The organism is Sphingobacterium spiritivorum ATCC 33861, from assembly GCF_000143765.1.
GTDB lineage: Bacteria > Bacteroidota > Bacteroidia > Sphingobacteriales > Sphingobacteriaceae > Sphingobacterium > Sphingobacterium spiritivorum.
In genome coordinates this window covers 1,471,617-1,586,959 of sequence record NZ_GL379770.1, presented here as the reverse complement: position 1 = coordinate 1,586,959, position 115,343 = coordinate 1,471,617, and the positions used below count along the sequence as shown (strand labels likewise).

At 39.5% G+C, this 115,343-nt stretch carries 105 protein-coding genes, 2 tRNA genes and 1 pseudogene (2 of these 108 cut by a window edge); 60 read left to right on the top strand and 48 right to left on the bottom strand.

What is annotated here, in order from left to right; all coding sequences use genetic code 11:
- The 17 genes from HMPREF0766_RS06980 to HMPREF0766_RS06905 all read left to right on the top strand — a co-directional run.
- Window positions 1-459, top strand: partial view of an HmuY family protein gene (locus tag HMPREF0766_RS06980; RefSeq protein ID WP_236590512.1) — the 3' portion only. It extends 285 nt beyond the left edge of the window; 459 of the gene's 744 nt are visible here — the last part of the coding sequence; its start codon lies beyond the left edge, outside the window; the stop codon is at window positions 457-459.
- A 55-nt stretch (window positions 460-514) separates the two neighbouring features.
- Window positions 515-1,495 carry a hypothetical protein gene (locus tag HMPREF0766_RS06975; protein ID WP_236590513.1) on the top strand — a complete coding sequence of 327 codons (981 nt, stop codon included), beginning with the start codon at window positions 515-517 and terminating at the stop codon, window positions 1,493-1,495.
- Between the two features lie 65 nt (window positions 1,496-1,560).
- Window positions 1,561-2,166 carry a hypothetical protein gene (locus HMPREF0766_RS06970; protein WP_002994932.1) on the top strand — a complete coding sequence of 202 codons (606 nt, stop codon included), beginning with the start codon at window positions 1,561-1,563 and terminating at the stop codon, window positions 2,164-2,166.
- An 89-nt stretch (window positions 2,167-2,255) separates the two neighbouring features.
- Window positions 2,256-3,230 (top strand): hypothetical protein, encoded by a 975-nt coding sequence (locus HMPREF0766_RS06965; protein ID WP_002994931.1) that lies wholly within the window; start codon window positions 2,256-2,258, stop codon window positions 3,228-3,230.
- Between the two features lie 129 nt (window positions 3,231-3,359).
- Window positions 3,360-4,478: a cytochrome-c peroxidase gene (locus HMPREF0766_RS06960; RefSeq protein ID WP_002994927.1), complete on the top strand. Its 1,119-nt coding sequence runs from the start codon at window positions 3,360-3,362 to the stop codon at window positions 4,476-4,478.
- Between the two features lie 262 nt (window positions 4,479-4,740).
- A complete protein-coding gene (locus HMPREF0766_RS06955) occupies window positions 4,741-6,036 on the top strand; it encodes a S41 family peptidase (protein WP_002994919.1) in 1,296 nt (431 codons plus the stop codon).
- A gap of 112 nt (window positions 6,037-6,148) precedes the next feature.
- Window positions 6,149-6,709, top strand: coding sequence for a biliverdin-producing heme oxygenase (locus HMPREF0766_RS06950; RefSeq protein ID WP_002994917.1), 561 nt, complete (start codon window positions 6,149-6,151; stop codon window positions 6,707-6,709).
- Between the two features lie 147 nt (window positions 6,710-6,856).
- Window positions 6,857-7,411 carry a TetR/AcrR family transcriptional regulator gene (locus HMPREF0766_RS06945; protein ID WP_236590514.1) on the top strand — a complete coding sequence of 185 codons (555 nt, stop codon included), beginning with the start codon at window positions 6,857-6,859 and terminating at the stop codon, window positions 7,409-7,411.
- Between the two features lie 7 nt (window positions 7,412-7,418).
- A complete protein-coding gene (gene fabF, locus HMPREF0766_RS06940; protein ID WP_002994913.1) occupies window positions 7,419-8,663 on the top strand; it encodes a beta-ketoacyl-ACP synthase II in 1,245 nt (414 codons plus the stop codon).
- 148 nt (window positions 8,664-8,811) lie between these two features.
- Window positions 8,812-8,885: transfer RNA gene (locus tag HMPREF0766_RS06935), tRNA-Pro, on the top strand.
- Between the two features lie 495 nt (window positions 8,886-9,380).
- A complete protein-coding gene (locus HMPREF0766_RS06930; RefSeq protein WP_201680379.1) occupies window positions 9,381-10,283 on the top strand; it encodes a helix-turn-helix transcriptional regulator in 903 nt (300 codons plus the stop codon).
- Between the two features lie 286 nt (window positions 10,284-10,569).
- A complete protein-coding gene (locus tag HMPREF0766_RS22445; RefSeq protein ID WP_002994906.1) occupies window positions 10,570-10,893 on the top strand; it encodes a hypothetical protein in 324 nt (107 codons plus the stop codon).
- Between the two features lie 14 nt (window positions 10,894-10,907).
- Window positions 10,908-12,719, top strand: coding sequence for a hypothetical protein (locus tag HMPREF0766_RS06925; RefSeq protein WP_002994902.1), 1,812 nt, complete (start codon window positions 10,908-10,910; stop codon window positions 12,717-12,719).
- Between the two features lie 204 nt (window positions 12,720-12,923).
- Complete coding sequence (locus HMPREF0766_RS06920; protein WP_002994900.1) at window positions 12,924-13,811, top strand: bestrophin family protein; 888 nt, start codon at window positions 12,924-12,926, stop codon at window positions 13,809-13,811.
- A gap of 77 nt (window positions 13,812-13,888) precedes the next feature.
- Complete coding sequence (locus HMPREF0766_RS06915; RefSeq protein WP_002994898.1) at window positions 13,889-14,806, top strand: helix-turn-helix domain-containing protein; 918 nt, start codon at window positions 13,889-13,891, stop codon at window positions 14,804-14,806.
- Window positions 14,807-14,892: 86 nt separating this feature from the next.
- Window positions 14,893-16,104 carry an MFS transporter gene (locus HMPREF0766_RS06910; protein WP_002994896.1) on the top strand — a complete coding sequence of 404 codons (1,212 nt, stop codon included), beginning with the start codon at window positions 14,893-14,895 and terminating at the stop codon, window positions 16,102-16,104.
- A gap of 122 nt (window positions 16,105-16,226) precedes the next feature.
- Complete coding sequence (locus HMPREF0766_RS06905) at window positions 16,227-17,111, top strand: SIR2 family protein (protein ID WP_236590515.1); 885 nt, start codon at window positions 16,227-16,229, stop codon at window positions 17,109-17,111.
- Between the two features lie 482 nt (window positions 17,112-17,593).
- Here HMPREF0766_RS06905 and HMPREF0766_RS06900 read toward each other — a convergent pair whose 3' ends face one another.
- Both HMPREF0766_RS06900 and HMPREF0766_RS06895 read right to left on the bottom strand, forming a co-directional pair.
- A complete protein-coding gene (locus HMPREF0766_RS06900; protein ID WP_002994890.1) occupies window positions 17,594-18,256 on the bottom strand; it encodes a Crp/Fnr family transcriptional regulator in 663 nt (220 codons plus the stop codon).
- A gap of 313 nt (window positions 18,257-18,569) precedes the next feature.
- Window positions 18,570-19,016 carry a DoxX family protein gene (locus tag HMPREF0766_RS06895; protein WP_002994887.1) on the bottom strand — a complete coding sequence of 149 codons (447 nt, stop codon included), beginning with the start codon at window positions 19,014-19,016 and terminating at the stop codon, window positions 18,570-18,572.
- Between the two features lie 288 nt (window positions 19,017-19,304).
- On the opposite strand from HMPREF0766_RS06895, the gene HMPREF0766_RS06890 reads away from it, so the two are divergent.
- Genes HMPREF0766_RS06890 through HMPREF0766_RS06875 form a run of 4 tightly spaced genes read left to right on the top strand, consistent with a single transcriptional unit; the run spans window position 19,305 to window position 21,215 of the window.
- Window positions 19,305-19,862, top strand: coding sequence for a hypothetical protein (locus HMPREF0766_RS06890; RefSeq protein WP_002994884.1), 558 nt, complete (start codon window positions 19,305-19,307; stop codon window positions 19,860-19,862).
- 3 nt (window positions 19,863-19,865) lie between these two features.
- A complete protein-coding gene (locus HMPREF0766_RS06885) occupies window positions 19,866-20,327 on the top strand; it encodes a hypothetical protein (protein ID WP_002994882.1) in 462 nt (153 codons plus the stop codon).
- A 37-nt stretch (window positions 20,328-20,364) separates the two neighbouring features.
- Window positions 20,365-20,745: a DUF1801 domain-containing protein gene (locus HMPREF0766_RS06880; protein ID WP_002994880.1), complete on the top strand. Its 381-nt coding sequence runs from the start codon at window positions 20,365-20,367 to the stop codon at window positions 20,743-20,745.
- A complete protein-coding gene (locus HMPREF0766_RS06875; RefSeq protein WP_002994878.1) occupies window positions 20,742-21,215 on the top strand; it encodes an OsmC family protein in 474 nt (157 codons plus the stop codon). The genes HMPREF0766_RS06880 and HMPREF0766_RS06875 overlap by 4 nt, the downstream gene beginning before the upstream one ends.
- A 121-nt stretch (window positions 21,216-21,336) precedes the next feature.
- Here the strand turns inward: HMPREF0766_RS06875 and HMPREF0766_RS06870 are convergent, their stop codons facing one another.
- The 4 genes from HMPREF0766_RS06870 to HMPREF0766_RS06855 all read right to left on the bottom strand — a co-directional run bounded on the left by HMPREF0766_RS06870 (window position 21,337) and on the right by HMPREF0766_RS06855 (window position 24,551).
- Complete coding sequence (locus HMPREF0766_RS06870) at window positions 21,337-22,962, bottom strand: PepSY-associated TM helix domain-containing protein (RefSeq protein WP_002994876.1); 1,626 nt, start codon at window positions 22,960-22,962, stop codon at window positions 21,337-21,339.
- Between the two features lie 5 nt (window positions 22,963-22,967).
- Window positions 22,968-23,246 (bottom strand): hypothetical protein, encoded by a 279-nt coding sequence (locus HMPREF0766_RS06865; protein WP_002994875.1) that lies wholly within the window; start codon window positions 23,244-23,246, stop codon window positions 22,968-22,970.
- 6 nt (window positions 23,247-23,252) lie between these two features.
- The gene (locus HMPREF0766_RS06860; protein WP_002994873.1) at window positions 23,253-23,582 is read right to left on the bottom strand and encodes a hypothetical protein; all 330 of its coding nucleotides are present in this window, start codon (window positions 23,580-23,582) and stop codon (window positions 23,253-23,255) included.
- Window positions 23,583-23,837: 255 nt separating this feature from the next.
- On the bottom strand, window positions 23,838-24,551 hold the full coding sequence (locus HMPREF0766_RS06855) for a DUF4198 domain-containing protein (RefSeq protein WP_002994872.1): 714 nt from the start codon (window positions 24,549-24,551) through the stop codon (window positions 23,838-23,840).
- A gap of 631 nt (window positions 24,552-25,182) precedes the next feature.
- On the opposite strand from HMPREF0766_RS06855, the gene HMPREF0766_RS06850 reads away from it, so the two are divergent.
- On the top strand, window positions 25,183-27,606 hold the full coding sequence (locus HMPREF0766_RS06850; RefSeq protein WP_115388707.1) for a TonB-dependent receptor: 2,424 nt from the start codon (window positions 25,183-25,185) through the stop codon (window positions 27,604-27,606).
- A gap of 48 nt (window positions 27,607-27,654) precedes the next feature.
- Window positions 27,655-28,896, top strand: coding sequence for a DUF4374 domain-containing protein (locus HMPREF0766_RS06845; RefSeq protein ID WP_002994865.1), 1,242 nt, complete (start codon window positions 27,655-27,657; stop codon window positions 28,894-28,896).
- Window positions 28,897-28,975: 79 nt separating this feature from the next.
- On the opposite strand, the gene HMPREF0766_RS06840 is transcribed toward HMPREF0766_RS06845, so the two are convergent.
- Genes HMPREF0766_RS06840 through HMPREF0766_RS06830 form a run of 3 tightly spaced genes read right to left on the bottom strand, consistent with a single transcriptional unit; the run spans window position 28,976 to window position 31,750 of the window.
- The gene (locus HMPREF0766_RS06840) at window positions 28,976-29,761 is read right to left on the bottom strand and encodes an enoyl-CoA hydratase/isomerase family protein (RefSeq protein WP_002994862.1); all 786 of its coding nucleotides are present in this window, start codon (window positions 29,759-29,761) and stop codon (window positions 28,976-28,978) included.
- A 2-nt stretch (window positions 29,762-29,763) separates the two neighbouring features.
- Entirely contained in the window at window positions 29,764-30,612 is an 849-nt protein-coding gene (locus HMPREF0766_RS06835) for a beta/alpha barrel domain-containing protein (RefSeq protein ID WP_002994860.1), read from the bottom strand.
- Window positions 30,599-31,750 carry an acyl-CoA dehydrogenase family protein gene (locus HMPREF0766_RS06830; RefSeq protein WP_002994857.1) on the bottom strand — a complete coding sequence of 384 codons (1,152 nt, stop codon included), beginning with the start codon at window positions 31,748-31,750 and terminating at the stop codon, window positions 30,599-30,601. The genes HMPREF0766_RS06835 and HMPREF0766_RS06830 overlap by 14 nt, the downstream gene beginning before the upstream one ends.
- 158 nt (window positions 31,751-31,908) lie before the next feature.
- Between HMPREF0766_RS06830 and HMPREF0766_RS06825 the strand changes: the two genes are divergently transcribed.
- The 7 genes from HMPREF0766_RS06825 to HMPREF0766_RS06795 all read left to right on the top strand — a co-directional run bounded on the left by HMPREF0766_RS06825 (window position 31,909) and on the right by HMPREF0766_RS06795 (window position 39,198).
- The gene (locus HMPREF0766_RS06825) at window positions 31,909-33,516 is read left to right on the top strand and encodes an acyl-CoA carboxylase subunit beta (RefSeq protein WP_002994854.1); all 1,608 of its coding nucleotides are present in this window, start codon (window positions 31,909-31,911) and stop codon (window positions 33,514-33,516) included.
- 4 nt (window positions 33,517-33,520) lie between these two features.
- Entirely contained in the window at window positions 33,521-33,919 is a 399-nt protein-coding gene (locus HMPREF0766_RS06820) for a hypothetical protein (protein ID WP_002994851.1), read from the top strand.
- A gap of 51 nt (window positions 33,920-33,970) precedes the next feature.
- Complete coding sequence (locus HMPREF0766_RS06815) at window positions 33,971-34,834, top strand: methylated-DNA--[protein]-cysteine S-methyltransferase (RefSeq protein ID WP_002994848.1); 864 nt, start codon at window positions 33,971-33,973, stop codon at window positions 34,832-34,834.
- Window positions 34,835-34,856: 22 nt separating this feature from the next.
- Window positions 34,857-35,477, top strand: coding sequence for an alpha-ketoglutarate-dependent dioxygenase AlkB family protein (locus HMPREF0766_RS06810; protein ID WP_002994844.1), 621 nt, complete (start codon window positions 34,857-34,859; stop codon window positions 35,475-35,477).
- Between the two features lie 666 nt (window positions 35,478-36,143).
- Entirely contained in the window at window positions 36,144-36,902 is a 759-nt protein-coding gene (locus HMPREF0766_RS06805) for a 5'-nucleotidase C-terminal domain-containing protein (protein WP_236590516.1), read from the top strand.
- Window positions 36,877-37,833 carry a metallophosphoesterase gene (locus HMPREF0766_RS06800; RefSeq protein WP_002994836.1) on the top strand — a complete coding sequence of 319 codons (957 nt, stop codon included), beginning with the start codon at window positions 36,877-36,879 and terminating at the stop codon, window positions 37,831-37,833. Before HMPREF0766_RS06805 ends, HMPREF0766_RS06800 begins: the two co-directional genes overlap by 26 nt.
- A gap of 150 nt (window positions 37,834-37,983) precedes the next feature.
- Window positions 37,984-39,198, top strand: a complete 1,215-nt coding sequence (locus tag HMPREF0766_RS06795; protein ID WP_002994833.1) for an MFS transporter — start codon at window positions 37,984-37,986, stop codon at window positions 39,196-39,198.
- 32 nt (window positions 39,199-39,230) lie between these two features.
- Here the strand turns inward: HMPREF0766_RS06795 and recR are convergent, their stop codons facing one another.
- Window positions 39,231-39,845, bottom strand: coding sequence for a recombination mediator RecR (gene recR / locus HMPREF0766_RS06790; RefSeq protein WP_002994830.1), 615 nt, complete (start codon window positions 39,843-39,845; stop codon window positions 39,231-39,233).
- Window positions 39,846-39,937: 92 nt separating this feature from the next.
- Window positions 39,938-40,690: a hypothetical protein gene (locus HMPREF0766_RS06785; RefSeq protein ID WP_002994824.1), complete on the bottom strand. Its 753-nt coding sequence runs from the start codon at window positions 40,688-40,690 to the stop codon at window positions 39,938-39,940.
- 334 nt (window positions 40,691-41,024) lie between these two features.
- Between HMPREF0766_RS06785 and HMPREF0766_RS06780 the strand changes: the two genes are divergently transcribed.
- Window positions 41,025-41,399 (top strand): DoxX family protein, encoded by a 375-nt coding sequence (locus HMPREF0766_RS06780; RefSeq protein ID WP_037459989.1) that lies wholly within the window; start codon window positions 41,025-41,027, stop codon window positions 41,397-41,399.
- 118 nt (window positions 41,400-41,517) lie between these two features.
- On the opposite strand, the gene HMPREF0766_RS22515 is transcribed toward HMPREF0766_RS06780, so the two are convergent.
- The 4 genes and pseudogenes from HMPREF0766_RS22515 to HMPREF0766_RS06765 all read right to left on the bottom strand — a co-directional run bounded on the left by HMPREF0766_RS22515 (window position 41,518) and on the right by HMPREF0766_RS06765 (window position 45,084).
- Window positions 41,518-42,000 (bottom strand): PDDEXK nuclease domain-containing protein, encoded by a 483-nt coding sequence (locus tag HMPREF0766_RS22515; RefSeq protein WP_248676721.1) that lies wholly within the window; start codon window positions 41,998-42,000, stop codon window positions 41,518-41,520.
- A gap of 150 nt (window positions 42,001-42,150) precedes the next feature.
- Window positions 42,151-42,521 (bottom strand): annotated as a pseudogene (locus HMPREF0766_RS22510) (DUF1016 N-terminal domain-containing protein); the annotation flags it as partial.
- 171 nt (window positions 42,522-42,692) lie between these two features.
- Window positions 42,693-43,706 (bottom strand): cytochrome d ubiquinol oxidase subunit II, encoded by a 1,014-nt coding sequence (locus tag HMPREF0766_RS06770; RefSeq protein ID WP_002994816.1) that lies wholly within the window; start codon window positions 43,704-43,706, stop codon window positions 42,693-42,695.
- A gap of 4 nt (window positions 43,707-43,710) precedes the next feature.
- The gene (locus HMPREF0766_RS06765; protein WP_002994814.1) at window positions 43,711-45,084 is read right to left on the bottom strand and encodes a cytochrome ubiquinol oxidase subunit I; all 1,374 of its coding nucleotides are present in this window, start codon (window positions 45,082-45,084) and stop codon (window positions 43,711-43,713) included.
- Between the two features lie 199 nt (window positions 45,085-45,283).
- On the opposite strand from HMPREF0766_RS06765, the gene HMPREF0766_RS06760 reads away from it, so the two are divergent.
- The 3 genes from HMPREF0766_RS06760 (at window position 45,284) to HMPREF0766_RS06750 (ending at window position 49,166) form a co-directional block, all read left to right on the top strand.
- Window positions 45,284-45,676 carry a hypothetical protein gene (locus tag HMPREF0766_RS06760; protein WP_002994812.1) on the top strand — a complete coding sequence of 131 codons (393 nt, stop codon included), beginning with the start codon at window positions 45,284-45,286 and terminating at the stop codon, window positions 45,674-45,676.
- A 201-nt stretch (window positions 45,677-45,877) separates the two neighbouring features.
- Window positions 45,878-48,019 (top strand): TonB-dependent siderophore receptor, encoded by a 2,142-nt coding sequence (locus HMPREF0766_RS06755; protein ID WP_002994810.1) that lies wholly within the window; start codon window positions 45,878-45,880, stop codon window positions 48,017-48,019.
- A gap of 1 nt (window position 48,020) precedes the next feature.
- Entirely contained in the window at window positions 48,021-49,166 is a 1,146-nt protein-coding gene (locus tag HMPREF0766_RS06750; RefSeq protein WP_002994808.1) for a PepSY-associated TM helix domain-containing protein, read from the top strand.
- Window positions 49,167-49,232: 66 nt separating this feature from the next.
- Here the strand turns inward: HMPREF0766_RS06750 and HMPREF0766_RS06745 are convergent, their stop codons facing one another.
- The 4 genes from HMPREF0766_RS06745 to HMPREF0766_RS06730 are packed head-to-tail and all read right to left on the bottom strand — an operon-like array spanning window position 49,233 to window position 56,763.
- Window positions 49,233-51,125, bottom strand: a complete 1,893-nt coding sequence (locus tag HMPREF0766_RS06745; RefSeq protein WP_002994806.1) for an alkaline phosphatase — start codon at window positions 51,123-51,125, stop codon at window positions 49,233-49,235.
- 24 nt (window positions 51,126-51,149) lie between these two features.
- The gene (locus HMPREF0766_RS06740) at window positions 51,150-52,682 is read right to left on the bottom strand and encodes a RagB/SusD family nutrient uptake outer membrane protein (protein ID WP_002994805.1); all 1,533 of its coding nucleotides are present in this window, start codon (window positions 52,680-52,682) and stop codon (window positions 51,150-51,152) included.
- A gap of 13 nt (window positions 52,683-52,695) precedes the next feature.
- Window positions 52,696-55,791, bottom strand: coding sequence for a SusC/RagA family TonB-linked outer membrane protein (locus HMPREF0766_RS06735; protein WP_002994804.1), 3,096 nt, complete (start codon window positions 55,789-55,791; stop codon window positions 52,696-52,698).
- A gap of 15 nt (window positions 55,792-55,806) precedes the next feature.
- Window positions 55,807-56,763, bottom strand: coding sequence for a phosphatidylinositol-specific phospholipase C (locus tag HMPREF0766_RS06730; protein WP_236590517.1), 957 nt, complete (start codon window positions 56,761-56,763; stop codon window positions 55,807-55,809).
- Between the two features lie 563 nt (window positions 56,764-57,326).
- Here HMPREF0766_RS06730 and HMPREF0766_RS06725 point away from each other — a divergent pair.
- Window positions 57,327-58,028: an LOG family protein gene (locus HMPREF0766_RS06725; protein ID WP_002994802.1), complete on the top strand. Its 702-nt coding sequence runs from the start codon at window positions 57,327-57,329 to the stop codon at window positions 58,026-58,028.
- Window positions 58,029-58,106: 78 nt separating this feature from the next.
- On the opposite strand, the gene HMPREF0766_RS06720 is transcribed toward HMPREF0766_RS06725, so the two are convergent.
- From HMPREF0766_RS06720 to HMPREF0766_RS06695, 6 genes are all read right to left on the bottom strand, one after another.
- On the bottom strand, window positions 58,107-59,342 hold the full coding sequence (locus HMPREF0766_RS06720; protein ID WP_002994801.1) for a M57 family metalloprotease: 1,236 nt from the start codon (window positions 59,340-59,342) through the stop codon (window positions 58,107-58,109).
- A 445-nt stretch (window positions 59,343-59,787) separates the two neighbouring features.
- A complete protein-coding gene (locus HMPREF0766_RS06715) occupies window positions 59,788-63,096 on the bottom strand; it encodes a TonB-dependent receptor (RefSeq protein ID WP_002994800.1) in 3,309 nt (1,102 codons plus the stop codon).
- A gap of 468 nt (window positions 63,097-63,564) precedes the next feature.
- Window positions 63,565-64,173, bottom strand: a complete 609-nt coding sequence (locus tag HMPREF0766_RS06710; protein ID WP_002994799.1) for a phosphatase PAP2 family protein — start codon at window positions 64,171-64,173, stop codon at window positions 63,565-63,567.
- 12 nt (window positions 64,174-64,185) lie between these two features.
- Entirely contained in the window at window positions 64,186-64,830 is a 645-nt protein-coding gene (locus HMPREF0766_RS06705) for an MgtC/SapB family protein (protein WP_002994797.1), read from the bottom strand.
- Window positions 64,831-65,181: 351 nt separating this feature from the next.
- Entirely contained in the window at window positions 65,182-67,557 is a 2,376-nt protein-coding gene (locus tag HMPREF0766_RS06700; RefSeq protein ID WP_002994795.1) for an endonuclease MutS2, read from the bottom strand.
- Window positions 67,558-67,607: 50 nt separating this feature from the next.
- Window positions 67,608-68,276, bottom strand: coding sequence for a DUF4296 domain-containing protein (locus HMPREF0766_RS06695; protein ID WP_236590518.1), 669 nt, complete (start codon window positions 68,274-68,276; stop codon window positions 67,608-67,610).
- A 78-nt stretch (window positions 68,277-68,354) separates the two neighbouring features.
- Between HMPREF0766_RS06695 and HMPREF0766_RS06690 the strand changes: the two genes are divergently transcribed.
- The 8 genes from HMPREF0766_RS06690 (at window position 68,355) to HMPREF0766_RS06655 (ending at window position 76,307) form a co-directional block, all read left to right on the top strand.
- Window positions 68,355-69,044: a YggS family pyridoxal phosphate-dependent enzyme gene (locus tag HMPREF0766_RS06690; RefSeq protein ID WP_002994791.1), complete on the top strand. Its 690-nt coding sequence runs from the start codon at window positions 68,355-68,357 to the stop codon at window positions 69,042-69,044.
- A gap of 2 nt (window positions 69,045-69,046) precedes the next feature.
- A complete protein-coding gene (locus tag HMPREF0766_RS06685; protein ID WP_002994790.1) occupies window positions 69,047-69,499 on the top strand; it encodes a GNAT family N-acetyltransferase in 453 nt (150 codons plus the stop codon).
- Window positions 69,500-69,577: 78 nt separating this feature from the next.
- Window positions 69,578-70,405 (top strand): DUF3298 and DUF4163 domain-containing protein, encoded by an 828-nt coding sequence (locus HMPREF0766_RS06680; RefSeq protein ID WP_037459980.1) that lies wholly within the window; start codon window positions 69,578-69,580, stop codon window positions 70,403-70,405.
- Between the two features lie 8 nt (window positions 70,406-70,413).
- Window positions 70,414-71,676, top strand: a complete 1,263-nt coding sequence (locus HMPREF0766_RS06675; protein ID WP_002994788.1) for an aspartate kinase — start codon at window positions 70,414-70,416, stop codon at window positions 71,674-71,676.
- Window positions 71,677-72,861 (top strand): class I SAM-dependent methyltransferase, encoded by a 1,185-nt coding sequence (locus tag HMPREF0766_RS06670; RefSeq protein ID WP_002994787.1) that lies wholly within the window; start codon window positions 71,677-71,679, stop codon window positions 72,859-72,861.
- 50 nt (window positions 72,862-72,911) lie between these two features.
- Complete coding sequence (locus HMPREF0766_RS06665; protein WP_002994786.1) at window positions 72,912-73,901, top strand: LLM class flavin-dependent oxidoreductase; 990 nt, start codon at window positions 72,912-72,914, stop codon at window positions 73,899-73,901.
- A 696-nt stretch (window positions 73,902-74,597) separates the two neighbouring features.
- Window positions 74,598-75,404, top strand: coding sequence for a hypothetical protein (locus tag HMPREF0766_RS06660; protein ID WP_002994785.1), 807 nt, complete (start codon window positions 74,598-74,600; stop codon window positions 75,402-75,404).
- Between the two features lie 3 nt (window positions 75,405-75,407).
- A complete protein-coding gene (locus tag HMPREF0766_RS06655; RefSeq protein WP_002994784.1) occupies window positions 75,408-76,307 on the top strand; it encodes a TIGR01777 family oxidoreductase in 900 nt (299 codons plus the stop codon).
- Window positions 76,308-76,398: 91 nt separating this feature from the next.
- Here the strand turns inward: HMPREF0766_RS06655 and HMPREF0766_RS06650 are convergent, their stop codons facing one another.
- The 3 genes from HMPREF0766_RS06650 to HMPREF0766_RS06640 all read right to left on the bottom strand — a co-directional run bounded on the left by HMPREF0766_RS06650 (window position 76,399) and on the right by HMPREF0766_RS06640 (window position 78,885).
- A complete protein-coding gene (locus HMPREF0766_RS06650) occupies window positions 76,399-77,865 on the bottom strand; it encodes a L,D-transpeptidase family protein (RefSeq protein WP_002994783.1) in 1,467 nt (488 codons plus the stop codon).
- A 172-nt stretch (window positions 77,866-78,037) separates the two neighbouring features.
- Entirely contained in the window at window positions 78,038-78,322 is a 285-nt protein-coding gene (locus tag HMPREF0766_RS06645; RefSeq protein ID WP_002994782.1) for a GNAT family N-acetyltransferase, read from the bottom strand.
- Window positions 78,323-78,489: 167 nt separating this feature from the next.
- Window positions 78,490-78,885, bottom strand: coding sequence for a single-stranded DNA-binding protein (locus HMPREF0766_RS06640; RefSeq protein WP_002994780.1), 396 nt, complete (start codon window positions 78,883-78,885; stop codon window positions 78,490-78,492).
- A 188-nt stretch (window positions 78,886-79,073) separates the two neighbouring features.
- Between HMPREF0766_RS06640 and HMPREF0766_RS06635 the strand changes: the two genes are divergently transcribed.
- Window positions 79,074-79,436: a hypothetical protein gene (locus tag HMPREF0766_RS06635; RefSeq protein ID WP_002994779.1), complete on the top strand. Its 363-nt coding sequence runs from the start codon at window positions 79,074-79,076 to the stop codon at window positions 79,434-79,436.
- 140 nt (window positions 79,437-79,576) lie between these two features.
- On the top strand, window positions 79,577-80,308 hold the full coding sequence (locus HMPREF0766_RS06630; protein ID WP_002994778.1) for a DsbA family oxidoreductase: 732 nt from the start codon (window positions 79,577-79,579) through the stop codon (window positions 80,306-80,308).
- Window positions 80,309-80,415: 107 nt separating this feature from the next.
- Here HMPREF0766_RS06630 and HMPREF0766_RS06625 read toward each other — a convergent pair whose 3' ends face one another.
- Both HMPREF0766_RS06625 and HMPREF0766_RS06620 read right to left on the bottom strand, forming a co-directional pair.
- Window positions 80,416-81,183, bottom strand: coding sequence for a hypothetical protein (locus HMPREF0766_RS06625; RefSeq protein WP_002994777.1), 768 nt, complete (start codon window positions 81,181-81,183; stop codon window positions 80,416-80,418).
- 27 nt (window positions 81,184-81,210) lie between these two features.
- Window positions 81,211-82,377 (bottom strand): glycoside hydrolase family 27 protein, encoded by a 1,167-nt coding sequence (locus HMPREF0766_RS06620; RefSeq protein WP_002994776.1) that lies wholly within the window; start codon window positions 82,375-82,377, stop codon window positions 81,211-81,213.
- A 517-nt stretch (window positions 82,378-82,894) separates the two neighbouring features.
- Between HMPREF0766_RS06620 and HMPREF0766_RS06615 the strand changes: the two genes are divergently transcribed.
- The 5 genes from HMPREF0766_RS06615 to HMPREF0766_RS06595 all read left to right on the top strand — a co-directional run bounded on the left by HMPREF0766_RS06615 (window position 82,895) and on the right by HMPREF0766_RS06595 (window position 87,837).
- On the top strand, window positions 82,895-84,079 hold the full coding sequence (locus HMPREF0766_RS06615) for an OmpA family protein (protein ID WP_002994775.1): 1,185 nt from the start codon (window positions 82,895-82,897) through the stop codon (window positions 84,077-84,079).
- 36 nt (window positions 84,080-84,115) lie between these two features.
- Window positions 84,116-84,301 (top strand): hypothetical protein, encoded by a 186-nt coding sequence (locus HMPREF0766_RS06610; RefSeq protein WP_002994773.1) that lies wholly within the window; start codon window positions 84,116-84,118, stop codon window positions 84,299-84,301.
- Between the two features lie 31 nt (window positions 84,302-84,332).
- Window positions 84,333-85,895, top strand: coding sequence for a fimbrillin family protein (locus HMPREF0766_RS06605; protein WP_002994771.1), 1,563 nt, complete (start codon window positions 84,333-84,335; stop codon window positions 85,893-85,895).
- 535 nt (window positions 85,896-86,430) lie between these two features.
- Window positions 86,431-87,615 (top strand): OmpA family protein, encoded by a 1,185-nt coding sequence (locus tag HMPREF0766_RS06600; RefSeq protein ID WP_002994769.1) that lies wholly within the window; start codon window positions 86,431-86,433, stop codon window positions 87,613-87,615.
- A 36-nt stretch (window positions 87,616-87,651) separates the two neighbouring features.
- Entirely contained in the window at window positions 87,652-87,837 is a 186-nt protein-coding gene (locus HMPREF0766_RS06595; RefSeq protein ID WP_002994768.1) for a hypothetical protein, read from the top strand.
- Between the two features lie 391 nt (window positions 87,838-88,228).
- Here HMPREF0766_RS06595 and HMPREF0766_RS06590 read toward each other — a convergent pair whose 3' ends face one another.
- From HMPREF0766_RS06590 to HMPREF0766_RS06575, 4 genes are all read right to left on the bottom strand, one after another.
- The gene (locus tag HMPREF0766_RS06590) at window positions 88,229-88,999 is read right to left on the bottom strand and encodes an NAD-dependent epimerase/dehydratase family protein (protein WP_002994767.1); all 771 of its coding nucleotides are present in this window, start codon (window positions 88,997-88,999) and stop codon (window positions 88,229-88,231) included.
- A gap of 24 nt (window positions 89,000-89,023) precedes the next feature.
- Window positions 89,024-90,250 carry an MraY family glycosyltransferase gene (locus tag HMPREF0766_RS06585; RefSeq protein WP_002994766.1) on the bottom strand — a complete coding sequence of 409 codons (1,227 nt, stop codon included), beginning with the start codon at window positions 90,248-90,250 and terminating at the stop codon, window positions 89,024-89,026.
- Window positions 90,251-90,289: 39 nt separating this feature from the next.
- Complete coding sequence (locus HMPREF0766_RS06580; protein WP_002994765.1) at window positions 90,290-91,222, bottom strand: DUF5106 domain-containing protein; 933 nt, start codon at window positions 91,220-91,222, stop codon at window positions 90,290-90,292.
- A gap of 101 nt (window positions 91,223-91,323) precedes the next feature.
- Window positions 91,324-91,851, bottom strand: coding sequence for an ISAon1 family transposase N-terminal region protein (locus HMPREF0766_RS06575; protein WP_002994764.1), 528 nt, complete (start codon window positions 91,849-91,851; stop codon window positions 91,324-91,326).
- 474 nt (window positions 91,852-92,325) lie between these two features.
- Between HMPREF0766_RS06575 and HMPREF0766_RS06570 the strand changes: the two genes are divergently transcribed.
- Together HMPREF0766_RS06570 and HMPREF0766_RS06565 are read left to right on the top strand one after the other, a co-directional pair.
- Window positions 92,326-93,393, top strand: coding sequence for an NAD(P)H-dependent flavin oxidoreductase (locus HMPREF0766_RS06570; RefSeq protein WP_002994763.1), 1,068 nt, complete (start codon window positions 92,326-92,328; stop codon window positions 93,391-93,393).
- Between the two features lie 12 nt (window positions 93,394-93,405).
- The gene (locus tag HMPREF0766_RS06565) at window positions 93,406-94,080 is read left to right on the top strand and encodes a hypothetical protein (RefSeq protein WP_002994762.1); all 675 of its coding nucleotides are present in this window, start codon (window positions 93,406-93,408) and stop codon (window positions 94,078-94,080) included.
- Window positions 94,081-94,118: 38 nt separating this feature from the next.
- Here the strand turns inward: HMPREF0766_RS06565 and HMPREF0766_RS06560 are convergent, their stop codons facing one another.
- Entirely contained in the window at window positions 94,119-94,832 is a 714-nt protein-coding gene (locus HMPREF0766_RS06560) for a class I SAM-dependent methyltransferase (RefSeq protein WP_002994760.1), read from the bottom strand.
- An 89-nt stretch (window positions 94,833-94,921) separates the two neighbouring features.
- On the opposite strand from HMPREF0766_RS06560, the gene HMPREF0766_RS06555 reads away from it, so the two are divergent.
- Together HMPREF0766_RS06555 and HMPREF0766_RS06550 are read left to right on the top strand one after the other, a co-directional pair.
- Entirely contained in the window at window positions 94,922-95,815 is an 894-nt protein-coding gene (locus tag HMPREF0766_RS06555; RefSeq protein WP_002994759.1) for a LysR family transcriptional regulator, read from the top strand.
- Window positions 95,816-95,868: 53 nt separating this feature from the next.
- Window positions 95,869-96,705, top strand: coding sequence for an MBL fold metallo-hydrolase (locus HMPREF0766_RS06550; RefSeq protein ID WP_002994758.1), 837 nt, complete (start codon window positions 95,869-95,871; stop codon window positions 96,703-96,705).
- Window positions 96,706-96,769: 64 nt separating this feature from the next.
- Here the strand turns inward: HMPREF0766_RS06550 and HMPREF0766_RS06545 are convergent, their stop codons facing one another.
- From HMPREF0766_RS06545 to rpe, 3 genes are all read right to left on the bottom strand, one after another.
- Complete coding sequence (locus tag HMPREF0766_RS06545; protein WP_002994757.1) at window positions 96,770-97,654, bottom strand: hypothetical protein; 885 nt, start codon at window positions 97,652-97,654, stop codon at window positions 96,770-96,772.
- Between the two features lie 63 nt (window positions 97,655-97,717).
- Entirely contained in the window at window positions 97,718-99,985 is a 2,268-nt protein-coding gene (locus tag HMPREF0766_RS06540) for an aconitate hydratase (RefSeq protein ID WP_002994756.1), read from the bottom strand.
- Window positions 99,986-100,310: 325 nt separating this feature from the next.
- A complete protein-coding gene (gene rpe, locus HMPREF0766_RS06535; protein WP_002994754.1) occupies window positions 100,311-100,991 on the bottom strand; it encodes a ribulose-phosphate 3-epimerase in 681 nt (226 codons plus the stop codon).
- A gap of 162 nt (window positions 100,992-101,153) precedes the next feature.
- Between rpe and HMPREF0766_RS06530 the strand changes: the two genes are divergently transcribed.
- The 5 genes from HMPREF0766_RS06530 to HMPREF0766_RS06510 all read left to right on the top strand — a co-directional run bounded on the left by HMPREF0766_RS06530 (window position 101,154) and on the right by HMPREF0766_RS06510 (window position 106,170).
- Entirely contained in the window at window positions 101,154-103,283 is a 2,130-nt protein-coding gene (locus tag HMPREF0766_RS06530; RefSeq protein WP_002994753.1) for an HD family phosphohydrolase, read from the top strand.
- A 124-nt stretch (window positions 103,284-103,407) separates the two neighbouring features.
- Window positions 103,408-103,494, top strand: a tRNA-Ser gene (locus HMPREF0766_RS06525).
- Window positions 103,495-103,712: 218 nt separating this feature from the next.
- The gene (locus HMPREF0766_RS06520) at window positions 103,713-104,153 is read left to right on the top strand and encodes a putative quinol monooxygenase (protein WP_002994752.1); all 441 of its coding nucleotides are present in this window, start codon (window positions 103,713-103,715) and stop codon (window positions 104,151-104,153) included.
- A gap of 179 nt (window positions 104,154-104,332) precedes the next feature.
- A complete protein-coding gene (locus HMPREF0766_RS06515) occupies window positions 104,333-105,172 on the top strand; it encodes a helix-turn-helix transcriptional regulator (RefSeq protein ID WP_002994751.1) in 840 nt (279 codons plus the stop codon).
- Window positions 105,173-105,213: 41 nt separating this feature from the next.
- Window positions 105,214-106,170 (top strand): nitrilase family protein, encoded by a 957-nt coding sequence (locus tag HMPREF0766_RS06510; RefSeq protein ID WP_002994750.1) that lies wholly within the window; start codon window positions 105,214-105,216, stop codon window positions 106,168-106,170.
- Between the two features lie 207 nt (window positions 106,171-106,377).
- Here HMPREF0766_RS06510 and HMPREF0766_RS06505 read toward each other — a convergent pair whose 3' ends face one another.
- The 5 genes from HMPREF0766_RS06505 to HMPREF0766_RS06485 all read right to left on the bottom strand — a co-directional run bounded on the left by HMPREF0766_RS06505 (window position 106,378) and on the right by HMPREF0766_RS06485 (window position 110,766).
- The gene (locus HMPREF0766_RS06505; RefSeq protein WP_002994749.1) at window positions 106,378-107,265 is read right to left on the bottom strand and encodes an aspartyl protease family protein; all 888 of its coding nucleotides are present in this window, start codon (window positions 107,263-107,265) and stop codon (window positions 106,378-106,380) included.
- A 99-nt stretch (window positions 107,266-107,364) separates the two neighbouring features.
- Complete coding sequence (locus tag HMPREF0766_RS06500) at window positions 107,365-108,063, bottom strand: CPBP family intramembrane glutamic endopeptidase (RefSeq protein ID WP_002994748.1); 699 nt, start codon at window positions 108,061-108,063, stop codon at window positions 107,365-107,367.
- A 78-nt stretch (window positions 108,064-108,141) separates the two neighbouring features.
- On the bottom strand, window positions 108,142-108,723 hold the full coding sequence (locus tag HMPREF0766_RS06495) for a Crp/Fnr family transcriptional regulator (RefSeq protein WP_115388709.1): 582 nt from the start codon (window positions 108,721-108,723) through the stop codon (window positions 108,142-108,144).
- Between the two features lie 79 nt (window positions 108,724-108,802).
- Window positions 108,803-110,197, bottom strand: a complete 1,395-nt coding sequence (locus HMPREF0766_RS06490) for a hypothetical protein (RefSeq protein WP_002994743.1) — start codon at window positions 110,195-110,197, stop codon at window positions 108,803-108,805.
- A complete protein-coding gene (locus HMPREF0766_RS06485) occupies window positions 110,194-110,766 on the bottom strand; it encodes an RNA polymerase sigma factor (RefSeq protein ID WP_002994742.1) in 573 nt (190 codons plus the stop codon). Before HMPREF0766_RS06485 ends, HMPREF0766_RS06490 begins: the two co-directional genes overlap by 4 nt.
- Before the next feature lie 162 nt (window positions 110,767-110,928).
- On the opposite strand from HMPREF0766_RS06485, the gene HMPREF0766_RS06480 reads away from it, so the two are divergent.
- On the top strand, window positions 110,929-111,831 hold the full coding sequence (locus HMPREF0766_RS06480) for a class I SAM-dependent methyltransferase (protein WP_002994740.1): 903 nt from the start codon (window positions 110,929-110,931) through the stop codon (window positions 111,829-111,831).
- Window positions 111,832-111,847: 16 nt separating this feature from the next.
- Here the strand turns inward: HMPREF0766_RS06480 and HMPREF0766_RS06475 are convergent, their stop codons facing one another.
- The 5 genes from HMPREF0766_RS06475 to HMPREF0766_RS06455 form a co-directional block, all read right to left on the bottom strand.
- Window positions 111,848-112,477, bottom strand: coding sequence for a DUF2306 domain-containing protein (locus HMPREF0766_RS06475; protein ID WP_002994739.1), 630 nt, complete (start codon window positions 112,475-112,477; stop codon window positions 111,848-111,850).
- Between the two features lie 86 nt (window positions 112,478-112,563).
- Complete coding sequence (locus tag HMPREF0766_RS06470) at window positions 112,564-113,298, bottom strand: type 1 glutamine amidotransferase (RefSeq protein WP_002994738.1); 735 nt, start codon at window positions 113,296-113,298, stop codon at window positions 112,564-112,566.
- Between the two features lie 13 nt (window positions 113,299-113,311).
- A complete protein-coding gene (locus HMPREF0766_RS06465) occupies window positions 113,312-114,046 on the bottom strand; it encodes a YggS family pyridoxal phosphate-dependent enzyme (protein ID WP_002994737.1) in 735 nt (244 codons plus the stop codon).
- Window positions 114,043-114,765, bottom strand: coding sequence for an AAA family ATPase (locus HMPREF0766_RS06460; RefSeq protein WP_002994736.1), 723 nt, complete (start codon window positions 114,763-114,765; stop codon window positions 114,043-114,045). Before HMPREF0766_RS06460 ends, HMPREF0766_RS06465 begins: the two co-directional genes overlap by 4 nt.
- Before the next feature lie 155 nt (window positions 114,766-114,920).
- Window positions 114,921-115,343, bottom strand: partial view of a GNAT family N-acetyltransferase gene (locus HMPREF0766_RS06455; protein ID WP_002994735.1) — the 3' portion only. 51 nt of this gene lie beyond the right edge of the window; 423 of the gene's 474 nt are visible here — the last part of the coding sequence; its start codon lies off the right edge, out of view; the stop codon is at window positions 114,921-114,923.

Below are 115,343 nucleotides of genomic sequence, written 5' to 3'. Positions count from 1 at the left end.
AGATGGGACCTTTCATTTGATGACATATACCGAAGTTTCCTGAATTGCAACACTCCCTTAACAGGTGGATCCGGTAAAGGCGGAATTCTTATCGTCAAACAAAAGTTTGACGATGTAACGGATGTACCGGCTGATAATCTTTTCCGTACAGGCGAAAAATCTTACGGTACGGATGACTCCGGTGCTTTTGGAGAAGGTCTGGGCTGGTATCTGTATGATTTCGGAGGAACGATCAAAGGAGGTTCAGATCCGCGTAAAGCCCATGTATGCTATCCGATTGAAGGACACACAATCATTGTCCGGACAGCGAAAGGGAACTATGCAAAAGTCAGGATACAAAGTATTTACAAAGATCTGCTAGACCCTAAAGATTGGTATAAAGATTCCCCTACACCTTATTTTACCTTCCAGTATGTATTGGTAAAAGCAGGAAGTAAAACATTTGAAATCAAAAAATAATAACCCTAGTCTTATCCGAATCCAGATGTTTAATACACAAATACGAATCAAAAACATGAATAAAGTATATACATTGCTATGCGCATTGTTTTGCCTGGCGGTGACCTTCAGCTCGTGCACCAAGACAGAAGAACTAACGCCGTTGCCGGAAGATAAAATGCTGGAATATAAAGTGATCAACCTTACAGACGATCAGGTTATCTACGGTGCTATTGACAATCAGAAAAATACAATTACGGTATATCTTCCCTTCTATTACGGTCTTTCCGTAATAGATCCGGAGATTAAACTCTCTAACGGAGCCAAATTAAAAGAAGAAATTCTTCCCATTCAGGTAGAAGCTACAGGCACAACCTATACGGTCACCGCTGCGAATGGAATCTCCAGAACATATACTTTACATATAGTTCTTCAAAGTACACCTTCGCTGGCTGTATCCTGGCAGACTCCGCTTGCTCTTAGTCAATCTCCGGGAAAAGCTATGCCCGCTATCCTGGGTAATTTTGCACACAGCAATGCCAAACTTGTTAAGGTTACCCTGATCAATCAGGAAAATCAGAAACGCTATAGTATGGGAGTTAACAGTGCTTCTATAATGACTAGTGGAAACGACCTCTATCTTCTGCGCTTTAACGGTACAGAATATATAGACAGGATTCCTGCCGACATTACCAATGGCACGTACAAAGTGGAGGTACAAAGTCTGGGACATACCTCTCTTATCGCAGAGCCTCTGACGATCACTTATGTACAGCCGGATGTCTATCTTCCCAAGTCCTCCATAGATCTTAAGAAAACAGATGAATGGGAGATTGTTCCCCAGTCCAACACTGTATTTCTGGGACTGCAAAAGGTTACGGCTACCGTCAATGGAAAAGACTATGTACTGCCTGTCAAATCATGGAGCAGAACAGCGTTAAAGGTTGGTTTTCCAACAGATTTTCCGGGAGGAAATTTACCAGCTGTAACCGTCAGGTTTGACTTCGAAGGATGGAAGTCCGTGACATTGAGTGCCTGGTTAAATATTACAACATAAGCATCCACAAGCCCATTGGGCATATATATATCTTAAATATTAATAACTTTTAAAAACACAAAAAAATGACAACAGTAAAATCATTCTTCAAAACGGCCTTAGCCATCGCAGCTTTGGCAACACTTACAGTATCTTGTAACAAAGACAATGAAAAAGTAACTCCCTTAGAGTTAAATAAAGCGCAGGCAAACTCTTCTCTATATGTTATTGATGGTCAATGGTGGTCACCAATGAATGCGGCTAACTGGCCGAATATCTATGTAGATCTTTCAGGTTCCGGAGATCAAAGCACAAATGCATCAGATATACATCAGGTAATTTTCGGTAGCCATGTAAATGGTAATATTTCTGCGGGATCAGGATATGCTATCAAATTTATCGATAAAGACTATAGTACAGTAGTGGCATCAGACTGGAATTCAAGCTCTGCAATTTCAGCTACTACACTTGGTCGTCAGACTACTACTACACCTCCATACGGATGGTACACATACAATACTACAACACGTGCTAACGAAGCTATCGCAGGACGTACTATTTTAGTAAGAAGCGACGATGGATCAGAAATTTATGCTGTGAAACTAATTGAATTCACAAATGTAAGCCAAACAGGTTCAGGAGCAGGTCTTCAGGTTAAGGCTGATGCAAACATTGCATTCAAAACCTTATAAAATTTAATCAAAATGGATTGTCGGTAAGTGGATGTGCCGACAGTCCGTTTTCAATCACACATCCGCATACACTTTTATTTGTAAGCGCTATGCAACTTATTACCCAAATACAAAAACCTTATAATTCCTTACTCTTACTATCTGCGCTTTTTGCGTTTCTGTTATCTTCATGTTCCAAGGAATATGTAGATTTCCCATACAATGAGATTGAGAGCTTTGAAGTGAAAGATGCCAATGGCAATACACTATCAGCCAGTATCGTTAATAATGAAATTATCCTGTATTGGCCACCCTATCAGGAAGAACCCGGCACATTGACACCAACTATTGTCGTATCCGATCGAGCCAGTATAAGTCCGGCCTCAGGAACAGCTATCAGCATTAAAACAGATGAACCTGCTCAGTATACTGTAAAAGCGCAGGACGGAACGACAAAAACGTATAAATTAAGGCTACAGATCAATCAGCCTATGATAAGTGCCAGAGTATCTTTATCTGAAGATATGATATACAATATTGCATCATATCCGACAATTGTAATAGCTACGCAGCATATCCTGACCGATAAAACGAAAACAAGTGCCTTCCTGATTGATGAAAGTAATAAAGAGACCAAACTAACCATTGAGACATTAGAAGCAAATGGTATCAGTGTAGTCGTACCGGCAGAACCCAATATCGGCACCTATCGGATCAAAATTATTTCTGGAATACGCTCCGTTACAACGGAAGCATTCAAAATAGCTCCACCCGTATTCGGTGCAGTGGTTGTAAATGATATGGTGAGACGTAATATCAAACGAGGTGAAAAAATAATACTTAAATACAATGCCAGCCTATTTAAAAAATACTATAGCGATTCCCTGAATTCCCTTAAACTACTTGATCTGGCTCAGGTAGAACACACTGTAACAGAGGTGAATTACAATGAAGCCAGCCAGGAAATCGAACTTACTATTCCTCAGACAGTCGGATTGGGAAGAATAAGAGCTCTAAATGCTTATGACAAAAACGGGACACAGCTTGGTCGTATTGTAGCCACAAATTATACCGTTACGATGTAGCAAAAATAGAAGGTAAGATAACAACGCTCAATTCATATCGTCAATACTATATTCCCAATATTATAACCTCTTTATTCATACGGTGAGTATCTGAAATTACAAATACTCATTTACTTACATTCTGATTTCATGCTATGTACTGCCTCTAAATGGTTAATTACACTAATCATATTTGCTTTAAGCGCTTGTAGCAAAGCAAAAGGTCCGGATACAGACCCTCCTGTTACTCCGGTAGAAAAAAGTCTGAGAGCGCAATATGAAGCCAGTTCATCCTTATGGCCCAAACCTGTGCTCGATGAAGGGATTACGCTCCGGGAGCTGGCCCTCATGCCCGCCGGTTCTGTTGATCCTGTTGCTCAGCGTAAGATTCTCGCTTTGGGTAAAGTCCTCTTATTTGATCCGCGTGTTGGTCGCGGGGACAATTCCTGCTCTTCCTGTCATAATCCTGCAACCTACTGGGTAGACCGAAAAAAAACGGCTGAAGGTATTGCTACGCATCACCGCAATACACCTTCTATGGAAAATGTGTGGTATGTCAACGGCAGACTCTTTCATGACGGCCGGGCAAAGACTTATGCAGAGCAGATTGCTGAGGCTATCGAATCTCCGATCGAAATGGGAGGCAATACCTATACACTACCGGCTAAGCTGTCTGCTGTAGACGGTTACCTTTCTCTCTTTGCAGAAGCATATGGAGACCAGGAGATAAACAGACAACGTATACTGAATGCTATTGCAGTATATTCCCAAAGTATTGTAAGCGGAGAGACAGCCTTCGATAGATTTCTGAAAGGTCAGTATACAGCGCTCAGTGACCAGCAGATCGAAGGTTTACATCTCTTTCGAACCAAAGGAAGATGCCTGAATTGCCACAACGGACCATTTCTGACAGATCTGGAATATCACAATTTAGGATATGCAAAAGATCATACTGGAGCTCTTGATAATGGCAGATTTATAGCCACAGGTAAAGAATCAGATAAAGGCAGGTTTCGGACAGCAGGTCTTCGTAATGTAGCACAAACCTATCCTTATATGCATAACGGCAGTGTGGGCACATTGGATGAAATGCTGGATCTGCTGGGTCAGGGAATGCCTCAGACAAACGGACAGCAAGTCAATGGCGAACTATCCCCTCATATCAAAAATCTGCGTTTGACAAGTACAGAACGAAAAGCCATAATCTCATTTTTAGAATCCCTGAGCAGTGAACAATCACCGACTGAAAGACCTGTGATACCGCAATAATAAAACACAAAACCCCGAAGCTGTGAAGTTCCGGGGTTCCATTGTCAACAGTAAAATACCATTGGACATATATATCTTAAGGATGCAAAAATATAATTATCAACCGATTATCAGAAAGATAAAATGTTAAAGTTTGTAAAACTTTAACATTTATAGCCATAATTCTACATAAGTACCCGCAAAAATATATACACTATAATCATGCTGTCAAATCTAATCAGTAAATTAGTCTCTGAATTAACTAACTACAGAAATACAAAAAATGCAAAAAATATACAAGTCCCGGCAGCCATATTACAATATATGGAGCAGATATCTGCTATTTCTCTTCGTTCCTGCTTTCTTTCTCGCCAGTTGTAAGAAAGATAAGGATCCCGGTCCGGAAGAAGAAGAGATCATTTCCCCGACTACAGGGACACGTACCCAATTTACCCTGGATTCGATCTTCCTGTATGCCCGTCATGTATATCTCTGGCAGGATGCTTTACCAACATATCAGGACTTTGATCCGAGAACCAGATACGGGAGCATCAGCCCTGAATTAACAGCATTTAAGAAAGAGCTGTTTGATATTACGCAGTATAAAAAAAACAGTGCAGGTATTCCGTTTGAAAACCCAATCGGGACAGGCGTTCCCAAATATTCCTATATTGAAAAAGGAACAGGCAGATCCGGATCTACTGCCGCTATCGCATCGACTTCTTCTCCTATACTCTATCAGAAAACCTGGCAGGAGGGGAATCAAAGTATAGGATATATTGCACTGGGCTCCTTCCCTCTTCTCAGCAGTTGTCAGGCAGCTCTGGATGAATCATTTGCAGCAATGGCAGCATTTGCACCTGCAAATCTGATTATTGACCTGCGAAGTAACGGAGGAGGTTATGTAGAGACAGCGACATACCTGACAAATCTGATTGCGACTACTGCTCTCAACGGAAAGGTCATGTTTACCGAACAATTCAATCCGATCATGCAAAATGGTAAAGCTACCATACTCAAACATCAGGTCTATCTGAACGAACAAGGTAAAACAGTGTCCTATGAGGGACGTGTGGCAACAATGGCAGATGTGGATTTTTCAGAAAAAGAAAATACAAAAATTTTTGAAAAGAAAGGAAAACTGGAATCTGTCAAAAACATCTATTTTATTGTCACCGGCAGAACAGCTTCAGCAAGTGAGTTAGTCATCAGCAGTCTGATGCCGTATTTCCCGGTGAAGCTGATCGGACAAAAAACATACGGTAAACCTGTTGGTTTCTTTGCTATAAATATCGATCAGTATAACCTGTATCTTGCCAGTTTTCTGATTCGCAATGCAAATGGCTGGTCAGACTATTTTAATGGCATACCGGTAGATGTGACTATCACCGGCACTTCAGCTCTGCCTCTGGGAGATCCGAATGAACCCTATCTGGCGGCAACACTGGATCTTATCAGCGGGAAGGTCAAATCCACTTCAGCGCGTTCAGCAACCACACAGAGCACCCAAACGGAAAAACAGGAGATTCCCTATGTGCCCATGATCAAAAGCGATCTGAAACTGAAACCTTTAAACTGATGCGAAAACTAAAAAATCGAAATTCATAGATCAATAAGCAGAAATCAGCATACAACACAAAGAATTAATACGAATATTTGTATTAAACCGTTAAACTAATAAAGAATATACCATGTTAAGTCAATATATCAAAGAATCAACCAAATCTGCACATCAGGCACTGGAAGGTACAGTGGTGCGACAAATGAAAGCCATTCGATCAGAAGCTGATTACGCCGATTTTTTAAATAACTTTTATATCTATTTCAATGCTATTGAAAAAGCAATCCTGCCTTACATCAACACCGATGTACTACACGACTATGCTGATCGAAGAAAATCGGATTACATCAAAGCTGATATTGAGTCACTGGGAGGAACTGTAGAAAACCGATCGGATATTAAAGTTCCGGAAATCAGTAATCCGTTGGAAGCATTAAGCGCATTGTATGTACTGGAAGGCTCTGTCATGGGAGGCCCCATTATTGTACAGATGCTTAATAAATATGGTATACACAAAGGCACCTCCTTCTTCTCCGGATATGGTGAGGACACAGCCAAGATGTGGGGAATATTCACTGCAGCTCTGAATGCTCAGGGTGAAAATCCGGATACACATCCCAAAGCCATAGAAATCGCCAACGAAACATTTTCACGCTTCGGAGACGTATTCAATACGACACAAGTTTCCTAAAAATAGCTTTATCTTTTTTAAGACGGGTTAGCCAGCAGGCTTCCCGTCTTTTTTATTGATCCTTATTTTCTATATCACACCACTCCTATTGCAGATATAAAAAATAAATTTGCCTACCTACATGTAGGTAAGTATATTTGCATGGATATGGATACACGATCAGCCATACTTACATTAGCAGATAAACTCATTCGGGAGAAGGGGTTTAATGCCTTCAGCTTTTCTGATATTGCCAGACAACTGAATATAAGAAATGCATCTATTCATTATCATTTCCCTACCAAGACCGCATTGGGAGTTGCTGTAATTGATTATCATATCGACAATTTCAAAAAGACAAAGCACAATTCCGCGAATCTTTCAGCGTTAGAAAAACTGGAAACTTTTTTCGGTATCCATGCCCAAATACAACTGGAAAAAAGAGTCTGTATAGTAGGATCATTAGCTCCGGATTATCATACACTGGAAGATTGTATGACGGATAGACTCAAGGAATTTTCGTCTGTAATGCTGGATTGGGTTACCGGATTTTTAGAAGAAGGTAAACAATCGGGCGTTTTTAATATGAATACAGATGTCCGGACAAAAGCTCTTTTGATCATATCCAATATGATTGCTATTGTTCCGCTTGCACGGCTGACGGACAAAAATGATTTCAAACTAATAAAAGAAGCTATTAAGAAAGAGCTTCTGCTAAAATAACAAGAAAATGAGAAGAGTAGTTATCACTGGACTTGGAGCTTTGACTCCTATCGGTAACAATGTAAAGAAATTCTGGCATTCCCTTATCCATGGCGTAAGTGGTGCAGCACCCATTACAAAATTTGACAGCAGTAAGTTCAAAACAAAATTTGCCTGCGAACTTAAGGATTTTGATCCGCTGGATTATATGGACAAAGCCGAAATCCGCAAATATGATCCTTTTACCCAATATGCACTAATAGCAGCAGAAGAGGCTATAAAAGATGCTAATATCAATTTTGAAGAGTTAAACAGAAACAGAATCGGAGTGATATGGGGATCAGGAAACGGTGGTATACAAACCTTTCAGCAGCAGGTGAGTGAATTTGCGCTTGGAGATGGTACTCCCCGATTCAATCCGTATTTCATCCCAAAGATGATTGTGGATATTGCGGCGGGTATGATTTCTATAAAATATGGTCTCAGAGGTATCAACTTCTCCACTGTATCTGCCTGCGCAACCTCCAATACGGCTATTATAGATGCTTTCAATTATATCCGGTGGAACAAAGCTGATATGATCATTACAGGCGGATCGGAAGCGCCTATTACAGAAAGTTCTGTTGGCGGATTCAATTCTGCGAAAGCCCTTTCTACACGCAACGACGCCCCAGAGCATGCATCCAGACCATTTGACGTAAACAGGGACGGCTTTGTCATGGGTGAAGGTGCCGGAGCGCTGATACTGGAAGATCTGGAAAGTGCAAAGAAAAGAGGTGCAACTATTATTGCAGAAATCGTAGGTGGCGGAATGGCAGCAGATGCTTACCATATGACAGGTACACATCCGGAAGGTGAAGGCGCTTATCTGGGCATGCTCGCGGCATTGGAAGATGCAAACCTGCAACCTCAGGATATAGGTTATCTGAATACACATGCGACTTCCACAGCGCAGGGAGATCTGAGTGAACTGAGAGCTGCCCTGCGTGTTTTCGGAGCAGAAAGCAATGTACATATCAGTGCTACAAAATCTATGACAGGGCATCTCTTAGGTGCTGCCGGTGCAATCGAAGCAATTGCTTCGATCAAAGCTGTTCAGGAGAATATCATCCCTCCTACCATCAATTCGGTTGAAATCGAACCGGAATTTAAAGATGTATTTGATTTTACGCTAGCAAAAGCGCAGCAAAAAGAGCTGCATTATGCAATGAATAATACGTTCGGATTCGGTGGACATATTGCAACTTCTATTTTCAAAAAATATACTGATTAAAAGAGTTTTCTGAACACTCAAAAAACTTGGGTCTGTTAATATCCGGAAGCATTCAGATCTGATGCTTCCGGATAAATATAAAAATCTCAGGATCTGATCAAAAAAAATTGATTATAAGCGTTCTCTTTCCTTTATTTGTATTTCCTTTCGGGATGTAGCGTAGCCCGGTATCGCGCCAGCATGGGGTGCTGGAGGTCGTCGGTTCAAATCCGGCCATCCCGACATAAGCCAATCAAAAGTTGGCTTTTTCTGTTCCAGATTGCTTTCCTGAAATTTTTTATAATCCCATTCTATATTTAACCTGAACATCTTAATCAATGCTATATAAACTTCACTATTACATATAGACCTCAAAAAAGACAAAACAAAAACACTTTAGAGAAAAAAAATATCATTAAATAAATACGAAAATAAAAAAAATACTATTTTTGATTATTTAAATTAATCTGCTTTTATCAGACAGTGTGGAATCAAATTGATAGTGAAAAATAACTTCACTAATGAAAAGAAGTTATTTTAATGTCGAAATGTATATATATTATATTTTTAACACCATCACTTTCCTTGCTTTGAATTTTAAAAGAATAGGTATAAAACACACAAATAAGACATATTATTACTAAATAATTAATTTAAAAAATTTATTAAAACCTCTAACCAAACAACAAATTAATTTAAATTATTATGTTAGCGAAATACTGGAATTGCATAGTAAATATGCATATTACAAAAGAGATGAATAAACTGGATATTATACAAGCCAGGATAGTGAATCAGATTGTATTTCTAAAAGGCACTTTTTTTATAGTAGATTCAATAAGAGACTGGGCATTTGGATTGATATCAAATGTATTTGTTTTATTTTCATTTGGTTGTCTCATACTTTCTTCATTCTTCTTTCCCAAAGCACGTTTTAATCCTTATATTATTTTCACAGCCTGTCTGACCGTTAGTTTTCTTATCTTTTACTACTCGTCAAAAGATGGATTTGATAATGGAATTACTTTTTATTATTTTTCACAACTAACTGTTGTTTTACTTCTGTTAAACAGAAAGTCACTGATTATCACCTTCTATTTAATCATCTTTATCTTATTCTGCATTAGCCACATATATGATTTCAGACTTATTAAAAGCGATCTGATCGTTACTGAACCACTTATAGAAACTGTGCGCATCATTACTTTTATACAGGCATTTATGCTGCTCTCCATGGCAGGCTATTTTATCGTCTTCAAACACAATGAACTTCTCCGGCTATATCAGCAGGTATTAAGAAGCGGAACCATAATATCTGATCTCCGAAAAAGATTAAACGACCATCAAAAAATTAACATAGAAGATATCGTTAAATTGGCCATAGATAACGACGCTGCCTTCATTCCTTTGTTTAAGCAGAATTTCCCTTATTTTTATGATAATTTGAAATCTTTTAACAAGCAAATGACCGGTGAAGAGTTTAAGTTTTGTGCATTGCTAAAATTAGGCTTTACAACTAAAGATATAGCCGAATATAATCATTTTACAGTTCGAACGGTTCAGACTAAGAAAAACAGGCTTCGCAAATCATTTAATATTCCTTCCGAAAAGGATTTATATGCCTGGATAGATGGCGTATAAGTATAAGATCCAACATTACGGCAAAAGATCAGAACCTTTGATCAATGACAATTTCCGAAATCCAGTCTTCTTATTATCATAAACCAAAATAATTCAATTGATTTCTGATTACATCCTGATACTACCTATGTATAAATAATTTATTCTGAGGTGTATCTATGTTGTAGGTATTCATTCAGGTGTATCTATGCTGTAGCTCCACATTGTACCTTAGTAGTAGCCTATCTGTAGCTATATAGTAGCATATACTATAATATTGTGTTGCGATTTTTTAATTGAACGAATCATGAACACAACACACGAAAGGAAAGCAAATCAAAATTATCCGCAGGCACCTCTCCGGCCAGTTACGCGGGAAATACAAACGGAAAATCATTGCCATAGGGTAATTAGCTCCGATACAACTACTTGTGCAAACACAACTCCAATTAACAAGGTGAAAAAAGATGCAAAAAACTATACTGCGCCAAAAATTACAACTATCCGGATAGAAATGGAAAACGGAATAGCAGCAGGCTCAGCAACAGCTATCCCGGCAAGCACAAATAAATCTGTTGATGAAACATGGGATAATCAGAATATGACATCTGACAGTCCTATTTACTGGTAATAATTATAATTTGTATGAAAAAAAAGATATCTACATTTCTTACAGCTTTGATGCTGTCAACAGTTTCATTTACTATATTTTCCTGTAAAAATGAAAAAGAAAACTTGCTGGGTGAAGGCGAAACGACAGTAACCTTAAACTTAATCGGACTTTCTGAGGCCACAGAAAATCCTTTACAAAAATCATCACTAAAAGGCCCTCAAAACACAGTAACTTATGTTACAGAAGTTCCTTATAACAAAGACTACACGATTATTGCCAGTGTCACACCTGACATACCTGCTGAAAAAATTAATGGCCAGTCAACATTGAATCGCTCTTCATGGACAACCACCCCGCAACCTGCCATAACCAATTCTATTGCTGCGGATGTAAAGTATCTGGTGATGGTCTTTGATGAAAACGGTAACCGGATCTTCGCTCAGGAAAAAGTATATGACAGTCAGACTCAAAGCCTTGTTGCAAATCAAATGACACTCAATGCAGGCAAGAAATATACTTTCGTAGCCGTTTCAAATAACACTTCTACAGCTCCTGTATTCAATACATCCGCAACAACCCTTAGTGATGTCACCAATACAATAGCTGTTAACCATACTACTGACTATCTTTATTTCAACAGCGGACAGGTTAATATTGTATATGGCCAACAGAATTATATCAATATTACTTTTAAGCACATCAATAGCCGCATAAGCCTGAATCTGGATGCAACCGCTGAAATGGGACATATCACCGCTATCAGCGCTAGTGTTGCAGGTTCCGGATCTGTGAATCTTGCGGCTAACGGGACGGTTACTTCTACATCATCGGCGGCATATAACAAGGCATTTGTTTTCCAGGAACTTGACAAGCAAAACATAAGCAGTAATTACCTATTAGTATCATCAGCAGGCAATGTACATAATATAAATATTACCTCTGTATCCATAAACGGATCTCCGGAAAGAACAAATATTCCCGCCATCTCTATTCCTGCAGGAGCACTGGAAAAAGGAACCAGCTACAAAATAAGTCTTAGCTTTCAGGCAACGGGTATTGTGGCAGGCGGACTTGTATGGGCCAGGGGTAATCTGGCCTATGACTGGACTAATAATATCTACTACAACCGATATTACCCACAGGAAACAGGATCCGATTACAAAGATTTTGATTACTGGAATTATGCTACAAATCAGGCAAATCCTTTAGTCCCGAAAATGATTATTACCGGTTACGGAGACTTCTGGAACAATGCTAATAATGTATATTATTTTACAGATGGAACCAATGAAAACAGTATTTCAAAAATTCCTTTAAATGATCCTTGTAAAAAAATTGCCGGTGGTAAATGGAGGATGCCTTCTCTTCAAGATTTTCAAAACCTTGGCGTATACAAAGTACACAATGGAGGAGATATCAACGGAACTACGGACGGGCTACCTCTCACTACTCTTGCCGGAGGAACGATGCATCCAAACGGCAACATTACAGACAACAATTTTCCGTATGTCTATTTTGAAGGTATAAATGAAATTACGGGTGGCGCTGTACGCCTGCGGTTCTATAAAACCGGACGTTATTATGGCAATGTTACTCAGGCAAATCGTGATGCTGGACCCCAATATGGTGGCAATACAGCCTATATTGCTAATGCAGCCGTATACATGGCAAGTGATGCATACAATTATGAAACGGGCACATTATATAGAAGGCCGTACATGCCGGCCGTTTTTAATAGCGATGCAAGCGGGGGCACTAATACCTTTATAACCCGGAGAAAAGATCTTTATAACGATTGGTCAGCGGATGACAGAGTACCTATCCGCTGTGTGAAAAATCTGTAAAAAATAAAAGAACTGTATTATTCCCCAAATCTATTTTTCCCCCCGGCTCCATCAGGTTTTCCCAAAAAACGGAGTCGGGTCCTTTGTTCATACACGTATTTTTCTCCAAGAAAAAACATTCTCTAAAAACAATGAATATAAAATATTGTTTCTTACTTAATCTGCATTTAAACAACTGCAATAACACTATTTAATTAGGAACATATGCTATTGAACAAACGTATATCGGTGTGGGATTTTATTAAAATAATAAAATTTGACTTACTTTACATTGTCACCTTTTCTCTACTGATCGGATGGGTTTCTCATGAGAAATATCTGGAATCTATTGTTATTCCCTTGCCTATCATTTCTACTATGGGAACTATTGTTTCCTTATTACTGGCTTTTCGGACAGCCCAATCGTATGACAGATGGTGGGAAGCCCGGATTGTGTGGGGTGGTATAGTCAATGATTCGCGTACGCTGATACGTCAGTTAATACAATTTTTACCTGATAGCGCCCAACAGGAAGTTGCTTTATTTGCAGAACGTCAGATCATCTGGAATTATGCGCTTAGTGAATCTCTTAGAAGAATTCCGTTTTCAAATAAAGTACAGAGCTATCTTGACAAAAATAATATGCATGATTACAATATACCCAATACCATACTCAGTGCACATAGTATGCAACTCAAACAATTAGCGGAGAAGCATCAGATTACAGAATTTCGTCAGGTACAGATCGATGAGACACTAATGCGTCTCTGCGATTCAATGGGAAAGTGCGAGCGTATAAAAAACACCGTATTTCCTTCATCCTATAGTGTATTGCTGCATTTTATGATCTGTGTATTCATTGTTATGCTTCCGTTTTGTTTAAGCGACAATCTGATGTATGCTAAAATTGCATTGACGATAGGTATACCGGTTATCTTTATTGCCATTGAAAAAACAGCTATTATGATGCAGGACCCATTTGAGAATTCACCGATGGATACGCCTATGACAACCTTAAGCCAGACCATTGAAATGAATATTCTGCAACAGATCGGTCAGCAGAATGTCCCAAAACCGACGCCACCTGCACCTGAAGAATATTATATTATGTAAAAATAAAATGATTAGAGAAGGATGTTTTTTACAAAAGCACAACAATAGCCTTCATTTGATTTTTGTAATTTTAACGCATGGAAGCAAAGGAAACTTTAGAGGAATATTATATCAGATTATGTAAGCCTGTACCTCCCGAATTCGGTATATACGGGGCCAATGCTGCACATTTCAATATTCTGAAAAGAGGAAATTGTTTCACTACCCTCAATTTTGCCCGAAGAGACTATTACAAGATTGTCCTCACCCGTGGAAAGGCACTTCTTCAAACTGAAAAAGGAGAAGTACTGATTGATAAACCGGCTCTATTTTTTTCGGACAGAAACATCCGGTTTGGCTGGGAAAATCTGCCTGAAGATCAGGAAGGTTTCACCTGTTTATTCAATGAATACTTTATCACGACTACAATACGCCAGTCTTTCCGTAAACTTTTCTCCTTATTTAAAGATGATGTATATCCCTTTCTTTTTCTGAATGATATGCAATACGAGCATTTACATCAGTATTTTTCAAGTATGCAGCGGGAGTATTGCAGCAATTTCAATGATAAAGATCTGCTGCTAAAAGACCTGCTCAACCTGGTTATTTACACAGCAATTAAAATCAAGACGACCAGTATGCCTCTCGATTCCGGCATCCACCAACAGGATATCGTTACCCGATTTATGGATCTGCTGGACAATCAATTTCCGATCGAATCTCCTGTACCGGGCTTGCAACTCAGAACCCCGGCTCACTTTGCGGACAGCCTGCATATACACGTCAACCATCTTAATCATAGTCTCAAAGTAAAGACAGGTAAAACCACGAGTGACTGGATAAAGGAGCGTATACTTACAGAGGCTGTAAATCTACTCTTGTACAGCGGTTGGCGTATCTCCGAAATTGCAAACGGACTTGGCTTTGAGTATCCCCAGCATTTCAATACTTTCTTCAAAAAACATATGGGCTACAGCCCCCGCCAGTACAAACTATCCTCTGCGGCACATATTTGATTTTTGTACTTTTTGATTTGAATTACTTATTTTTTACTTCTTTCATATGAACTAATTTTGTACGCTGATCCGATACAAATAAGGCTATGAAATTATACAATCCCAAATACGAAGGCGTCTGTACACTCTCTATTTTTCTGATGATACCCCTTTCGGGCCTTGTCACAGACGTTTATCTCCCCTCCTTTCCTGAAATGCAGAAAATGTTACATACCCATTCGGCTGGTATTCAACTGACATTAACTTATTTCCTGATCAGCTACGGCATTTCCCTGCTGATAGCTGGCAGTATAGTAGACAGCTTTGGCAGATACCGCATTGTACTGGTTGCACTCACTGCATTTCTATTGAGTAATCTGGCTATTGCTACTATTCACAACTTACATTTTATATATCTGATGCGGGTTTTGCAGGGAATTTCAGCTGCGTTTATAGTTGTCGGAAAACGTGCTTTTCTGGTAGATATTTATTCGGGCAGGAAATTACAGCACTACACCAGTATGCTGACGATTATCTGGGCTATGGCTCCCATCACTGCTCCCTTTATAGGTGGTTATCTGCAACAGGCTTTCGGATGGACTGCAAACTTCTATCTCCTGGCAGGCTATTCTCTGATCTGTCTTCTGTTAGAATTGTTTTTTTCAGGAGAAGCGCTTCAGGTTCGCAAACCTTTTGATACACTAAATATCCGTCAGTCCTATCAACATGTACTCGGAGCACCCGATTTTAGTATAGGTCTGCTGGTATTGGGGTTCAGCTATGGCATGGTGATGGTATTTGGAATGGCAGCGCCCTTTATCGTTGAACAACGGTTTCATTTCTCTGCAGTAACGACAGGATATTGTGCACTGTTGTCCGGCCTTGGGCTGATGACGGGAGGAATTTTGGGTAAAACATTACATAATAAACCCTTCTTTTCAAAACTAGTTAGCGCGGTGGCCATACAGCTTGCCCTTTCCGTTATTATGTATGCTTCTTCAGGATATAATCCGGGCATATATGTGCTGATGGCATTTGTATTGTGTCTGCATGTTATGTCGGGCTTTATTTACAACATTTACTTTACATATTGTCTGACCCGGTTTCCTGCACATGCAGGTGTAGCCAGCGGATTGACAAGCGGCGGATGCTATTTGGTCACTTCTCTGGCCAGTATGATCCTGATCAAGACCATTAAAATCAACGGCCAGGAAGGGCTGGCGGTCAGCTATTTTATATTTGCACTGTTAATTGTCTTATCCCTCATTGTTTTTATGAAATCCGTAAAGCCTTCTGAAATACCAACAGTGAGCCATTAATTTCACAGACTGATCACATGGGTTTATATTGAAAATTAGCGATTAATAAGGTATATTGGCACAACCCTTACTGTCCGTCGTGCCACGAACCCGATCCATATGGGATAATGAAACATTTTGAAATGGAAAACTCAGAAAATACATATGCTTTACTGATCGGAAATGATATTAATAACATTTCACCTGGAAAAAGCTGGAATGATCTTCTCCAGGAGATTAAAGCAAAGTTTCACATTCAGGATATTGAAGATACGGATAAGCCTTTTCCAATGCTCTATGAAGAAATCTTTTTAAAAGCAATAAAAGGAGGAATGAAGCACGAAAAGGAACTTAAAACGTACATAGCCAATCGTGTTACTCAGATCAATCCAAACAGTATACACGAGCAAATTCGTCAACTTCCGGCGGCTCATATTATGACTACAAACTATGAGTATACTTTGGAAGGACAAATCCCGGTTAATAACAATAGCGTCGTAAGAGAAACAACTTACAGCGTATACCGCAGGCATCAGCTACACAATAAAACGTACTGGCATATTCATGGAGAATGTAACAGTCCAAATTCTATCAATCTCGGATACGAACATTATTGCGGACAATTACAGGGAATGAGAAATTACACCATATCAGGCACAAACTACAGTAATCCGAGAGTTAACAATACATCCTTTATCAGGCAATTATCCAAGGGAAAAAGGTTAGCATGTCAATCCTGGATTGATCTGTTTTTCACTACGGATATTCATATTTTCGGCCTTGCGCTGGATTTTGTAGAAACAGATCTGTGGTGGCTCCTGACTTACAGGGCAAGGAGTAAATTTTACAAACGAAGCTCCTTTATTCGTAATACTATATATTATTATATTCCGGAACATTATACCGAACGATCAAAAGCAAAGCTGGATTTATTGAAAACACATGATGTAAAGATCGTTATCATCAATGAAAATGATAAACAATCTTATTATCAATGTATTTTGGACAGGCTCAAAAATAGTATATAACAAAAAAATGCTTTTCTGTAAAAAGCACGTCTTTAAAAATTTACTAATTCTGTTGATTGGAGAAGATTAACCGGATGTTAACGCTTCTTAGTTTCTGAGGGAGTCTCAGTTGTTGTTGGATTTACAAAACCCCAGTTAGTTACATAATACAAGTAGGGATTCTTTTGAAGTTGTGTTTGTTTTACTTTTTGTTTTTTAATCATATACTATTCCTTTCTTTTTATTTTTACTAATATACGCAATTATTGCGCCAATTCCTAATATAACACTAAAATTATTAGCAAAAACAGTAATACATGATACCGCTGTGACATTCGAAAGACACCTTTAACAATATGCTATACAACTAAAAACTAGCGGGTTATCAATACAAAACTATCTGAAATCTGTATATATTAAATTATTATTAAGTTATTATATGCAAAATATTAAATCCCAAAAAACATTTCAGTTTAACTCTGAAAATCCACTCTTGCACATACTCAGGAGTTATTACTTTCTTCAACTGTAATTTTACTTTTCGCAATCTCTCCCCTGAGCCTGCTGAGAGAGACGTGTGTAATGCCAAGATAAGAAGCTATCAGACTATGAGGAATACTGTTTTCAAGATCCGGAAACTGACGTCGAAAAAACAATAGTCTTTCTTTCGCATCATAACAACGCAGGAAGACTTTATTATGAGAGATATGTAGAATCTCTTCCTGAATATAGTGTCTTTCAAATGCTTCAAATTCTTTAAATAATTTCCGTAATCTCTTATATTCTTTCAATGAAATTTCGGCAATTACAACATCCGTCACTGCATGAAGACCAAAGATGCTTTTATTATTTTTCGTGCGGAGGAAATGAGGAGTAATAAGAGCTTTAGGTATATAAAAACCTGTGGTCACTACGTTTTCTTTTTCACAGGAGTTATATCTGTGAAGTATTCCTGATAATAACACATATTCCGAATTATTGACCTTTCCTTCAAAAAATACAGCACTTCCTTTCACAAGTGTTCTTATTTTACATTTTTCATAAAACATTTGTTTTGACAGGGATGATTTTATCCCATGTTTATTTAATAAGTGTTCCAGTTCTTTTCTTACTTTTCCTTTAGTATAAGAACAATTACTTTTTGTCTCATCCACCAATTTTTCCATAGCTAATTATTTTTAAACGTTATGTCCTTTTAAATTCAATATGTAATTGAAGAAAGCAGACTCTATATTTAGATACAGAACCTACAGAGTCCTGCAATACAAATTATTAAAGAAAGCTATTATTAGTGTTTATATGATAAAGATTGAACTTGCACCCTATTCCTCAAAGGGTAAATATATAAATACTTCCATTAGAATAAAAATTTTTAACCAAATAAAGGTTAAATAATTTCATTTGTATAAATATTATTTCAAAAAAAAGGCCACCTTAAAAAGACAGCCTTTATATAATCTCACGGAAAGTGATCCTCTTTTATATTTTACGGATATATCCGGGTTTATTCATTGCATTATCAAGGGAATATGAGCCCGAGCCTACAATAAAAAATACGATAAGTAATATCAGTACAATCAAAGAAAACCAGAATTCAGAATTCAGAAAACTAAATCCGTCTGTAATATTCACAAAAAACACAGCTCCCAGCAATATGGGAATTTGAAATGCAACTGCTATCCGTGTAGAAAGTCCTAAAGCAATGAACAACCCTCCTACCAGGTGAGCAAATGCTACGTAGTGGACTGCAGACCATATGGATAACTGAAAATTCGTTTTTTGAATGAGTCTGGATACAGAATCCGTATCCATGATAAAACTAACTCCTTTTGCAAAGATCACAATTCCTAATGCGATTCTTAGTACATCTAGCCAGCGGGGATGATGGGCATCTCCCCAGTGCTCAATCTTGCTTATCAGGTTCATAATAACCTCCTCTTTAATGGGTTATATAAAGTTAATAATAAAATTTGTTCAAAACATCAGTTTTATTGTAACATTTATTGCTGCGCTCTGCATTAAAGTGTCATCCTAAAAAAGAAGACGCCCAAAGTGGGGAACTCTGGGCGTCTTTCTAACCAATTATTAACCTAAATTATGAAAAGTACTGATATAACGACTGGAAAGCACAGCAAATTACATCAGTCCTGACATTTTAAGATTTTTTAACATTTTAAAATGTAATTACTTAATTTTGCACAGCAAATTTAAGGCATGCGCTATCATCGCTTACTTCGTTTTTTTCTGATAGGACTCTTGTTCATTATTCAGCTGTTATTTCTTCTGGCTATATTCCGTGAAAATATGCAGTCGCCCTGGGTATCTGTTTTCATTATAGCGATCTCCATTCTTATTCTTATATCCTACATCAGAGTCCCTATTCATCATGATAAGCATCTGTATGATCATATCCTCGTATCTATAGGCGTACCTGTAGGAGCGATAAGCTGTTACTATCTGCATACCCATTTTCACCTGGGGACTGTTTTCTCAGCAGGCATTATCGGTACTGCAGGTTCCTTTGTACCGCTACTGAATAAACGGTCTTCTTATCTCCAACAACTACCAGCCGCTATTTATTGCGGAGCTTTTGTAGGCATGTCCAGTGAAGGTATTGCCAATGGTTTCACCTTTATCCTTGCTGCGAGTATTTGTACAGCCGTACTGCTGGTCGTTTCCAAAAGTTTATTTTCAGGAATCGGAGGTAAACTCGGTACGCTGGCCTTTTTGGGCGTGTCTATCACTTATCTGATTATCTTTCTTATTCGTTAGTTAATGGAAATTTTTGTTTTAATCTGTGTAGGTATTTTCGGGAGTCTCTTATCATTCTACACTCATGTCCACCTGAAGCAAGGGCCAATCCGTTCATCCGCCTTACTGACGATGCTGGTTGCCGGATTCTTATATTTTTTCCCGGAGCTGCTGTCCCCTTATCTTACCAAAAATATACCTTACGTATTTATTGGCTCCTCATTTATCGGCATGGTGTCTTCCGGTCAGTTGTCCAGCTACCTGGGATTAGGACTTGCCGGTCTGATCTTTACCTTTATTTTTCTGAATACAAGTCGGTTTTTCGATGGTTTTGGAGGTGCACTTGGCACCTCAGCATGTGTATCTTTACTCGCAGTCATGAGCATACCTTATCTCAAAACCAACCGAAAAGTAACTATAGGCTTTTTACAGTTGAGAAGATTGGTACTGAAAAATAAAAAAAGACATATCCGAAAAGCACGATAGAAAATCTTACTTTTAGGCTGTTTAATACAAGGACAGCATGAAAACTTTGGCGGATCATTACTTATCACTACAGGAACCTCATAAAAGCTGTCTGTTAGCACTACGGGATATTATTCTGTCTTTGGATCCGGATATAACACATGAGCTAAAATATGGTATGCCTTTCTTTTGTTATAAAGGTAAAATGTTTTGCTATCTGTGGATACACAAATCATATGACCAACCCTATATTGGTATTGTTGAAGGTAAACACCTAACGCATCCTCTGCTGATAACTGAAAAAAGAGCCCGAATGAAAATCATGCTTTTAGATTCCGATCAGGATCTGCCGCTCTCTCTCATTAAAGATATACTCTATCAGGCTATTCAACTTTATAAAGACGGCACAATTGCTATCCCTAATAAAAAATCAAAATGAGTAAACAGCATCATTATAATGTAACGGTCGAATGGACAGGGAACACGGGACAGGGAACCAAAAGCTATACCTCCTACAGCCGCAACCATTCTATCCGGTCTGAAAGCAAAGCCATTATCGAGGCCTCGTCTGATCCGGCTTTCAGAGGAGATCCGCAAAGATATAATCCGGAAGAACTGCTTCTCTCCTCTGTTTCGTCCTGCCATATGCTCTGGTATCTGCACTTGTGTACTCAGCACAATATTACCGTACTGACGTATATAGATCAACCCGAAGGCACAATGCTGGAAAATGAAGATGGAAGTGGTTATTTTACCGGAATAATCTTATGTCCGCAGATAGAGATAGCAGAGGAAGATAAAGTAGAACTAGCCAAAGATTTACATCACAAAGCCAATACATATTGCTTTATAGCCAACTCGCTCAATTTCAAAGTAGAGCACGACTGTATAATCAAAGTCCGTAAATAAGGGATTACAGATAACCTGAAAATAAAAATTGTCCTACTTGTACAGCTCCTAATGAGCTGTACAAGTAGGACAATAGTTGAGCTGCATCTTTCCATTGAGGTCAATGCATATAAAACCTTATCTAAGCAGCATATTTTCGTTTTCTGATCTTTATGTACACATAAAGTGAAACCAGAGATAAGACAAAAAACAATAAATCTATAAACAAAATATCAAATGCTCCGGACAGATATGTAGCCCATGGCCAGCTGCCTGTCATAATACCGTTTGCCAGCGGAACACCCAGACATAGCAGGATAGATAAAAAGACCGTTTGCCTGTTGGTCAATGCAATATCTCTGCGGACGATAAAGTAGACAGCCAGTACCAGCCAGGAATAAAAGTACCAATGGTAAATATCACTTTGTGTAGGCGTATCTAAAAACCGTAAAACAATAAATGTAAACGCTGTGACAGGAAGCATGGTCAGGCAGGAAGCCAGGAATATATTAGCTGTCCAAAAGTTAAACTTACGCTTATGCGCCGGCACATTGGTCTTGTCTCTGGCGACCAGCCAGATCAGAATACCGGATATAATTACCACACAGCCCATCACGCCCAGCACAAAATAGATAATCTTTAATGCGCGACCTCCGTAATCTCCGAAGTGAAGATGATAAATCAATGCTTTTACATGATCGAGGTAGCCAGATTCGAGATGAGGTGTTTTCTCACTTAATACCTTTTGATCCTTTACGCGATATACTAATTTTCCGGCTCCCGAAAAGTTGATATCTGCATCAGGTTTAGCCTCGACAATAATGTGCATGTTTGCATCATTATAGTTTCGCACATACATACGACTAATCGTACTTCCCGGCCACCTTTCATTGATTCCTTCTACGAAGGCATTCAGATCAAACTTACTGTTCAGTGCCTGGTAAGTGTATTCATATTTTGCATCATCCGAATATTGCAAAGCCTGATATACTTTTTCGGTGTCTCCTTTATACAGCACCTTACTATAAGGCATGATCAATACAAAATTGACAATCAGTATTATTCCCGTTACGGCAAACATAAACTGGAAAGGAAAACCAATTACACCAAGTGCTGTATGAATATCTGTCCATACCGTTTTCCATTTACTCCAGGGCCGGAATATGAAAAAATTGGATTTGATCTTATCCCAATGCAGAAACAAGCCTGTAATCAATGCAAATAAAAAGAGAAAGGACACCAGGCCTGCCAGAAGATACCCGAATGGAGTTCCTATATTGATCGGGATCTGATTGAGCTGTGCCAGAAAATGAAGTCTGTATAAGAATTCACCCATATCATACGAGCTGGCATAATCAGATGTAGATTTTTTTGCAAAGTCATATGTAAAATATGCAGAATCCTCATCGCCTCCTCTCCGGCCTCTCCTCCTCTTTTTTCCTTCTGTTTCCGGATTCTTTTTACTGATGGTTGTATCTGCCGATACACTCATGTCCACATAGGTAGCCATATCGTTTCGGTTGATATAAAAAGAGAAATCCCGTCCTGTTAAATTATACCTGGTAGATAAGGAATCCACTAAAAAATTGTAATCTTTTTTTACTATCCCTTTATGAGCACTGTATGAAAAATTCTTTTGCCAGGCAGAAATTTCCTCTCTGAAAAACGTAAATGATCCGGCGAAAAAAATCACATATAACAATGCACAGATAATAATGCCGCTGATGGTATGTGTATGAAAATAGATATTATATCTTCTGATATTCATTGTTGTTATTTAAGTAAGTATGGAATAGAGAAGAGCAGGCTTAATACAATATAAGTGAGCCATACTTTCCAGATATTTTCAGCAACAAAGGCCCATAGCAATAAGAAAGCCCATAAAATGTATCCGGTGATAAAAGATGTAATAATAACATTTTCCTGAGGAAATATATACATGAGGCACAGGTGGAAGCTCAGCATGACAACATATCCTCCGGCAAATCCGGCCAGAATTTTTGAAAGTCTCAGCCAGGGAGACTTGGTTAAATATTTTTTATTAGCAGGCATATAGTATTAAATAAAAAATTCAAACAACAGGCATACCGCATAAAGAGCCAGTATCGACTTATAATTCAGATAGCGAAACGGGAAAATAGCGACAAGCAAGCTACCTGCTGTCATGATACTCACTATAGCAATAAAAATTCCACTCATCCAGCCCAAATAATACACGAATAATCCTGTTGCAATAATGAATAATGCGGCACATAGGAATTTACTAAACTGTGGCCTCGATCCCAGTTTGGCCAGGTATGCGGGTTTATTTTTCCATCCGGCTTTTTTGGAGGTGTTGTACCAGAGGAAAAAACCTATAAAAACAAGTAAAAAACTAGTGCTAAACATATATCAGGAAAATCAAAGATCCTTTAAATAATCAGCAGCTGACCATAGAGACCAACCGCTGAAACATTAAAGAGAGAGAAACGTTAATCTATTTTAGTGTTGCCTGTATTCCGCTGTGATACCATTCATTTTTTCCTGGATAGTCCGGGTCTCAGAAGGGCTCTGCAATGCAGTTTTTGACCGATACTAAATCAACCTGGCAGAAAACCAGCATTCATAAAGTATTATTGCGGCTTTTCGGACAACTTTTAATTTTTATTTATGTTCGAAAAATGTAGTCGTTCCATGCCAGTTACGGGTATAGTCTTTATCATGCCAACGACCCGCTTCATCATTCATTTGTGATGCTTCCACTACATAATTACCTTTCCACTGCGGGGAGAAAGAGACCACACCGTTTTCATTAGTTTTGAATGTTTTGGTCCATCCCGTCTCAGACATCACAATAACTTCAGCATCTTTAACAGCCTTACCATTACTGCTGACAAGTACCTCTATTACAGATTTATTCTTCCCGTTTGTAGTAATTTTCTCTACCGAAAAAGGAAGATCCTTAGGAGAAGTGGCGCTAATGGCCAACTTACCTACACGCACAGGTACCAGCGAAGAAAAGTTATATTTAGTAGTTCCGCCTAAATCTTTTGTAGCATGTACAGTAGAAATATAGTAGACACCATCTTTTTCAGGGACAAATGATGTTGCAAGATGTCCTTGTTCATCTTTCACATCTAGTTTTACACGTTGGTTATCAGGAGTCGTTAACCATACTTCCAGATTTTTGAGGTCAGAGTACCATTTATCTGTACTTTCTTTTTCCCCGCTGGCATATTCACCGTAAAATATTTTTACATCATGGGGTTGATTTTTACTTGCGGACGCTTTGCTCTCGATCCATATCGCGTGAGCCATTGCTACTTGTTTGCCGCCAAGTAAAATCAGAATCAAAAATAATTGGGTAATAATTTTCATATTTTTTATTTAGACTGATTATAAACAATGATGCAAATATAGAATAAAATCCATTTTTGTCAATAAAAAATCAAAATTAATTTCTGAAAGACTGCAGAGCTTGGTCAGACTAATCCTAAGCATCAGGAATTCAGTATCCTCATGTTACAAAGCGAAGCTTAAGAGAATATCATTATAAGATATCCTATCAGGTACAAACGTGATCACCGACTGCTTATCATAAAAAAATGTTATCTGGATTACTGCATATTAAATTCAACGATCGGATTACACAAATTACCTCTGCCCGCCTCATTCTGAATCCTGTTTTATCAGTTTTTTTAGTGAACGTAATAAGCAAGACTTGTGAAATTTTTATAAAGTTACAATCCAAAGAAGATACCGTATTCAGGAAAAACATGCTTTAAACACACAAATAAAGCATAAAACATAACTATTCAAAAAAGATTAAAAAAAACTTGACTGCTTATTATTTCTTTCTAAATTTGCACTGTTTATATTTAATCTAAATAAAAATAAAGGTTTTTACATATACGTATTGCTCAAAAAACAGATTGGTAAAATAGGTTTACAACTCATATTATTCAATCAAAACTATCACATCAACTCAGAACTATTGAACAAATCCAACATGCAACACAATTACCCTATTCTTAATTTATTCACTAATATTCCATGCAAAAAAATATGCAGTGCCGTTCTTTTTGCGCATATGATATGCGGTTCTGCACTTTATGCAGCCGGCAATCCAAACAGCGGTCTTCGGACCATTCACCTTCAGCAGCATGAACTTACCGGGCAGATACTGAGTGAGAATATACCGCTAGCCGGTGCGACCGTCAAAATCCCCTCTTTATCCAAAAATGCGATTACCGATGAAAATGGGAAATTCAGGTTTAAAAATCTTCCTTCAGGAAAATATAAAATCATAGTATCTGCCATAGGACACATCAGATGGACTGAAGAGATCCAGATCGGACAAAATAATCAAACACTTCCCGCAATTTCACTTACCCGCTCTACAGAACAAATTGAGGAAGTGATGGTATTAGGCCGGACTAAAGTAGAAGAAGTCAACAAACAAGCCTACAATGTCACTGCATTAGATGCTACAAAACTTCACAACACCACGCTTGATATTGGTCATGCTCTGGATAGAGTCTCAGGTGTCAGAGTCCGGGAAACCGGAGGTGTGGGATCAGATATGAATCTGTCTATTAATGGTTATTCGGGTAAACAGATCAAGATATTTATCGATGGTATTCCGATGGAGGGCTTCGGATCTTCCTTTCAGCTCAATAATATTCCGATCAATCTGGCCGAACGTGTAGAAGTATACCGGGGTGTCGTACCTGTATGGCTAGGCGCTGATGCTATGGGAGGCGCGATTAATATTGTCACCGGAAGTTCTAAAAAGAATTATGTAGATGCATCCTATTCTTACGGATCATTTAATACACACCGAACTACTATAAATGCAGGTCTGACTTCAAAATCCGGTTATACGCTGCAGTTAAATGCTTACCAGAATTATTCCGACAATAACTACAGAATATCCGTTCCTGATGGTCCTCAAAATGTCAAACGCTTTCACGACACCTACCACAATGAAGCGATTATTCTTCAGACCGGAGTCGTGGACAAACCCTATGCAGACCGACTATTAGTAGGAATACAATTAGGTAAGAGTTATAAAGAAATGCAGACCGGTGCGCGTATCGAATCTGTATTCGGATCCTGGTACCGCAAGGGAGACATTATTACACCCACTTTGAGATACCAGAAAAGAGACCTGTTCATTAAAGGATTGACAGCAAGTGTGAATGCGAATATTAACCTGGGGCACGAACAGAACATTGATACAACTTATGTGAGGTACGATTGGTATGGTACGCCTAAATATTATTCGGGTCTGGGAGGTGAGCAAAGCCGAAGTCTCTACAAGTACAGAAATAATACAGGCCTGGCCGCGGCAACGTTTTCCTATGATATCAATGAGCGAAATGCTATCGTACTGAACAATACCTATTCTACTTTTAACAGAAAAGGCTCAGACGAGCTGTATCCTGAAAACATCGCCTATGATCTTCCCCGAAAATCAAGCAAAAACATTACTGGCTTAGCTTACCGGTACAATCATGATGGCAAATGGAATGTAACAGGTTTTTTCAAAAATTACTTCCAGCGACTTAAATACAGCTCCAGCTATAATCCGTCTGGAAACTACGGCGATGTTGCATACAATCACCAGCAAACGAATTATAACAAAATCGGATACGGAATAGCAGGCACTTATTTTCTCAGTCCTTCCCTGCAATTAAAAGCTTCGTTCGAGAATGCGAAACGTATGCCGGAAGCGGAAGAGGTATTCGGGGATGAAATTCTGAAAGCCAGTAATCTGGATCTGAAACCGGAATCCAGTGACAATTATAATCTGGGTGTGAATTACATGTTCTCGATCAATCAGGATCACCGCTTTGCAGTGGACCTGGCACTTCTGTACAGAGATTCTAAAGATTTTATCCGTGAAAAATTTAATATAAACATGGTAAAGACGATTATGGAAAACAGAGCCAGCGTAACCAATAAAGGTATAGATGCTGAGATCCGCTATTCCTATAAAAAATTCTTTACAGCAGGAGCAAATATGTCTTATCACGATTTCAGGAATAAAACCAAATACGAAAATGACAATGCAAATGTAAGTATAGTCTATAATGACCGGATGCCTAATATCCCTTATCTGTATGGCAATTTTGATGCAACAGTCTTCCTTTCGGATCTGGGTAAAAAAGGTAACAATCTGAGTATAGGTTACAACCTGCTCTATGTGCACAGCATGTATCTATACTGGCCAAGTCAGGGATCAGAAAAACTGGACATTGATACACAGTTTGGGCATGACATCAATGCCGTATACAGCTTTAACAATGGCCGTTACAATATTGGCCTGGAATGCAAAAACATAACTAATGCGCAGTTATTTGACAATTTCAGATTGCCGAAACCATCAAGAGGATTCTTCCTGAAAGCACGCTACTTTATATCTAACTAGATTTTTTTTACAACTCAAAATAATATTAACAACTAAAATTACATACTCATGATCAGAACATTTAAAAGTCTAACTTTACTTTCAGCTACTGCCCTAATAGGTTTTAATGCCTGTTCCAAAGACAAAAGGAATATCGACACAACCATTACCCCGGGTGAAGGAAATAAAGTAAAATATGTTATTGCAGCTCACCCTACAAGTGCAGAAGCAGGAACTGCAGATTATCTGCTGACAACTGATGACCTGACCAAAGGCTCTATCACGACCAAAGGAAATGGTATCGAACAGGACGGAACATGGAGATACTATGTCGTCAACCAAAATAAATTCTTCAGTATGCTGTACGGACAGGGTAATCCGGGTGCTGTTACTTCATATGCCTTAAATGCAGATGGCAAACTTGTAAAAGTTTCCAATTTTGTTACGGAGACTGTTCAGGTATTTGCACCGATGAATAATGAACTTGTCTTATTCAAAGTTCCCCGTTCCGGAAACGAAAATTCACTTGTCTACCGTATTGATGCCGTCAATCCGGGTATCAAGGCAGATAAGGAAATCAATATTGTCAAGTTAGCGGGTAATGGCGAACGTGCCCACTTTACATGGGCTACCCAGTTCGGAGATAAATTACTGGCTCCTTATATGAGTATAAAAGGATGCTGTGGAGACACCTTCGGAACAGCTTACCCGGACAGTACCTGGGTTGCTGTATTATCTTTCCCTGATCTGAAAGTCGAAAAAGTAATCAAGGATAACCGTACCAGTTATCTGGGAGGGTACTTCAAAAACGGATTATTTGTAGACGAACAGGGAGATGCATATGGTTTTTCGGGAGCTACTGTAAAAATCGGAGAAAACATTGTATCAAAAAATCCGTCGGCTATCGTTCGTATCAAAAAAGGAACGACAGAATTTGACAAAAGCTATTTCTTTAATTTTGAACAAAAAACAAATGGTTTTAAAATCAATTCAGCGCGTTACATAGGTAAAGGCAAATTCCTGGTGCAATCTTATGCGCAATCCAAATCTACTGTAGGCGTTAAATTTGCGATTGCAGATGTATATGCACAAACGGTTACCTGGGTTACAGGCGCTCCGGTTAACATCTCAGGTACGACTTCCAGCAACTATGGTGCACTTTCTGAAGACGGTACTAAAGCGTATGTAGGTTTGACATTAGATACCGGAGACAGCTATGTCTACATCTTTGATACAGCGACAAACACAGCTACACAAGGTTTGAAAGTTGAAGGTGGAACGATTAACGGTATTCACAGACTGACCTACTAACCGGTATATACATATTAGCAGTTATATGAGGGATATTCAGTATTTGAATATCCCTTTTCTATTTTCATCACACAAAAGATTAACGATTTTTCCATTCCGGCGGACGTTTATCACGCTGAGCAGCAAGTCCTTCTTTCGCATCTTCAGAGTCTTTCAGTTCATGCAATACTTTTAAAAGATAAGCATAGCGATCTGTAGCTGCCAGTTCCTTTATTTGTTTCAGTGCTTCAAAACCTTTCCGGATAGCTAAGGGAGCACCCATTATCAGATCGGCAATCAGCATTTTGATCTTATGATCATCTTCATTTTCCACAAAATCTGTAACTAATCCAAGTTCATGTGCCTGTGAGGCTGTAAAAGAAGTGCCTCGTATGCAGAGATCCATGGCTTTAGCATCCGGCAGATGTTTCAGCAAAGAAGCCAGTACCTGAAACGGAAATATGCCGATGCGTACTTCCGGCAGAGCGAACCGTACACTTTGCTTCGCAAAAACATATGTACATTCCAGAAAGATAAGAAAACCTCCGGCATAGACATCACCCTCAATAATGCAGACAGAAGGTTTGTTGAGTTCGGCGATGACTGCTCCCAGAGAGATATCTGTATTCGTAATATCCGGATTTAAGGTGTCGGCCTCCGGATTTTCAAATGCTTTGAGATCCATTCCCGCACAGAATACCGGTCCCTCAGCTTTTATAACGACAACACGTACCGCTGTGTCCGTATTTGCTTCCTGCAAAGCATGCCGTATCTCATTGACCATAGTTGGCGTGAAGGCATTGCGTTTGCCGGGACGCGCCAGCGTGAGGTAAAACACATGATCTGTTATATGGGTACGGATAAAATGATAGGAAACGCTATTCATAATTAACTGATTAAGGTATTAAACTGTTGTTTCAATTCTTCAATCTGTGGCGCATTACCTCTCCCAAAGAACAACAATAGATCTTCCATAGCAATATTCCCGACAAGATCATCTTTTGCAAACGGACAGCCTCCATATCCTAACATCGCACCGTCAAATGTTTTACATCCGGAATCAAAAGCAGCTTTTATTTTTGCCATACTATTCAGTTTGGTAGAGTGAAAGTGTGCCCCGATATGCAATTCGGTGAACAATTCATATACCTTATGAAACAGGCTGTCGATCTGTTCTACAGAAGCCTCACCCGTGGTATCGGCCAGCGAGAAACGGGTGACTCCTAATTCAGCTATATTGCCCAGCCAGTCAATAACCAGTTGTTCGCTCCAGATCTCCTTATATGGATTACCAAATGCCATAGAAATATAAACGACAGGCTCCTTGCCCCCCGCTTTGGTGCGTTCGACAATATATTTCAGTCGCTCAAAGGACTGTTGCAGATTTGCGTTGGTATTGCGGCGTTGAAACTCTTCCGATATTGAAAAAGGATAGCCCAGATAATGAATCTGCTCAAAAGCAGTAGCCCGCTCCACTCCTTTCTCATTCACCACAATAGCCAAAAGTCTGGTATCATTGATCAGATCCAGCTGCCGGACAACAGCTTCTGTATCTGCCATCTGAGGTACAGCGACAGGAGATACAAAACTTCCGAAATCTATACATTCAAACAATCCTGTACGAATCAGAAAATTAATATACGCTACTTTCTTTTCTGTAGATATTTGTCCATGTAATCCCTGAATGGCATCACGCGGACACTCTACTAATGTGATATTTTGATTAAGATCTGGCATCTTTTTGAATTTCTCTTGCTATGACCATTTTCTGGATACTGGACGTTCCTTCTCCGATGGTACATAATTTGGCATCTCTGAAGTACTTTTCTGCAGGATAGTCTTTCGTAAATCCGTATCCACCAAAAATCTGTACACTTTCATTCGACACTTCTACAGCCGCTTCAGAAGCATACAACTTCGCCATTGCACTGATTTTTGAAGATTTCGTACCCGATTCTTTTAAAAATGCAGCCTGACGGGTCAGAAGTTCTGCAGCTTCTACCTGCGTTGCCATTTCTGCTAATTTAAACCCTACCGCCTGAAAATCAAATATTTTCTGATTAAATTGTTCTCGTTCATTCGCATATTTCAATGCGCACTCATAAGCACCACGCGCTATGCCCAGAGATAATGCTGCAATAGAGATGCGCCCTCCATCCAGTAGCTTTAGTGCCTGTACAAAACCCTGTCCCTCTTCACCAACGATCTGATCCTTATGTACTCTGCAGTTATCAAAGAATAAACATGCTGTTTCTGAGGCGCGCATTCCTAATTTGTTTTCTTTCTTTCCTGCCGAAAATCCTGGGGTACCCTTTTCGATGATAAAAGCAGTCTTTCCTTTTTTATCACCTTTTTGACCGGTTCGGGTAATGACAACAGCAACTTCAGAACTGATGGCATGCGTAATAAAATTCTTAGAGCCGTTCAGGATAAAATAATCGCCATCCCGCTCGGCAACAGTTGTCAGACCTCCGGCATCGGATCCGGATCCTGTTTCTGTCAATCCCCATGCACCGATCCACTCTGCTGTAGCCAGTTTAGGTAAGTATTTTTTCTTTTGCTCCTCATTCGCAAAACTCAATATATGATTGGTACAAAGCGAATTGTGTGCAGCTACCGAAAGACCTATAGATCCGCACACTTTAGATATTTCATCCAGAATAGTAATATATTCCTGGTAGCCCAGTCCTGCACCGCCGTATTCCTCAGGCACAATAATTCCCATGAAACCATAAGATCCCATCTTCCTGAACAGCTCTACGGGAAAGGTTTGAGCCTCATCCCACTCCATGATATGTGGTTTAATAAAATTCGTTGCAAAATCAGCAGCACTCTGCCTGATTAACTCCATCTGGTCTACATTAGCGACAAACATAATTTACTATTTACTTGTTTATAATTTTTGGTGATTTTCGAATCAAATATATACAAACCATTATATATACAATTACAAAAATATCAAAATATTGTTTTATTTTTATCCCATATTAAGAAATTATTAATGCAAACACCCCTTATAAACCAAAATTGCAAATGAACAACTTAATTGATGTTTTAAACAAAAAGAAAGAGACACTGGCATTAGGCGGTGGACTGGATAAAATTGAGAAGCACAAACAAAAGGGTAAACTTACCGCCTGGGAACGCATACATTACTTACTGGATGCCAATCGTGACTTTCTGGAGATAGGTATATTTGCAGGAGATGGTATGTATGAAGATGAGGGTGGCTGCCCCAATGGCGGTGCGGTATGTGTATTAGGATATGTACAAGGAAAACAATGCGTTATCGTTTCTAACGACGCAACAGTCAAGGCCGGAGCATGGTTTCCGATCAGTTGTAAAAAAAATCTACGTGCTCAGGAGATAGCTATGGAAAATCACATTCCAATTATCTATCTGGTAGATTCTGCTGGCGTATTCCTGCCGATGCAGGATGAAATATTTCCCGATAAAGAGCATTTCGGACGCATTTTCAGAAATAATGCAAAAATGTCCTCTATGGGTATTCCGCAACTGGCTGCTATAATGGGAAGTTGCGTAGCTGGTGGAGCTTACCTTCCGATCATGTCAGACTATGCATTTATAGTAGAAGGTACGGGATCTGTATTCCTTGCAGGCCCATATCTGGTCAAATCATCCATTGGAGAAACAGTAGATGCTGAAACACTGGGCGGAGCGGCCACACATTCCGAAATATCCGGCGTTACGGACAATAAATATCCAACAGATGAAGCCTGTCTGGACGCTATCAAACAGGTAATAGATAAATTCGGCGAACAGCCGAAAGCACAGTTTAGCAGAAAAGAACCTTCAAAACCGGCTTCCACAGCGGGGCAAATCACCGACATTATGCCTCTGGACCGGACAAAGCCCTACGATATGAAGCGCATAATTGAAGCTATTGTCGATGAAAATACATTTGAAGAATACAAAAAAGATTACGGCAAGACCATTGTCTGCGGTTTGGCGCGGGTAGATGGCTGGGCCATCGGTATTGTAGCCAATCAGCGTGAGGTAGTGAAAGCAAAAAAAGCAGGAGGATCAGTCGAAATGCAGATGGGCGGTGTTATTTACAGCGATTCGGCAGACAAGGCTGCACGGTTTATTATGAACTGTAATCAGCAATCTATTCCATTAGTATTTTTCCAGGATGTAACAGGATTTATGGTCGGAAGCCGTTCTGAGCATGGTGGCATTATTAAAGATGGTGCCAAAATGGTAAATGCAATGGCTAATTCGGTTGTTCCTAAATTTACTTTTATGATTGGCAACAGCTATGGAGCTGGTAATTATGCGATGTGCGGCAAAGCTTACGATCCCCGCCTTATTTACGCATGGCCTACAGCACAAATTGCGGTCATGAGCGGAGCTGCAGCAGGAAAAACACTTTTGCAGATACAGGATGCCGCTTTAAAAAGCAAAGGAGTATCGATTACAGAGGCAGAACAACAGGAACTTTTAAAAAGTATTGAAGACAAGTACAACGAACAGCTAAGTCCGTACTACGCAGCTGCTCGACTGTGGGTTGATGGTGTTATTCATCCGGACGAAACACGAAAAGTAATCAGTATGGGAATTGAAGCGGCAAACCATGCCCCGATCACAGAACGATACAATGTAGGTGTAATTCAAACTTAAGGAGATGTATTATGTAAAAAAATATCTGTTTACCTGTATATTGCTAACGGTAGTATCACTCGGTTTTTCTCAGCAGACAAAGCAAAATCATAAACAAAAGGAAGAGTATTGTATGATCATTCCTTTTGAAAAGTTACTTTCCAACCTTTTGGAGATCGCTATTGATACCGGCGCAGGATTTGATAAAGATGCACGGAAACTATTGATGAATCCGAAAACAAATACCACAAAATTCAAAAGTGTAATTGAAGGAATCAATGTTATGGCTGAATTGGGCTGGACTGTGGTTTTTTCCGCACCAATTGTTTCTGAAGGCGACCCAAATAGGAGGTATTATTTGCTCAAAAGAGAGATGGACAGTAATAAGGTGAACAACAATGAAAATCCGGATACTGAAAAATAGCAGTATCCGGATTTTATAAGACAAAGAACATGCGGATATTTGTCTTATAAAATGATTATTATGGACACACAACAAGAAGTAGATTATCAGCGTATAGCAAATGCAATCACCTATATCCGTGATCATTTCAAGGCGCAACCCTCCGTTGAGGAAATAGCTGCGCACATTCATGTAAGCCCGGCACATTTTCAACGCATGTTTGCCTCCTGGGCGGGAACAAGTCCTAAAAAATTCTTACAATATATATCTGTAGAACACGCCAAAAAACTTTTAAGGGAGGACAGCCGGATTTCGCTGTTTGACGCCACCTATGATACGGGCTTATCCAGTACAAGCCGTCTGCACGACCTTTTTATTAAGATAGAAGGAATGACTCCTGCAGAATATAAAAACGGTGGAAAAAACCTTCTTATCCGCTATAGTTTTACCGATAGCCCGTTTGGGAAACTCATAATCGGATCTACAGAAAAGGGCATTTGCTTTATGGGTTTTGCGGAGCATGAAGAGGATGGCACAGAGCAATTGCGTCAGCGTTTTCCTAATGCTTCACTAATAACAGGAACAGACAGTATGCAAGAGCATGCAGCGCTGATCTTCCAACACGACTGGTCCAGGCTATCGGAAATCAAATTGCACCTCAAGGGAACTCCCTTTCAGTTAAAAGTCTGGGAAACGTTATTAAAAATACCTATGGGACAATTGGCGACATATGGACAACTGGCGAAAGAAATCGGAAATACCAAAGCGTCAAGAGCTGTTGGAACAGCAATAGGAAGCAATCCTGTAGCTTTTCTGATTCCCTGCCATCGCGTCATCCAGTCAACAGGCAGCATAGGCGGATATATGTGGGGACCAACCCGTAAAACCGCTATTATAGGATGGGAAAGTGCTCTTCAGGAAACTGCCGCTGATTAGAATTATTCCGAAAGAAGAAGACATGAAATTATTTGAGGATCAAAGTTATAAATCACGAAATCTACTACCACAAGACGGTGAAGTATATTATTACGGCACGGTACTGTCTGTACAGGAAGCATCTGAATATTATGAACGCCTGCTTCAGCATATTGCCTGGAAAAATGATCAGGCTGTAATATTCGGAAAGCATATAGAAACAAAAAGAAAAGTGGCCTGGTATGGTGATGAGACTTTTTCATATACGTATTCTAATATCACCAAATCAGCCCTTCCCTGGACAGAAGATTTGTTAAAGCTGAAACAGATAGCCGAAAAACATACCGGAGAAAAATACAATTCATGCCTGTTAAACCTGTATCACAGCGGAGAGGAAGGCATGGCCTGGCACAGTGACGGCGAGAAAGATCTTAAAAAAAACGGAGCTATAGCTTCCATGAGTTTTGGCGCTGAACGTAAATTTGCCTTCAAGCATAAAGAGACTAAACAAATGATCGCTATGGTGCTGGAGCACGGAAGTCTGCTTGTCATGAAAGGAACTACCCAGACCCATTGGATGCACCGCCTGCCTCCTACCAAACGTATTTTTGGTCCGCGTATCAATCTTACCTTCCGAACAATAGTTAAGGATACAGATAGATAAATAGAGCTAATGTCTCTTAATTCTCAATGCATTTGCCGGCTGTCCTCACCGGCAGCTGAATCCCGTATTCTTTTAATAATTGGTAAACAGTTAATTATACACGAATAAACCTCTATCCTTCAATACCAACCGCGTTTGCCGGTGCCCTCTCCGGCAAAAGAATCACGTATTCTTTTAATAATTAGTAAACAGTCAATCATATACAATTAAACCCCTCTCCCGGTAAAACCGGGATCTCTCCTTAAAAAGGAGAGAATTCTGTAGGTATAACGTAAACTAACACTATGCATCATTTAATAAAAGTAGCAGTTCCTTCAGAAGAAGATTCTTTAGTCCTAACCGCGTTTGCCGGTGTCCTCACCGGCAAAAGAATCCCGTATTCTTTTAATAATTAGTAAACAGTTAATTATACACGAATAAACCTCTCTCCCGGTAAAACCGGGATCTCTCCTTAAAAAAGGAGAGAATTTATTAGCAGAATATGTAGAAAAAAGTGAGAAAAGTAGCTATGCAACTTAAAAATCCATAACCTGGGTCTTCTTCTTAAAATCCGAAAAATAACCCAAATTTATTCATATAAGTTTCATGTAATTTTAAGGCTAAAAAGGGATATTTTATCTACCTTTGTCTCAATTATTTTTGCCGACACATTTATCTTGTCGTTTTATGTATAGATTTAACATCCGTTCCCTGGCATTAGTAATAGGTTTGGGCTTCATGGGATTCACCTCATGCAAGACGCTCTACACCCGGGCATCCGACTCCTATCAGGGCTATGAAATGAATAATACTATCGCTGCAGATTCTGCAGTAATAGCACTTTACGCACCTTATAAGCAACAAATGGAATCTGAAATGAACCGTGTAATTGGTTATTCAGACACCTATCTGACCAAGACACGGGATGCAGAGAGTCTCATTGGAAACTTTTTTGCTGATGCCCTTCTGGATATCGGAAAGACACTGGATAAGGATGCTGTATTTTCATTTGCGACCAAAGGTGGTATCCGTACAGATATGAGACAAGGGGATATTACTGTAGGTAAAATATTTGAGATTATGCCTTTTGAGAATAAGATCTCTATACTTGAATTGTCAGGTAAGGATGTATTGACACTGGCTGACTTCATTGCACAGACAGGAGGTCAACCTATAGGCGGTATGCGAATGGAGATCGTGGGTAAAAAAGCGACTTCAGTGAAGATCAACGGTCAGGATATTGATCCGGCCAAACATTATAAAATGGTGACCTATGATTATATCGCTAATGGTGGAGATAATCTGGATGCTTTAGCCAGCCCGGTATCACGGAAAGACTATGAAAGTAAAGTTCGCGAAGGTCTTATGGATTATATCGGCAGACAAACGAAAGCAGGAAAACATATTAATGCAGTATTAGATGGAAGAGTTAAAATCAGTCAATAGAAGAGTCTTTATCAAAGGTTTAGGAGCACTAGGTGCAACTGCTGCTTTGAGTAATATACCTCTGGATGCGTTGGCTGATTCAGAAGTAAAAATCACGATACTGCATACAAACGATGTACATAGCCGAATAGAACCTTTTCCTATGGATGGATCCAGAAATCAGGGACTTGGTGGCGTAGCCCGCAGAAGCACATTGATTCAGAAGATCAGAAAAGAGGAGAAAAATGTCCTTCTGCTTGATGCCGGCGATATGTTTCAGGGCACACCCTATTTCAATCTCTTTGGCGGTAAGCTGGAACTGGATCTGATGACTAAACTGGGTTATGATGCAGGGACATTTGGTAATCATGAGTTTGACAACGGACTGGATGGACTAGTTAAATATCTGGATCATGCTAAATTCCCTTTCCTCACAGCCAACTATGACTTTACAGGAACGGTATTGCAGGGCAAAACACAGGATTATACCATTTTCAAAAGAGGAGGTATCAAAATCGGGGTATTTGGTGTCTGTATAGATGTAAATGGCCTCGTAGATCCTACTAATTGCAAAGGTATGAAGTATCTGGATCCGATTCCTGTAGCGAACCGGATTGCTGAAAAGCTGAAAAAAGAAGAGAAATGTGATCTGGTGATCTGTCTTTCCCATTTGGGTTATAAATACGATTCAGACAAAGTTTCTGATCTCGTATTAGCAGAGAAGACTCAATATATTGATCTGATTATAGGCGGCCATACGCACACCTTTTTGGATAAACCGGTCTCTGTCCGTAATATGGCAGGAGAACAGACGATTGTCAATCAGGTCGGTTTTGCCGGAATTAATCTGGGACGCATTGATTTCATTTTAAAACCCTATTCGGGCAAGAAACGCATTGAGTCTGTCGTATATCAGGTCGATCATCATATAAAACCCTCGATTTTAACATAAAAACTATAAAAAGTTAGCATATTAAAATGTCAAATCGGGCGTCTGATCATCATCACCCGGTTTGACATTTTTTTTTGACTACTTCTGAAAAATATCATTTACATCCTTTTACGGATAAAATGAACTGAAAGAAACTACAACATTTATCTCATGAAAAGAATTATACACATATATATCAAGTCTTATAGCGGACTTTCTCCGGCAGCCTGGCTCCTCGCCTTAGTTATGCTAATCAACAGGATGGGCTCTATGGTAATTCCATTTTTGGGTATGTATATGACTAAACAGCTTGGTTTTGACATCTCCCATGTCGGTATCGTATTAGCCTGCTACGGCTGTGGATCCGTGGCCGGATCATGGTTAGGCGGATGGCTTACAGACAGAATAGGAAATTTCAAAGTGCAGTCTATCAGTCTGATTATGACCGCTCCGCTCTTTCTGCTTATGCCTATGTTCCGGACATTTGAATCGATGGCGGCCATTGTATTTGTACTCAGTCTGGTGGCCGATACGTTCAGACCTGCAAACTCTGTATCTGTGGCACGCTATGCCAAACCTGAAAATCTGACAAAAGCTTATTCACTCAACAGAATGGCTGTTAACCTGGGTTTTTCTATTGGTCCTGCGTTAGGAGGTTTTCTGGCCGCATTTTCATACAACTGGATTTTTTACGGAAACGCTATTGCGGTAGCTATAGCAGCTGTAGTTTTCCTTTACTTTTTCTACAATAAAAAAGGAAATAAAATAACTAAAAAATCAGAAAAGGAATTACAGACGGAAGTGAAAGACAGGAATCCATATACAGATGGACCATTTATACTTTTTTCAATTCTCTGTTGTCTGTTTTCAATGGCCTTTTTTCAACTGATCAGTACGCTTCCGCTTTTTTATCAGGATGTGCATCATATGAGTGAACGTGAAATCGGTATGATACTCGGCTTCAGCGGATTTGTAATTGTCGTATTTGAAATGCTGCTCGTACATATCGTTGAACATCGGGCCACTATCACACGAATACTCTTTTACGGAACATTATGTGCGGGTCTATCCTATCTCATGCTCAATTTTAATTTTGGAATAGCCTGGCTGTATATAGCAATGTTTATGCTATCGCTTGGAGAAATGCTTACCCTTCCATTTATGGCTACCGTTACCGCCCTGCGCTCTACACGCAATACACAGGGAGCATATATGGGTATGAATTCTATTGCTTTTGCTTCATCCAATATCTTTGGTCCGTTTCTCGGGACCAAGACGGTTGCACTCTGGGGATATCATACGTTATGGTATATCGATGCTGCTATATTGGTACTGGTAGCCTTTGGATTTATCTGGGCTTTGAAAAGATTGGGATTAAATCAATAAGACCAGGTAAATCCGGTCTTATTGATTTAAAATTATCCTATATTGCGCTCATAGGGTACTCGTGTAGCGATTGAGCGCCCCAGCGTAATTTCGTCTACATATTCCAGTTCGCCTCCAAATGCAATACCTCTGGCTATAGTGCTGATCTGAATATCGAACTCTTTTAATTTACGGTAAAGATAGAAGATCGTCGTATCCCCTTCCATGGTGGCACTTAAAGCCAGAATTACTTCCTTCACATGGCCAGAACGGAGACGCTGTACAAGTCCTTCTATTTTGAGATCTGAAGGACCAACACCATCCATAGGAGATATAAGACCTCCCAGTACATGATATACGCCCTGATACTGATTGGTATTCTCTATCGCCATTACATCTCTGGTATCTTCTACCACACAGATCAAAGATTTGTCGCGCTTAAGCGAACTACAGATTTCACAGATATCGTGATCAGAAATATTAAAGCATTCTTTACAGTACTTGATCTGCTCTTTGAGTTGATTGAGTGCCCCTGTAAAGCGTAAAACTTCTCCATCAGATTGCTTCAGCAGGTGTAAGACCAACCTTAATGCTGTTTTTTGTCCTATCCCCGGTAAACGCCCGAATTCATCTACTGCCTGCTGCAATAATTTTGAAGAAAATTCCATTTCGCAAAAATAAGAATAAGCATTCTTCTTTATCTAAATTATTGTACAAAAATACGACAGAAGATAAATTAAGGATTGCTAAACAGTCAGCCTTATTGATTGCTCTCTGATGTAGTATGTGTAGTATCAGGTGTAGATTCGATTTCCTCAGGAGTATCACCGGAGATATCATCTTCCGGTCCCATCCGATCCATATCTTCTATTTCCTGCTGCGTATACTGGTAGTATGAGTTAAACTTCTTTGTACTTTTATCATATACCAATGCATACTTCGTATTTTCGTTTTTAATGATTAATCCGGCGCACGGAGCAGGTACAAGCCTGGCTTCATCCATATATATCCTGGATCCTGCTTTAAATGAATTAATAACCGGCAATTCATTTTCATAATCTTTTATTAGCAGACCTTCACCCTTATGATTGAATATTACCAGAGAACTGCTTTTGTAGTCATTCTTTTCGAACAATACAGCCATATCATCTTCGTTATCGTCATCACCTGTAAAATTTCCAAAGGCGTATACATACTTCGCTCTGTCAGCGATTTTGGTTAAGAACTCCGTCCCGTCCAGATAATTATTATACTCTAAAAAATTATAAATAAACGCTTTATAGTTATCCGGAATATTATCATATTCTGAAACAGAAAAAATAGAATTTATAGCCTCCTGCCTTTCTGCATTAATTTCGTCTATGGATTGGCCACCATTTTTATATACAGCAAAGTAGTATCCGCCTGTTCCTAAAATAAGCAAGCATAAAATAGTCAATGTAATATATAATCCCTTCTTACTTTTTCCGGCAGGTTGGTTTTCTCCGTTTGGTTGTTCTATAGTTCTCTCCATATTTTACTGTTAAAAGAAATAATCTGATTAATTTGTATCGGTTGATTTTATCAGGAAGCTAAAATATTTATTTTACCTCAGATACAAAAATTTCAACAACTTAAATTCTCTAAGCATTTCAATTTGTCAAGGATGATTTACAAATCAAGTTGAAGAGTAGAATATTCCATGTCTTTCATAATCTGGTAATGTAACCATCTTCCATTTAGCGAATTACAGAACGGCAATAACATCTTTTTCCGTCTGTGTTTAAATACATGAAACAATAGTTGTAATATCTTGTTTGATCATTATATTTGATCAGGAAAACCAATTACATACAAAATTTAAAACCATGAAAATCGTTAAATTTATTCTCTCCCTTCTGTTTGGGTTGATGTTTATCAATGCCGGGCTTAACAAATTTCTAAACTATATGCCTATGCCCGAACTGACGGCAGAGCAAATGAAGTTATTCGGAGCTATGGCAGAGATCAGGTATCTTATGCCTCTTGTAGGTGCTATAGAACTGATAGGGGGATTGCTGTTTATCTTTCCAAAAACCAGAGCGTTGGGCGCTATTGTGATTTTTCCGGTTATGGTAGGTATTATTCTGCATAATGCCCTGTTCGAACCATCCGGATTAATGATTGCTCTTCCTTTTTTCGTTATTAATCTATGGATAATAGCAGACAACTGGAATAAATATAAACCTATGGTTTGTAGTTAATATTCAGCAGATTATCAGGCAAATATTGTTTGCCTGATAATTTTAATGAAATAGCTGACAGATTTAAACTAACTCCTTATACTTGAAGATATGCTCACAATGAAGTAACCTGAGCTCTTCATTTCTTTTCTTTAAAACTCTGTAATTCCTTTTTCACTACTTCCAATAATTGCTTTTCTGTAGGTAAATAAAGGCTATACTGACTTGCTATAATTTGTTTTTGCTCCTCAGGCAATGTAAACTTTACTACAGTATCATTCTTATCAGTACATAGTAAAATACCTATGGTCGCATTTTCATGAGAGAGTTTTTCAATTCTGTCAAAATAGTTTACATACATTTGCAGTTGTCCTATATCCTGATGAGTCAGTTTGGTTGTTTTTATCTCTATAATGACAAAACATTGAAGTAATCGGTTATAGAGAACTAAGTCCACAAAAAAATCATCTCCATCAAGATTTATTCTTCTTTGTCTTGCCACAAATGAAAATCCATTTCCCAGTTCCAATAAAAACTCCTGCAGATGACTGATAATAGCAGTTTCAAGATCTCTTTCATAATATGAGGCTTCACGTTTTAATCCCAAAAATTCCAGAAACATAGGATCTTTAATTATCTCCTTTGCATCAGATGGCAGCTTTTCCTGTCTGGCAACTGCCAATACACTTTCTTTATCATTGCTCAACAAAAGTCTTTCATATAAACTACTGTAAATTTGCCGTTCCAATTGGCGGACAGTCCAGTTATTCTTTATCGTTTCAGCGATATAAAACTCTCTTTTATCCTCATTATCTACACTTAACAGCAGCTTATATTGACTCCAGCTCAATTGTGCATACAGTGTATGCACAATTGGAAATGTCCTATAAAATTGACGATACAAATTAATTTGCCTGACTGAAAACCCACTTCCAATTCAGGCTGTAGTTGATCGGAAAGATATTTAATAAGGAAAGTTCCATAATCTGCACGATCTTTTCCCTCTTGCTCTTCTTTAAAAATACGCTTTCCAATATGCCAATACATTAATGTCCGTTGGTGGTCAATAGCCCGTATAGTCACATCTTTTGATTGCGAAATAATAGCTTTAATATCGGAAATAATGGCTTGGTTTATAATCATATTTCAGCATCAACGAACCATCAGTTAAACTTAAATAAGAAAACATAAAGTTAAATAATTTTCTAAGAACAAAGAAAAAAATCAAAATAAATTTTATTTATCACGACATCATTCTTCAATCCTTAAGTGATAGAGTATTGACAATAAATAAAACAATAAATTACATACTGATCAATAAGCCTTTATGGATTTTCGGCTAAAGGAATACATAAGATAAAACAGAGTAGGTAATATAAAAATGCTTCCGAGCAACAATGCCCACGCCAGAGAACTGATTGCTCCCTCTGCTCCGGCATGCTCAACCAAGGAAAGATGCTGCCCGTTTTTCAATAATATGAGATTAGGATAATGTTTGTACGTCGCAGCAAATAAGATCATGACCACCTGAAAGCCTGCAAGTATACGCATAAGGGAGATAGATTCGTTACGAAAACTAATAAATAACCATATTACAGAACAGGAAGCAAGAAAGATCGCTATCTGCCCCCAGATATCACCCAATACCCAGTTGAGTAAAGGGATATGCGAGTAGTACGCCGCAGCAAATACCAAAACCCCACAGCCCATAACTACAAACACAAATAACTTTGCCAATCTGATCATTAATCTTCTGTCTTCCTTCTGTTCTACCTGTCCGATAGCAAAGATTGAAGCCAGATAACCGCATATTGCAACTGTAAACAAGCCAACAGCAATACCAAACCAGTTAAACCAGCTGCTGATATAGGCTGTATAAAAATCTGTAGCCTGCGTATCAATATGGCTTGAAACTGTAGACGCAGCTATAATACCAAGAAAAAAAGGAGTAATCAGACTCGAAATCGTAAAGATCCTGAAGTAAACAGTTTGCATACTATCTTCCACAGCATCGTAGTTACGAAAGGTAAATGCTGTCCCTCTGGCGATAATACCAATGAGCATCATGAGCAGGGGCAGATGCATATAGATGGACATGGTCGTATAAATCTCCGGAAAGCCTACAAAAAGGATAACGATAGCAATAATTAGCCACATATGATTGGCTTCCCATATGGGACCTATGGCTTTATACATCAGACTACGCACGCGGGGGCGGGTTTCTTTGCCGGAGATCAACTCTACAATACCGGCACCAAAATCGGCACCACCCAGAATAAGATACAGACAGATGGCAGCCCACAGATAAGCAATGACAACGTATAGCATGATATTACTTTTTTAGTTTAAAATTAGGGTCTGTAGGATCGTACAGATAACCTACCATTGTAATCTGTCTGTACAAAAGATAGATGACAGCTACAGAAAGTGATACAAAAACAGTCGTAAATACATAAAAGGAATACGCAATACCAGGCATTGGTGTTACCGCATCGATAGTACGCATAATACCATATATAATCCAGGGCTGACGTCCGACTTCTGTCACCACCCATCCCGCTTCCAGCGCGATATACCCAAGTGGTATAGCGATCACAAACAGTTTAAATAACCAGGTGCTTTTCAGCCAGCTTTTTTTCTTGAATAATGCAATAAAATAGAGTATGGAAAGCAGCACCAGCAACATTCCCAACCCGATCATAATCTGAAAAGCATAATGGGTGATCGCTACGGGCGGCCATTCATCGCGCGGAATATCATGGAGTCCGGTGACCGGTTTATCAATATCTCCATAAGCCAGAAAACTCAGGAGGCCCGGCACTTTTATCCCGTATTTTACAGTCCCATTCTCTTCATCGGGGATTCCCCCTATCAAAAAAGAAGCTCTGGCCTCCGTTTCAAAATGAGCTTCCATCGCTGCTAACTTAGCCGGCTGACGTTTTCCTACATCTTTTGCAGAGATATCTCCGCTGATAGGCTGCAGCAGTGCAGCGATACAGGCTGCCAATGCCGATATACGAAAAGCTGCCGTGTGAAAGGACACATTTTTCTTTTTGATAATCATAAGCGCATGCACACCAGCCACCGCAAAGCCTGTAGCAACGAATGCTGCCAACATCATATGCAGAGCCTGCGAGAACCAGGCATCATTGAACATCGCCTGAATGGGATCAATATTAATATATTTGCCATCTACATAATCAAAGCCCGCAGGACTGTTCATCCACGCATTAGCAGCGACAACCAATATACCAGACGCAATACCGCTGATACCGACCACCAGTCCTGTCGCCCAGTGAAACCACTTATTGAACCGGTTCCACCCGTAAAGAAAAAATCCTAAAGCTATAGCCTCTATAAAAAATGCTGTTCCTTCCAGGGAAAAAGGCATACCAAAGATGGGTCCTGCATGCTTCATAAATCCAGGCCAAAGCAACCCCAGTTCAAAGGAAAGCATCGTCCCGGACACAGCTCCTGTAGCAAAGAGTATAGCGACTCCTCTGCTCCAGGCTTTGGTGAGACCTTTATAGATCTCATTTCCGGTCTTTAAATACAAATAATGGGCAATACACATAAAGAAAGGCATGACCATCCCGACACAGGCAAAAATAATATGAAAACCCAGCGACATAGCCATCTGCGAGCGTGCAGCAATAAAATCATCCATAGTAGAGAAAAGATTAAGAATGACACCAAAATACAGCATCAGTAATTGACAAAAGGAAATAATAAATAATTCCTTTAAAGATAAACCAGCACCTTTTTATCCTGCAATTCTGATCTTTACAAGGTAAACATTCCGAAGCATTAAACCCAATTTTTTGACATTATATTTGTACGAATTTGTACAAAGGCGTCATTTTTTTGTCTATGGAAATATTTTTTGTTATACCTTTGCAGCACACATGAAAAAAGGAAGATTAAAACTCGTTTCCGTTATACTGGCGCTGGTTGTATTGGTACAGCCTTTCAGTAGAATGGCAGTTTTTATTTCTTTCAAAATAAATCAGGATTATATCTCCCGGGTTCTTTGTGAAAACAGATATAAACCCGAACTGAGCTGTCACGGGCAATGTGTATTGATGAAAAAAATCAAAAAACTGGAAGAGAAAGAGCATAATCAGGATATGCAGATTATCAAACAGCTAAATGAACTCATCTATACACAGATGACATTTGACTGGTCTCCCGCTCCCCTTATTATTCAGACAACAGATATCAGACAGTATATAACCGACACACCGCATGTGTCTTCCGCATATGCCCTTTCGCTTTTCAAGCCTCCCCGTATATCGTAATTGCTTATTACTTCATGATTCCGGGCTACATATGCCCCGGTTGCAACACAGTCCCTGTTCAGGATATTATTTTATCCGGAATATACTGTAGTACTGCCGAGTTTAAAGGTATGTAGCTAAATACCGGATCATACCCTTTCGCATGCATACTGCTCTGTCACAGACGCAGATGCAGGATCATTATTACATTACGATATTACCATGTCTAATTCTACTTTATCTATACTTTTCGCTATCCTGATCTATGCAGGTAGTCACCCCAGCGTTGTACACGCACAATCCGCAGACACAATCCGCAGACTCGAAGAAGTCGTCATTAATACAGAACACAAAAAATATAAAACAGATACCGTCAGCACCATCACCCGCACACAGACGCCTCTGTTGCAGACGCCCCAGTCTATTCAGGTAATCAGCCAGCAGACTATTCTTGATCTGCAGGCATCGACCCTCAATGAACTCTCTTCTGTCATGACAGGAGTCAAGGCCAATAGCGGAATGGGCTCTTTCAGTATGCGGGGATTTACGGGTTATTATCCTTTCGGATCGGGTTTTATTACGTTTAACGGTGTCCGCGGTAACCTGTATCTATGGAGTCAGCAACCCTTGTTGTATAATGTGCAGCAGGTAGAAGTGCTGCGCGGACCTGCCGCAGTCTTGTTTAGTGAAGGCGCACCGGGAGGTGTCATCAACTTTACCACTAAAAAACCATTGCCAGCGAAGCAGTTACAGCTGACAGCTTCATATGGCAGCTGGAATTCCAAACGGTTCTCGGCAGATATGACCGGACCACTGAGCAAACACCGTAAGTGGCTATACAGAGCAATAGCCGGATATGATCAGGGAAATAGCTTCCGCGATTATCAGGATGTGCGCAATCTGTTACTCGCACCTTCACTTACCTATCTGATTAATGATAAAAGCAAACTGGATCTGGAAGTCAACTATGCTTACGCTAAAGCTGTACAGCAATATGACAGAGGAACTTATGTATACACCAGGCCGGACGGCAGTTTTGACTTTAATTATTATCCGGACAATCTGACGATACAAAGTCCAAGTGATTATGGCAAAACACACAACACATCCGTTACACTTACCTACGAAAACAAATTATCCAAAGACCTCAGATTATCAGTTATACAGCGTTATATCCGAAGCAAATTTGATTATACTGACCACATTGTAAGCGGTATAATCCGCAATGACTCCATCAGCAGAGGATATCAGGACTGGCTATACGATCAATACAACTGGCAGACTACAGGTTTTCTGGAATACAAAATCAAAACAGGAGTCTTACAGCATCAGGTATTAGGCGGTGTAGATTATAACAATTACGGCTGGTACAAGAATGATTACAGAAATTCAGTAGCGACACGTATCAGTATTTTTAACCCGGATTACAGTCTTGATCCGCCCGCAGCCAATCCCGAGAAAGATTATTATGATGACAACAAACAGCGCATCAGTTTAATTGGCTCCTATATACAGGATCAGATCAGTTATAAAAACTTAACACTCTTATTGTCTGTACGATATGATTCATACGATCTGGTACGCACTCCCCTTTCGGCACGTGACAGTGAGCAGGGAAATCAATCTAAGACCGATGCATGGATACCCCGGGCAGGTCTGGTCTATGCTATACAGAAAAACCTTACCGTATACAGCAGTTATACCAAATCATTTACCCCTCAGAATTCGAATAGTGTCAAAAACGGAGGGCCATTTCCCCCGCGTATCGCCACACAATATGAAGTCGGAGCCAAAGGTTCAGTCTGGCAGGATCGCATCTCTCTGATGTTAGCTGCCTACAACATAGACTATACGAATATCCTGGCTGCAGCGCCAACGGATGACAACCCTAATCATCAGGTTGCTATCGATGGAACACGGAGTAAAGGAATAGAAGCTACAGTACAGGGAAGTATACAGAATTTCAGTCTTATTGCCGGATACGCATACAACGATCATGTGCTTACTGCAGACAATACACTCGGAACAAAAGGAAGCCGTTTTCAGAATGCACCAAAGCATCTGGCTAATCTATGGTTAAAGTATAATGTACCATCAGGCATGGCGAAAGGCCTGGGAGTCGGTGTAGGTGGCCGCTATATGAGTGATCAGCTGGGATTTCAGTCTAATCCCAAATTTATAATCCCTTCATCTAAGGTGTATGATGCGATGATCAATTATGACAGAAACAACTGGGGGCTGCAACTCAACTTTTACAATATCAGCAATGAACGGTATTTTATAGGCGGAAACTCGAGAACTGTAACCGCTTCCCTTGGTAATCCGTTTAATTTCCGAATCGGCATGAACTATACCATCAGATAATATGGCATCTTCCACTAAAATATGGAGACAGTTGTTCCGGTTACATAGCCTTGCCGGATTGGTTACAGGAATCTTTTTGCTGCTGTTGGGTATCAGCGGATCTGCTTTGGTATTTATGGATGAAATAGATGCCATGCTCAACAGGGACATCCTGCGTGTAGAAAAAAAGGAACAAACACTTCCTTTGAATAAGTTGTACGCTATTGCGACATCACAATATCCGAATCTGGGCGGAATCGGCTGGACCAATCCTGAAGCCGCACCGGATGAGGCGTGCAACTTCAGGTTGTATCTTAATGATGGAAAAGTATACACTTATGATCTGGCTATTCTGACAATCAATCCTTATACAGGGGCATTGATCAGATCAGGCCGGTACGACGATCTTCATTCCGGCATTATGCAATGGCTGTTTCAGTTTCACTTTTCCTTTCATCTGGGTATGCCAGGGGCATTGCTCACTGCCATTCTGGGCATCACCATGCTTATTTCCTGCATCACAGGACTGATGGTATACCGGAAACAGCTCTGGAAAGTGATTACATTCCGGGTACGGATCAACTGGAAAAACCGCAGGCGTCTCACTTCAGATCTGCACCGTATTATTGGTGTGTGGGCATTGCTGTTGAATCTTATTATTTTCTTTACCGGATTCTGGATGAATCTGTTTGCCTTTCAACCCGAAAGCTGGAAGAAAAAGATGGTTGAAAATCCTGTACATAGCAGCGGATTATTGCCTATGGATGATTTGCTGAAGGTTGCGAAACATGCCATGCCTCAATTAGCAATAGAACATATCTATATGCCTGCACAGGAAGGACAATTATTCAGAGTCAGCGGTTCACTCCCCGGAGACAGCAAATTATTTGGGAACAGTTCCATAGCAATCAATCCGTTAACAGGCGGCATTGAAAGAAAGACTATACAACAGGAATTATCTTTTTCGAAAAAACTGGAAGCCGCTATACAACCTTTGCATGTCGGATCATATGGCGGTTATCCTATCAAGTTTTTATATATCCTCCTCGGATTGACTCCGGGAATATTATCAGTCACCGGATACTTACTCTATCTCAAACGAACAAAAGGAAAGGTAAAAAAAGAAGCTGTTGCTGTACCTGAGCAAACAAAAAGGCGCTGTCATTAGAGACAGCACCTTTTTGTAATAATCGTTATTATTGATATCGTCTAACAGGCAAACTGATCCATACGTTTACTTGACAGCCTGCAATATCCGGTGAAAGATTTCAGTATTAGGATAATAACCTGTAAACTTATCTGATTGCGGACCATATATAAATACAGGAACCGGAATACTGGTATGATCATTACTGCTGAAATTTCCGCGTGCATAGCCCTTTTTCTCATCACTATCCAGCAAGGTAAGCCCGCCGGTCTCATGATCTGCAGTAACGATGACCAGCGTATGCCCATCCTGATCTGCATAGCGCAGCGCCTCACCTACAACCTGATCAAAATCCAGTGTTTCTGTAATGACATACGGCAGATCATTTGCGTGTCCGCCATAATCAATCTGTGCCCCTTCAGCCATAATAAAAAATCGCTCATGCTGTTTGTCCAATATACTTAAACTCTCTTTCAGCAGTTCCTTTAATACTGCCGGACGCCCATCCTTAACCGGTCTGGTATAGGCCGCATCCAGAAATACAATCTGTCTTTTACCATCCTTTGCCAATTGCGGTGTATGTCCGTATGTAATCCCTTTTTGCTGCATAACTGTACGATATTGTGCAGCCTCATCTCCTCTGAACCATCCTGGAGTACCTCCTGCCAGTATATCAAAAGAGGCTTGCAACGCCTGTCTCGCTATAGCCCGGGAAGAATCGCGCTCTGCAGCATGTGCATAGAATACAGCAGGTGTAGCATCTGTCAGGTCTCCTGTAGATAGTATAGCAGATCCCCAGCCCATTTTATTCAGACTGTCAGCCAGACCGGTTATCGGGTTTCCTTCCGGATCTACAGCTATGCTTCGGTTGTTGGTCTTACGCCCGGTAGCGATAGCTGAACCTCCGGCTGCTGAATCCGTATTGTCTGAATTAGCAGCTTCAGTACGCGAAAGGCCTATTTTACGCATTGCGGACATGTGTAGTGCTCCGTAGTTGGCAGCCATTGCAGCTTTCACCTGGGCCACTCCCATTCCGTCTCCGATCAGCAGGATCACTTTCCGGATATCACGGTCAGTCCCGTCACTCTGATAGGTCGGTGTATATAGGTTTTGCGGGTTTGCCTGACTAAACTGCTCATACGGTAGACGATCGATAAACCGGGCCAAAGCGTCCGATTGATCTGTATTGATCCAATAGACACCTAACTTATGGAGCTCCTGCCAGGTATTTGGGCTGTCATGGTTTCCCCAAAACCGGAAAGGAATATGCTGTTGTTTAGCCACAGCTACGGCAGCTTTGATCTTTTCCTTATCTGCCGGTACAGGAGTACCTTTACCGTTCCAGTTGGTATATGCTTTGAGGTCGGCGCTCAACATCGCAATCCGTTTCCATTGATCTCCTGTATAAGGCTGACCTACCAGTCCGTCAAAAGATATCCATTGCGGATACTTTTTGAAATCAGATGGTGCCGGACGATCTCCGCTGATCACAATTTTTACGGCATCCGGATTTTTGCTCCTATCCGCCAGTTCAGGGTGTGAAGAAAGCAATCTGATCAATGCATCCAGTACAGCTACATGATCTTCTTTGATATCGATCATCAATTGCAACTTTTTACGGCGATCCTTAAAGACATGGCCGTCATTCTCTTTCATCACTTTAGTTATAGGCGACAAATAAAGAGATTCCAGCGTCTTATCCTTTTTAATTTCACTTTTATCATGAGCCACATACAGGACTCCGTCTCTCAAAAATACATCAGCCTCTATAGACTCCATTCCGGCATAGTATGCTTTGTAAAAAGGGATATCCTGCGCATAGTCATTGTGACTGTGCCCCTTAATCTTCAGATCTGAAGTGACTGAAGCTCCTTTAAACATCAGGCTGTCCAGCAGACTGCTCTGCTGCTGCCCGAAACTATAGAGGTGCGTTAACATTAACGCACCCCATATAAATATTTTCACTGTTTTTATTATCATTCTTTTTTACTTTAGAACTGATTTCTACCAGCCTTCATTTTGTTTGATTACCCCTCTGCTGTTATCAATTTCACGCTGAGGTACCAGCCACACATGGTGTACCTTCGGATCAAACTTTCTGGCTGCCCAGATTACTTTACCCTTTGAATCATGCAACGCTTTTGCATAAGTAGCTGCTGCATCTCCCCAGCGGATCAGGTCACGGTGACGATCCGCAAATTCTCCGGCAAGTTCACAACGGCGTTGATTTTTTAATTCCGTCATATCAAGTCCTGTTTTAGGCGTTAAACCTGCACGTTTGCGAATCATATTCAACTGTGTATCTCCTGCTCCGTTTCCTCGCAGATTGATTGCAGCTTCTGCTTTGATCAGCAGAATTTCCGCATATCTCATTAAAGGCACATTGAGCGAAGTCGAATTATGATCACCATTAGGACTCACATAAGTACCTATAGGATTGGCATGAGAGAAGGGCTCCATATACTTATTAAACTGATAATCGGATAATGCAGCACTTGGAGGAGCAAAAGTAGTCTCTACGCCGAAATACATAAATTTATCTCCCGGCTTCAGGATAGTAGCTTCTCTGCGGATATCTCTTGTCTCATAGGCATCATACAATTCTTTGGTCGGAAGATAATAGCCCCAGCCATTGTACTTACCCCAGCCACCATTCGTTAGCATTACACCCGGCAGAATACTGCCCCATCCGTCCGGTCCTGCAGCACTGCTCGTCACAGACCAGATATATTCAGTACCATAATTACGCGCTGTAGTGAATACATCTTTGTAATTATCCTCTAACCTTCTTTTACCGAAATTAATAACGGAATCCGCATAGAGCTCTGCATTTGCATAATCTTTCATATACAAATAGGTTTTGGATAAATAACCCCATGCAGCTACTTTATGTGCTCTGCCCTGATCTGCAGCAGCATAGGTATCAAAGAAAGGGAGCAAATCTGCGGCTTTCTTAAACTGATTGATGGCGTGCTTGTAGTTTTCAGTAATATTGGCAGCACGTGGTACCGCTTCTGTATGATCCATATTCTCCACTGTCACGATCGGTACTCCCATCCGGTCATCACCGTAGTTAGTAGCCAGTTCGTAGTTCATCACTGCACTGTTGAAATATGCTTCACCAAGTACCCGGTTTTTAATTGCCGCATTCATCTGGATAGCAGGAACATACCGGATAATATCATTTGCACGCTTGATAATGATAAAACGGTCTACCCAATTGTTTTCGGTATAAGATCCGCCGATATAAGCACGGCTAAAGTTTTTCATATTATCCGCCTGTGCATTTGCTCTGCCGGTCACCATATCGTCGCTGGCATTGATAAACCAGAACAATCCTCTTCCATAGAACGATTCGGACTGATCGTATAAGGCATACAGTGCATTACTGGCACTGATCGCATCAGCTTCTGTCTTCCAGAAATTCGCCTTTGTAGGTGCACCTTCAGGTACAATGTCAAGTTGCTTATTACAAGCCGTGAATAAGGATACTGCCGAGAGACCGAGCAGCATTGTTTTCTTTATATTATTTTGCATGTGTGTGTTTCAATTAAAAGCCAATATTCAATCCAAAAATGAAAGATCTTGCCTGCGGATATCTTCCGGAGTCCATTCCATAACTATCCATACCGACTTCCGGATCAAATCCGGTGTATTTGGTCAGGGTAAATACATTATTCCCTGTGGCATAGAGACGAACATTTTTCAGTTTCATACGTTCGGATAGTGCCTTTGGCAGTGTATAGCCCAGTGTCAGGTTTTTCAGACGGACATAAGAGCCGTTTTCTACATAGAAATCAGATGTTTCATAGAAATTACGGTTCTCGTCACGTAAGGAGACACGCGGAAGTTCATTGCTGCGATTTTCAGGAGTCCAGGCATCCAATACGCCCTCCAGCATATTATACTGCTGTCCCACACCGGCATTAAGGGTGCTGAATTTCATCGCATTGAATAGCTTATTACCCTCTACCCCCTGGAAAAACATATTCAGATCAAAGCCCTTGTAAGATGCATTGAAATTGATGCCGTAAGAGAAAGTAGGATAAGCATTACCTACAAAAACGCGGTCTTGTGCGTCTATCTTTCCGTCACCGTTAGCATCTTTAAAACGGAAATCTCCCGGCTTGGCATTCGGCTGAATCAGCCCTCCGCTGCCGTTCGTGTGCGCTTTCACCTCTTCTTCTGACTGAAAGATTCCGTCTGTCTGCACCACTTTATAGGAATAAAGAGACTCGCCAACCTGCAGGATTACAGGATTTAACATCTGACGGAAACTGATAGGCAAAGCCTGCGTCTGCACCCCTCCTGCTAAAGATTTTATTTCGTTTTTGACGGAGGTAATACTTCCGCCAAATCCATACTGGAACTCACTTTCTCCTTTAGATTGATACTGAATACCCAATTCTATCCCTTTATCCTCCACACTTCCGCCATTTACAATCTGATTTTTCAATCCTGTAGTTCCCGGTAATGGCAACTCCATAATCATATTATTGGTATTCTTAATAAAATAATCCGCGATAACAGAAAGGCGGTTATTCATCAGTCCCAGGTCTAATCCGATATTCGTCTGCTCAGATTCCGCCCAGGTCAGATCAGTACTGGCTCTTTTTGTTTCAGCCAGATAGGTAACACGTGTCGGCGTATTTCCCATAAAGATCTGTGAGCGGCTCAGCAACGGATTGACAGCAAATGGATCCAGACTACCCAGATTACCCAATACCCCGTAACTACCTCTTAATTTCAGTTCGGAAAGCCAGTTTACATCCTGCAGGAAATTCTCTTTTTTAAGCGACCATGCCGCTGCTACAGATCCGTAATTCTGAAATCTGTTTTGCGGAGCCACCAGTGAACTCCCATCTCTTCTGCCTGTCAGAGATAGCATATACTTTTGTTTGTAATTATAGTTGACACGTCCCAGATAAGACAATAATGTCGAGGCCTCGTAACCATCCAATGGAGCGAGTGTCTCACTTGCATTGACCAGATAGCGCATCTCAGGAGCTTCACTCACAAATCCCTGTCCTGTGATCTCATTGAAGCGGGATGTGATTTTCTGATAATTGAATCCTGCCAAAGCGTCTACATGATGATCGCCTTTATCCAGGGAATACGTCAGGATCTGTTCGGCAAGTATATCACTGGAGCGCTTATCATTCAGGGTTAGCTTATTGGAATTGGATGGTTTCCCGATTTCCGGAACACGGGTAGTGAACTGTTTAAAGTTATTGAAGCCCTCTGTCATACTGAAGTTAGATCTGAATTTCAACCCCTTGGCCAGCTTCAGTTCTACATACGGATTCACTACAAGATTGTAAGTAGGATTATCAATATCCAGACGCTTCAGATAAGCTACCGGATTGATAATATCTCCGTATGCTCCCGGTCCGTAAGGTAGCGGAAGTCCGGAAAAAGCTCCGTTTTCATCGTATACCGGTACATTTGACGGGTAATAGATCGCAGAGATCAAAGCTCCGGTGTAACCGTCTCCTGTAGCAGCTCCATTCCCGTTGTCATAATTCAGATAAAGATTTTCGCCGATAGTAAGCCAGGGCTTGATCTCATGTTTGGCGTTGATACGGATATTATAACGTTCATTATAAGTATTGAGCAGAATCCCCTCTCCTTTACGGTAATTGAAACTGGAGTATAATGTAGAATGTTCATTTCCACCATCCAGAGAAACATTATAATCCTGAATGTAACCATTTTGCATGACTTCATCTATCCAGTTGGTACGGGTAATCTGCCCGTCCGGATATTTCTCCGCATTGAAGGCATCATTACGGTTTACACCGGCATTATCGGCAGCCAGATTAGATACCTGTGCCCGCTGTGCAGCATTTAGTGGTTTTGGTTTTTTCCATGCAGACTGAAAACCCTGCTTAGCATCGACATTGATACTTACAGGGTCTTTGCGTCCCGATTTGGTCGTGACCAGTATCACCCCACCCGAAGCACGCGCTCCGTAAATAGAAGCCGCTGCATCTTTCAGTACAGATATGGATTCGATATCATTAGGATTGAGCATAGGCACTCCCGAATATATGGAACCGTCAATGACATACAGAGGTTCTTCTCCGTTGATACCGCCAAGTCCCCTGATATTGATACGAGGTTTGGCGGTAGGATCTCCACCCTCATTCGTCACGACTACACCGGGTGCTTTACCCTGCAATACATCCCCGAGATTGTTCATGGAGCGCGAACTTACTCTGTCCAGACCTACACTGGCAACAGAACCCGTCACTGTACTGCGGCTTTGCTTGCCGTATCCGACGACCACCACTTCAGACAAGGTCTGACTGTCTTCCTGTAGTGTTATATTGTATTGCAGACGCTCATCTACAGTGATGATTTGAATCAGAAATCCTATACTGCTTATTTTTAGCTGGTCACCTACCTGTGCGCTCAGTTCGAAAGCTCCCTGCTGATCTGTCTGTACAGCTTTGCCGGACTTTGCCAATTGTACAGATACACCGGAAAGCGGTAATCCGTCGACCCCTTTGACAATTCCTTTCAGAGGTCGCTGGTCATAGCGGATAACGGCATTCCCAAATCCGGAGATGCCTGCATAGCTCGGGGTACTTACACCCACATGGCAAAACAGCATCGCTGCCAGCCACACATAGTTTTTCTTCATGTATATGATATTGTTTTAAAAATTGGTATTGAAAATACTTTTAGCCAGATCAGCATGAATAAAATCGGTAATAATAACCCCGAAATGGCTGGTCGTCTGCTGATTGAAATAGTTTAATAATTTGGGGTTTATCTCATTGGATACGGACGGAATGTTAGGGATCACCCATAATTTTTTCTGATATCCGCTGGAGAAATTCAAAAACAATGTTCCGGAAGCCGGATCCGTATTCTTACTTGTATTCAATAAAGTATGGATGGCATTCCATTTATCTGTATTACTGCTCACCTGATAGGCATCCTGTACCTGTAGAGTAGATTCCTGATTCTGAATGGTGAAAGAGGTGTTGTCCGACCATCCGTTATTGGCCTGAATACCGAGTGCCTGTGCGCTGCTGAATCTTCTTAATAACACAATCTTACCCCGTGCCTGCTGTAAAGAAGGAATATCTGCCTCTAACCTGAACAGACCTGAATAGGCATCGGTATACTTGATAAAACGCTCTTCGAAAGTCATTGAATTGCCATTGGGTGTATGCTCTTCCTTGACACTCATAATAATGGTTTCCGAAGGATGTGCTTGTAAGAAGCTTTTGCAGGATTGCAGTACATCATCAAAATTGAGATGCTGATATACTGGTCCGTGATGGATAGCAAAGTTATCATCTACAAAACGACAACGCACATCCAGAAAACGGACTCCGGCATTCAGTTGCTCTGCGATGGTCAGGTTCTGCGTCTTTGCAGTGCCCGAAACAGGTTCATAGCGAGCACCGGCATCATGTGTCCCCGGAATACTCAGTGCGGAAAGCTTACGCTCTCCCTGGATAAAGCTCATCCAGTTTGTCCCCTCCGGCAGTACCTGCGCCACAGATGCAGACGATTGGGAAAGCTGTAGTTTTTCAATTTCAGAAGAATTACAGGAAGTCAAGACGACCAGTAAAAGTAAAATGTAGTTGATGTAAAGTTTCATATGCATAAAATTTGATTTTCAATTGTCATATGGAATATCCAAACTATATTCATTCGTATTTGTGTAGCCTGTACTACATGGATATTTCATATGCACACGAATATTTAATAGTTTACGGGTTAATACGTACTGAAAACTGTGGTCATCTGATTTCTTCTGTCTGAATTCGGCGAATAGTCAGAAATTTAAAAGGATTGATTTTCAAACTTCACAGACATTGCTAAATCGATATTTCACGCTGCAAACCTAGCTTTTACATATTAAGTAGATATTACAGCATCTTTAAGAAAACATGGTGCTATTGTTAGATTAATGTAAATTGGAGAAACATAAACAGCAACACATAATTATCGGAAGGAAATACGTTCCGGCTATTAAACACTCACTTACAGGCTGATCAGGTGATACGTAAATTATCCCTTATTCCTGAGTCCTGTAATTTATTTTTTTCTGCGTCTGCAAAAACTATGACAGCATAATTATTTTTGATTTTAGAAAAAATGTATATCTTGTAAGAGTCATCCTCAGAAGATGGCTATAATTTTTTTAAACAGTATTTAAATATGAAGGAAGATAAAATCTTACGTGCGTTCGAGAACAAAACTTGGCAGGAGATTAAGGTGAAAGATTCGTGGCAGATCTTTAAGATCATGTCGGAATTTGTTGATGGTTTTGAAAAACTAGCTAAAATAGGTCCTTGTGTATCCATATTCGGATCTGCCAGAACTCCCCGAGAACATAAATATTATCAAATGGCTGTCGATATCGGCAAGCTATTGACAGAAAGAGGTTACGGTGTTATTTCTGGAGGCGGTCCCGGTATTATGGAAGCAGCTAACAAAGGTGCTTATGAAGCCGGAGGTAAATCCGTAGGTCTGAATATAGAACTTCCTTTTGAACAATTCCACAATAAGTATATTGACAGGGATAAGCTGCTGGAATTTAATTACTTCTTTGTTCGTAAAGTCATGTTTATGAAATATTCTCAGGGATATATTGTTATGCCCGGGGGATTCGGAACGATGGATGAGTTGTTTGAAGCCATTACGCTGATTCAGACCGGAAAGATTGCCCGCTTCCCTATTGTATTGGTAGGTAGCGAATATTGGGGCGGATTAATTGATTGGGTTCAGAATACAATGTTGGGCAATGCCTATATCAGTGAAGAAGATCTGAAACTGTATCGTGTAGTCGATAGTGCAGAAGATGCTGCAGAACATATCTTCAGATTCTACGATAAGTATCTGCTAAAACCGAATTTTTAGAGAGCAATCTAAAATCTAATTAATACAACAGCCCGTCAGAAATTCTGACGGGGTTTCTTAATTTAATGAGCGCTAAGATTAAGGCCTCTGATATCCGTAAAAATCTACTAATGAATAATATTCAGTCTTTCTTCCAAAAACTAAATCGCCAAACTCCCTGTCTTCCATCCATTCTTTTGTAATAGAAACCGAATTTGTTCCTGGCTGTAAAATAAATGATTCCTTTCGACTTACTGGATTATACTTGGTTTTATTATATGTTTCATAGTAGGTATATCCAACCATTAAAAGTATTTCATAAGGTTTAGTATATGGCTGAGTCATTGCTTTATCTTTAAACAAAGAAAATGTTGATGTAACTCTTATATCAAAAGACCCGCTATACGAATCATAAAATAGTTCTTCCTCTTGTCTATCTTCTCTTATGTATGGTCTTTCTCTATTATAAAGCGTTTTTAACGCTATAATATCATTACTAGTAAACGGTCTATCACTGCCCGAAATACAAGCCAACATATATGAATTATTTTCGGCAGTATTAGGAGTTCCAGTTATGTGAACAGCCCCATTATTTCCACTTCCTTCATTAGGATTTTTTCCTGGTTTTACACCACAACTAAATACTCGATTCATATAATCTGTATGTCGTAAACCTATGCAATGTCCTATTTCATGGGCTAATGTAGAAGGCACATCATTTCTTGTAGTAGAGGAATTGTAAAAATATGTATTTACTAAAATCTCATTAAATGGAGATCCGTTTTTAGGAAATCCTGCTTTCATTAAATATGCATCATCTGAATTATCATAAACAGATACTATTTTTATGTTAGCATTAGCAGGATTTTGAGTTCTTTCAAATATGAGAGCTAACTCTAAATCATTATATCTTTGTATAGCTACATTCAACTGATTGCCAATAACATTATTCAATGATGGATCAAGATAAATTGAAATAGATCGTAATCCCCCTACAGATATATAATTAACCATCTCTGTAGTTCTATATTGGGAAATTTTCTTAACATCAAGTTTTGTTGGATTTATTGATGCCAACTTGTTCAGTTCAATACCTCTAAATTGCTCAAGATCTTTTTGGTCAGTAAAATAATCAATATCCTCTTTAGATAGAAAAATATCATATTCTACTGTGTAGCCATTTTTGTCCTGATAAAAACCTTCTGATAAATCAAATCCTAAATTTTTTAATTTTTCAATATATTTCGAATCTGAATTATTATCGGTTGTCAATTCATCATTCTTATTGCAAGAAAACAACAATACAATAAAAAACATAAAAACATAATTTTTCATAATCATAAATTTAAATTAAACTATATAAATTTACGAAAATATTCTTTTCTTCGATATAAAATAACAAATACAACATTAATATAACAAATACTCAACATTCATTAGTGCAAAAAAAAAAAAAAAGAAAGAATCCTCGCCAGAAATTCTGACGGGGATTTCATATAAAGAAGATGTGTATCCTCTAAATTAGTTGAAGATATAACGAATACCTACTTGTGCAGACCATCTGGATACGATATCCTGTTCAAAATATGGCTTATTGTTATTCAAATTGTTCAATCTGTAGTGAGGAGTATTAGTAATTGAAATACAGCTATCAAAAGTAACTACTCTGAAAGTGGATGTTAAATTTTATTCTTCAAAACTCGCTATAATAAAATTGGATCATAAAAAACCCTCGCTGAAAATATTCAGCGAGGGTTTTACTTTCTATTCCTAAAAAATACTAGTTGAATTTAAACTTAACACCAAACTGCATGTAGTATGTTGAAGTAATTGTTTGATTCACACGAGTTGTTTCTCTGATCACATCACCATTTGCACCATTCAATCTGAATGTTGGTTTTACATTACCTTCTACATCTAAAGATGTAGGGTTACTGTTTGATTTAACCATATTGACAGGGATTAACAACTGATTATTGCTAATCTTATATACTCCCCAATCTGAATTAAATAAGTTACCAATGTTGAATACGTCCCAGAAGAACTCAAGAGAATTTTTACCTCCGCCAATTCCGTTAAAGATTTCCTGCGTTAATCTTAAATCAAACTGATGTCTCCAAGGCATAACTCCACCGTTACGTTCTGCATATTTACCTTTTCTTGATTTCAGATAATCATCGCTATCAATCAAAGCAAAGAAAATATCGGATTGCTGTTGAGCTGTATACGCTTTTCCACCATAAATAGATCCTGCTGATGCAGCAATATCAACAAAAGAAATTTCAGAAGCATCCTTTGGAACATAGATCAGGTCATTATTTTGTCCATCGCGGTTAAAGTCACCATTGTACGCATAGGAAACGCGACCAGTTGAAGAACCTGAATAGAATAATGTAACTGAGGTATTTAGATTTTTAATCCATTTATTTGCGTAAGAAACTGACCCTACCAGACGATCTGGCAATACATTGTCTGTATAACTTAAACTTGGGATGTTGGAATTACCTCCATATTGATAAGGAAGAGACCATAAGTTAGCAATCTGACTACCTGATCCGTCACCATAGTTTTTAGCACCGCTTCTTGTATAAGCTAAGGAAGCAGAGAATCCGTCTTCAAATGCTTTTGATAATTGTGCAGTTACAGACCAATAATGTCCTCCTTTTTGATTAGACATCTGAATAGCTGAAAATGCTCCAGTACCCGTAGGAGAAGCCTGGTTGTTAGCTAGTTTGTTTATAAATTTATCCACATTAGCATCTCCATATACAAAGCGGTTATCTGCATAACCTGCAATCTTCATTTCTTTAGGATTTGCTAAATTCACATTTCTTGCTACAACTGCATTTATATCCTTATTATAAATACCTTCTAATGTACCGATTACACCGAACGGAAGTTTATAATCAACCGCTAAACTTGATTTCCAGGTGGAAGGGAATTTCAAATTCGGATCCATTACAGAAATACTGGAAGAAGAAATCTGAGAAGTAGGATCTGCAATGGCTGCCGGATAATTAGCCTTGATATCAGGACTGAAATTTGGAACATCATTTCCAGTTCTAATAATACTTGCCTGAAGCATACCTGAATCACCAGACTGAGATACTATCCACACGAAAGGAATACGACCAGTAAAGATTCCAGTTCCTCCTCTAAGCATCAGTGAACGATCACCCATTACGTCGTAATTGAAACCAAATCTTGGAGAAACCATTACTTTTGTCTTTGGCAGAACACCTGTATTTATTTTTAAACCATCCGCAAAAGTTAATGCAGAGATCAAAGGATGATCTTTAATTTCTGAAACATCAGGGTATCCCGGAAGTTCAAAACGTAATCCTCCTGTTAATTTCAATTTGTCATTTACGGTAAATTGATCCTGTAAATACAATGACCATTGATTAAATTTAAAGCGTGGGAATGCCTGAGAACCATCCGGAGTTAACGGATAAGTTAATGCATAATTAGCTGCTTTTGCGCCATTCTTAAAGTCATCCCATGAATTAAATAAATAATATCCGGCACCAAAACGCTGAAATCCATTTTTTACATCACTGGTCTCAAACTGAATTCCTGCTGTAAAATCATGATTATTATAAGTATAATTTACATCATAGTTAGCAGTCCATGTTTTAACCTGTCTTAAGTTACCATATGAGAATGGCTCATATCCAAATGTGGTAATTATATTATTACCTTCTTTAATATCCACTAATGGAAATAAACCTCCGTCTACAGAACGTGGTTCATCCTGATTAACATAAGAAATACGGGCTGAACTGTTTACATTTCCAAATTTACCTGTATATTCTAATGTTGCAGAGTACAGATTGGTTTCCTGAAAATAATTGGAGTTAGAGAAATGTAGTGCATTACTTCCTGTACGGCTTAATCCTGAAAGATTCGATCCTGTAAAAGAGTTACTAATTTCTGCAGGAGATTTAGCTTTTACCTGATTATATCTGAAGTTAATCTTATGATTGCTGGCAATATTCCAGTCTAAACGTGCAAATAATTTATCATTATTACTTTTATTAGAGTATCCCTGATAAGGTCCGGTTTCATATCCGTATTTTTCTTTTAAAAATGCCGAAACCTCATTCATAAAAGTTTCTGTAGGTCTTGCTACGTAAGATGGTGTACCTGCTACTCCGAAAGGATTTGTTGGAGAAGAAGCGATTTTGACAGGACCTGGCTCCTCAGTTTTATTCTGTTCTAAATTAACAAAAAAGAATACTTTATCTTTTATAATTGGCCCACCCAGGCTGACACCATATTGTTTTACTGACAATTGGTTTACCGGAGTCAATACGTCACCTATACGTGTTCCTTGTTGTTTATCTGAACGCCCTGTATAGAAAGCGGATCCAAAAAACTCATTACGACCAGAACGCGTTACAGCATTGATCGCAGCTCCTGTAAATCCGGATTGACGTACATCGTAAGGTGTTACATTTACTGAGATCTGTTCAATCGCATCAATAGAAATTGGTGAGCCATTAGCAGGAACATTACTTCCGATACCAAATTGATTGTTAAAGTTAGCCCCATCCAAAGTAAAGTTATTTGATCTGAAATTACCACCACCGATAGAAGTACCGTTAGCTTGTGGTGTCAAACGAGTCAAATCATTTACACTTCGGGTAATAGAAGGAAGATTTTCAATTTGTCTTCTTCCAACAATTGTTGAAGCTCCATTTTTCTCACTTTTCAACGCATTTCGTCCTGTAACGACTACCTCGTCAAGACTAGTTTCCTTTTCGCCAAACTTAGGATTTAGCACAAAAGGCTCACCCAACTGAAGATAAATATCCTCATACAAAATAGGGTTTTGACCGACATAGGTCACCTCTACTTTGTAGGGACCACCAACACGCATGTTAGCCAGGTTGAATCGTCCTGCTCCATTGGCTGAACCCGAATAAACGGTACCGGATGGGACGTGAGTCGCTTTAATTGTAGCTCCGGCAGTAACTTGACCGCTTGTTTGAGTCACAATACCAGTTACACTACTTGTCGTTACCTGCGCCTGGATCGTACCGTAGCTTGCAAGAACTAAAGCAAAAAATAGTAAAGATTTCTTCATTATTTTGAATTATGAAATTTGTCCTGCAAAAATAAAAAGAGGAGTTGAATATTTGTAAACTTAACATAAACTTAATACAGATCAGGGGGCTCATTATCATCAAGTTATTTACAAATATTCTAAATAGAAGGAGCCGAATTGAAAAATTTATATTTATCTGCCCATTTCTTACAGAAATTAAAATAAGGCCTTTAATTTCTTAATAATTTAACAAAATTTAACAATTGTGAATTGTGGATAACTATTTTGATGAAAAATCATAATATAGGATTTTATGCAACTATATCCCTCTGATTTGTAACATAAAGTAGCATGCAGGCATAATAAAATACCACAAATTATATATGTTACACCTTATTTATTCTCTAAAGAATTACTGATTTTATACAGATCAGGGTATATAACAGGAACTTTGTGAATCAAAAGGGGCGAATCCACTATCCCTAACCTAAGCTTTATCTCTGCTATTTATTTCTTCATAAAGCCCATACCTAATGCAGTTCCCGCGCCCAGAGCTGCACCTGCCGCTACATCGGAAGTGTAGTGTACTCCTAGATACATACGCGAATAGCCTACACTACCTGCCCATAACATGGCCGGAGCTATGACATACCATTTGGGATAGGCATGAGACAAAGCTGTGGCTGTACTAAAAGCCGCTGATGTATGTCCCGAAGGAAATGAGAACGAACCTGGTGTAGACAAGGCTGTGAAATTATTATATTTCTTAAAAGGACGTGAACGTTTAAAAACCTGTTTTAATCCGATATTTAACAAAGCTGTCACTGCAGTGCTGCTGATGACATATCCGGCATTTTGACGCATCTGTTTATCATCACTGATAGCTCCTGCTATAAACAGACCTGCCGGAATAGCAATCTGCATGTAATTATGGGAGTCTGATATAAAATGAAAGGTGGCATTCTGTGCTGGGGTACGCGTTTCAGCAATAGATTCCAAAATACGGATATCTAATGTACGGGCTGGCTCTTCCTGAGCAAAAGCTATGCGCGGAGCGTGTGAAAAGACAAGGATCAGAAGGATATAAAAAGCAGATTGACAAATGTTAAACGACATAATTGAGATGAATTAAGAATAAGAGAACTCATATACATAATCCAGCCCGACGATCTTTTCATTGACAGCCTGAATATGCTTACGTCTGCCTGTAATATCATAAATGACCATCAGCTGATTACCACGCTTTTCCAGACCCTTACGCACGGGTTTTACGCTGCCATCGAGTAACAGCTCTTCAAAATCTTTAAGATGGTACAATCCTATATCCTGAAAAGTAATATATAAAGTCTTCGTAAAGAAAAAACCGGACAACATACGTTCAATCTTATGGAAGAAAGCCAGAATAACAAACATGCAACCTGTTAGAAAAAATGCCAGTACAAACTCTCCTGTACCGATCACCATACCAATAGCCGCCATAGACCATATGACAGCGGCAGTTGTCAGTCCCAAAACAGACATCTTACCTTTAAAGATCACACCTGCACCTAAAAAGCCTATTCCGGTAACGATATTTGCGGCAATACGGTCATCCGATTGCTCTCCTAACATGGAGACCATAGTAAAAATAGTGGAGCCGAAACAGATAAGCACAACCGTTCTGAAACCTGCCGATTTATTGCGGTATTCACGTTCAAAACCGATAACGCATCCGCACAGAATGGATACAAAGACTGCCTGAACACGTTCATCCTGAAAAAAATCTCCAAACATAATACCCAAATTGAAAATTCAAATATAATAAAACTATCTGCTGTTAAGGACAATAATAATCTTCAAATAAAGCAATCCTGAACTTTATCACCTCACTTAAAACCTCTCTGCCCTGCGGGCATCTCTCCTTAAAAAGGAGAGAATTAATCTGGTTTAACTGTTCGTATTTGTCTGGCGCAAGCATAATGCTTGTGCCTCTATAGTGTTGCCGTTGTGGACACCGACAATCGCTGTTGACGCGTCTGTTGGTGTCCACACCAACAGTACACGATACAGATAGCTATTTAACTATAGAAGCACACAAGTTCTAACTTTATCAACCATATCAACTCTCTGAACCTTATTAACCTCTTAGTCTATATAAGCATAGGTAATACCGTCTCCTCCTCTATCTGCATGTTCATCCTCAAATCTGGATACATGGCTATACTTACGCAGATAATCCCGTATAAATTTACGCAAAATACCATCTCCTTTGCCATGAACAATTTTAAGGCTCGGATATCCGATCATAACCGTTCTATCCAATACCAGTTCGATCTGATGCAGTGCATCCTCAGTGCGCATGCCTCTCACATCTACTTCCGGACTAAAATCGGCAGCTGAAGGGGTATTACTACTCTTCTTGATAGCTTTTGACTTCTCCTTACTTCTTAATTTGCTGACTTTAGAGCGCTTTACAACTGTACGTAAGTCACCCAGCGCCAGTATCAGATTATTGTTGCGCGCCACCTCAATGACCTGAGCTTCATTTCCCGAATCTACAATTTTCACCCAATCACCGACTTCTATAGCAGTATCTTCTTCTGGTTGTATTTTTACTTTAGATGTAGCAGTAGCTCCATGAGCTGGTTTATGATCAGCGACAGCCTTTGTGAGCTTTCCTCTTATTTCCTTTGTTTTTTCTTTATCTGCATTTACAGATTTAATATCCGCAATGGTGTTCTCCACCAGCTTGTTAGCATCTTTAAGAATCTGTCTCGCTTCTTCCTTAGCCTGTTTGAGAATTTGTTTTTTATTCTCATCCAGATAAGACTGCAGCGTTTCATATTCCGCTTTCAGGGCTACCAGTTCGCGTTCACGCTTCAGAATCGCTGTTTTGGTTTCCAGAACTTCCTTTTTATCACGTTCCAGATCCACCAATAAGGTGTCTACCTTTTTCTGCTGCGTACCGATTTTTTGTCGGGCCAGTTCCAGAATATCTTTTCGCAACCCGATCTTCTGAGCAATTTCAAACGCATAAGAGCTTCCCGGTTTACCGACCTGCAAAATATACAAAGGCTTCATCGCCACATTATCAAATAACATGGAAGCATTTTCTATTCCTTCTGTATTACTCGCAAATACCTTAAGATTGGAATAGTGCGTTGTAATCACACCCCGGATTTGTTTTTTATTCAATGTTTCCAATACTGATTCTGCCATCGGTCCGCCAAATAAGGGATCAGTACCAGTACCGAATTCATCTATCAGCACCAGGGTACGCGCATTGGCAAACTCTGTAAAATGCTTCATCTTGGACAGGTGGGCACTATACGTACTCAGATCACTCTCTATGGACTGGTCATCACCTATATCCGCAAAGATCTGCCGGAATATACCTACCCTGGAGGTTGGATCTGCAGGTATCAGCAAACCGGACTGCACCATGAGCTGTAATAATCCGACCGTCTTCATGCACACCGATTTTCCTCCTGCATTGGGACCCGACACCACGATAATACGTTCCGCATTATTGATATTAATATTCAGTGGAACTATGGTATGCTGATCTTTCTTTGCATGTAAGAATAATAAAGGATGACGTGCATTATGAAGCATAACCTCTGCCTCTTTGGACAATTCGGGCATATCCGCATCTATATCCAAAGCAAATAAAGCCTTGGCCCGTACAAAATCTAATTTTGTCAGTAAACTGTGGTAAGACAGCAACAGTGGAATATGTGGCCGCAATACACTTGTCAGCTCGACCAGAATACGAATTACTTCCCGACGACGCTCAAACTCCAGATCCCGAATCTTATTGTTAAGATGAAACACCTCTTCAGGCTCTATATAAGCCGTTTGTCCGGTTGCAGATTCATCGTGAATCAGGCCTTTTAGTTTTCTCTTATTCTCCGCCAGGATCGGAATTACCAGACGACCATCACGAATTGTCAGGTTTCCATCTGCTGTCCATCCGTTGTTTTGAGCCTGCTTAAAGATACTGTCTATTCTCTTGTGTGCTTCCTGTTCTGCTTTCAGAATCTGTTGGGTCAGATCCAGCAACAGACGTGAAGCATTATTCTTCATCTTACCCCGCTCATCAATAACAGACTCAATATTCCGGATAATACTGTTCTCGATCTCCACATGTTCAAACAAGACTTCCAGATTGGGATACTGTCCTTCTCTTTCTTTAAAATAGCGAATTACAGCATAGACTGTACGCAAAGAAAGCAACACTCTGTAAAATTCTTCTTCTGAAAGAAAAGCCCCTTCCACCCTTGCCTTCTCTACTAAGGATTTGATAGGATATAAGTGATCTACAGGTAGTGGAGAATCATTGACCAGCAGATCTTTGAACTCATTTGTCTGTCTCAGGAAACGATCGATCTGATCGTATTTTACCTGAGGTTGTATACGCTCGACCATCTCACGGCCGGGCTCACTGAGGCACTTTTGTTTAATATATGTTTTGATCTCGGCCAGACCGAGTTTGTCACTTGCATTTACAGGATAAATCATACTCTGTTCTCTCTTCAATAAACCAACATTTTAATTATTCAGGCCTGTAATTACATCACAGGCTTCACCAAAGGCGACTTCATAGGCGTCAATGGCATATTCGTACTGTCTGCGACAGCTTTTTCCTGTTCAGGCATAGGTATCGGCGGCAATGCTTTTTCCGGCTGTTGTTCCACAGCAGGTACCAAAGGTGCTGCAGGGGTATACTTTCCGACCAGACTACCTAACCCCGCTTCCGTCATAAAGGTCTCACGGTATGCATCATAGGTCAGTTTGCCGGCTTCCTTAGGTACATTCAGTATCAGATCATGTGCTTTAGAGGCCAGCATCTGCAAATGAGTTACCTGTCTCACACTATCCTGAATACCTGCATTGCGTATCGAATCGATCTTACTGTACTCCTGATCCATCTTCATTAATCGTCCGCTGACCTTTTCATACACATCTGCCATTAGTATAGGATCCTCAGCATAGTATTTCATACTTCTGTTAAACGTTGCGGAGTCTGTACCAAGATTGGTAAATGCCTGTTGATAATACCCGTCAATGACACGGCGTGAACTGTCTGCACTAAGCGTATTGAGATAACCGTCTATAAGATGTACTTCTACCAGAATATCAGTCATCCTGGATCGCGACAATACATCCTTAGGCAATGAATCTCCACAGGAATAAAACAGAAAAAACACTAAATATATACCGAATAATAAACGTTGCATTTTATAATTTTGAACAAATTTACAAAAAGGCTCGGAATATGGTGCTTTTCGTTATTTTATATCCTAAATTTGTACGTTATGAGTATTGCAGCTAACATTGAAGAAATAAATCAGGAAATCAAATCATTAGGCGTAACCTTAGTAGCCGTTTCAAAGACCAAACCAAACGAGGATATTCTACAGGCATATGAAGCGGGACAACGTGTGTTTGGAGAAAACATGGTTCAGGAACTTGTTGAAAAACAAGAACAGTTACCTAAAGATATCGAATGGCATCTCATTGGTCACCTCCAGACCAATAAGGTCAAATATATAGCTCCTTTTATCCATATGATAGAGTCCGTAGACTCGATCAAATTGCTGAAGGAAATCAACAAGCATGCCTTAAAGCATGATCGTATAATCGACTGTTTATTACAGGTGTATATCGCAGACGAGGATACTAAATTCGGATTGGATCATACCGAACTGATCGAGTTACTTCGTGATGATGAGTTTTCTTCGCTTAAAAACATCCGCATCCGGGGTTTAATGGGTATTGCAACAAATACGGAGAATGAAAAGGTTATAAAAGAAGAGTTTTACGAATTAAAAATGCTTTTTGATGGTGTAAAATCCAGCTTTTTCAGAAAGGAAGACACATTTGATACTTTGTCAATGGGAATGTCTTCGGATTACCGTCTGGCTATAGAGCAGGGAAGCACCATGATTCGTCTGGGAAGCACGGTATTCGGAAAACGAGTTATCAAACATTTTAAAGCAAAATAAGTATGCAGGAAGTAATTATACGCGAGGCTGTGAAAACAGACTGTCCGGCCATGCTTGAACTCATAAAGGAACTGGCTTTATTTGAAAAAGCTCCGGAACAAGTCACTGTAACTATGGAAGAATTTGAAGAATCCGGTTTTGGAAACAATCCGGTTTGGGGAGCATTTGTAGCTGAAGTATCCGGCAATATCGTCGGTATTTCGCTTTATTATATACGTTACTCTACATGGAAAGGACGGAGACTCTATCTGGAAGACCTTATCGTAACAGAACAGATGCGCGGAACAGGAATAGGTAAAAAACTGTTAGACCAAACAGTTGAATACAGTAAAAGTAAAGGCTATTCCGGCATGATGTGGCAGGTACTGGACTGGAATACACCTGCAATAGAATTTTATAAAAAATATCAGGCAACATTTGATGGTGAATGGCTGAATGTCAGCATTAATCACTAAAAGAAAGATATTCTTCCACATATTTTAAATATGGGAAGCGGCTTTCTAATCATCTTAAACAAACACTTTCATAAAAAAATGGGGATAGGAAAAATGAGGTATGGGATAACATGTGGAATCTTTGCTGCACTACTTTGGACAAGTTGCCATTCCGGCAATGAAGGACAGGGAGATTCACAGGTGGCGCGGGATACACTACGGTATAAACTGGTAGATTTTTATGAAAACAGCCCCTATTTTATTGAAGGAGAATCCGGCATTGACACCACTTATTTTAAAGCTTCCTACCCTTCATTTGAGAATGACAAGATCAATCAGTTGCTACGATCGTCCATCCTTATTGACGGAGAAGACAGTGTCCGTCAGGCTGCGGAAAGTTTTTTAGGCGGTTTTAACGAGTTTGTGGAAGATGCTGCCAATCCGAGCTACCATATCGCCTGGTTCAGAGAGCTGCATAGCTATGTGGTGCTGAATAACACCCGGATCCTATCTATCGCTACCCAGATCGATGACTTCAGCGGAGGAGCACATGGCAATCATGTCATGATTCTTTCCAATTTTGACATCCTCAACAATAAAAAAATCACCTTACCGGACCTGATCAGTAAGGAAAAACAAAAAGAATTGCTTAAAATTGCGGAAAAATATTTTCGGAAAGCTGAACGTCTTAAAGACAATGAAAACCTCTCCGGAAAATATTTTTTTGAAGATGGAAAATATGCTTTAGCAGAAAACTTTGCATTGGAAAAGGACAGCCTGCTGTTTTATTACAATCCATACGAAATCAAATCTTATGTAGAAGGAAGTACCGCATTGCGCATCCCCTACCAGGAAATTGAACATCTGCTCACCGATTCCGGTAAAGTATATCTTCAGCAAATTAGTAGCAATCAACCCAAAACATAGTAATATCAATGCAAGTATTCAAATTCGGAGGAGCTTCGGTAAAAGATGCGGAAAGCATAAAGAATGTGGCTTCCATTATTCTGAAATATAAAGAAGAACCACTTCTGGTCGTTGTATCTGCCATCGGAAAAACAACTAATGCCTTAGAAGAACTTACCAAAACTTTTTTTCAGCAATCCGGAGATGCCTTTGAACTTCTGAATGAGGTCAAAAAAAGTCACTTCTCTATTCTGGATCAGTTATTTGCAGATCATTCACATCCGATTTTTGACGAAATTGCAAATGCATTTGTTGAAATTGAATGGATACTGGAAGAAGAACCACTGGATACTTACGATTACCTGTATGATCAGATTGTATCATTAGGCGAGCTTCTTTCCTCCCGTATTATATCCGCATATGCCGCTCATGTAGGCGTTCGGTCCAGATGGACAGATGCACGTGACTATATTTTCACGGACAACACCTATCGTGAAGGAAAAGTAGACTGGGAGAAAACAGAAGATAAAATTCGCGAAGAACTTCCTATACTTTTAGATGATTATGTATTGATCACACAAGGTTTTATAGGCTCTACTTCTGAAAACTTCACTACTACCCTTGGACGTGAAGGTTCGGATTATTCAGCGGCGATATTTGCAGCCTGCCTGAATGCAGAATCGGTCACCATATGGAAAGATGTGCCCGGAGTACTGAATGCTGACCCCAAATGGTTTGAGAAGACACAGCTTATTCAAGAGCTTTCCTATACGGATGCTATAGAATTAACATATTACGGTGCAACGGTAATCCATCCCAAGACCATCAAGCCGCTGCAAAACAAGAAAATTGCCTTACATGTCCGTTCTTTCATAGACAGTACGCAGCCGGGTACGACGATCAAAAGCACGAATCAGACATTACCTGTTCCTTCTTTTATATTTAAGGTCGATCAGGTATTTATAAATATATCTCCCCGTGATTTTTCATTTATCGTAGAAGACAATCTGAGCCATATCTTCAATCTTTTTCACCTGCACCGCATAAAGATCAATATGATGCATAACAGCGCAATCCAGTTTTCTGTAGCTGTAGACAATACAGGTGATAATGTAAAGACATTACTTGAAGAACTGGAGAAAAGATATAAAGTGGCAGTAGAATCAGGTCTTGAACTAATCACTATACGCTATTACAATCAGGAAACAATAGATCGTGTATTGCTGAATAAAGAAATTATTAAAGAGCTGAAAGACAGTTATACCTGTCAAATGCTTGTTAAAAACAAATAATTGAATTACAATATATTACAAAAGGAAGTTCAACAATTTCTTCAGGACAACAGTAAGGCGACACCTTCTGCAATTGCGCTGAAGAAAAGTCCTTTTGCAGCTGTCTCTTCTGCAGAACTGGCTACCCAGCTGGATGGAAGGCAACGTATCACCCGAAAATTACCGAAGTGGGCAAATACCCCGGGAATATATTTTCCGGAGAAACTGAATCTAGAACAATCCTCCTCCGAACAGACAGCAGAATTCAAGTGTAATATCATCAAACCTGATAGTACAGTCCTTGATATGACCGGCGGTTTCGGTATAGATACTTATTTTTTCGCTACAAAAGCCAGTCAGGTGACACATTGTGAAATCAATACTGCCCTGTCTGAAATTGTCCAGCATAATTTTGAAACATTAGGGGTCAGAAATGTAAAATTTGTATCAACAGATGCTGTAGCTTATCTAGAACAGCTGCCTGATAATAGCTTGGATTATATCTATATTGACCCTTCGCGAAGAGTCAACACCCGAAAAGTATTTCTGTTAGCAGATTGCGAACCTAATATTGCAGATCTTCAGACCTTGTTTTTCACAAAAGCGACGACTATCATCAGTAAAATCGCTCCGTTAATGGATATTTCTACAGCTCTGGCGTCTTTGAAGTATGTAAAAGATGTCTATGTAATCAGCGTAGACAACGATTGCAAAGAGTTGCTCTTTGTGCAGGAAAAGGGGTATCAGGCAGAACCGGAAATACATAGTGTCCGTCTGTTTCAAGGCAGTCAGCAAGAGCTCAGCTTTACTTATCAGCAGGAACGTCAGGAAACAAATTCCTACAGTACTGCACTGGCTTATCTGTATGATCCGGATGTAGCTATTACCAAAGCCGGCGCATTTAAAACTGTCGGTAAGCAATATCAACTGCATAAATTACATTCCAGCACGCATCTGTATACAAGTGCAGAACTGAAAACTTCCTTTCCAGGAAGAATATTTGCTGTGACGCAGACACTCCCCTACGCTGCTTTTAAAAAAGCTGATTATCCCAGACAGGCCAATATTATCGCCAAAAACTTTCCGGACAAACCGGAGGAACTCAGAAAACGCTGGAAAATCAAGGACGGAGGAGAACAATTTCTGTTTTTCACTCAGGATCAGGACAATAGTTATATTGTAATAATGGCCTCCAGATTACATTAATCCTACATTTTCATTACAATTCTCCCTGATCGGACTTGTATCTTTATGCTATGAAAAAAATCAAATTCTCTGCTTTGGAATTGGCTCCTGTAAAAAAAGGAGGAACCCCTAAAGAAGCAATTGACCGTGTTGTTACTGCCGCAAAACATATAGAAACATTAGGTTACGAACGTCTTTGGCTTGCTGAGCATCATAATATGGAATATATTGCCAGTTCGGCAACCGTCATCCTGATCAGTCATGTCGCAGCTCACACTTCTACCTTAAGAATAGGTTCAGGAGGAATTATGTTGCCCAATCATGCACCTCTGGTCGTGGCTGAACAGTTCGGCACACTTGAAACACTTTACCCGGGACGAATTGATCTTGGATTAGGAAGAGCTCCCGGCACCGATCAGCTAACAGCTATGGCACTTCGCCGCAATAATATGCACACGCAATTCTATTTCGCAGATGATGTCAAAGCATTGCAACAGTTTTTTAGTGAGGACAATTTCAATGCTAAAGTCCGTGCATTTCCTGCTGAAGGGCAGCATGTACCCTTATGGATATTAGGTTCGAGTACAGATAGTGCTCATCTGGCAGCAGAACTGGGACTTCCTTACGCTTTTGCCTCACACTTTGCTCCTGCTATGCTGAAAAGTGCTATGGAGATTTATCAAACAAACTTTAAACCTTCAACACAGTTGCAGCAACCTTATTCTATTGCATGTGTCAATGTTATCGGAGCAGACAGCAATGATGAGGCTGCACATCTGGCAACAAGTTTGTACAATCTGTTTGCAGGTATAGTTACCAATACCCGCAGGCCACTTTCTCCACCGACAGAACAACCTATTTATGCCGGTATCACAGAAATAGAACAAGCCGTACAAAGCATGGTCTCCTGTACATTCACCGGGAATGAAGAATCCTTAAGGAAAGAACTCCATGCATTCGCTGAAATGTACCATCTGGACGAAATCATGACTACATCTTATATCTTTGATGATGACAAACGTCTCAGATCTTACGAGATTCTGCAACGAGCACTCTCCTGAAGATAAAAGCTAATTATTGGTAGGGATAGCTTTAAACCTGATTCATGCATCTGTTGCTGTCCCTACCAATAGTAATACATAGCACCATTATCACTTTTAACCTCTCTGCCCTGCGGGCATCTCTCCTTAAAAAGGAGAGAATTAAACAAGGTTAACCTTGGTATTAGTCTGGCGTAAGTCTCAGATTGTAATACAATAGATATACATCACAAGCACCGCTCCGCTAAAGCATGCGCTAGATGGGGAATTAACCAGGTTTCACCCTTGATATTTGTCTGGCGCAAGCATCCGCTTGTGCCTATATTGTGTTGCCAGTGTAAACAGCAGTAAACGCCGTTGTTGCATCTGTTGATATCCTACCAATAGTAATACATAGAACCATTATCACTTTTAACCTCTCTGCCCTGCGGGCATCTCTCCTTAAAAAGGAGAGAATTAAACAAGTTTAAACCTTGGTATTAGTCTGGCGTAAGTCTCAGATTGTAATACAATAGACATAAATCACAAGCACCGCTCCGCTAAAGCTTGCGCTAGATTAGATTAGGAATTAACCAGGTTTCACCCTTGATATTTGTCTGGCGCAAGCATCCGCTTGTGCCTCTATTATGCTTCTCAGTGATGGATCACCATTTTTTCGCTTCCGTTGTTACTTAACATGCGATATTTGTTTACCTTTATGATAAACTACTACTACTTATGTATAAAAATTGTCTTTTCGCATCTGTTATTATTCTTGCTATGGGATGTCAGTCTTCCGGAACAAAATCCGGAAATACAGTCGACACGATATCACATCAACCTAAAAAAGATAGTATTACAGATACTTTACAGCAAGTAATTCAGCAGCCGGCACCAGCTTCTGAAATAAAAGAAAGCCATGTGTTTTTCGACGGAACTTACAGGTTAGAGGAAAATGAAAAATCTGATTTTCTTCCCGGCACTCAGTGGCTGAGTTTAAATGAAGCGAATGGTCAGTTTGAATTAGCAAAACCAGATTATACAATCGAAAAAGGCTACGATGAATGCAGTGGTATGAATACAGAAAGCCTGAGCTCCAAACATAAGACACTGGTATATCTGGATTTTCCTCAGTTAAAAACAGGAAAAGTAAACTCCTTAAAAATTTCAGCAGCTAAGATATGGCCTAAGGAATCTGCATCTTTTGATTTTCAGGGAAGTAAATATATTCTAAAAGGTCTGGGAAAGATACTATCTACAGAAACGCATCTTCTGGATGATGATAAACAAGAGAAATTCCATGAAGTAAAAGATTATTCCCTTACATTATCCATTGACGGTAAGGATCAGGGAATTATGCTAAACGAAAGTTCATTCAATGACACCTTTATGGAACTTGTTTTTGTTGGTGATCTGGATAGAGACGGTAAACTGGATTTTGTCTTTCAGGTACCAAGAGATTATGAAGAAGAGCGGGTTGTTGTATTACTATCTTCAGAAGGCTATACTAAACAATATACAGCAAGCAGACAATTTGACTGTTAATCTATGAAAGAAATAGTACTTATAAGCGGAGCCAATGGACTCGTTGCAAAACATCTGACTACTCTGTTACGTAATAAATACGAATTACGTTATCTCACGCGACATAAAAAAACTGCGAATGAATATGAGTGGGATATTGAACAGCACCGTATTGATGAACAGGCATTTGATCAGGTAGCGCATATTATTCACCTTGCGGGTGCAAATATTTTTGACAAGCGATGGACATCAAAACAAAAGCATAATCTAAGAAGCAGCCGTATAGACAGTGCGCAACTTATCTTTGATACGTTGAAAAAACGAAACCAGCAAATCAAAACATTTATATCCGGTTCTGCCAGTGGTTACTACGGTATGGTTACTTCTGATCATGTATTCAAAGAATCCGATAGCCCCGGCAATGATTTCCTTGCGGATCTAACCAAAGACTGGGAAGCAAAAGCGGATCAATTTGAAAATGAAGGCCTTGCTGAACGTGTCGTAAAAATCCGGACTTCAATTGTTTTGGCAAAAGACGGGGGTGCCCTCCCGCTTTTGAAGCGTGTAACAAACCTGTATTTGAATACAGCCTTAGGTAATGGCAAACAATATTTCCCCTGGATACATATAGATGATATTACAGGTATTATCGCCTTTGCACTGGACCATCAGCATGTAAATGGTCCTGTCAATGCCGTAGCATCTGAACATGTTAACAACAGGGATTTCACTTATAAACTGGCTCAACATCTTCATAAACGTATAATCTTGCCTGCTGTCCCTGAGTTTATACTTAAAACTATATTAGGAGAACAGGCTGATATGATCCTGAAAGGATCCAGACTTTCTAACGATCGGATCAGACAACTGGGTTATGAATTTAAGTTTCCTACTTTAGATCGTGCATTAGAAGATACATTGTAATCAGAAAGAGTATAAAAAATCGCATCGGACTAAACCCCGATGCGATTTTGTGTTTTAATTTCAGAAGGTTGTGATTCTGAAATCTTATTAATTAAAGGCTATAATACTTTTTCATTGCCTTTTTTAGTCGTTCATCATATCCGTATATATCCGGCAGCCTGTATAATTTTCCGTCATCATCTACCCATGTTGTATAATAGGTAATATATACAGGAATTGTTTTTTTCATCATTACCCAGCGGCTTTTATTAAGGGTATCTGCAATTTCAGTTGCAATCTGTTCGGCTTTCTTGTCATCATTTACTAAAAATGCTGCCAGTGCTGCAGGTCTTTCTACCCTTACACATCCGTGACTCACAGCTCTGTTCTTTGCAGAAAACATTTGTTTGGCTGGCGTATCGTGAAGATAAATGGAATAAGGATTTGAAAATATAAATTTGATGTTTCCTAAAGAGTTATCTGCTCCGGGATTCTGTTTGAATTTAAAATTTAATACCGAGTCCGAAGACCAGTCTACCGTATTTGGATCGACCATCTGACCTTTTTTATTATAGGCCACCATATTACGGGATTCCAGATAGTTTGGATTAGAGCGGAGGCTGGAAATAAGTTCCTTCTTAACAATACTTACGGGAATATTCCACACGGGATTGACCTGCATACGATCCAGTTCACCACTTAATACCGGTGTCTCATGATTGTCTGTTGCTCCTGCTCTTCTTGCATAAGGGCCGTAAATTGTCTCCCCTACACATACATTCATGACATCCTTTGTCTTCCGGTTGTCTACCATACGTAGTTTTTGTTCAGGAATATTCACAACAACATATTTCTCCGGGAAATCTTTGCCCATCCAGCGTAATTTTTCCAGCGTGAGACAGATGTTTTCCTTGTCTTCTTTATTAAGTCCGCCTTTTTGCAACAGCTCTTGCAATTTCAGGTAATAGGAATTCTTAGGCTGTATATCGGCCAGATACTCCTTAACATCAGTGCTGTCCAGAACTCTACGGGCCTCCTGCTTGGTTACTTTATGCATTTTCTCAAAATAGCGGCCGTATAATTGTTTTGGATTCACAGCCCCACCCCTCAGAATACTGATATAAGTAATATATCCGTCTGTTGCAAGTAAATCAAGTTTAGCGAGTAAAGGATAGATATCCTCTACTTTACCTGATTTCACAGTATTTAATTTATCAAAGCTTTCTTTGATCTGATTTGTATGAAAGTATGCCGCAGATAAACCGTGTTTATCTGACTGCTCAAGATACATACATAGTGTATCAACTATGCCCCTGCTAAGATTTCTGCTGATAAAAGTCATCCCTGAAGTAGAATCAGCAAATTCGGTAACCCACTTTGGATTATGAAGCTGACTTTTATTCTTTGAGAGTTCTTGCTTAAATACGGCTAAATATGCAGTGGTATCAAAATTCCTGTACCCCTTTTGCTGAAATACTTTAGCGAGTTCATCGCCAAAAGTTTCTTCTCTATCGGTATTACATGAACTTATAAACCATAATACTAACAACAAAAAAATTCCAAATTGTATCTTCCTCATATGTCTTATTCAAAAGTGGGCAAATATACCACTTGTTGTATGGCTATACCTCAAATTGATTGCCAGTAATTCAGATTAGACATAAAAGAACAGTAGAACTTGAAAATTGCAGCTTTATATCCACAAAAATCATTTGCCGATCAGTGCTGTACTGCACGAATCCGCAGGTTATTTAGTCTGCAGCTAATACATCCTGAAAAGCAGGAGTTTTATCAAAAACAGATTTCGCAAACGGACATTGCGCAACAATTTTCAGATCATTCTTGCGTGCATAATCTACTGCTTCCAATACCAGCTTTTTGCCAACTCCCTGACCTTCAAAATGAGAATCTACTTCTGTGCTGTCAATAATTAGTCTGTCCTCGCCTTCTTCATAATGCATCTGACCGCTTTGCTGATCATCAATATACGCTGTAAACACACCATTTCTTCCGTTACTAGAATTCCTTATTTCCATATGTATAAAATATTAAACAGTGACGCTTACATAACACATATTGTACAATATTTGTTTAGGAAAAAGCGATTTTTAAGGTCAGAAATTATCTGGACTTTAACAACAGGTACCCGGAATAAAAATAGTATTATTCGCAGATACCTGTATCCGACAATCAGATCAACCACTCAGAAAGGTAAGTCCTGCTCTACCTGTTCCTGCAGCAGATCAGCATGATCTCTGGGATTACTGTTTTTATCCAGTATCTGTAATTGTCTGACTTTGACTTCAGTAACGAACTTCTTATTTCCATCCTTATCTTCATAATCCCGGTATGTAAGCATTCCCTCTATCATGATTTGTGTACCTTTAAAGCATTTATGCTCTACTACCTGAGTAAGATTGCCCCATACAACCAGATTATGCCAGAGTACATTCTCCACCCATTCACCCTGCGCATTTTTATATACTTCATTGGTCGCTAAACGGAGCTGAGCCATTTTTGATCCTTTGGCTGTGGCTTTGATTACAGGATCGATCCCTAATCTGCCTACTAATTGAATACTGTTTCTTAAAGTGTTCATAACAATAAAATTTTGAATAAGTAAAAAAAATTAATTAACTTCCTGATTCTGTAAAGTGATTACTATTCACTTCCGAAGCACTGATACAAAGTTGCAGAAGGCGAACAGTAATATCCGGTAATTAAACATTTATTACCATTTATAAACGTTTATAAGCGTTTATAAACGGTTAGAAAAGCTGCATATACATGAAAATAGCAGAAAGAGTATGCATAGAATGCAACAGTCCTTTAAAAGGAAGATCAGACAAACGATTTTGTGATGATGGCTGCCGAAATAATTACAACAACCGATTAAATAGTGACCAAACGATTTATGTACGAACAGTCAATACTATTTTGCGCAAAAACAGGAAAATTCTGATGGAAGCACTGACAGAAGACCATAAGGTAAAAGTGGGTAAAACAGATCTTAATGAAGCTGGATTTCAATTTGATTATTTTACACATCAGTATAAAACAACAGCGGGTAAGATATATATGTTTGTATACGAATATGGTTACCTGCCTCTTAATGATGATCAAATACTTCTGGTCAAAAAATTTAAATAAATCATATTTGTCATATGCTTGTAATGGACAAATCATGTAATTGCAACATTACAAAGGAGTGCCGTTTGAAGTCTATTGAAAGACCCTAACATCCTTACTGAATTCGTTAAATTTGCCTCGGTATTTTAGAACTAAAAAAAATGAATACAATTCAAACAAGTAAAATGCAGGTCGAGATATGGAGCGATATCATGTGTCCGTTTTGCTATATCGGGAAACGTAATTTTGAAGGCGCATTGTCCAAATTTGCTAATTCTGAAAATATAGAGATTATCTGGAAAAGTTTTCAGTTAGATCCTACATTGCCTGAAAAAGAAGAATTTGATCATATACAATATCTTGTCCAACGGAAGGGTATGCCTGCCAATCAGGTACATGCGATGTTAGATCAGGTAACTCAAACAGCAAAAAATGCGGGTTTGGATTATGATTTTGACCATGTCGTCACCGTCAACTCTTTCAATGCGCATCGGGTCATTCAATTTGCAAAGACTAAAGGTTTGGGTGATGAAATTGAAGAGCGCTTTTTTAAAGCCTATTTTACTGAAGGTAAAGATATTGCTGATCGAAAAGTACTCTCCGCATTGGGGCAGGAAATCGGGCTGACAGAAGACGATATCGAACAGGCACTATCAAATGATGAATATGCATACAGAGTAACGCAGGATATACAGGAAGCACAGAGTATCGGTGTAAGAGGCGTACCATTCTTTGTCTTTGACCGTAAATATGCTGTTTCCGGAGCACAACCAACACAAGCATTTGCAGATACATTGAATAAGTCATTCGCTGAATGGGCTGCTAAAAATCCGATATCACCTTTTATTGTCAGTGACGGTCCTTCCTGTTCACCGGACGGACATTGTGAATAAATAGAATACGCAAATAATAGGTCAAGCAATCTAAAAGATATACTTTAGGTTGCTTTTCTTATGATTAGAGGTTTATTTAAAGGTTTTGATCCCTTGACCATACTTATCTATTCATCCATTTCAAATAAAAACCTTGTCGTACCGTCTTTGGAATTTATTATTCTTTTGTTCTTCAAAATGCCTGATAATTCTCTCTGTGTCAGCACAAATTCGTTCAAAAAGTCCTTTTCAACCATTCCCTGCCCACCAATAAATTCATAATGCCCTTTTACATTTTCGGCTTCAATATTCCTTAATGTACTCAATCCGTAAGAAATATCATTTATAATTATACTGTCAGGAACATACCAAAACAGAAAACCAGTATTTATTTTTAAGGGCTCTGCATCAATCCTGAAGGCTGTCAGTTCCCTCCCGTTTAGTGCATAGCCTAATAATTTTCCTTTTAGTTTTCCCTCATTTAGACTGTCAATATTTATACTTTCCGCATCTGCTTTAGCAAAATCGCCGAGTTTGGTCTGATTTATAAAAAAAATTGTACGATTTAAGGATAAACCACAACTACCTTTATTAAAAACCATATATCCATTACCATAGGACGCAACTCCGAAAATTAACATTGCTGGAATTATCCATACTCTCGAAAGTCCCCTTATCCTCCAAATACCAGCAATAAATAAAGCTGCTGAACAAATGATAAAAATATAGCCTATAAATCTGGATGTAAAAACAGGATAATAGGCCCTGCAATTTGAACTACAGCCACAGCCAAAGTCGCTATAATAAAAAACTTCCAGGGAATAGTACAATGATCCTAAACAGATAACAATAAATAATGTAGTTCCTATTCCAATAAGCTTTTGTATATTCGCCATTTATTAACCTGACTGCTTGATATAATATCAGATACTGACCTCCAGCACTACAATACCATGCGCAGGAATAGTAAATTTTCGTTCCTTCCCAATCTTACCTAATGAACGGTGTAACCAGAGATCGCGTATATTACTACCTGCAGTAAGTCCAACAGATCGCGCATCTAATGTATAATCAACAGCCCTGTTCTCACGGTTCATTATAGCTATTGCTTTCTTCTTTTTGTTTGACAGCAGCTTCTCCCAAACTTCTATATTACCTTCACGAAGGACACTTCTGGCCTGGTAGAACAACTTGTCCTGATTCAACGCAATTAATTCTTTATTGGTCAATATTTCTATAGTTTGCTTAGATATCGTACGCAGATCATTTCCTGCCATCAAAGGTGAATTGAGCATACACCACATAGAGAAATGTGTCTTATCTTCTTCATAGCTCATCCCTCTGCCAACCTGTAACATATCCATATCATTATAATGTCCAGGTGAAGAATATTTATACAGATTTCTGTTTAAATCTATGATTTCTAATACCGAGTCAAAATTATTACGTATATCTCCTGAGATCCGCCATGAATCCACTAATTTGATTGCCCATTCCCCCGGAAACTGCCAGCGGCAAAGATTGAAACCAGCTTCTGGCTTGACTTCTTTAACAGCTTTCACAATCTTAGTATATTGTTCTTCCTCATTTAATTTCATTTCCTGTCCGCCACACCAGTCCACTTTAATAAAATCAAAATTCCATTCGCCGAAAAATAACTCTGCGTCTTCTTTTTCATGCCCGTACATTCCTACTCCTACACCTTTGGTATCATTATCCCACATCGATCCACAGGTATTCTTACCTCCCTCTGAGTATAATCCTGCCTTTAAACCTTTGCTATGTACGTAAGCTGCAATAGCTCCCATCCCATTAGGAAATTTTGTACTGTCAACATACAGTTTCCCATTCTTATCCCGGCCTCCAAAATAACCATCATCAACATTGATATACCGATATCCTGCTTTATACAAACCGGAAGAAATCAGAGCATCCGCCTGTTCTTTAATCAATTTTTCATCAATGTGAACACGGAAACTATTCCAACTGCTCCACCCCATTATCGGCGCTTTAGCAGATTGTCCATAAGTGTTTAGATTGCATAACTGCGTCAACAGGACTACAGCAAAGGCACAAAATTTAAGTTTCATGACATAAATATATACACTTATACATTAAATCCAAACATATCAAATTATTTTCTGTAAAACTATAACTGCCGGCATCAGAAGCATTTAAAAAATACCGAAACATTAATACTATAATACATATACAATAATTTGCATAACTATCAATTTAAACTTTCTTAAAAATAAAATATAAAACTATGAAAAAGTAATATACTCAAAAAGTAAAAAATAATAAGTAAAGACTAATTAACAAATTACTATTATAACACCTTATCAAGTCGTTCATGATGATAACGCAGACAGGATTTAAAACATACTAAATCCTTTAATCAACTCAAATCTTTATCAATAAACAGCTGCATTTTTTACATTAAAATTGTAGCTGTTTATCTATACCAGCTCTTCTATATCGTATATTAATGTTCTTTTTAAGTTTTGACACCTAAAAATAATTCACACAAACAATTTATTTTAATTTAAACAATATAATTTTGTTTTCATTAAAAACACATATCTCAATACTATATCTAATTACTAAATGAGAATCATCAGTTTACTTTTTATTGCATTATGCATTTCCGTGACGGGATCTGCTCAGCAAAGTATCCGAAAAGATACAACTGTCGTCACAGACAACAGCAAGTACAAGGTCATTACCAATACCTTCTGGAGCAACTGGTTTCTGGGAGCCGGAGCAGGTGCACAGCTTTATTTCGGGGATCACAACAAACAGGCTCCTTTATCTGAGAATCTGACGCCTCACTTTGGCCTGCATCTTGGAAAATGGTTTTCTCCCGGATTAGGCTTACGTATCGGAGCCGGAGGATATCAGATCAAAGGACTGACACAAAACGGGAGCCATTCTACAGGAGAAGTATACGATGCTTCCAAATGGCTGGATAAACAAAAGTTTAACTACTATCATGTCTACGGAGATATGCTATTCAACCTTTCCAATCTGTTTAGCGGATATAATCCCGATCGCATTTACAACATAAGTCCGTATCTGGGCGTCGGATGGATGGTCACTAATGATGCACCCAAACAACGTGAAGTAAGTGCTAATCTGGGTATATATAATACGTTCGGACTTGCAGAGGCATTAGATCTCACGCTGGATATTCGCGGAAGTATGGTCAACGACCGCTTTGACGGAGAAACAGGCGGGCGTAAAGAGGAAGGAGCACTGAGTGCACTGATCGGACTGACCTACAAATTCAAAAAACGCGGATGGGACAGAAGTAAGACAACTGTCATCAGCTACGATGAAGAAGAGCTCAATGCTCTGCGCCGTAGAGTAAATGAACTAGCGGCCAACAATGATGCTCTAAGTAAACAACTGGAAGAAGCGGGCAACAAATCCATGACCAACGTTATCGTGAATAAAAATTTACTGGCAGCACCTATACTGGTCACTTTCAAAATCGGCAATAGTGAGGTCTCTAATGAGACCCGTGTCAATCTGGGATTCTTTGCAAAAGTAATCAGGGAAGGAGACCAGCAAGTCGTATACCGGATCACAGGATATGCCGATAAAGGAACAGGAACACCGGAGATCAACCAGCGTCTGAGTATGGCGCGTGCTGAGGCCGTAAAAAACATACTGGTCAACGAATTCGCTGTACCGGCAAGACAACTGGCCACCGTAGCTGCCGGAGGTGTAGACAATATGTATTATAATGATCCTAAACTAAGCCGTGCTGTAATCGCTTTTGCAGAATAATTAATATCCACTTAAAAACTATATGAAAATTATAACATGATGAATAAAAATAATAAAACAGACTACATCTCTCCTGCTATTATTAGCAATACTATAGATCTGGAGCAGAGTATCGCGGCCTCATCTGCAAGGTTGGTACCGGGAGGAACAGGTACCAATTCAGCAAATCCGCAGGTAGAGGACTGGACTACTGAGAAAATAGATAAAGATCTAACTTTTTAAACATGATTAACCTTCAATTAAAGTAATACACATGAAAATACATAATAATAAACCAGTGTCATTTGGACTGTTCTACCTTTGCTTTCTGATTATCTTAAGCGGTTGCTCCAAAAACGATGTTACATCTGATGTAGCTAACCAGTTGTCGTTTACAGTAACCGGTATCGATGAAGTCCGGAATACAAATCCTTCAAAAGCCACAGCAGCATTGTCGAGTCAGAATGCCGGCAGTGAAAGTCAGTTGTTACAACTCGGTAATTTTAGTGCTGAAGTATCTGTTACATCCGGACCGATCGCAACTCAAACAGAATCCTTCAACAGTAAACAACGTGCTGCGAATATGACCGATGGATACAAATACAGAGTAGTAGTACTGGATGCTAACGGAGATCTGGTAGGTGCTGTACAGGCAACAGCAAAAACAGATGGATCAGCACAGGTTGAAACCGCTAAAATAGACGTCGTAAAAGGGGGCACTTACTACTGGTACGCCTACTCCTATAACGAAGCTGCAGATGTGCCGGTACTATCCGATGAGGTAAATCCGGTCTTTACACCATCCTATGATAAGGATCTGCTGTATGCACAGGGTACAGTCACGGCAGGCACTGGTGCCGGTCAACAGGACAAGCAGATTCCTATTACCTTCAAACATGCATTGGCAAAGGTAACTGTACGTCTAGATGCCAGCCTGAGAAATGAAGCAATTACTGCATTAACTGCTACGTTAGGCAGCAATAATTATTTTACCTCAGGTACATTTTCTCTGAATGTCCTGGCGGGTACAGTAGCATGGGCTCCTGGTGCTGCTCATACTACTTCAGGTACTATCCCCTTTGCAGATTTCCCGGTCGCAGGAACAGCAACAGGCAGTGTCAGGCAAGCCTCATTCTACACGATGGGCACTACAGCGGTCAATCCTTTTATTGTAGATATAAACCAATTGCGCGTGGGTACTACAGATCTGATAACCACATCCACAACGGTCAACTTTAATAGCATCAAACCCGCTATAGGAAAGGAAATAATTACGAATATACGTATACAACCAAGTGGTGGCATAACAGGAAATCTGCTTTGGGCAACAGGTAATCTCTACTATCAGGGCGGACAATACCTTATAAGACCTGATGATACTACGCCAAGACCCTTCAATTCGTGGTACAGAAGTGATTTTTGGGCATGGGGCGCTACACTTCCCAACACAGATTATTCTAATAACGGAGCGTATGCTGATGCATGTGCAAAAGTACTACCCGTCAATACCTGGCGTATGCCTACACGAGCTGATTTTAATCAGTTAATAAGTATAACAGGAGTGAACAGGCAGGTTGTAGATAAAACTAATAACGGTGGATACGTACGTTTCAAAGGAAATAACAATGTTTGGGTGCAGTTTAATATGGATGGAAGGAATTCGTTTCAATATTACCCGGGCGGAGATGGCAATTACTGGACTTCAGACCGAAACAGTAACGGATATCAATTTTATGGCTTCGAAGTGAGTGATAACATATCAGATGCAACACTATATAATTTCTGGAACAGAAATGATTATGAAAATATCCGTTGTGTAAGAGATATAACAACATAGCGGTACTGATAACTTACATACACTGTAAAAAACAAAGGGTGCTGATTTTCTCAATATGGAAATCAGCATCTGCTTGTTTAAATGAAGATCTCAACTGATGCCAAAGGATAAACCTTAGTTTCATAATATAAAAGAATTAACCGAACAGATATCTGTTAAATGATGCGGCTCTGTAAATCCCAGACTTTATGCGCTATCTATCAGTTAACATACATACTTCTAAACTACATTAAACAACTCTTTTTCAACCCATTCCCTCCCAAAATCATAATTTGCATCCGAAAACTATCAACGAACAGCCTCATTATATAGGTTAAAATTGTAGAGATACATCCACACTACCTCTTTTTAAACGTTCTAAAACAACATTTTCCGGATTTGACTATGAAAAATCACGGACAGCACCTCTACGAGTTTAACTCACTAATCATATTTTTGTCCTATCACAACACACTAACTAAATATGTCTGATACAACAGGCATAATGTAAAAAATAGATTTTTTCAACTTCTTTAAACATAATAATATTAAATATATGAGAATAATAAGTTTACTTTTTATTGCATTATGCATTTCTCTGACTGGGTATAGTCAGCAAACAATCCGAAAAGATACAACTGTTGTTGTAGATAACAACAAATACAAAGTAATCACGAATACTTTCTGGAGCAACTGGTTTCTGGGCGCAGGCGCAGGGACACAGCTTTATTTCGGGGATCACAACAAACAGGCTCCGTTATCTGAGAATCTGACGCCTCACTTTGGCCTGCATCTTGGAAAATGGTTTTCTCCCGGATTAGGCTTACGTATCGGAGCCGGAGGATATCAGATCAAAGGACTGACACAAAACGGGAGCCATTCTACAGGAGAAGTATACGATGCTTCCAAATGGCTGGATAAACAAAAGTTTAACTACTATCATGTCTACGGAGATATGCTATTCAATCTTTCCAATCTGTTTAGCGGATATAATCCCGATCGCATTTACACCATAAGTCCGTATCTGGGAGCTGGGTGGATGGTCACCAATGATGCACCCAAACAACGGGAAGTAAGTGCGAATCTGGGTTTCTACAATACATTCAGACTTGCTGAAGCACTGGATCTGACATTGGATATCAGAGGTAGTATGGTCAACGATCGCTTTGACGGAGAAGTCGGAGGACGTAAAGAGGAAGGAAATCTCAGTGCGCTGATCGGATTGACCTATAAATTCAAAAAACGAGGATGGGACAGAAGTAAGACAACTGTCATCAGCTACGATGAAGAAGAGCTCAATGCTCTGCGCCGTAGAGTAAATGAATTGGCGGCCAACAATGATGCCCTAAGTAAACAACTGGAAGAAGCGGGCAACAAATCCATGACCAACGTCATCGTGAATAAAAATATACTGGCAGCACCTATACTGGTCACTTTCAAAATCGGCAGTAGTGAGATCTCTAATGAAACCCGTGTAAATCTGGGATTCTTTGCAAAAGTAATCAAGGAAGGAGACCAGCAAGTCGTATACCGGATCACCGGATATGCAGATAAAGGAACAGGAACATCTGAAATCAACCAACGCCTGAGTATGGCGCGTGCTGAGGCCGTAAAAAACATACTGGTCAACGAATTCGCTGTACCGGCAAGACAACTGGCCACCGTAGCTGCCGGAGGTGTAGACAATATGTATTATAATGATCCTAAACTAAGCCGTGCAGTGATTGCATTTGCAGAATAATTAATATCCACTTAAAAACTATATAAAAATTATAACATGATGAATAAAAATAATAAAACAGACTACATCTCTCCTGCTATTACTAGCAATATCATAGAGCTGGAGCAAGGTATAGCAGCCTCATCTGCAAGGTTGGTACCGGGAGGAGATGGTACCAATTCAGCAAATCCGAAGGTAGAGGACTGGACTACAGACACAGAAAGCAGAGATTTAACATTTTAATATTATCAATCATTAATACAAGTTATGTACACTAAGAATAATAAAATAAAAACCTATACACGAGTTCTACTCTTCTTATGTAGCCTGCTGATTTTAAGTAGTTGTTCTAAAAAAGAAGTAGAAAAACAGGTTTCACCGGATCAGGTGGCTCAGTTAGCCTTTTCAATAAATGGTATTGAAGAAGCATCCGAAGGTACTCCGTCAAAATATCAGGCATCATTACCCGAAACTAATACAGACAGCGAAAGCCAGCTGTTGCAGCTTGGAAATATCAGTGCTGAAGTATCCGTTACATCCGGCCCTATCAAAGCTCAGACAGCACCATCTAACAGTAAGCAACGTGCGGCCAATATGACAGACGGGTATAAGTACAGAGTAGTCGTAGTGAATGCTACGACAGGTACAGTGGTAGGATCTGTGCAGGCAACAGCCAGCGCGACAGGGGCACAGGCAGAATCAGCCAAAATAGATGTCGTAAAGGGTGGCTCTTATAAATGGTATGCTTACTCTTATAATGAAGCTGCGGATGTACCGGTACAAACTTAATAAAAGCAATAATATTTCCGATATAGGACATAGACTTTTGATTATTACCTTTTCCTATCATCATAAATTTGCCACTGGCAATCTGATATAACAGATTATATACATTACCCCGGTTTCCCTCTCCGAAAATAACAGTAGGCCGTACAATATTTATGTTCCAGTCCGAATGCGATTTATACCATTCCTGAAGGACCTGCTCTGCCTGCCACTTGCTCTTCCCGTAATGATTGAAAGGATCTGCAGAAAAAGATTCATCAGGATTAGCTTTATTCAGGCCATATATAGCTACCGAACTGGTAAAAATGATACGCTTTATCCCATTAGTCTTCATAGCCTGCAACGTATTTTTCATCCCCTGCACATTTACATCGTAATAAAGGGATGTGGGAGTTACATCATCCCGATGTTCAGCAGCCAATAAAATCACTATATCAGATCCTGACAAGCGGTTGCACAATAATTCTTTATCAAGAATATTCGTTAATACGGTTATATCCGCAAATCTTTTACTTTCATTCTTATCTACATTTACAATTTGGTAATTTGTAGTTTTTAATAAAAGATCGATCAATTGTGTTCCTACAAAACCGGAACCTCCTATTATCACTATTTTCATCAGCAGATCTTTTAATTTCTATTTCTATTCTGAAAATGCACCAAGTGACTCATCAGCATTCATGTATAAACTCTCATTCCTTGTTTTATTTTCATCTGAAAGAACTATTGTATTATCCTTCACTTTATCCTTTATCAATTTGCTTGATCTCATTTTTCCGATTCTATCAAAAGCGTACTGAAAACATATCCATAATACAATGTCTGCCAGCACCACAATGTTATTACTGATAAAATGAACTGCTAATCCATTAATCAGGCAAAAAAACAACGCCATACCTAATATCGTCAGCATAGCCTGACGGTGCGACATCCCTACCTGCAACAATTTATGATGAAGATGGTTACGATCTGGCTTAAACAATGATTTTCCCATTCTCCAACGGATGAACATCACCCGGGCCACATCAAACACAGGTACAATTAAAGTAGAAAAAGCGGCAACAATAGCTCCTTCTGAAAATGGCTTAATATCAGCATTATTCATAGCAAAACTAATAGCAAGAAAAGCAATGGAATATCCTAGTGTGAGGCTCCCCGTATCCCCCATAAATATCTGCCGGCGGCGGTGTGCAATACCAAACACATTGAAATAAAAAAACGGAAGTAATACACCTGCGGTTATAAAAGCAAACATCGCGTGCAACCAGGCACCGTAAAAAATAAACATAGCTCCCAACACAACCGCACCTATAGCTACTATGCCTGAACAAAGACCATCCAGACCATCCATCAGATTGACAGCATTAATAATAAGAACCACCGCAAACATGGTCAGTGGTATGCCTACCCATGGCGATAAGGATGTGATAAAAAGAATACCATACATATCGTTGATCCACAAACCCGATATAGGTAAAAGCGAAGCGACAAGTAATTGGGCCGTAAATTTCCATTTGTAATCCATTCCGATAAGGTCATCCGCTATTCCTACCAGAAAAAGAATCACCAGACCGCAGACGAGCATCATCAGCATCGGCACTATAATCCAGGGTTTTACATCAATATTCAAATCCAGTGAATATGGCCCCATTTTGTAAAGCACCACTAAAGTAATGACAAGTACACAGCATTGTATAGGAGCAAAAGCCACCCCACCCAATCGAGGTATAATACGTTGATGATGTTTGCGCGGATCTACCGGATCAAACAATCTCTTCCTGTATGTAACAAGCATAATGTAAGGAATCATCACCTTACTCAATAGCACGGCTAAAACAAAAGGAATTACAAATACTATTAAAACTTCCATCTAGTCATTTTTTATAATTTCAGAATACTTTATTCACACTCACATTACACTGGTTAAACCTTTATTATTTGTAAGAAAATACATTACATGCCCCAAATCGCTGTCCTTCAAAATGACATGCTTACGTTGATCCAATAAATACATAGTGGGAGAAGCCTTCAGGTCATACAGATTACGAGTAATAATATGTTTGTTTTTATCTATTGCGTTAATCCAGTTACCCGGCATATACGGAAAATAATCTTTCCATATCTCTTCATTGCCTACAGCATATACAGCCAGTATCTTTAGTAGTTTCTTATTGTCAATCAATTCATTCAGTTCCGGAATATTCTTCATTTTTTCAATGATGCTCTTACAACTGTTGCAATCAGGTTCATAAAAAATCAGTAGTAGAAACGGAGCATCAATTTCTTCCAACCGAACCTCTCTACCGGATTGTAACGCAACAGAAAATGAGGTCGCCGCAGTCCCTACTTTATTTTTTTTGACTGTCTTCAATAATTGCTCATATGTATTCTTTTCAATAGCAGAAACCTTATCTGAATGTATCAAATAACCGATTACGGGTTCGTAATACATATCATTACGCAAAGGAGAATTCGGATCATATAAATATTTTTTAAACAGACCCTGAAAAAAAGCAAATGCCTGTGGATTACTTTCTGCCTTACTTAGCATTCTGAATACAGCTTTTTGAATTTCTTCAGGTGAAGAAGATGGAAAAAGACCTATAAAATCAGCAATAGCCTGCTCACCATCACGCTTGTAAAATTCTTCATCATTAAAATCAAAATCATCCCAAAAATTTCCTATAGCTAACTTTCTTACAGAAGAGACAGCGTTTGTATTCATACTATCGATAGTATCCAGCTTTTCTTCCTGTTTCCTTGTATGACCATTATTGCAAGAATCAAAGACGACCAATAAGAAAATGATTAATCCAATACCTGATAAATACGTATTCTTCATTTTAGCATTTAAATCTTTTAATTTATTATTGAGAATTTCTCCAAACTATCTGAAACAACTCGTATTACTTTCCTGATATAAAGCTGTTCAAACCGTAAACACTATCCACTCTTCATATATTCACCAAATTCATTTGTAACTCTTACTAATGTTGTAAAATCGTCCCATTTACTGTAGACCATTTTATCAAGTCCGTCAATAATCCATTTTCTTCTTTTCAGACATAAAAATGATTTTTGACCACGAATCGGGAAATCCTGAATAATTATAGAATCTAAAAAACCTTTAGGTATCAATAAATCTTTTTCAAAACCACGCGGTGCTTTTTCATATTCTTCTAAATAAAAGAATAGGGCCTTTTCTTTTTCCACTATTCGTATTAGTTCAAAATTCTCCAGTAATTTTGAAGGCAATACACGACAAGAAAGTTCTGCATAGATTATAGAATCTTTCGTCGAACTCATTTCCTTTTCCTTTTCTCTTTGCTGTTTTCGTTGATATTCATCCAGCCACCTTATGATGGTTCTTTCCGATTTGATATTATATTCAACCATCGCCTCCTTTAATAACAATTCACCCGAAACAATCTTTCTTACGACATCCTGTTTGTTCAGTAAAGAATACTTCATATCCCTCAACTTATCTTAAATAAATAATTCTTTTTGATTTTCGTTCGTTAGTGCCAAATCAACTGTATAACTTCTAAGTGTATTCAGAAACACAATAGATAATAATCAGAGTATTAAAAGTTATAACGCAAATATAAAGCTATCTTAGTTTATTTTTACCCACAGGAAATAATATTAAACCCGAGCAAACGCCAAAAACACTGTCACAACAATAATACAGCTATATCGTGTAGATGCAGATCTACATGTAAAACAAATTAATTGTAGATAAAAATTTACATAACTGATTCATTTGTATCCTTAGAAGGCGGTACATTTTTAAGAAAAGAAGTCGCAAAGTAAAGATTATATTCAGAGCCCTCATTTTATTCGTCGTATAAACAATGGTAAATGGTAATAAGCTTAAAAAACACTTATTACATGATTTCTAAAAATCATAACTGAACCCAAACTATTCTTAGTATTTTTAGAAATATGAAATGGAAAAATGAGATTACCGAATTGTTAGGAATAATTCATCCCATTGTTCAGGCTCCTATGTTAGGGGTAACCAGCCCTGAGATGGTAGCCGCAGCTTCTGCAGCAGGATGCCTGGGTTCGCTGGCGCTTGGAGATCTTACAGCAGAACAATGTTCAGCAGCTATTCGTCAGACGAGAGCTTTAACTTCTGAACCCTTTGCAGTCAATTTCTTTGCTCACGCTATCCCACCCGTGACCGATCAGCTCATTTCAAAATATAATACCGCGCGGTCTTTTATACAGGATCTGGCTCAAAAACACAATTTGAAGGCTGAACTCCCAAGTCTGGAACAGTTGCAACTACACAGCTATCATCAACAGATAGCAGCTATTCTGGAAGAGAAATGTCCCATTGTAAGTTTTACTTTCGGAAATCCGGATGCTGCCGTCATATCCCTGTTCAAGCAAAACGGCAGCATTCTTATCGGTACCTGTACCAGTCTGGATGAAGCTCTAGCGCTTGAGCGCTCAGGAATAGATATTATCTGTGTACAAGGTATAGAAGCAGGCGGACATCGAGGAAGTTTTATAGACGATTCTCTACCTCTGGTAGGAGGATTTTCTTTATTAAGTCAGGTACTGGAGCATGTGCGCGTTCCTGTCATCTATGCAGGAGGGATCTATAATGCCCGTAGTCTTCGCGCAGTTCATACATTAGGAGCTTGTGGATTTCAGGTCGGAAGTCTGTTGCTGACAGCTAAAGAAAGTATATTAAAGCCTTTTGAAAAAGAGCTGTTACAGCAGCTGAAAAGCAAAGATGTAGTACTGACCAACAGCTTTACAGGAAGATATGCCCGGGGAATCCGCAACCTTTTTTCTAAGGAAGCAGAGGCATCCGGAAATATACTTCCATACCCCTATCAGAATAAGCTGACCGCGCCTTTGCGGTTAGCATCAAAAACGAATCAGAATCCAGACTTTGTCAGTATATGGGTAGGTCAGTCGCCTTATCCTTTCAGCACTGCCTCTACAGCAGAGATACTACGTAATCTGATCCATGAAGTCGAATCTCAGGATACATAAATCCATAGACCTATGAAAAATATATATTATCTGCTATTCTCCCTAAGCCTGCTTGCATGTAATGCACGTCCGGTAGAGGATAAGACAAACATACATTCAGATACCACAAATATAGCAAAGGATTCTTTACAGGCTCCCGTCGTAAAAGATGAGCCTGAACAAACAGCCGAACAGAAATTTCTTTGGCGGGAAGATCAGTATGATGATGAATTAAAAGACACCTTCAATATGATCAGGATCGATGAGGATCTTGCAAAAAATCTTTCGGATTCCGAACGTGCGGCAATAGGTTACGTAGCGACTTTTATAGGAAATGAATGCCAGTGGGACGGCCCCTATAAAGATGATCGTAGCAATCTGAAATGTAAGATACTTACAGCTCTTCAGCTCGGATATCAGTGTTCTGAACAGCATATAGGGTTTCTCAAAAAGTGGTTCAAAGACGATAAAGTTGTACTGGAAGAACTCCAGGGCTGCCCGACTATTCCGGATGGAGCAACAATACAAAATACATTTGACGAAATATCATTTAAGAAAGAAGGTGACAAATTAACCGTGAACTTTATAGTAAGCGGTCACAATATGCGCGAAGGAAAAAGTTGGAAATGGGTAGAAACAGACTATTTTCAAATCAATGGAAATACAATCAAGTATATCAAAAAAGACAAAAGAAAGGTGACGCCATAATAGCGAACCGGCATCACCTGCAATGCTAATATGACAGTTTATCTGAATGCCACGAAGGAAGCAAAACAAAGATTTTTGTGCAGTACATCTACAGATTTGAACCCTGCCAGACGTAGCAGATCCAGCTGATAAACCAGAGTCTGCGGAGTATCTTCTTTTTCAATATACGCAAACACATGGTCACGATACGCTTCATCTTTAAGCCCTTTCAAATAGGCTCCATAACGCTCTTTATAGATCAATTGCTGTATACCTGCTTCCTGCTGGATAAGCAGATCAAAAATCCAGATGCTACCTCCCGGACGAAGCCATTGATAAAATTTTGCAAATGCGGATTCCCAGTCGGCATCTGTTCTTAAGTGATGCAAAACCGCCGTGGCCACAATGACATCGAAACTCCCCGCAGGAAATTCCAGAGTCTGAAAGTCAGCCTTGATGGCATCCACCCTTCCTGATGTAAGCGGTTGTATACGTTCTACAGCCTTATCCAGCATAGGTTGACTGAGATCGACTAAGGTTATATTAGGGTTCCTGACTTTTGACAACAACTTGACCGGATAATTACCTGCCCCGCATCCTACATCCAGCACATCTCCGAGTTGTGCATAACTCGCTGCAATACCATCTGTAATCAATTCCATATTATACAGCGCATCCAAAGTGGTCTGCTGTCCCGTATCCAGATTCGAAAACCGGGTAACGTCCTGATCAAAACGTTCTTCTATCTCTCTTAATGTTGATTTGTGTTCCATACCATCGCTGATTTATATTTCAAAAATAAACACATTGATAATACCTTAAAAATACTAATTTTATCAACAATCAATACCTTTAACGTATCATGGAATTAAGACATCTTCATTATTTCGCTATTTTAGCAGAAGAACTTCATTTTGGAAAGGCTGCAGAAAGATTGTTTATATCCCAACCTCCGCTGAGCAGGCAAATCAAAGATCTGGAAGAGGAACTGGGAGTTGTACTGTTTGAGCGTAACAATAAACGTGTAAACCTGACTCCGGCAGGAGCATACTTTCTGAAGGAAACCCAGGATATTCTACGTCTTTTGGATAATGCCAAAATCAAGGCCAGACAGATACAGGATGCTGTATCCGGAACATTCAGATTAGGATACATCAGCTCTACTCCTAAAGCATTATTGGCGCGTTTGCTCAAAATGGTGAAGGAGCGCTATCCATATCTCCATGTATGCCTGTATGAAACGTCCACTCAGAAACAACTCACAGCATTAGAAAATGGTAAACTTGATTTGGGAATTGTACGCACACCAATCCTGTCAGATCAGCTGAGTACCCGTACATTATTAAAAGAATCCTTCTGTCTGGCAACAACTCCTGATTTTAATACAACTTCCGGTAAGCTAAGTGAATTAGCTTATGTCTCGTATAGTAAAGAGTATGCACCTGAGTATTACCGGCAATTTGTAAGTTACTGCCATTACCTGGGTTTTGATCCGCATGTCCTGCATGAATGCAATACAATGCAATCCATTTTAGAACTCGTATCAAGCGGACTGGCGGCAGCTCTGGTGCCGCAATCTGTGCAACATCAGGCCCGGCATCTGCAGATCCGCTTTAGCCCTCTTGCGGCAGCGCCTGTATACACAGAAACAGTATTGGCTTTTGACAAAGAAAGTAAGCATCCGGCATTATCAGCATTTAGAGATTTAATAATAGATGAATACAAATCATTTTACAAGGACAAAACACACAAGTGAAAAGCCGATTTGTTTTATTTGATGCATTAAATCATTTATGTTAAATTTAGCATATGCAACTACACACGATTGATACCGGTTTTTTTAAACTTGATGGTGGCGCTATGTTCGGCGTCGTTCCAAAGTCCCTTTGGCAACGTACAAATCCGGCAGACGAAAAAAACTTATGTACCTGGGCCACCCGTCTCTTACTGATAGAAGACGGATCCAGATTAATACTTGTCGATACAGGATTAGGGGACAAACAGGATGCAAAATTCTTTGGTCACTACGATCTGCACGGAGATGATACACTGGACAAGTCATTAGCCAAATACGGTTACAACAGACAGGATATCACAGATGTATTTCTTACACACCTCCATTTTGATCATTGCGGAGGTGCCATCGTGAGGGACGGAGATAAGCTGATCCCCTCCTTTGCAAATGCAACATACTGGAGCAATGAAAAACACTGGAACTGGGCTACTGTTGATCCGAATCCACGGGAAAAAGCATCTTTTCTGGCAGAGAATATACTTCCTATACAAGAAAGCGGACAGCTGAGATTTATCGGAGAAGGACAAGCGCTTACGGAACACATCGACATCCGCATAGCCAACGGACATACAGAAGCCATGATGCTACCCCAAATCCGGTACAAAGGAAAAACAATCCTATACATGGCCGATCTTCTCCCCTCTGTAGGACATATACCTATTCCCTATGTGATGAGTTATGATGTACGCCCGCTCACAACAATGCAAGAGCGCAAAAGTTACTGGGAAGAGATTGCTGATCAGGAATATATTCTGTTTCTGGAACACGATCCCGTGAATGAATGCTGTACACTGCAGCATACAGAGAAAGGAATACGATTGAAAGATACCTTCCGTCTTTCGGATATTTAAAAACAAAAAAAGGCAGAAGATATTTCCCGGAATCTCTTCTGCCTTTGATCCTTTAGGATTGTTCCTAGAACCGGAATCCCAGAACCCAATAATTTTCGAAGAACCAGATGCCTTGCTGCGCTTTATCTACACCTCTCCTTCCCGTAGTACGGATATTCGTCAATTCCGTATAGCCGGTTTTAAAACTACCTTGCAGATACAGCCCTTTGTAAAAACGATACTGTAACCCAACTTTTGCAGCTCCGCCATATCCGGCAATATTCCAGAAATGATTAGCGCCTTCACCAAAAAGATGCACATCTGAACGCGGAATAAGCAAACCGGCCTCTACCCCAGATTCCATTGTCAGCACCTGTTTACCCTGTCTGTTGACAATTATATCATCATAGCGTTCCAGTCCCAGAGCAGCAAAGTTATAACCATCGGTATGCTCAAAGGTCAGCATACTGGAGTCTACAGTGATCATCTCACCATTGTAACTACCGGCTTTATCTCCCGTAGGAATACCCGGTGAAGAGATTTCCGGATCAATAAAACCTGAAATTTTAACTCTTTGCGGAATATCCACTACATATTTCATATGATCCCATCCCAGAGAAAGAGAATAGTTATCCTTTATAAAATAACCAAAATGAAAATTAAACTGAGGAATAGTCAGACGTCCCGGATCAAGATAAGTCATCGAAAGTTTGGTCGGTCGGTCTCCGGCCTTTACATCATGTAGTGTAAAGTTGTACCCGGGTCCTTTGAACGTAATATCAGACTTGGCATAGGAAGAAAAGTTGTAACCCCAATGAACGAATATCTTTCCCTTATTACTTTCAGTCCTTGAATATTTTGTTTTAAAAATGCTTTTACCTATTTCTGAATTTCTATCTCCCATTTCCTGGGCAGATACCGATGACAAGCATAATGCAGCGGCAGTTAACGACAATAATATTTTTCTCATTGTTATAATAAAAAACCTGGCACAAAAGTACCAGGCTGTAAAAGTATAAGCAAATAAACTAATTTATTTTGCTTGATTTTGACGAATGATGTTCAATGCACCACCGGCTTTGAACCAGCCGATCTGTTGTTCATTATACGTATGGTTTGCCAGAATCTCTTCCTGCGTACCATCTTCGTGGTGAAGCACCAATGTCAAAGGAGTATTTGGAGTGAATGTAGTCAGACCAATGATATCGATAGTATCGTTTTCACGGATTTTATCGTAATCTTCCTTATTTGCAAAAGTCAGTCCCAACATACCTTGTTTTTTCAGGTTAGTCTCATGAATACGGGCAAAAGATTTCACCAGTACTGCACGTACACCCAGATGACGAGGTTCCATTGCAGCATGCTCGCGTGAAGAACCTTCACCGTAGTTTTCATCACCTACAACGATAGAACCGATACCTGCAGCTTTGTAATCACGTTGAGTAGCCGGAACCGGACCATATGCGCCTGTCAATTGATTTTTAACCGAGTCTGTTTTTTCATTGAAGAAGTTTACAGCTCCGATCAGCATATTATTAGAGATATTGTCCAGGTGACCACGGTATTTCAACCATGGACCCGCCATAGAGATATGGTCAGTTGTACATTTACCTTTAGCTTTGATCAACAGTTTCAATCCTTTAAGGTCTGTGCCTTCCCATGCCGCGAAAGGTTCCAGTAACTGAAGACGATCAGATTCAGGACTGACAGCTACCACTACTGATGAACCATCAGCAGCCGGAGCCTGATATCCCGGATCATCTACTGCAAATCCTTTAGTTGGCAATTCATCCCCAACAGGAGGATCCAGTTTTACCTGCTCACCTTTACTGTTAGTCAGTGTATCTGTCAGCGGATTGAAGCCCAGATCACCGGAGATTGCGATAGCCGCAACCATTTCAGGAGAAGTTACAAATGCAAACGTGTTAGGGTTACCATCCGCACGTTTAGCAAAGTTACGGTTGAAAGAGTGTACAATTGTATTTTTCTCTTGCTTGTCAGCTCCTACACGATCCCACATACCGATACAAGGACCGCAGGCATTGGTAAATACAGTAGCATTTAACTCTTCAAATGTTTTCAATAAACCATCACGGTCTGCTGTAAAACGCACCTGTTCTGATCCCGGATTAATACCGAACTCAGCTTTTGTAACCAAACCTTTATCTACGGCTTGTTTAGCAATAGAAGCAGCTCTGGATAAATCTTCGTAAGAAGAGTTGGTACATGATCCGATCAATCCCCATTCTACTGTCAAAGGCCATCCGTTTTTCTGAGCCTCTTCACGCATACGTGAAATAGGGGTATACAAATCCGGAGTGAACGGACCGTTAAGACTTGGCTCCAGTTCAGAAAGGTTGATTTCGATTACCTGATCAAAATAAGTTTCAGGATCAGCATATACTTCAGCATCAGCTGTAAGATGTTCTTTAATAGTATTTGCGGCATCAGCTACCTCAGCACGGTCAGTGGCACGTAAGTAACGCTCCATAGATTCATCGTAACCGAAAGTAGAAGTAGTGGCACCGATCTCAGCACCCATATTACAGATAGTACCTTTACCGGTACAAGACATAGAAGTAGCACCTTCACCGAAATATTCTACAATAGCGCCTGTACCACCTTTTACAGTAAGGATACCCGCTACCTTCAGGATCACATCTTTTGGAGATGTCCATCCACTAAGTTTACCCGTTAATTTAACACCAATAAGTTTAGGGAATTTAAGCTCCCATGGCAATCCGGCCATTACATCGCATGCATCAGCACCACCGACACCAATAGCGATCATACCAAGACCTCCGGCATTCACCGTATGAGAGTCTGTACCGATCATCATACCACCCGGAAAAGCATAGTTCTCCAACACAACCTGGTGAATGATACCTGCACCCGGTTTCCAGAAACCAATACCATATTTATTTGATACAGAACTTAAGAAATTGAAAACTTCCGAACTTTCTTGTTTTGCACGGGTCAAATCCTTTTCTGCGCCTTCTTTAGCCTGAATCAGGTGATCACAATGTACTGTAGAAGGTACCGCTACTTTAGGACGTCCCGCCTGCATAAACTGCAACAAGGCCATTTGAGCTGTTGCATCCTGCATCGCAACACGATCCGGAGCAAAATCAACGTAAGAAGTTCCGCGTTCATATGCCTGAGAAGCATTACCGTCCCATAAGTGAGCATACAAAATTTTCTCAGATAACGTCAAAGGTTTATTCACCACTTTACGAGCCGCAGTGATACGCTCGTCATATTGGCTGTATACCTTTTTAATCATTTCTATATCAAAAGCCATTTGTTTATTATTTTAATTTACTTCAACAGAAATGCTTACCGAAATAAGCTTTATTTAAAATTTGCACAAAAATACAAAATTTCATGGCCAAATATGACTTTTAAGCCCCGTCAGCCTAATTTGGAAAAATTCTAAACAATTTATAAAGCAAGCAGGATAAAAACATAATCATCTTATTTTCAGCACATTAAAATAAAACAACTCTTAACATATTCGAAATCAATTTTATCACATCAAAGTAATTAATCATTAACGCTACCTCCATTCATAAAAAAAGAGCCATTTCCGGAGAAAGGCTCTTTCACTAATCTTTTCTGTTGCAGGCTTATATCTGTTGCAATTGCGGATCAACAGCTTTAAGATCAGCAATAGTCTGCGTCGGATTTTCAGCTGCAAAAACCGAACTTCCGGCAACCAGTACATCAGCTCCTGCACGTAATAATGCACCAATATTCTGATGCCCTACTCCCCCATCTATTTCGATCAGCAGATTGTCGTTGACTCCTGCTGCCAGCATACGCAGTTCTTTTATTTTATTGTAAGTCTGCTCTATAAATTTCTGTCCCCCGAATCCCGGATTTACAGACATAAGACAGACCAGATCAATATCGCGAATAACATCTTTCAATAACGAGACAGGAGTATGCGGATTTAGCGCCACACCAGCCTTACATCCCAATTCCTTAATAGCAGCAAGCGTTCTGTGCAGATGCGTACATGCTTCATAATGAACAGTAATGACAGCAGCACCTGAATCTTTACATACTTTGAGGTAACGATCCGGATCAACGATCATCAGATGTACATCCAATGGCTTTGTTGCGTGTTTAGCAATAGCCTGCATAACCGGAAATCCAAATGAAATATTAGGAACGAATACACCATCCATGATATCAATGTGAAACCAATCTGCTTCACTGTTGTTTACCATTTGAATATCATCATACAGTTTGGCGAAATCTGCTGCAAGCACCGAAGGTGCAATAAGGTGTTTTTGAAGAGACATTAATTCTATAATTTTATTATATCGCACAAAGATACGGAAGTCTGCAGGATATCCGAATCTTTAATCAAAAAACTGAATATTAGAAGACAAACCCAAACCGGAATCTCCGAAAGACTCAAATATTAATTACATTTGTTTCTAAATAAAGCAAATTGACATCCTGTGGCGAGATTAAAAATTAAATATCAACGAGAACAATCAGAAAAAAATGCAGTATTGATTAAGTATGGAATGGTCTTGCTGACTATTGTACTGATCTGCATATTCTTACCTAAGCAACCGCGATTCCGTTACGAATTTGAAAAAGGTAAGGTATGGAATCACGACAATCTGATCTCTCCTTATAATTTTGCAGTTCTGAAGACGCAGGAAGAGCTTAATCTTGATCGCAAAAATATCCTGCACACCATACAGCCTATTTATAATCTGAGTGCCAGCACAGCCAAAGAACAGATAGATCAGTTCAATACCGATCTGGCCGAAAAGTGGCAGACCAGTCAGATGGATTCGCTCAAAGATAATATGGCCGATTACAGAGCTGTCGGTTCGGATCTGCTTGCCCGTATTTACGCTAAAGGAGTCATATCCCTGAATAACCGATATCAAAACAGAGATGGAGACAGCGGGAATACTTCTGATGCAGCCAAACAATACAACTTTACACTCGTCAGTGACAATATCGCTCAGCAGAAAAACACCATTGACAGCTACACGATCGAGACGGCTTATAATTATATCGAATTGTCTCTGTCCAGAATGGGTAAGATCACACATAAAAAGTGGCTGCTGGAGCTCCTGAAAAATTACATCACGATCAATTATATTTTCAATGAGAATCTGACCAATAAAATGGAACAGACAGCTCTGGCGAATATCTCAACGACCAGAGGAGTAGTCCAAAAAGGAGAATTGATAGCAGAGAAAGATAAAATTATCAACAATGAAACCTACCAGCGTCTGGAATCTCTGCGTAAGGTGTATGAAGATGAAGCCAAAATCAGCGGTAATCAGAACTATGTAGTTCTAGGACAGTTTATGATTATCTCCCTTTGTATTACCTTGCTGATGGTATTCCTGTATTTCTTCCGCAAGGACATATACTACAACAACAGGTTGCTGACCATTATATTTATCGTTATTATCTCCATGCTGGGTGTACTTTCCTGGTGTGTCAATCTCAAAATTCCAAGTCTCTACTACATTCCGTACTGTGGCGTACCGATCATCATACGGATCTTATTTGACACCCGTGTGGCTCTGAATATACACCTGCTGATGGTACTTATCGCTGCCTTATTTGTACCCAACAGTTACGAATTCGTGTTTCTTCAGTTCGTGACCGGAATGGTATCCATTTACAGCATCAAGACACTGGTCAAACGTGAACAATTTCTGATCTCCAGTCTTATTATATTAGCCACTTATCTGGTTGCCTATATTGGCCTTGGCCTGACCCGTAACGGATCCTTCAGCAATATTTACTGGAGCGAAATCGCACCCTTTATTGTGAGTGTGGGTCTTACCTTGCTGGCCTATCCGCTGATTTACGCTTTTGAACGCCTGTTTGGTATTGTCTCTGACCTTACCCTGATGGAACTGACCAACAGTAATTCAAAGCTGTTGCGGGAACTGTCGCTGAAAGCTCCGGGAACTTTCCAACACTCACTACAGGTAGCCAATCTGGCTGAAGCGGCTATTTATAAGATTGGGGGGAATCCGCTTATGGTAAGAGCAGGTGCTTTATACCATGATGTGGGTAAGATGATCAATCCGCAGTATTTTATCGAAAATCAGATCTCAGGTCATAATCCGCATGACGAACTTACTCCTGAACAGAGTGCGCAGGTCATTATATCACACGTACTCAAAGGAATCGAAATAGCACGTAAAAATCTGCTTCCTGAAGTAGTAGTAGACTTTATCAAAACACATCACGGTACAACGCGTGTAGATTATTTTTATAATATGTTTCTCAAGAATAATCCGGACAAGCTGGTAGACGAATCCCTGTTCCGTTATCCGGGACCTATCCCCTTTTCGAAAGAAACAGCTGTGCTGATGATGGCCGATTCGGTAGAAGCAGCTTCACGCAGTATGAAGGAGCATACCGAACAATCTATTAATGATCTGGTCGATAAAATTATAGATCATAAAGTAGCACAACGCCAGTTTATCGACAGTAATATTACAATGAAGGATATTACCGAAGCTGCACGTATATTTAAGTCCATGTTGAAGAGTATTTACCATGTACGCATCGATTACGATCTGAGCAAAAAAAAATCTGATTAATTATATTTCAGAAACAAATTGAACCTCAGAAGTTTATTTAAAAGCTCTTTATTTTTTTTCAAAAAAAGCATTTAGAGGCTTTGCGGAATGAAATATTAGCGTTATGTTTGCATCGTTGAAACACGGAGAGGTGCCTGAGTGGCCGAAAGGAACAGTTTGCTAAACTGTCGTACTGGAAACGGTACCGCGGGTTCGAATCCCGCCCTCTCCGCACAACATTAAAAAGAGTCCAATCCAAAATTGGACTCTTTTTTTGTATACTCAATCTTTTTTTATCTTACAGAATTATTATCTAGATTGCAGCAATCGAGGAATAAGAACCCACAGAGCTTAAAACAGCATTTGACATCATCAAAAAGGTGATAAAAGAAGAACATGCAATTACCGCAATAGCCGTACTTTCAGAAATGAGCAAGTAAAACAGATAATATGATTAAATATAATTTTCAATACCGCATTTACTTTCGGCGGTCTTTACAGGTTGCCCTCACGGCATTGGCTTGTCTCTGTATGGGTAGCGTAACCTTTGCCCAACAAAAGGATATGATTATACGCATTTCAGAAATCGAGATACATCCCGAACATTTGGAAGAATACAAAGCGATCCTGAAATACGAAGCGGAGGCATCCGTAAGGCTGGAGACGGGTGTTATTGCTATCTTCCCGATGTACCAAAAGGATAATGCTGCCCAGGTGCGGATACTGGAAATGTACAAAGACCAAAAAGCCTATGAGTCGCATTTGAAGACCGAACATTTCCAAAAATACAAGACAACCACGCTGCACATGGTCAAGTCCCTGAAGCTCATGGATATGGAAGCGATCGATCTGGAAGCAGCATCGGGTATTTTCAGAAAGTTAAAAGAATAGCATTAAATTAAAGCTGATACCTTTCTTTTTTGAATGAATTTTCAACTGTATAAGCTTATTTTAAAAAAAACCAAAACGAAACTGATAGCCCTAGTTCTGTCTATTTTTAATAAAATCTAAATCATTAATTAATGGAACGAGAAATAGGTACATTTGGGATGTAATTCACGAATTAAATCATGCAGGTACTCCCAGCAGAAGTGTTAGCTCCCTATATCAAACATTATCTCTTCCTAGAAAATGTTGGTGATCCGCATAAAACACTTCGTCTGTTTTCTGATGGCAACACTGGAATTGTATTTCTTCTCGAACAAGTTCATTTAACGACAGACCATAGCCAACATCTACCCTCTTCATTTTTGTATGGTCAGATCAGTAATTTTCAAGATCTTGCTTTGACGGAACAGACATCCTTTATTATTATCGTATTCCAGCCGGATGGACTCTACAAGTTGCTGGGCATATCCGCCCGTGAACTAAAGGAGCAGATTGTTTCCACACAGGATGTATTTGGACAGCCGGCACAAAAACTCTACGACAGCCTTCGACATCTTAAACAGTCAACGGAAAAAGTAAATGCATTAAACACATTCTTCTACGAATTAGCCATTCAAAGCGAGTCTCCGGGTCATACTTTACTTTCATCGGCATTACAACATATTACTCATCACAAAGGCCTGGTGACTGTCGAACAACTGGTCCGCTATAGCGGCTATACCGAGCGGCACGTAGAAAGGATATTTGCGGAACAGGTCGGCATGAGTCCCAAAAAATTTGGTAGTATCGTCCAGCTCCACTCCTTTTTGAAGTTGCTTCGCACTAAAACTCCAGAAACCAGTTTGACTACGATTTGCTATCAATCAGGATATTTTGATCAGTCCCATCTCATAAAAGCATTTAAAAAATATACAGGTATCACACCTACTGAATATCTGAACAGCACAAATAGACTCGCCGTAAATTTTATGGAATTTAAGGAAGGTCCTGATGCTATGTCGGGTTTGTACAATTTTACCTAACGGCCTTGAATTAGTTTTGTCGTTAGATCAATCAAAGAGATATGGACAAATTAAAAATTGCAACGGCACAGTTTGAGCATAAAAGTGCAGATAAAGCCTATAATCTGGCTGTCATCGAGCGACTGGCAAAAGAAGCAGCATCCCAAGGCGCTGACGTGATCGCCTTCCATGAATGTTCTATTACAGGTTATACTTTTGCGCGAAATTTAGATAAGCAGCAAATGCTTGCTATTGCCGAACGTGTTCCCGACGGTGAAAGTACCCGTCAGCTGATCGCTATAGCGGCCAGATATGACATCATCATTCTTGCGGGTTTGTTTGAAAAGGATGAAAACGACAATTTATACAAGCCTTACATCTGTATAGACAAAAATGGCTTAATTGCAAAACACCGGAAGCTGCACCCTTTTATCAATCCCCACTTAACAGCAGGACAGAACTATACTATTTTTGAAATTAAAGGATGGAAATGCGGTATTTTGATTTGCTATGATAACAATGTCATTGAGAATGTACGTACGACAAAATTATTGGGAGCTGATATTATCTTTATGCCACATGTGACCATGTGCACACCTTCATCCAGACCAGGAGCAGGTTTTGTAGACCCTCAGCTTTGGCAAAACCGTGAAAACGATCCGATCTCCCTACGTCTGGAATTTGACGGAATGAAAGGACGCAGCTGGCTCATGAAATGGCTACCTGCCCGGGCTTATGACAATGCCGTTTATGTCGTTTTCTCAAACCCTACCGGTATGGATGACGATCAGTTAAAAAATGGCTGTTCTATGATTTTAGATCCATTCGGGGATATTCTGGCCGAATGTCATACATTTGACGATAGTTTTGTCACTGCAATACTAACACCCGAAAAACTAATACAGGCCGGTGGAAATCGCTATCTCAACGCCCGACGCCCCGATCTCTACCGTGATATTATCGGTCAGCAACATGAACCAACGCAAAAAGTAGTCTGGTTACATTCAGACAATAGTTAATGAACATACCCGTTCAGATTCAAAAAATCAGTAAAAGATAAAGCCTGTCTCTTTCGTCGGACGGGCTTTATTTACAGACAATAATTTGTTTCAAATGACTGACAAAAAACAAAGCTTACTGTTCTACGATTTTCAGTTTCTGTCCATCAGCAGTCGAGACATCCTTTCCCATATAGGTTCCTGATGACAAATCAGATAGATAAAAAATTACTTTGATCGCTTAGCTTCAATATAAGCCAGATTGTAGTACTTATTTGGCTGAAGGTAAATGTTGTTATCCTGAAAATCTAAAAAAACATTAAACCGCTTTAAAACCTCGTTACCTAAGACATGAATATCCTTTTCCTTGAAAGGTTTATTGGCATTGGCTATTTGTGCGGGGATATTTTTTAAGGTGTGACGGCCGATTTTCAAAGTGCTCAGATTAGCAGTCACTACCGGGATTTCATTGCCCTGTGCGCCTTTCATCAGCACACGTTTTATTTCTTTCATTTTTTTGTAAGGAAATTTTTGAGCAGTCAACAGATCACTGTTCAGCATAAGCGTTCGTTGATATCCGGTATCAAATAATATAGTATCCGTTACCGTTACACCGCTGTGTCGGAGGCGTGTTTCCATAAAAAATAACTCCTTATAGAAAACTATATTATGCTTTGAATAGGTTTTATCTTTATTTACGGCTACCGGCAATTGATTATGTACGACCATGATACCTTTGTCATAATTGAGCTCAACAGCTTTTCCTTTAAATAAATCCCAACCAAAACGTCCGTCAGTTCCGTGCCCGCTCAATTGCGCATCATACACTTTGGTTGTGTACAGATTATGGCCGAGTTCTAATGGATAAGCGGTATTGTAAAGGTTAATTTTTGATTTAAGCTTTGTTGCCATCGTATTGTTGGTTAAAACAAGCTCAGTAGTGCCGGTATCAAAATTAAGATTAAGTGTATCCTTCTTATTAAATACTCCTTTTACCGAAATGGTGTTTTGCTCATTAATGGCAAGCATCAATGTATCGCTTTCGGATTTATATTGTGCAAATGATGGAGTAGCAAACAATGCTGTTAAAATCGTGATGATACTAATTTTTTTCATGTAGGATGTTTAATATTGATTAGAGGTAAATGTAGCAATTTCCGTCAAAATTAAAATTTTCCCGTCATCGAAGAATTAAAACCTGATAAAATAAATTATTCAGGCTATGACACTCTCTTCGCTGCCCTTATTCTTTACGTTTCTTTTCCGAATTACGAGGGCAGTGCCCCATACAGATAACAAAATCAGCAGAATACATATTTTAGTGGTATTCATTTCAGGGAAAAAGTTATTAAGCGAATGAATAGCCGATACAGCAAGTAAAGAGAATGTATTGTCCGCTACTTTTCCAATTCCCCAGGATCCTAAAACCAGAATTCCGAAAAACAACAAATTGGAAGAAGTCAGATCAAAATTCAGATGCCAGATAAACCATAATGTGGCCACCAGTAGAATATTCAAAAATTCAGGCAAAGGTTTTAGCTCACGCTGCAAAAATCCACGCCAGCCTATCTCTTCCAAAAGTCCGTAAATTAAAATTGCGGAAATAGCGGCAAAGGAAACTGTACCTTTTATAAAATATTCAACTCCTAAGATCAAAACAATAGGCAGCGCCCAGTATAAGAGAAAAGGAATGAGTATGCTTTTGTAATTTCCTTTGAGAGTCAGTACAGGTTTTATCTTAAAGACGTAAAATACGACCAGAGCTCCGATGGCTGGCCCCGATGCTTGCAGCAATACTTTAATAAAACTACCGGGAACATCCTCTAATAAATCTGTTTTATTGGTCAGATAACGAAGTGCAACAGCTATAATATAAAAAGTTAAAACGGCTAAATAATTGACTTTATTTTTCATTTTTTATCGGTTTGAATACGGTTTCAAAAGTATAGATATGATTCCGCTAAAAAATTGACGATAGATAAGAAATGATAATCAGGCTATTTTTTTTCTGATTCTGCTCAAACTTTCAGCAGTAATCCCCAGATAAGAGCAGATAATCTTCAAAGATGTTCTTTGAAAGACTTCCGGACGTTCCTTTATCAGTTTCAGGTATCTTTCCGTTGGAGAAAGTGTCAGCAAATTTATCTGTTCAGATTGTTTGCGTATAAACATAGCATCTGAAATAGCTTTGCCAATAAAAATCCCTGTCGAAGACCGTAAATATAAGGCATGTAAATCCGCAAAGTTTATAGACCAGATTATGGAGGCTTCCAGAGCCAGCGTCTTGATAACAGTTGATGACTGCATTAGAAATGACAGATAATCACTGAAAATCTGCTTCTCATAATAAAGATTGATACATACTTCTTTTTCTCCCGACAAAACAAAGTGAGCAGCTGAGCCTGATACCAAAATATTAATGTACCTTTCCGTTTTATGATAATCTTTTATGATTTCATTCTTTTCAAATGTACGGAGCTGTACACATTTTGCAAATTCTGTCCAGATATGAATATCGGCTTTGTAAAAAGGATCGAATATTTCTTTAATTTTTTCGGCTGTAGGATGTTCCATAGGTAAATACATAAATTCTGACTGTTAGATTCGTCAGAATATGCTGCAAATATAACAGCCATAAACGAATTTGTAATCCTTATTTAAATCTGTAACCTACACCTAACCTAAAAAATCCATTGTTCGCTTTATAAGATCCTAATGCGTTACTGACACGGTAAGGATTGAGTAACTGATAACTTCCCTTAATATCAAAGCTGCGCAGATGTAAAGTAACTCCTCCGGACAGTCCGATATTCACATTATTTGCATTTGTATTTGCCAGAGCCGAATTTATTTCCTGACCGTGGCGTAGCGTATCCCGTACATCATAGACAGGCCCTAATCTTGTTATTTCAGAAGATTGCTTTACCGGAATATCAATAATGACACCTGTATTTAGCGAAATACGATCCGAAAGTCTGTAGTCTACCTTTAACGGGATATCTATATTCGCAAGCTTTCTGCTGTCCCTTACGATAAATGCATAACGTAGCGAATCCGGCCTGAAATAACTGGGATGAGAAAATTCTCCCGATACTTTTCGGCTACTGTTCACATTCAGTCCCAGGCTTACAGCCCATTTGTTATTCAAAGCAAGTTTACCAAAAACACCGGCATAAAAATTGGTCCCTTGTGTGCCTGCATTCCCTCCGGTCTCCAATCCGAAGTCATAGGATGAATTTCCCCCTGATCCGGAGTTTTCAAATTTTATTTGCTTATTATTTCCCGGAGATGTGTAGTATATATTATTTTTCCTCTTTTCTTTTGCACCTCTCCTCTTCTTTTGCTGCTCCTTATTCGAATAGTCAGTAATAAGAACAGGTTTTCGCTCCCTCTGTTTATTATATCGTAATCCTAAATTAGTCCCGGACAAAGATGTCCCTGGAGTAACCTCTAATTTAATGTTATACACAACTCCGTTTTGAGGGTGATTAAACAGAATAGAATTATCAGTTTGCACGATGTGATCTCTTTGAGAAAACGGTGCAGGCATATCCACCGGATTATTATATTCCTCCGGGACATTATTATACATATCCCTATGACTACTTTTCAGAATAGCAGGTGTGGATGGTTTGAATACGGAGTGACTTTGTAAAATAGTAGAGTTTGGAATCTGGGAGCGATTTACATCAGAATCCCTATCAGCCTCTGTCCTATTCCCTTCATTTTCTGTGTAAATTTTGTTAACAACAGAATCAGCATATATCTCCTTTGTCTTCTCCGGTACAGATTTAGATTCTTTTTTCTCAGAAACATACACGTAAGCTACAGTAGATATTACAGCAACTGTCGGAACGATATAACCTATTAATTTCCATATTTTTGAAACAACAGATACTGCAGAACTTCCGGCAAGCGGCACATCTGCAGGAATGTATTGATCCAGTGTACTTTTCATTCCTTCCCATGCGGCATCAGAAGATTCCTTGATCTCCAGTTTGTTTAACTTTTCGCGCCAAAGTTTATGATACCATACTGAATTTTTCATGATCCTGGATTTTTCAGAGGGTTATCAATTGTTGCGTTTTTTAACATGGTCCGCAATTGTTTTTTTGCTTCTGAGAGATGCCAGCGGGAAGTGCCTTCACTAATCCCCAACTGTTCTGCAATCTCCTGATGAGAATAACCGTCTATGACAGAAAGATTGAACACAATCTGTGTAGCCACAGGTAACAGCCTGATAAGCTTCAGAAGGTCTTCTGCAAATAATTTATCTAAAACTGAAGGCTCTATGTACACTTCTTCGGTTACGTCCTGAATAGCGGAATAATTAAACCGTGCTTCTTTTCTGCTCAGATCAATACAGGATCTCACCATAATTGTACGGATCCAGGCGCCTAAATCCCCCTTTTGAGGATCGAATGTATTAATATTCTGAAATATTTTCAGAAAACCACTATTCAGAGCTTCCAAAGCTAAGTCATCGGATCTCAGGTAACGAAAGCACAATCGCAGCATATCTTCATAATAAAGCTTATATAAAACTTCCTGAGCCTGACGCTTATTGGCTTTACAGCCTTTCACTAATTTGTTATCCCTACTAAAAAAAAGATTCATTCAATTGATATAGCGGCCAGTTTTTCTTTGCATTAATATTAGTATTACGTAAGGGAGATGCAGAACGTTGGGTAAATTTAAAAATTTTTATTTTTTCCATTTCAATCCTTTTTCACCAACGTTTATCTGTTCAGCACCGTAATCATAATAAAGCCTTATGATATGTTCTATAAAAGCAGTTACGAAAGACACAATGAATGGTACAACAAACACTTTCCCTCAGCAGAGTCAAAAACAGATCTGTACAAAAGAAACCGGGAAGCAGATAAAGACAATCTTTCCGTATGGCTACAGGATATTTTCTTTTCTTGTCTGAATCCTTTATTAGCAAATAAAAGCGGCAGATGGCTTACGATAGGCGATGCATACGGATTCGATGCCCAATATATTCTAAAATCCGGAAATGAGGCATTGGCCACAGATCTGAATACGGATTTTCTTACTGTAGCAAAGCAAGAAGGTATTATCTCTTCCTGTTCGGCTCAAAATGCTGAAAAAATAACCTTTCCGGATGAGAGCTTTGATTATGTGCTGTGTAAAGAATCCTATCATCACTTCCCCAGACCTTACATGGCAGTATATGAAATGTTGCGTGTAGCCCGATCCGGAATAGTAATTATGGAACCACAGGATCCGGTTACTAAAATGCCACTCCTGCAATTTCTGAATAATCTCTTTGCTAACAACAAAACGATTATGCGCAGAATATGGAAAAACCGGTTTTCTTATGAGCCTGTAGGAAATTTTGTGTACAAGGTGTCTGAGCGGGAATTTGAGAAAATAGCGGCAGGTCTGGGATTGCGATTAGTCGCCTTTAAAAAAATCAACCCTAACTTCTGGTTTAAAGGAGCGGAATATGTTTCACATAAAAACAAGGCTATGCTATTTATGAAAACAAAATGTAAAAAAACATTTCGTGATTTTCTGGTCAGATTAAGACTTGTTCCGGCTCAGACACTGGTATCCGTTATCTTTAAAACAATGCCGGACAATGCAACTATCCATTATCTGAAGCAGGAAGGTTATCGTCTGGTGTATATTCCGGAGAATCCTTATGCAAGCTGATTACAACAGTTACTAGTTACAGTTGCAGGGATAATTTCTTCGTATTTAATCTTTGTTTATTTATAAAATAAGCTACAATGACATTTGGCACCCAGCACAACCAGGCTACAGCAAGATATGAGTTTACAGGGTCTCCTGTCAGTGCAATGAGAGAGGGAAACCACAACCGGAGCGTTACCGCAGCAAAGGTGCAGGCATAACTATAGGTCATCAACTGCTGGTGTTTCTCTATATTGCCTTTTCTGATTTGAGAAAGGGCAAAGCATGTGGTAAGCAGCCAGATTATACCTAAACTGATAAACCCTGAAGATGCAATAATACCTCCGTTGGCATAAAAACCCATATATATTCCGGATACAGAACTCATCACAACACAGGCTACATATATCTTTCCAATACTTTTATGCAAACGAATATGATTATCCCGGAATTTTGAACCGAATTGTCTCCATCCTATAAGCAGAGAGATCCCGCCAAAAATAATATGCGTAATAAAAGCAGCCTTCCATATGATATCATGAAGTATTTCCGGAGTTTTAGTTCCCAGAAAAGTATACTTCGGTTCTACAAAAGCATACATAATCGGATAGAGTCCGATGGCCAGCGCCAGGACACCGAAAAGGATAAATAATACCCTACGCAACATATATAAATAATCTAATTCTTTAAATCAGACTTAAATATAAAAAATTGCGCTTTAGCTTCAATGTGTATTTAGAAATAGTCTTCAGATTAATCGGTATACGATACTTTCTGTGCGTACTCCATCATCAGCTTATCCAAAAAACCATACAATTTGCTGTTCATTTCGGTAAAGTCATAGCTTCTTATGTCCTCCGGTTTCTGTATAAACCGATGCGTATGATTACAGTTTAAGAGCTCTTCATCAGCAGCGATCAACAATTCTACCACCTCAGGTGTAAGCTCCATATGGCACTGAAACCCGTACAGCAAATTCCCATAAGCGACTATTTGTCTTGGACAGCCCTCACTGCTGGCCAGTCTTTTGCTTTCTGTAGTAAGCCCGGGCATATCATTATGCCAGTGGCCTACGGTCACTACCGTACCAAAATGAGCGATCTTTTCATCCTGCAGACCTTCGGGAGTAAGCATCATCGGAAAAACTCCGATTTCCTTCTCCGGACTGTGAGCATATTTCCCACCCATTGCCTCTCCAATAAGTTGGGCGCCCAGACATACACCGACCACCGCCTTGCCATGTGCTGCACATTGTTGTATCAAAAAGATTTCAGCTTCAGCATCAAAGTGCGGGCATTCCCTGATAGTGGTGTTGGGACTCTGAGGTCCTCCCATCACGATCAACAGATCTATATCGTCTACCTTATCCGGCAAAAGATCTCCGTCATATAGCTTTGAAAAACTAACGGTATACTGTCGCTCCATAGCCCATAGCAGATAAGCTCCCGGTGCTTCGAAGTGTTCATGTTGTACAAAATGAATATGCATATAAGGAATAATTTTAATCGCCCTTTTCGTTCCAGTAATAACTGTCTGCAGTAGGTCGCTGCCCGAAAATGGCAGTTCCTACACGTACTATCGTAGCACCTTCCGCGATAGCTGTCTCCAGATCTCCGCTCATCCCCATAGACAATTCACGCATTTCCACATGGGGAATATCCAAAGCTATAATCTGTTGCTGAATTTCTTTTAACAAACGAAAACATTGCCTCACCTTTTCGGACTCCGTGCTCAGCAAACCAATTGTCATCAGTCCTTTTATTTTTAACGTATCCAGCAGAGCCACTTCTTTGACGAGATCGACAACCTTGTGAGGACTTACTCCAAATTTGCTTTCTTCAAAGGATGTATTGACCTGTATAAATACCTCTATAGTCCTGTTTTCGGCTTTTAATCGCTGATGGAGCTTTTGAGCAAGCTCTGCGCGATCAAGCGACTGAACACAGGTAATATCATATTTCAGCAGATCCTTGACCTTATTCGTCTGCAGATGTCCGATAAAATGATTGACGTGCGGGATATCTTTTAAGGCCTCGTATTTTTCTTTGATTTCCTGCACTTTATTTTCAGCGATCAGTGTATGACCAGCCTGCAGAGCCGCTTTTATACGGTCTGCAGGCACAGTTTTAGTCGCCAGCAAGAGTTTGACTTCACTTCTGTCCCGGCCGGCTGCAGTACATGCCTGAGCTATACGTGCCTGTATTAGGGCGATATTATCTATTATTTCCTGACTCATACCCGTACACTTTTTTTGCCGGCCTCCAATTCCCTGATCAGCTTCGCTTTTACAAGAGTAAATGTATGATCTTTAGCTTCCGCAAATGAAATATTGTATTTACGATCAATGTATTGCAGATCTTCCGGAAAAGCAGCTAACAATTTATCGTAATAGGTATCCAAAACTTTTTTGGAAGGCATTTCAAAATTCACCCTCAACTGAAACCGTCGTAATAATGCGGTATCTATGATCTCAGCATGATTCGTAGCACACAGCAGTAAGGCATTTTCGGGATAATAGTCTATCAGCTGTATCAAGGTATTGACCAGTCTGCGCATTTCACCTACATCCTTATCATCATTACCTCGCGCTTTGCCTATCTGATCAAATTCGTCCAAAAATAAGACAGCCTTTTCTCTGCCTGCTTTATCAAATACCTGCTTGATATTCTGAGAAGTCTCTCCTATTCTGGAACATACAATATTACTTAGATTCAGGATCAGTATATTCTTATCCAGCTCTTTTGCAATTGCCTTTGCCGTCATTGTCTTTCCACAACCCGAACTTCCATGCAGTAATATCTTGTTATTTACGGGCAGACCATATGTATGTAATTCCTCAATATACGTATGTTCCTTGATCAGCTGAACAAATGATTGTTTACTACTGTCCTCCAGAAAGATATCTGCTAAGGACACCTTTTCTTTGTCATTTATGAGAAGATCATATATATTCATTTATCGGATATAATAAGAGTATGTGTAATGTGTTTTTATACAAAAATAGTTTTAATTCGGATGATCAGACTGGTACAGTTTTGTTAAAAACAGATAGTCCAAACTCAATATTCAATAGATGCTACAAGTTGAAATATATACTTCGTCTGGCTGTTCTACCGGGAAACAGAATAATTATCCCTGTTAAAGAAGGCTCCTTTTTGCCAGTCCGCATAATTTAATTCCATACTGATTTCTGAGGTATCACAGTTTACAGCAGGTGACCATCCCTGCAATTCATAAAACTGTTCTGTTAGTGTATCCGGAGTAATACGAAGCGTCAGCTTATCTTTTGTTTTTTCGAAATACCAGCTTGCCATCAGACGATGGAGCTTTTTTTCAATTTCATTTTCCGTATATTCAGGATGAACATATAATGCCCAAACATACTTTTCTTTTAAATCTACAATTGCAAATCCGGCCAACTGTCCTTTTACAAGACAAATCCAGCCCTTTCCTTTTTCAGAAATCCGGGATGCCATATCTTTATCTGACACAGGGTCTGGGTCTGTGGAGATATTTCCATTAACGAAGTGTCT

What these genes read in the sequence shown, in the direction of transcription:
- recR (WP_002994830.1), bottom strand. Translation starts at nt 39,845, where the DNA reads ATGGAATTTTCTTCAAAATTATTGCAGCAGGCAGTAGATGAATTCGGG.
- HMPREF0766_RS06625 (WP_002994777.1), bottom strand. Translation starts at nt 81,183, where the DNA reads ATGGCGAATATACAAAAGCTTATTGGAATAGGAACTACATTATTTATT.
- HMPREF0766_RS06650 (WP_002994783.1), bottom strand. Translation starts at nt 77,865, where the DNA reads ATGAGGAAGATACAATTTGGAATTTTTTTGTTGTTAGTATTATGGTTT.
- HMPREF0766_RS06565 (WP_002994762.1), top strand. Translation starts at nt 93,406, where the DNA reads ATGAAAAATATATATTATCTGCTATTCTCCCTAAGCCTGCTTGCATGT.
- HMPREF0766_RS06680 (WP_037459980.1), top strand. Translation starts at nt 69,578, where the DNA reads ATGGGGATAGGAAAAATGAGGTATGGGATAACATGTGGAATCTTTGCT.
- HMPREF0766_RS06460 (WP_002994736.1), bottom strand. Translation starts at nt 114,765, where the DNA reads ATGAATATATATGATCTTCTCATAAATGACAAAGAAAAGGTGTCCTTA.
- HMPREF0766_RS22515 (WP_248676721.1), bottom strand. Translation starts at nt 42,000, where the DNA reads ATGTTTCTGGAATTTTTGGGATTAAAACGTGAAGCCTCATATTATGAA.
- HMPREF0766_RS06895 (WP_002994887.1), bottom strand. Translation starts at nt 19,016, where the DNA reads ATGAACCTGATAAGCAAGATTGAGCACTGGGGAGATGCCCATCATCCC.
- HMPREF0766_RS06740 (WP_002994805.1), bottom strand. Translation starts at nt 52,682, where the DNA reads ATGCAAAATAATATAAAGAAAACAATGCTGCTCGGTCTCTCGGCAGTA.
- HMPREF0766_RS06835 (WP_002994860.1), bottom strand. Translation starts at nt 30,612, where the DNA reads ATGCCAGATCTTAATCAAAATATCACATTAGTAGAGTGTCCGCGTGAT.
- HMPREF0766_RS06665 (WP_002994786.1), top strand. Translation starts at nt 72,912, where the DNA reads ATGAAAAAAATCAAATTCTCTGCTTTGGAATTGGCTCCTGTAAAAAAA.
- HMPREF0766_RS06965 (WP_002994931.1), top strand. Translation starts at nt 2,256, where the DNA reads ATGCAACTTATTACCCAAATACAAAAACCTTATAATTCCTTACTCTTA.
- HMPREF0766_RS06785 (WP_002994824.1), bottom strand. Translation starts at nt 40,690, where the DNA reads ATGGAGAGAACTATAGAACAACCAAACGGAGAAAACCAACCTGCCGGA.
- HMPREF0766_RS06690 (WP_002994791.1), top strand. Translation starts at nt 68,355, where the DNA reads ATGAGTATTGCAGCTAACATTGAAGAAATAAATCAGGAAATCAAATCA.
- HMPREF0766_RS06655 (WP_002994784.1), top strand. Translation starts at nt 75,408, where the DNA reads ATGAAAGAAATAGTACTTATAAGCGGAGCCAATGGACTCGTTGCAAAA.
- HMPREF0766_RS06550 (WP_002994758.1), top strand. Translation starts at nt 95,869, where the DNA reads ATGCAACTACACACGATTGATACCGGTTTTTTTAAACTTGATGGTGGC.
- HMPREF0766_RS06500 (WP_002994748.1), bottom strand. Translation starts at nt 108,063, where the DNA reads ATGAAAAATAAAGTCAATTATTTAGCCGTTTTAACTTTTTATATTATA.
- HMPREF0766_RS06545 (WP_002994757.1), bottom strand. Translation starts at nt 97,654, where the DNA reads ATGAGAAAAATATTATTGTCGTTAACTGCCGCTGCATTATGCTTGTCA.
- HMPREF0766_RS06840 (WP_002994862.1), bottom strand. Translation starts at nt 29,761, where the DNA reads ATGAATAGCGTTTCCTATCATTTTATCCGTACCCATATAACAGATCAT.
- HMPREF0766_RS06510 (WP_002994750.1), top strand. Translation starts at nt 105,214, where the DNA reads ATGGACAAATTAAAAATTGCAACGGCACAGTTTGAGCATAAAAGTGCA.
- HMPREF0766_RS06810 (WP_002994844.1), top strand. Translation starts at nt 34,857, where the DNA reads ATGAAATTATTTGAGGATCAAAGTTATAAATCACGAAATCTACTACCA.
- HMPREF0766_RS06630 (WP_002994778.1), top strand. Translation starts at nt 79,577, where the DNA reads ATGAATACAATTCAAACAAGTAAAATGCAGGTCGAGATATGGAGCGAT.
- HMPREF0766_RS06715 (WP_002994800.1), bottom strand. Translation starts at nt 63,096, where the DNA reads ATGAAGAAATCTTTACTATTTTTTGCTTTAGTTCTTGCAAGCTACGGT.
- HMPREF0766_RS06570 (WP_002994763.1), top strand. Translation starts at nt 92,326, where the DNA reads ATGAAATGGAAAAATGAGATTACCGAATTGTTAGGAATAATTCATCCC.
- HMPREF0766_RS06915 (WP_002994898.1), top strand. Translation starts at nt 13,889, where the DNA reads ATGGAAGCAAAGGAAACTTTAGAGGAATATTATATCAGATTATGTAAG.
- HMPREF0766_RS06520 (WP_002994752.1), top strand. Translation starts at nt 103,713, where the DNA reads ATGATTAAATATAATTTTCAATACCGCATTTACTTTCGGCGGTCTTTA.
- HMPREF0766_RS06515 (WP_002994751.1), top strand. Translation starts at nt 104,333, where the DNA reads ATGCAGGTACTCCCAGCAGAAGTGTTAGCTCCCTATATCAAACATTAT.
- HMPREF0766_RS06920 (WP_002994900.1), top strand. Translation starts at nt 12,924, where the DNA reads ATGCTATTGAACAAACGTATATCGGTGTGGGATTTTATTAAAATAATA.
- HMPREF0766_RS06600 (WP_002994769.1), top strand. Translation starts at nt 86,431, where the DNA reads ATGAGAATAATAAGTTTACTTTTTATTGCATTATGCATTTCTCTGACT.
- HMPREF0766_RS06975 (WP_236590513.1), top strand. Translation starts at nt 515, where the DNA reads ATGAATAAAGTATATACATTGCTATGCGCATTGTTTTGCCTGGCGGTG.
- HMPREF0766_RS06585 (WP_002994766.1), bottom strand. Translation starts at nt 90,250, where the DNA reads ATGGAAGTTTTAATAGTATTTGTAATTCCTTTTGTTTTAGCCGTGCTA.
- HMPREF0766_RS06770 (WP_002994816.1), bottom strand. Translation starts at nt 43,706, where the DNA reads ATGCTATACGTTGTCATTGCTTATCTGTGGGCTGCCATCTGTCTGTAT.
- HMPREF0766_RS06890 (WP_002994884.1), top strand. Translation starts at nt 19,305, where the DNA reads ATGCGCTATCATCGCTTACTTCGTTTTTTTCTGATAGGACTCTTGTTC.
- HMPREF0766_RS06820 (WP_002994851.1), top strand. Translation starts at nt 33,521, where the DNA reads ATGTATTATGTAAAAAAATATCTGTTTACCTGTATATTGCTAACGGTA.
- HMPREF0766_RS06505 (WP_002994749.1), bottom strand. Translation starts at nt 107,265, where the DNA reads ATGAAAAAAATTAGTATCATCACGATTTTAACAGCATTGTTTGCTACT.
- HMPREF0766_RS06580 (WP_002994765.1), bottom strand. Translation starts at nt 91,222, where the DNA reads ATGAAGAATACGTATTTATCAGGTATTGGATTAATCATTTTCTTATTG.
- HMPREF0766_RS06620 (WP_002994776.1), bottom strand. Translation starts at nt 82,377, where the DNA reads ATGAAACTTAAATTTTGTGCCTTTGCTGTAGTCCTGTTGACGCAGTTA.
- HMPREF0766_RS06805 (WP_236590516.1), top strand. Translation starts at nt 36,144, where the DNA reads ATGTATAGATTTAACATCCGTTCCCTGGCATTAGTAATAGGTTTGGGC.
- HMPREF0766_RS06780 (WP_037459989.1), top strand. Translation starts at nt 41,025, where the DNA reads ATGAAAATCGTTAAATTTATTCTCTCCCTTCTGTTTGGGTTGATGTTT.
- HMPREF0766_RS06560 (WP_002994760.1), bottom strand. Translation starts at nt 94,832, where the DNA reads ATGGAACACAAATCAACATTAAGAGAGATAGAAGAACGTTTTGATCAG.
- HMPREF0766_RS06875 (WP_002994878.1), top strand. Translation starts at nt 20,742, where the DNA reads ATGAGTAAACAGCATCATTATAATGTAACGGTCGAATGGACAGGGAAC.
- HMPREF0766_RS06705 (WP_002994797.1), bottom strand. Translation starts at nt 64,830, where the DNA reads ATGTTTGGAGATTTTTTTCAGGATGAACGTGTTCAGGCAGTCTTTGTA.
- HMPREF0766_RS22445 (WP_002994906.1), top strand. Translation starts at nt 10,570, where the DNA reads ATGAACACAACACACGAAAGGAAAGCAAATCAAAATTATCCGCAGGCA.
- HMPREF0766_RS06970 (WP_002994932.1), top strand. Translation starts at nt 1,561, where the DNA reads ATGACAACAGTAAAATCATTCTTCAAAACGGCCTTAGCCATCGCAGCT.
- HMPREF0766_RS06815 (WP_002994848.1), top strand. Translation starts at nt 33,971, where the DNA reads ATGATTATTATGGACACACAACAAGAAGTAGATTATCAGCGTATAGCA.
- HMPREF0766_RS06475 (WP_002994739.1), bottom strand. Translation starts at nt 112,477, where the DNA reads ATGTTGCGTAGGGTATTATTTATCCTTTTCGGTGTCCTGGCGCTGGCC.
- HMPREF0766_RS06910 (WP_002994896.1), top strand. Translation starts at nt 14,893, where the DNA reads ATGAAATTATACAATCCCAAATACGAAGGCGTCTGTACACTCTCTATT.
- HMPREF0766_RS06720 (WP_002994801.1), bottom strand. Translation starts at nt 59,342, where the DNA reads ATGAAAAATTATGTTTTTATGTTTTTTATTGTATTGTTGTTTTCTTGC.
- HMPREF0766_RS06755 (WP_002994810.1), top strand. Translation starts at nt 45,878, where the DNA reads ATGTCTAATTCTACTTTATCTATACTTTTCGCTATCCTGATCTATGCA.
- HMPREF0766_RS06885 (WP_002994882.1), top strand. Translation starts at nt 19,866, where the DNA reads ATGGAAATTTTTGTTTTAATCTGTGTAGGTATTTTCGGGAGTCTCTTA.
- HMPREF0766_RS06795 (WP_002994833.1), top strand. Translation starts at nt 37,984, where the DNA reads ATGAAAAGAATTATACACATATATATCAAGTCTTATAGCGGACTTTCT.
- HMPREF0766_RS06850 (WP_115388707.1), top strand. Translation starts at nt 25,183, where the DNA reads ATGCAACACAATTACCCTATTCTTAATTTATTCACTAATATTCCATGC.
- HMPREF0766_RS06860 (WP_002994873.1), bottom strand. Translation starts at nt 23,582, where the DNA reads ATGTTTAGCACTAGTTTTTTACTTGTTTTTATAGGTTTTTTCCTCTGG.
- HMPREF0766_RS06855 (WP_002994872.1), bottom strand. Translation starts at nt 24,551, where the DNA reads ATGAAAATTATTACCCAATTATTTTTGATTCTGATTTTACTTGGCGGC.
- HMPREF0766_RS06760 (WP_002994812.1), top strand. Translation starts at nt 45,284, where the DNA reads ATGAAAAAAGGAAGATTAAAACTCGTTTCCGTTATACTGGCGCTGGTT.
- HMPREF0766_RS06695 (WP_236590518.1), bottom strand. Translation starts at nt 68,276, where the DNA reads ATGCAACGTTTATTATTCGGTATATATTTAGTGTTTTTTCTGTTTTAT.
- HMPREF0766_RS06660 (WP_002994785.1), top strand. Translation starts at nt 74,598, where the DNA reads ATGTATAAAAATTGTCTTTTCGCATCTGTTATTATTCTTGCTATGGGA.
- HMPREF0766_RS06605 (WP_002994771.1), top strand. Translation starts at nt 84,333, where the DNA reads ATGAAAATACATAATAATAAACCAGTGTCATTTGGACTGTTCTACCTT.
- HMPREF0766_RS06635 (WP_002994779.1), top strand. Translation starts at nt 79,074, where the DNA reads ATGAAAATAGCAGAAAGAGTATGCATAGAATGCAACAGTCCTTTAAAA.
- HMPREF0766_RS06735 (WP_002994804.1), bottom strand. Translation starts at nt 55,791, where the DNA reads ATGAAGAAAAACTATGTGTGGCTGGCAGCGATGCTGTTTTGCCATGTG.
- HMPREF0766_RS06950 (WP_002994917.1), top strand. Translation starts at nt 6,149, where the DNA reads ATGTTAAGTCAATATATCAAAGAATCAACCAAATCTGCACATCAGGCA.
- HMPREF0766_RS06700 (WP_002994795.1), bottom strand. Translation starts at nt 67,557, where the DNA reads ATGATTTATCCTGTAAATGCAAGTGACAAACTCGGTCTGGCCGAGATC.
- HMPREF0766_RS06610 (WP_002994773.1), top strand. Translation starts at nt 84,116, where the DNA reads ATGATGAATAAAAATAATAAAACAGACTACATCTCTCCTGCTATTATT.
- HMPREF0766_RS06945 (WP_236590514.1), top strand. Translation starts at nt 6,857, where the DNA reads ATGGATACACGATCAGCCATACTTACATTAGCAGATAAACTCATTCGG.
- HMPREF0766_RS06830 (WP_002994857.1), bottom strand. Translation starts at nt 31,750, where the DNA reads ATGTTTGTCGCTAATGTAGACCAGATGGAGTTAATCAGGCAGAGTGCT.
- HMPREF0766_RS06595 (WP_002994768.1), top strand. Translation starts at nt 87,652, where the DNA reads ATGATGAATAAAAATAATAAAACAGACTACATCTCTCCTGCTATTACT.
- HMPREF0766_RS06480 (WP_002994740.1), top strand. Translation starts at nt 110,929, where the DNA reads ATGTTCTATAAAAGCAGTTACGAAAGACACAATGAATGGTACAACAAA.
- HMPREF0766_RS06485 (WP_002994742.1), bottom strand. Translation starts at nt 110,766, where the DNA reads ATGAATCTTTTTTTTAGTAGGGATAACAAATTAGTGAAAGGCTGTAAA.
- HMPREF0766_RS06800 (WP_002994836.1), top strand. Translation starts at nt 36,877, where the DNA reads ATGGAAGAGTTAAAATCAGTCAATAGAAGAGTCTTTATCAAAGGTTTA.
- HMPREF0766_RS06575 (WP_002994764.1), bottom strand. Translation starts at nt 91,851, where the DNA reads ATGAAGTATTCTTTACTGAACAAACAGGATGTCGTAAGAAAGATTGTT.
- HMPREF0766_RS06725 (WP_002994802.1), top strand. Translation starts at nt 57,327, where the DNA reads ATGAAGGAAGATAAAATCTTACGTGCGTTCGAGAACAAAACTTGGCAG.
- HMPREF0766_RS06865 (WP_002994875.1), bottom strand. Translation starts at nt 23,246, where the DNA reads ATGCCTGCTAATAAAAAATATTTAACCAAGTCTCCCTGGCTGAGACTT.
- HMPREF0766_RS06900 (WP_002994890.1), bottom strand. Translation starts at nt 18,256, where the DNA reads ATGGAAAAATTGGTGGATGAGACAAAAAGTAATTGTTCTTATACTAAA.
- HMPREF0766_RS06870 (WP_002994876.1), bottom strand. Translation starts at nt 22,962, where the DNA reads ATGAATATCAGAAGATATAATATCTATTTTCATACACATACCATCAGC.
- HMPREF0766_RS06685 (WP_002994790.1), top strand. Translation starts at nt 69,047, where the DNA reads ATGCAGGAAGTAATTATACGCGAGGCTGTGAAAACAGACTGTCCGGCC.
- HMPREF0766_RS06540 (WP_002994756.1), bottom strand. Translation starts at nt 99,985, where the DNA reads ATGGCTTTTGATATAGAAATGATTAAAAAGGTATACAGCCAATATGAC.
- HMPREF0766_RS06960 (WP_002994927.1), top strand. Translation starts at nt 3,360, where the DNA reads ATGCTATGTACTGCCTCTAAATGGTTAATTACACTAATCATATTTGCT.
- HMPREF0766_RS06845 (WP_002994865.1), top strand. Translation starts at nt 27,655, where the DNA reads ATGATCAGAACATTTAAAAGTCTAACTTTACTTTCAGCTACTGCCCTA.
- rpe (WP_002994754.1), bottom strand. Translation starts at nt 100,991, where the DNA reads ATGTCTCTTCAAAAACACCTTATTGCACCTTCGGTGCTTGCAGCAGAT.
- HMPREF0766_RS06955 (WP_002994919.1), top strand. Translation starts at nt 4,741, where the DNA reads ATGCAAAAAATATACAAGTCCCGGCAGCCATATTACAATATATGGAGC.
- HMPREF0766_RS06645 (WP_002994782.1), bottom strand. Translation starts at nt 78,322, where the DNA reads ATGGAAATAAGGAATTCTAGTAACGGAAGAAATGGTGTGTTTACAGCG.
- HMPREF0766_RS06745 (WP_002994806.1), bottom strand. Translation starts at nt 51,125, where the DNA reads ATGATAATAAAAACAGTGAAAATATTTATATGGGGTGCGTTAATGTTA.
- HMPREF0766_RS06495 (WP_115388709.1), bottom strand. Translation starts at nt 108,723, where the DNA reads ATGGAACATCCTACAGCCGAAAAAATTAAAGAAATATTCGATCCTTTT.
- HMPREF0766_RS06710 (WP_002994799.1), bottom strand. Translation starts at nt 64,173, where the DNA reads ATGTCGTTTAACATTTGTCAATCTGCTTTTTATATCCTTCTGATCCTT.
- HMPREF0766_RS06905 (WP_236590515.1), top strand. Translation starts at nt 16,227, where the DNA reads ATGGAAAACTCAGAAAATACATATGCTTTACTGATCGGAAATGATATT.
- HMPREF0766_RS06615 (WP_002994775.1), top strand. Translation starts at nt 82,895, where the DNA reads ATGAGAATCATCAGTTTACTTTTTATTGCATTATGCATTTCCGTGACG.
- HMPREF0766_RS06750 (WP_002994808.1), top strand. Translation starts at nt 48,021, where the DNA reads ATGGCATCTTCCACTAAAATATGGAGACAGTTGTTCCGGTTACATAGC.
- HMPREF0766_RS06640 (WP_002994780.1), bottom strand. Translation starts at nt 78,885, where the DNA reads ATGAACACTTTAAGAAACAGTATTCAATTAGTAGGCAGATTAGGGATC.
- fabF (WP_002994913.1), top strand. Translation starts at nt 7,419, where the DNA reads ATGAGAAGAGTAGTTATCACTGGACTTGGAGCTTTGACTCCTATCGGT.
- HMPREF0766_RS06765 (WP_002994814.1), bottom strand. Translation starts at nt 45,084, where the DNA reads ATGCTGTATTTTGGTGTCATTCTTAATCTTTTCTCTACTATGGATGAT.
- HMPREF0766_RS06465 (WP_002994737.1), bottom strand. Translation starts at nt 114,046, where the DNA reads ATGAGTCAGGAAATAATAGATAATATCGCCCTAATACAGGCACGTATA.
- HMPREF0766_RS06730 (WP_236590517.1), bottom strand. Translation starts at nt 56,763, where the DNA reads ATGAAACTTTACATCAACTACATTTTACTTTTACTGGTCGTCTTGACT.
- HMPREF0766_RS06930 (WP_201680379.1), top strand. Translation starts at nt 9,381, where the DNA reads ATGCATATTACAAAAGAGATGAATAAACTGGATATTATACAAGCCAGG.
- HMPREF0766_RS06590 (WP_002994767.1), bottom strand. Translation starts at nt 88,999, where the DNA reads ATGAAAATAGTGATAATAGGAGGTTCCGGTTTTGTAGGAACACAATTG.
- HMPREF0766_RS06880 (WP_002994880.1), top strand. Translation starts at nt 20,365, where the DNA reads ATGAAAACTTTGGCGGATCATTACTTATCACTACAGGAACCTCATAAA.
- HMPREF0766_RS06470 (WP_002994738.1), bottom strand. Translation starts at nt 113,298, where the DNA reads ATGCATATTCATTTTGTACAACATGAACACTTCGAAGCACCGGGAGCT.
- HMPREF0766_RS06490 (WP_002994743.1), bottom strand. Translation starts at nt 110,197, where the DNA reads ATGAAAAATTCAGTATGGTATCATAAACTTTGGCGCGAAAAGTTAAAC.
- HMPREF0766_RS06925 (WP_002994902.1), top strand. Translation starts at nt 10,908, where the DNA reads ATGAAAAAAAAGATATCTACATTTCTTACAGCTTTGATGCTGTCAACA.
- HMPREF0766_RS06825 (WP_002994854.1), top strand. Translation starts at nt 31,909, where the DNA reads ATGAACAACTTAATTGATGTTTTAAACAAAAAGAAAGAGACACTGGCA.
- HMPREF0766_RS06555 (WP_002994759.1), top strand. Translation starts at nt 94,922, where the DNA reads ATGGAATTAAGACATCTTCATTATTTCGCTATTTTAGCAGAAGAACTT.
- HMPREF0766_RS06675 (WP_002994788.1), top strand. Translation starts at nt 70,414, where the DNA reads ATGCAAGTATTCAAATTCGGAGGAGCTTCGGTAAAAGATGCGGAAAGC.